Genomic DNA, 115,343 nt, shown 5'->3' on the forward strand with positions numbered 1-115,343 from the left:
AACAATTTAAATTTTATGATTATGAAAGTAGAAAAGGAAATGAAGTATGAAGCCCCAGAAGTGGAGGTTTTAGAGGTAGAAGTAGAATTGGGATTTGCAGCATCGCCTGAAAAGCCTGAAATACCTGAATGGTAACTAGAACTAATAACTAAATGTTTTATTAATCAAATAATTAAGATGAAAACAAGGTATATCTTAGCTTCTTTAAGTTTAGTGGGTTTGTTTGCTTCTTGCCAGAATGAGGAATTCGTGGCTGAACAAACAAGCAATGTGTTAAAAGGGCGCCCTACAGTGAATTTGACTTTAGAGAAAGGCGTAAATACCCGTTTGGTTGTAGGTGATAATGATGCTGTTGGATACAATAGTACTGATGAATTAGGTGCTGTTATTGTAGATGGGCAGACTCTATGGTCAATAAAAGCTGGTCATGTTGGGAATAATAAATTCTATTATGACGAAACATCAGGTAAGTTTGTAACTAAGGGAACGACTGCTATTGGTTCTTGGGTGTTCTATACACAATATAGTAGTGATATGACAACTCAAAGAGATGCTATCACCTATTCATTTAAGCAAATTCAGGAAGGCGATGCAACTTCAACAGCTTCTACGGCAACAGGCGTGGATTTCTTTGTATCACCGATAGTTCAGTTGGATGGATATGAAGGAGAGGATTTAGCTTTTTCTGTTCAAACACCATCTATCAATACTCGTGCTGTAATTGATTTGGCTTTTGATGCAAGTTTGGATGTTACAGAAGTGCAAAAGATTGTTGTGGCAGCAAAGAGTGCTGGAGGTAGTCCAACTCAATTTATCCTCAAGGGAAAGATTGATAATACGAAATTGAAGGTAGCTGATGTAAGGAGCACAACTTTAGTAGGTGCCGATAAAACTGCTAATGAGGTAATTTTAGAAGCAGCTCAGGAAATGTCTAATGTAGGTGCGTATAATGCAGCAACTCTTGAGAGTGATTTTTCTTCAATTGTAGAAGCTCAAGGCGTAGCAAATGACCAAGCAACATTCTTAGCTCTGGATTGTATTAGTCATGACGAAAATGCGACAGCAATGCCTGTAATCAATAATGAATTTAAGAGCATTATGCTGTTACCTGCAGATAAATATAAGAGCTTGACACTGTATGTGTATACAAACAAGGGAATCTATAAAAAAGAAATTAAGAATCCTACACCTGAAAACGAGCAGGCAGTAGATGCTGATTTTTGGTTGAGACGCGGTCATCGTGTAAACTTGGCTAATATTACAAAATCAGCTAGTGCTGTTACAGAGAAGTTGTCTATAAAAGAAGCTAATCTCATTGAAAACTCGGTAGCTGCTACTGAAACAGATGGTACTGTTGTTTTGAAAACTGCTGACCTGATTGCTGCGATCAATGCTATTCAAACAGATGGTGATGTAGAAATTAATGTTATTGGCGATGCTAATCATCAGACGATTATCAATAAAGCTGTGATGGATGCATTAACTGAGGTAAAAAATGCAAAACCGAATGTTCAATTAATATTTAGTACGCCAATGAATATTGAGGGTACTAGTGATGCAGCTGCTCCGCTTGATTTGCATGACATTACTTTTGAAGAAGGGGCTACTTTAACGGCGGGCTATGCTGTGGTCAATTCAGATATAAATATTCCTGCAACAAAGAATATAACAGTCACTGCAAATACTACATTGACATTTGCAGAAGCAGCTAATGAAAATCTCTCTTATGTTTATACTGGCCTTGTAAATAAGGGTACTGTTAATGTAGGAGCCAGCATCTCTATTGGTACTATTACTAATCTTGGAGTTATTTCTATTGATGAAGAAAAAGCGTTGACAACAACGGCAGATGTAATCAATAATGGTATTGTCACAAATAATGGTACTTGGAACATTAAGGGTAATACAGAAAATACAGTTACGGATGCATCCGCTGCAACGATCAATAACTTTGGTATCATTAATATAAAAGGAGCCACTGCTAATAGCAATATTATTAATAATGGTAAGCAAACAACATCAGGCGCTACTATTACTGCTGAAGGAAAAGGCATAATCAATGTAATGGAAACGTTTGCTAATAAGGGAATAATTAACAATTATAAGTCTTCAGTTATTTTAGTTAAGACTGGTGATGCCGCTTCTTCTGTACTGAACAATGAAAGTACGGCAACTATCAACAACTATGGTGATTTGTATTGTAATGAAGGTAGCAATACTATTAATAATGTCGGTAGCATATATGCAGAGCCCAATTCTACTACTTATATTACTACCAATACGGATGATGCTAGTTCTGACTATACTACAACTAATACGGCCAATATGGGAGAAATTTTCTTGAATGCACGTAATAGTGACGTAAGTGTAACTACAGTTGCTAAGAAGGGATATATTTCATTCGCTGTTCCATCTTCTGTGAGTAAAATAGACGCGCAATCTGGTGATAAATTCAACAAAGTTTATCTGAAAGGTAAATGTGAAGTAGCAAGTCCTGCTGTTAAATATGTTGTAGCAGATGCTGGAACAGATGAAGTTATTTTGACGAATAGCCAATATGCAGAGCTGACATTTAATACAGATGCTACTATTTATGCTGATCCTGTAACGAAGGTGAAAGTTGGTAAACTATCTGTTGCAAAAGATGTGAGAGTAAAACTTCCGACAGAGAATGCTATGGGAGTATATGAAGTTGATTTTACGACTACTACTCTTACAGATAAATGCAAGACAAGTGCAGAAATCGAGAATAAGGGTACTATTTTAGTTGGTGGTAATTTCTGGAGCTCATTGTCGCTACCTAGTTCTGGTACATTTGCTTCCGGTGATGGTAATACTAGTGCATTCCACTGGGGTGAAGTAAGTTGGAATTAAATTGAAACTCTTTCGATATATTATCGAATAATCAATAAGCTACCCGTCATTGACTAAATGTATCAATGACGGGTTTCTTAATTTGTATGGTAAAAGATAATATCCTCGAATATTTATGTCTGGAAAACTCTATAGACTATTGACGATATTTTTTATATACATGATTCTATAATGAATAATAGTACTATAAATACGGAAAATGTGGAACTGTTCTCTCAAGGGCAGGAGGTAGATCTACTGGGAATAATCAAGAAAATTTTCAACTTCCGAAAACTGTTACTTAAGGCCTGCTGTATCGGAGCTATTCTGGGAATAATTATGGTTTTCAGCATTCCTAAGGAATATACGGCAAATACACTTATTGCCCCGGAAGGTTATCGTAGAAGTTCCTCTTCGGGTATAAGCGCATTGGCTGATATGGCAGATATAGATATAAGTTCTTCTTCTTCTTCTTCTGCTACTGAACGGGATGCTATTTATCCGTCCTTATATCCTTCTATTGTCAGTTCAACACCGTTTCTTATTCAGCTTTTTGATATTAAAGTACATGAGCAGAAAGACAGCACTATAATGCCTCTTTCCCGATACCTGAAAGAACGTCAGAAGAGACCATGGTGGAGTGTCATTACATTGGCACCATCCAAGCTGATAGGCTGGACAATTTCTCTGTTCAAGGATATATCGGACGAAAACAGAGAAAAAACAAAGACTAAAATAGACCCTTTTTGGCTAACCCGTGAGGAGGCAGGTATGGCTGGGGTCATTTCTTCCAGAATTAATATTGAGGTGGACAAAAAGAAAAAGACCATAAAAATATTTGTGACCATGCAGGATCCGCTGGTTGCAGCTACGGTGGCTGATAACGTGCGGGCACGACTGAAGGAATACATAACAGAATATAGGACAAGTAAGGCACGTCGATTGTTGGAATATGCGGAAAAGCTTCGCAAAGAGGCACAGAGTCTATATTATGAAGCTCAGAAAAGATATACCCGATATGCAGATGGCAATCAGGGACTGGTAAAACTGACTTCGCGTGCCGAGCAGGCGAGGTTACGGAATGAAATGGATCTGGCTCAAGCTACCTACAATCAGACGGAACAACAAGTACAAATCGCTAAAGCAAAGGTAGAGAAAGAGACTCCCGTCTATGCAGTAATCCAGCCTGTACAGGTTCCACTTAGTCCCTCGAAACCCCGAAAAATAGTAATCCTTGCGGGATGTATCTTTTTGGCAGGCGCAGGAAGCATTAGCTGGATTTTGTTTGCGAAAGACTTTGTGGAAGGCTTTTTAAGAGATATACGAAGAAAAAGAAAGACATCGGAAGACGAATATAATCAAATGGTAGCTGATGATTAAAGAAATAATTCAGTTGTTACCTGAGGGGCAACGCAAGCGGGGTATATGGGTGGCTTTCTCGGTATTGTTGCGCGCTATCCTTGATTTTGCAGGAGTTGCAGCACTGATACCGATATTGCTGGTAGTGGTAAAACAAGATGGCGGACGGGGCATGATGCTGGCATTGTGTGGTGCTGTGTTGCTGTTTGTATTGTTGAAGAATGCCTTGGTGGTATTCTTGGCACGTGTACAAAGTCGTTACCAATTGGAGATATACCGGGAATTCAGCAGACGGATGTTTGCCAATTATTACCATCGCGGATTGCTTTTCCTGAAAGGGAAGAGCAGTGTACAACTGGGGCATGAAGTAAACTATGTTTGCTATATGTTCAGTTCATGTGTATTGGCTCCGGTCTTTCGCATGGCGGGAGAGGCAGTGCTGGTGCTGCTGATGGTGACGGCGCTTGTCGTCTGGGAACCGCTTGCCGGATTTTTGCTTTGTGCGTCTTTTCTGCCTCTGGTCGGTCTGTATGTGGGTCTGGTACGGAGACGCCTGCGCCGTTATGGCATGGAAGAATTGGCAGCACGTCGCAAGCAGAGCCGCACGGTGGTGGAAGCTTACCGCGGATATGCAGAATTGGAAATTGCCCGGGCCTTCCATACCTCGCTTGCTTCTTTCGACCAGGGAATGGAGTTTATTGTTCACAATCGTCTACGAATGGAAGTGTACCAGCTTTTTCCGTCTTTCCTCTCGGAAGTAGCTGTAGTGGCCGGATTGGCTTTATTGATTGGCACCGGAAGTGGTGACCTGGGATTGGTAAGTGGCGTGTTTGCGGTAGCAGCTTTCAGGCTGATACCTGCCGTGAGAGCCGTGTTGAACAGTTGGGTGACACTTCAAAATGCTTCGCATACTATAACAGTGGTGGAAGAAGGCATAGCTGTTGTGAACGATGAACTACAAGAAAGCCTGTCAAGTGAGCTTCCTTTTGATTTCAAGCATACCCTTGAATTGCGCGGGTTGGAGTTCGCATTTCCCGATGGACATACACTTTTCAGTGGTTTAGATCTGGTTGTCAGTCGTGGTGAACGTATCGGTATACGCGGAGCAAGCGGTTCGGGAAAATCGACTCTCTTTAACCTGATGCTTGGGTTCTTCCCACCTACATCCGGTGAGATACTTATAGATGGTAGGAAGCTGACCTCTGCCAATCGAAGTGAGTGGCATAAACTGGTGGGATATGTACCGCAGGAGATATTTATTATTGAAGGGACGCTTGCTAATAATATAGCACTTGGGCAATCGCAAGTTGACCTTACAAAGGTGATGCAGGTTCTGGAACAAGTGCAACTGAAGGAATGGGCAGATGAATTGCCACAAGGATTGGACACCCCGTTGGGTGAATATGGCAGCCGATTGTCCGGTGGTCAGAAACAAAGAATTGGTATTGCACGGGTACTTTACAAGGAAGCTGAAGTACTGTTCTTTGATGAAGCCACTTCTGCTCTGGATAACAAGACGGAACAGGAAATCAATCATGCTTTAGAAATGCTTTCACGACAGCATCGTGAACTGACATTAATTGTCATAGCCCACCGTGAAAGCTCGTTGTCCTTTTGTGACCGAATATTCGATCTGGACACATGTGATATAATATATAACAATAAGGAATAAAAGAAATGGAACAGGATTATTTAATAGCCGGACATTGTATCCGCGTGGAAGGGGATAGATTGGTACAAAGGATAGAAGCATTACCCGGCTTTTCGGTCTTTAAAACTAAATCCGGTAGCGAACCGCTTTGCCGGTTTATAGCAACTCACAACCAGGCGCCGGCGTTTGAACAAGTGTACTATCGTAGTGAAATAGACGGCATTGTCAGCCGTTTTGGACGTTATACCGACGGGTATGTTTTTGATATGACCTTCCCGGATGTTAAACCATTGAGTATGTGGATGACACAAGATGCCCGTATTACTTATTTTACGGGTAACTTTGCTTCTATATTACTACGCTTTGCCTGCTGGATTGCGTATGGAGTGGCTGCGGTTCCTCTCGGAACAGTGGCTATTCATACCAGTACCATTTGCTATCAAGGTAAAGCTGTGCTCTTTCTGGGAGAGAGTGGTACAGGAAAAAGTACGCACACCCGTTTGTGGCGCGAAAACATAGATGGGGCTGTTCTGCTGAATGATGATAGTCCTATTCTTCGCATCATAGACGGGAAACCATGGGTATATGGTAGCCCATGGAGTGGAAAGACACCTTGTTATAAGAGTGAGAGTTATCCGTTAGCAGCCTGTGTACGATTGTCGCAAGCTCCGTTTAATAAAATGGAACGGCTAAATGTAGCTCAGGGTTATGGAGCTTTACACCCTTCATGTCCTCCTTGTTTTGCCTATGATGATGCATTGTATGACTCTATCAGTGGGACTTTGAGTAAACTACTTTCAACCGTACCGGTTTATCATCTGTCTTGTCTTCCTGATGCGGCGGCGGCTCGTCTTTCTTGTGAAACTATTTTCGGAGCATGCGAAAAATAACGGTATCCAATGACTTTTTTACCGGAGTGGCTGAGGCTTTAAAACAAGGGCAAACTGTGAAACTTTTGATTGATGGGAAGGGTGGCATTGGCTACGTTTTTTATGTCGTTGGTTTTGCCTGCCTTTAAGATGTTGCACATCGGATAGAGTATTTAACTAAAATTATTACGGAAAAATTTCCTTAATTACGAATGTCGTTGTACTTTTGTCGCAACTTTATTACACATATAAACAAAAAATTGAAGATTATGTCAAAAGTAACCGTAGTAGGTGCAGGTAACGTAGGTGCTACATGCGCTAATGTGTTGGCCTTTAATGAAGTGGCTGACGAAGTGGTAATGCTGGATGTTAAAGAAGGCGTTTCAGAAGGTAAGGCAATGGATATGATGCAGACTGCTCAATTGTTGGGTTTTGATACCACCATTGTAGGCTGTACCAATGACTATGAGAAGACTGCCAATTCTGACGTTATCGTTATCACATCAGGTATTCCCCGTAAGCCGGGTATGACTCGTGAAGAGTTGATCGGTGTAAATGCCGGTATCGTGAAAACAGTTGCTGAAAATGCATTGAAATATTCTCCCAACGCTATTCTTGTAGTTATTTCTAATCCGATGGATACAATGACTTATCTGGCATTGAAATCTCTGGGTCTTCCTAAGAACCGTGTTATCGGTATGGGGGGTGCTTTGGATAGCTCTCGTTTCAAATACTTCCTGTCTCAGGCTTTGGGTTGCAATGCAAACGAAGTAGAAGGTATGGTAATCGGTGGTCATGGTGATACAACTATGATTCCTTTGGCTCGCTTGGCTACATACAAAGGACAGCCGGTTAGCACTCTGTTGAGCGAAGAAAAATTGAACGAAGTTGTTGCTTCTACTATGGTAGGTGGTGCAACTCTGACTAAGTTGCTGGGTACTTCTGCATGGTATGCACCGGGTGCAGCAGGAGCTTATGTAGTTGAGTCTATTATCCACAACCAGAAGAAGATGATTCCTTGCTCTGTATTGCTGGAAGGTGAATATGGTGAATCTGATCTTTGTATCGGTGTTCCCGTTATCCTGGGCAAAAACGGTATTGAAAAAATCGTTGCATTGGAACTGACTGCTGACGAAAAAGAAAAATTTGCTGCCAGCGCTAAGGCTGTTCACGGAACTAACGCTGCATTGAAAGAAGTAGGTGCTCTCTAATTGGGAAAACCTTTTTCATAAATAAATTAATAGGGGTTGATTCCATCAAGAATCAACCCCTTAATTTTGCTATATATTCAATCTCAGAAGTAGTCTGATAATGATATTTATCTTACATCCGCCCCCCACATCAATTTATTGCGAAGCGTATCAAAGAACACATGATTGAAGCGCTTGATTACCTTAATGCTGTAATCAGCCCGTGAGATTCGCAGACGGGTTGTTTCTTTGCAGGATTCACTACGACCGTCGATGGCAACCAGGAAACTGTGGCTACGGCTTTCTACGTCAAGAGTGATTTCCCAATCATCACAAATAACGATAGGTCGGACATTCAGACTATGCGGAGCCACCGGAGTGATAGCAATCGTTTTGCTATGGGGCACGATAACCGGACCACCGACACTCAGCGAATAAGCCGTGGAACCGGTAGGGGTGGATACCACTAATCCGTCAGCCTGATAAGTGGTGAGATGGGCACCGTTGATAGCAGTATGAATGCTGATCATTGAAGAACTATCGCGTTTCAATACAGCAATTTCATTGAGTGCATAAGGCGATTCCATCAATTTTTTGTCATCACAATATAATTGCAACACGCTACGTTCTTCCACCTTGTAGTGGTTATTATAAATCTCATCGAAAGTCTCTTCCATCTCTTCCGGAGAAATGTCTGCCAGGAAACCGAGGCGGCCGGTATTGATACCCAGAATGGGGATATTCTTTTTGCCTACCCGGCTGGCTGCTTTCAGGAACGTACCGTCGCCCCCGATACTGATGACCATATCTGCTGTAAAATCGTCTCCATCGAAGAGTTCGGCGGAAGCGATAGTCATGTGCAGGTCGGAAGTCAGGAAGTTATAGAACTCCCTGCAAATGCAAAGCTGGGCATTACGCCGCTCCAACAAGCGGAATAAAGTTTCCGCATGTGTTGATTTTTTTGCTTGGTAAGTATTTCCAAATATGGCAAATTTCATCGTCTGTACTTTCTTAATGAAATGCAAATATGGTGTTTTTTTCTCAGAACGCTGCCAATGTATCGCTATTATTTGTACATTTGCGGCAAACTATGATCCGAATTATGACTAGATTAAGTGTAAACATAAACAAGATTGCGACGTTGCGTAATGCGCGTGGAGGGGATGTCCCTAATGTGGTGAAAGTAGCACTGGATTGTGAAAGCTTTGGTGCGGAAGGAATTACCGTACATCCACGCCCTGATGAACGTCATATACGCCAGAGGGATGTGTATGATCTTCGCCCGTTGCTTCGTACTGAATTTAATATCGAAGGATATCCTGCCCCCGAATTTATTGATCTGGTATTGAAAGTGAAGCCGCATCAGGTGACTCTGGTTCCGGATAGTCCGACTCAGCTGACTTCTAATGCTGGTTGGGATACCAAGCAGAATCTGGAATTTCTGACTGAAGTGCTCGATACATTTAATGATGCAGGCATCCGTACTTCCGTATTTGTATCGACGGATGCGGAGATGATAGAGTATGCTGCCAAAGCTGGTGCCGACCGGGTGGAACTCTATACCGAACCCTATGCGACCGCTTATCCGCAGAATAAGGAAGCCGCCGTTGCTCCTTTTGTAGAAGCCGCTAAAGTGGCACGTAGTCTGGGGCTGGGTTTGAATGCCGGACATGACCTGAGTTTGGTGAATCTGAATTATTTATATCAAAACATTCCATGGATGGATGAAGTCTCTATCGGACACTCGCTGATAAGCGATGCTCTGTATCTGGGATTGGAACGTACCATTCAGGAATATAAAAACTGTCTTCGTTGATGAATGCAATGTTGTTATTAGCCCAAGTGGCTCCGGCGCTGACCGATTCTATTGCGGGCGCCAATCCGGTATTAACTCCGGTAGCTGGTCCTGAAGAGATGAACTTATGGAGCATGGCTGTCAAGGGTGGTTGGATTATGATCGTTCTTGGATTGCTGTCCATCCTTTGTTTCTACATCTTGTTCGAACGCAACTATGTGATCAGGAAAGCCGGCAAAGAGGACCCGATGTTCATGGATAAAATAAAGGATTATATCCTGGATGGAGAAATAAAAGCTGCCATAGCTTATTGCCGCAGCGTAAATACTCCGGCTGCCCGTATGATAGAGAAAGGTATCAGCCGTTTGGGACGTCCGGTGAATGATGTGCAGGCTGCCATTGAGAATGTGGGAAACATTGAGGTAGCGAAACTGGAGAAAGGATTGACGATTATGGCAACCATCTCCGGAGGTGCGCCGATGATTGGTTTCCTCGGTACGGTGACCGGTATGGTGCGTGCTTTCTACGAAATGGCCAATGCGGGTAACAACATCGATATTACATTGCTTTCGGGCGGTATCTACGAGGCTATGATCACTACGGTAGGTGGTTTGATCGTGGGTATTATTGCGATGTTTGCCTATAACTACCTCGTGACTCTGGTAGACGGCGTGGTGAATAAGATGGAGGCTAAAACCATGGCATTCATGGACCTCTTGAATGAACCCGCTTCCTAAGTAATTGATAATTAGTAATTAATAATTAAATAAGCGTGCTACAACGTAGAGCTAAAATATCGCCCAATTTCAGTATGGCATCCATGACGGACGTCATCTTCCTGTTGCTGATTTTCTTTATGATCACGTCTACGGTTGTTTCGCCGAACGCTATCAAGGTGTTGCTTCCGCAGGGAAAACAGCAGACGTCGGCTAAGCCCTTGACGCGGGTTGTTATCGATAAGGACCTGAATTTTTACGCGGCGTTTGGAAATGATAAGGAGCAGGCGATTTCTTTGGAAGAATTGACTCCTTTCCTGCAATCGTGCGCTGCGAAAGAACCGGAAATGTATGTGGCGCTTTATGCTGATGAAGCTGTGCCTTACAGGGAAATCGTGAAAGTGCTGAATATTGCCAATGAGAATAAGTTCAAGATGGTGTTGGCTACACGCCCGCCTGAAGGGAAATAAATGTACGATGGGTAAATTGTACATTGTAAATGGTTAAATAGTAAATGGCAATGGTGGATCCGAAGAAGAAAGGCAAATATATAGGAATGGTAGGTGCGCTGCTGGTACATGTAGCGTTCATTCTCCTGTTGATACTGGTTGGCTTCGCTTTGCCGGAGCAGCAGGATGAAGACGGTATGCCGGTAATGCTGGGTGAGGTGCCCAATGCATTTGGAAGTGCTGATCCCTCCCTGGTGAAAGTGGATGTGATGCCTGAGACTGTTGCCCCTAAAGTGCAGGAGACGGTAGAGCAGGAGATGCTTACCCAGGAGGATGAAGAAACCGTTGTTATCAAGCCCAAAGCGAAACCTAAAAAGGAAGAAGTAAAGAAGAAGCCGGAAAAACCGGAGAAAACGGAAGCCGAGAAAGCGGAAGAAGCCCGGAAGTTGGCGGAAGCTAAAGCCGAACGGGAACGCAGGGAAGCGGAAGAGGCTGCCCGTAAGAGGGTGGCAGGTGCCTTCGGAAAAGGAGCACAAATGGGAAGCAAAGGTACGACTGAGGGAGCAGGTATCCAGGGAAGTCCCACCGGAAATGCGCCGGAAGGTGCGTCGAGCGGAACGGGAGGTTACGGAACTTTTGACCTCGGCGGACGTTCTATAGGACAAGGAGGTTTGCCGCGTCCGGCATATAATGTGCAGGATGAAGGGATTGTGGTGGTTTCCATTACTGTAAATCCGGCAGGACATGTTATTGCTACCAGTATTGACAGGAAGACCAATACTATAAATTCTGCCTTGCGGAAGGCGGCTGAAGATGCTGCTAAGAAAGCGCGTTTCAATGCTGTAAGCGGTTTGAATAACCAGACAGGAACGATAACATATTACTTTAAACTAAAATAATAAGGAGAACAATTATGGGTACAGTTTATGTTTTTTTTGCAGACGGATTTGAAGAAGTGGAAGCTTTCACCTCTGTGGATGTAATGAGACGTGCAGGGCTGAACGTGGAAATGATAACGGTGACTCCCGATGAGATAGTAACAGGTGCACATGATGTACCGGTGCTTTGCGATAAGAATGTAGTGAACTGTGATTTCTATGACGCAGATTTAGTTCTTTTACCCGGTGGAATGCCCGGAGCTGCTACTTTGGAGAAGTGCCCGGAACTTCGGAAACTGGTCTTGGATTTTGCTGAAAAGAATAAACCGATTGCTGCCATTTGTGCCGCTCCTATGATATTGGGTAAGCTTGGCTTGCTGAAAGGCCGCAAGGCAACTTGCTATCCCGGCTTCGAACAATACTTGGAAGGTGCTGAATGTACAGGTGCTCCGGTGGAAAGAGACGGTAACATCATTACCGGAAAAGGACCGGGTGCTGCGATGGAATTTGCTCTGACGGTTGTAGATATGATGCTCGGAAAAGAGAAGGTACAGGAACTGAAAGAGGCAATGTGCGTTAATTGATTTATGGTTCAGTATGCTCTGATAGTTGCCGGTGGTAAGGGGTTGCGCATGGGAGGCGAACTTCCCAAACAGTTTCTGCCTATAGGTGGAAAACCTGTCTTGATGCGTACTTTGGAAGCCTTTTATGCCTACAATCCGGAGATACATATAATATTAGTGCTCCCGCATAGCCAGCAGTCTTATTGGACAGAGCTATGTGCGGAGCATTCTTTTTCTTTGCCGCATACAGTGGCGGACGGAGGTGAAACCCGCTTCCATTCGGTAAAGAATGGATTGGCTTATGTTACTACTCCGGGATTGGTTGGTGTCCATGATGGGGTACGCCCGTTTGTTTCCCGGGAAGTCATAGCCCGTTGTTATGAATTGGCTGCCGAAAAAAAAGCGGTGATTCCCGTGATAGATGTGGTAGAGACTGTACGTCATCTCAAAGGAGAAGAAAGCGTGACCGTCAGCCGGGATGAGTATAAATTGGTACAGACTCCCCAGGTGTTTGATGCCGATTTACTGAAACAGGCCTATGAACAACCTTATACTTCTTTCTTTACGGACGATGCTTCGGTAGTGGAAGCGATGGGAGTATCTGTATACCTCGCGGCAGGTAATCGGGAAAACATTAAAATTACGACTCCCTTTGATTTGAAAATAGCCGCTGCTTTGTTGGATTCATGTTTGATTTAGCTTCTCGTGACATAAAATACCTGTCGGGTGTAGGGCCGCAACGTGCCTCAGTGCTCAATAAGGAATTGAATATCTATTCCCTTCACGACTTATTGTATTATTTCCCCTATAAATATGTAGACCGTAGCCGTATCTATTATATCCATGAGATAGACGGTACGATGCCTTATATTCAGCTGAAAGGTGAAATCCTGGGCTTTGAGACGATTGGAGAAGGCAGGCAGCGCCGTCTGATTGCCCATTTCTCGGATGGTACGGGGATTGTGGATTTAGTCTGGTTTCAGGGAATTAAATTTCTCGTCGGTAAGTATAAGGTACATCAGGAATATATTGTATTTGGTAAACCCAGCGTCTTCAACGGACGGATCAACATTGCTCATCCGGATATCGATAATGCTTCGGAACTGAAGCTCTCGACAATGGGATTGCAACCTTATTATAATACAACGGAGAAAATGAAGCGGAGTTCCCTCAATTCTCATGCAATTGAGAAGATGATGAGTGCCGTAGTGCAGCAACTCCGCGAACCGCTGCCCGAAACGCTTTCTCCCGCTATATTGACAGAGCATCATTTGATGCCGCTGACGGAAGCCTTGATGAATATTCATTTTCCGGCAAATCCGGAACTGCTTCGTAAAGCGCAATATCGCTTGAAGTTTGAAGAACTTTTTTATGTACAGTTGAATATTCTCCGCTATGCCAAAGATAGGCAACGGAAATATCGTGGATATGTATTTGAAACGGTAGGAGAGATATTCAATACTTTCTATGCCAAGAATCTGCCTTTCGAACTGACAGGTGCCCAGAAGCGTGTACTGAAAGAAATACGCCGGGATGTGGGTAGCGGTAAACAAATGAACCGTCTGTTGCAGGGGGATGTAGGTAGTGGAAAAACGCTGGTGGCACTGATGAGTATGCTGATGGCGTTGGATAACGGGTATCAGGCTTGTATGATGGCGCCTACTGAAATCCTGGCTAACCAGCATTTTGAAACAATCCGCGAGTTATTGTACGGAATGGATATACGTGTGGAATTACTGACCGGTTCTGTGAAAGGAAAAAAGCGGGAAGCCATTCTCACCGGTCTGTTAACAGGAGATGTACGAATATTGATCGGTACGCATGCCGTGATAGAAGATACCGTGAATTTCTCTTCACTGGGGCTGGTCGTGATAGATGAACAGCACCGTTTCGGTGTGGCACAACGCGCACGTTTATGGACTAAGAATGCACAGCCCCCCCATGTGCTAGTCATGACAGCTACCCCTATTCCGCGTACGCTGGCCATGACATTATACGGTGATCTCGATGTCTCCGTCATTGATGAACTGCCGCCGGGACGTAAACCTATTGTGACCATTCATAAATATGATGCGCACCGTGTGAGCTTGTACCAATCCGTTCATAGACAGATTGCAGAGGGCAGACAGGTATATATTGTATATCCTTTGATTAAGGAAAGTGAGAAAATCGACTTGAAGAACCTGGAAGAAGGCTACCTTCATATTTGTGAGGAATTCCCGGATTGTAAAGTCTGCAAAGTGCATGGCAAGATGAAAGCGGCAGAGAAAGATGCACAGATGCAGCTTTTTGTTTCGGGCGAAGCACAGATAATGGTAGCGACTACTGTGATTGAGGTAGGCGTAAATGTACCGAATGCTTCCGTGATGATTATTGAGAATGCAGAGCGCTTCGGTTTGTCGCAACTCCATCAGTTGCGTGGTCGTGTAGGTCGTGGAGCAGAACAGTCTTATTGTATTTTAGTGACCGGATACAAGTTGGTCGAGGAAACCCGCAAGCGTCTGGAAATTATGGTGCGGACAAATGACGGCTTTGAAATTGCCGAAGCTGATCTGAAGCTCCGCGGTCCCGGTGATTTGGAAGGTACACAGCAAAGCGGTATTGCCTTCGATCTGAAGATTGCCGATATAGCGCGCGATGGACAACTGCTGCAATATGTGCGCAACATTGCCGAAGAAGTGGTGGATGCTGATCCTATTGGCATCCGTCCGGAGAATGAAATCCTGTGGCGCCAGCTAAAAGCACTTCGGAAAACTAACGTTAACTGGGCTTCCATTAGTTGAATAACGGTTAAACATACACTTTATTTACATTTTTATGTTGTAAAACATATTGGCTCTTATCTTTCCGATATACAGGTAGTTAGAAGCTGTTTTATTCTATGTCTTTTAGTCCCTTTCCGAAAAAATAGTTAAGAACAGCCTTTCCATTTAGAGAAGAAATACTACCTTTGGGAGAATTTTTAAAAAAAATGGCGAAACGGAATGAATTTCAATTGCATTAAAACGATTTTGATAGCTGCGACGGCAATGGTCAGCCTGAATTCTTTTTCTCAGGATTTGATTGCCCGACAAGCCCCCATCGACAGGAAACTAAAGAGCGTTGACTCGTTGGCTTTACAGAAACAGATACGTGCTGAACAATCTGCTTATCCAGGTCTAAGCCTATATCCGACTTGGAACAATGAGTATGTACAAGCTTACGGCGATGCTATCGTTCCTGAAAGCTATAAAGTGGATCTGACAGGTTTCTGCATGCCTACCACACATACGAAGATTACCGATGTATTCGGTTATCGCCCCAGAAGACGCAGAATGCACTATGGCTTGGATGTTAAAGTATTCATCGGTGATACGATTCGAGCAGCTTTCGATGGTAAAGTACGCGTAGTAAAGAATCAGGGACGCCGTGGATATGGCAAGTATATCGTTATTCGTCATGACAATGGACTGGAGACAGTTTACGGACACTTGTCCAAACAGATCGTAGAAATTAATCAATTGGTTAAAGCCGGAGAACCCATCGCTTTAGGTGGCAATACCGGACGTTCTACCGGTTCGCATCTTCACTTTGAAACCCGCTTCCTGGGAATTCCTATCGACCCCGCTTTGATGTTCGACTTTGAAAAGCAAGACGTTGTTGCTGATCATTATACTTTCACTAAGACCAAGACTTCAAAAGGAACTGCTCGCAGCATGGCTTCCGGTGAAGGTTTGTTCTATAAAGTGAAGAGTGGCGATACATTATCTAAGATTGCATCGCGTCAGGGAGTATCTATTGACAAGCTTTGTCAGTTGAATCGTATTACACGGAAAACAATCTTACGTCCGGGACAGGTATTGCGTTGTTCGTAAGATATCAATAAACCCATAAAGGAGAGGGCACTTTAATATAATTTAGAGTGCCCTCTTTTCTTTTTTCTTTAATTATTCCTACCTTTGCAACCAATTTGTAAGGAAATGAAAGATACCAAACAACAATTTGAGCATGTCATTGCCATCTGTCGTGATTTGTTCTCCAAGAAACTACATGATTACGGTCCGGCATGGCGTATTCTCCGTCCGGCTTCCGTGACTGACCAGATATTCATTAAAGCCAATCGTATCAGGAGTATTGAAACCAAAGGAGTGACGTTGGTGGACGAAGGAATACGTTCCGAGTTCATTGCGATAGTCAACTATGGCATTGTCGGATTGATACAGCTGGAACTGGGATATGCGGAATCAGCCGATATCACGAATGAAGAAGCAATGGCGTTGTATGACAAATATGCTAAAACTTCATTGGATCTGATGCTTGCCAAGAATCATGATTACGATGAGGCATGGCGTAGCATGCGTGTCAGTTCATATACTGATCTGATATTGATGAAAATCTACCGTACGAAACAGATTGAAAGCCTGTCGGGACAGACTTTGGTTTCGGAAGGAGTGGATGCTAATTATATGGACATGATTAATTATTCCGTATTCGGTTTGATTAAGATTGAATTTGGAGACTAAGCAGAAACATATAATCTGGAAGAGTTGGGTGAATGTTTCCCGCTTTTTACTGGCGGTGGTATTCATCTTTTCCGGCTTTGTGAAGGCAGTCGATCCGTTAGGCTCTTTTTATAAGATTCAGGATTATCTGACGGCTTTCGGAATGGCCGCATGGTTTCCTACATATTTGCAGTTACTGTTTGCCATCGTATTGTCTGCATTGGAGTTTTCGGTAGGTGTTTTCTTGTTTCTAGGGATAAAGCGGAGGTTTGCTACAACCATGGCGTTGTTGCTGATGATTGTGATGACACCGCTGACACTCTATCTGGCATTAGTGAATCCGGTGTCTGATTGCGGCTGTTTCGGTGATGCATGGGTATTGACAAACTGGGAAACGTTTGGCAAGAATGTAGTATTGTTTATTGCAGCCGTATCTGTCTTCAAAGGTGGAAAACAAATCATCCGCTTTATTACGGCGAAAATGGCATGGATGGTTTCCATGTATACATTCTTTTTCGTGTTTGTGCTTTCATTCTATTGCCTGGACAATCTGCCTATTCTGGATTTCCGTCCTTACAAGATCGGAAAGAATATCAAAGAAGGCATGGAGATACCCGAAGGAGCAAAACCAAGTGTGTTTGAGAGCAAGTTTATTCTGGAGAAAGACGGAAAAAAGCAGGAGTTTACACTGGATAACTACCCGGACAGCACATGGACGTTTGTTGAAACACGTACAGTGTTGAAGGAAAAAGGATACGAGCCTCCGATTCATGACTTCTCTATAGTGAGTCTGGAAACCGGAGAGGATCTGACCGATAGCATTTTATCAGATAAGGGATATACATTCTTGTTGGTAGCTCATCGTATTGAAAGAGCTGACGATAGCAATATAGACCTTATTAACGAGATCTATGATTATAGTGTGGAACATGGTTATGGATTTTATGCCCTGACTTCTTCACCGGAGGAACAAATAGAATTGTGGCGTGACAAGACCGGAGCGGAATATCCTTTCTGCCAGATGGACGACATCACCTTGAAGACCATTATCCGGTCCAATCCCGGACTGATGCTGATAAAGGATGGCGTTATCCTGAATAAGTGGAGTGATGACAGTTTGCCGGATGAATACGTGTTGACGGATAGCTTGGATAAGCTGGAACTCGGTCAGCAGAAAAAAGAAAGTGATTTGCGCACGATTGGTTACGTTCTTTTGTGGTTTATCATTCCGTTGCTGATGGTTATTGGTGTGGACATTCTGGTTGTGAAGCGCAGGGAAAGAAGGAGAGCGAAAAATAAAGTGATTGGCGATGGAGTGATGAGTGATAAGCAAGAGCTTCCACAGTCATAAATCACAAATTATAAATCAAAAATACATTAACCCTTTTAATAAATAAAAAACAAAATGAGAAAAAACATTGTTGCAGGAAACTGGAAAATGAACAAAACCCTTCAGGAGGGTATTGCTCTTGCAAAAGAACTGAATGAAGTATTGGCTAACGAAAAGCCTAACTGTGATGTAATCATCTGTACTCCTTTTATTCATTTGGCATCGGTTACTCCGTTGGTAGATCCCGCTAAGATTGGTGTAGGTGCTGAGAACTGTGCTGATAAAGAATCAGGTGCTTACACTGGTGAAGTTTCAGCTGCTATGGTTGCTTCTACAGGTGCTAAATATGTAATCCTGGGTCACTCGGAACGTCGTGCTTACTATGGCGAAACGGTTGCCATCCTGGAAGAAAAAGTAAAATTGGCTTTGGCTAACGGCCTGACTCCGATCTTCTGTATCGGTGAAGTGTTGGAAGAGCGCGAGGCTAACAAGCAGAATGAAGTAGTTGCCGCTCAGTTGGCTTCTGTATTCTCTCTGTCTGCTGAGGATTTCTCTAAGATCGTGTTGGCTTACGAACCGGTTTGGGCTATCGGTACAGGTAAAACTGCTACTCCTGCTCAGGCTCAGGAAATCCACGCTTTTATCCGTTCATTAGTTGCTGACAAATACGGTAAGGAAGTTGCTGACAACTGTTCTATCCTTTACGGTGGTAGCGCTAAACCGTCTAACGCTAAGGAATTGTTCGCTAATCCTGACGTTGATGGCGGCTTGATCGGTGGTGCAGCTCTGAAGGTAGCAGACTTCAAAGGTATCATTGATGCTTTTAATTAATAGATAATGGAAGATTGATAATTGATAACCGGTGAAATGCCGGTTGTCGGTTATCAATTTCTATATTCATATTATCAACCGTCTATTATTTTATTATTCATTATGAAGAAGCTTGGTTTACTTTTAATTGCATGCTTTGCTTTCGCCGCTTTTGCTTCGGCGCAGAATAACATTGTGAAGAGTTTGGAACGCAATGTGCCGGGACAGGGTAAAGTAACCATCCATCAGGATGCCCGCATCGGGGCTTTGATAGGTCAGGAATATATTCCCAACGGAACGGAGAACAGAGTGCTTAAAAGTCAGGGTTTCCGTGTACAGGTGTATGCCGGAAACAATACCAGTAGAGCCAAGAATGAAGCTCACGCTGTGGGCTCACGAATTAAAGAATATTTCCCGGAACTTTCTGTTTATACCTCTTTCAACTCTCCCCGCTGGCTGTGCCGTGTAGGAGACTTCCGCAGTATTGAAGAAGCGGATGCCATGATGCGCCAGTTGCGTGCTACAGGCGTATTCAAAGAAGTTTCTATTGTGAAAGAGCAGATAAACATCCCTTTATAAAAACTTACTCATGTTAGGAAAAGAAGAAATTGTATCTCCTGCACTGGATGAACTGAAAGAACACTATCAGCGTATTATAACTTTATTGGGCGAAGATGCTGAACGCGAAGGACTACTGAAAACCCCCGAACGCGTAGCAAAGGCTATGCTGAGTTTGACAAAAGGCTATTTCATGGACCCGCACGAAGTGCTCCGTTCTGCCAAGTTCAAGGAAGAATACAGTCAGATGGTGATTGTGAAAGACATTGATTTCTTCTCACTTTGCGAACATCACATGCTTCCGTTTTACGGAAAAGCACACGTGGCTTATATCCCCAACGGTTACATTACAGGGCTGAGCAAGATTGCCCGTGTAGTGGATATCTTCTCCCACCGCCTTCAGGTGCAGGAACGCATGACGCTCCAGATTAAAGAATGCATCCAGGAAACACTGAACCCTCTGGGTGTAATGGTGGTTGTGGAAGCCAAGCACATGTGTATGCAGATGCGTGGGGTTGAAAAGCAAAATTCCATAACAACCACTTCCGATTTTACAGGTGCTTTCAATCAGGCAAAGACACGTGAGGAGTTTATGAACCTCATTCGCCAGAATTCATTCACATAACAATCCCGTACGTTATTTCATTAAAGGAAACTGCAGTTCCCATGAAGGGGGACTGTCGTTCCCATTAAAGGAAACGCGTGTTCCCTTTAGGAGAAACCGTCGTTCTCATTAGGGGAAACTGTCGTTTCTGCATGAGGAAACTATCGTTCTCATAAAGAGTAAGGTGATTTAACCGAGTACAACTCTGTCTCCCAACCGTTTGGCCATAATACTTTTGATCTCACGCAGTTCTGAGTAGCGTTTCATGATAGAGGTGCATTGTTCTTCATCATTGGCTACGGCAGGGTCTTGCAAGGCATACATCATGTGTTTCATTTCTTCACTGATGATGGCGAACTTGAAATTAATCATGAGCGTAGGCACCAATTCGAATAGGCGTTCCTCGTCGGTTACTAACCTTTGGGCTTTGGAGTGATACTTGCTCAGTTGGTAGCGGTCGGCAATCAACTCTGTACTTAGCTTGCTGATAGTAGAATCAGGATGCGCCAGGAAATACCGTTCTGCAGTAAAACCTTCATTATGTATATGTTCTGCCGCTTCCGTCAGCATCTGCCTGTGCAGCGGGTTGTGGAAGGCCAGTTCATCTTCCTTCAAATCATTGACTACGTATTCCGTTACCGTAATGGGAGTTTCTTTCCCTTCCTCATCGGGAACGTTGCATAATACTTTCTCTCCGTAGCGTACTACCATTTGCAGGATAAGGCGCTCGTATTTGTAAAATTCCTGTCCTTCTTTTCCTTCCTGTGGGATATAAGATACGTATTCGGCAGCTTCCGGTGGAAGCGGTGCACCACCGTCAGGCATTTCTCCATCCATGGGATAAGGAGGCATGTCTTCAGGGTAGGGTGGTTGTATTCCGTCGGGAAGCGGTGCTTGTGCAGCGTCGCGGGCTGCATTATTCTTTCTTGTTTCCCGGTTTCTTTGTTCCGCTTGTTTCTCAGCCTGCGTTTCGCGTCGTTTGGCAACTTCCGAAACCAATAGCTTGTCTTCTATACGAAGCAGCTGGCTACATTCTTTAATATATACATCGCGGACAATTGCTTCAGGAATAATAGATATACTTTGTACAAGATTACCGATTAATTCAGCACGCTTGATAGGATCTTTTCCTGCATCTTCCAGTAGAAGGTTGGTTTTGAAACGTATAAAGTCACTTTCATTATCTTGTATGAATTTCTGGAATTCCGTAGCGTTGTGCTTACGTGCGAAGGAGTCCGGATCTTCCCCATCGGGAAGTAGGCAAACTTTGATATTCATTCCTTCTTCCAGCAGCATGTCAATACCACGTAGAGAAGCCTTGATACCTGCCACATCACCGTCATAGAGTACCGTAATGTTATTGGTGAAGCGGTGAATGAGCTTAATTTGTCCCGGAGTCAGTGCCGTACCCGAAGAGGCTACCACATTCTCCACACCTGACTGGTGCATGGAAATAACGTCCGTGTATCCTTCCACCAGGAAGCAACGATCTTGTTTTACAATAGCCTGTTTGGCAAAATAAATGCCATACAGTTCATTACTCTTATGATAGATTTCCGATTCGGGAGAGTTGACATATTTAACCTTTACTCCCTTTGTCGCACTGCTAAGTACGCGCCCACCGAAAGCGACCACCTTACCTGAAAGTGTGTGCACCGGAAAAATAACGCGTCCCCAAAAGCGGTCACGCAAGCGGTGATCGTCCGTTTCGTAACAAAGCCCTGTCTTGACGAGATATTCTTTCTTGAATCCCTTCTTGATGGCTTCCTGAGCCATGGCATCGTGACTTTCTGTGCAATAGCCTAACTGGAACTTTTCGATGATATCATCCCGGAAACCACGGTTGCGGAAGTATGCCATACCGATGCTACGTCCGTCCACGTGGTTTTTAAGTATATTTTGGAAGTAATCACGTGCAAAGTTATTCACGATGAACAAACTTTCACGTTCGCTCTGCATCAGCTTCTCTTCGCTGGACAGTTCGCGCTCCTTAATTTCGATACCGTATTTCTTTGCCAGATATTTCAGTGCTTCGGGGTAGCTCATCTGCTCGTGCTCCATAATGAAGTGCACCGCATTGCCACCCTTACCGCAGGAAAAGCACTTGCACAACCCTTTGGAAGGCGACACGTAGAAAGACGGCGTCTTGTCATCATGGAACGGACACAAGCCTACATAATTTACACCTCGCTTGCGCAACGTAACGAAGTCCGATACAATGTCTACAATCTGTGCGGCATCCAGAATTCTGTCTATGGTAGGTTGGTCTATCATTGGATAATTGTTTTTGCGAATGCAAAGATAAAAAAAATCCCCCGTTGAGGACGAGGGAACCTAATGTTTTCACAACGGAATGGTCCTTATTGTGATTTGCTTCATTTTAGTCTGACAAAGATCTGTAAATAAATGGGGAAAAACAATAAGGTGTATATTGATAAAAATCATCATAGCATTGTTCCTAATGTCTTAAGGATACTAAATCAAGAAAGACGAACTTCACGGTCCATCTTTCTACGATAAATAAAAACATTTATTTGTCGAAAGTTGGAACTTTATATTCCGGCATAATCTATTGATCTCTATAATTAGAGTTATATCTTTTCTCCGTTTCGGGGTAGCAACGACTGCTCGTCTAATAACTTACCGTTACGTATTTCTGTCGGAGTTCCACCAAAATGTTTACGACAGAATGTTATAAAATGAGAAGTGGTAGTAAATCTGAACTCAAGCATAATCTGCTTAAACGGAATTTCCTTCTTCATCAACCTGCTTTTAAGCTGTTGAGCCATTTGCTTCTGCATCCATTTATAAGGTGTTTCTCCAAAATTCTCTTTAAATAGTTCGCGGAACGTTTTAATGCCATATCCCAAACGCGCTGCAAGTTCCTCTGCGGTTTTTGCATACATATAGTTACTCATTACCGATTCGGAAAAATTAGGATCCTGACCAATAAAAGGGTAGTAAACCTGTATACGTTCTTCGTCAGTATAGAAATGTTTAAAGATAAGATATATTTCCTGTGACTTCACAAGATAAATGTGATTGCAGGAAAGACCATGCTTCCGGTAATGAATAAGTTCCTCTACGCACTGTCTAAGTTCTGGTTTAAGACTCACCTTGTCCCATGAATAGTTGCCTTCAGCCTTTTTCTTTATGAGTAAACGTATCCGGTCTTCCATACATTCAAACTTCGTGCCATTATATTTTAATAGAGCTATATGGGATGGTTTAATCACTGTCCCCAAAAAACTCATATTCCGAGGAAGGAAAAACATCTCGCCCCCTTCGAATATCTTATTTTGGAACTTGCCGAATGTCATCTTTATCTCTCCAGACAATACAAACAACATATAGTTATCATTTGTATTATGTACAAACTGGTAGTTAGGTTCCGAAAGGTATAAGTCCTCAAAACCCACAGGAAAAACCGGAGTAAAGTAGATGCAATCTTTCTGCTTATGTGTACACAATTCCAAGATGCTTTTTTTAGATGTCATATCCTTTATGTTAATATTGCGGCAAAGATCAAATCAGTCGTAAAGATAAACAAATGGCGTGAAAGAAAATCTCATGCAACAATTTATTTCCGTGCCAGACACTCAACCGAACGAGGAAACATATACATTTCTCCGTTTATGAAAGTACCGGATGTACAAATATAAATCGGGCGCCATTAGTATAAGACGTGTCCACATAGACCTGTCCTCTTACCAAATTGGCTATCCGTCGGCAAATATTCAACCCCAAACCCGTACCTTGTTTGAAATTGTCCAGTTTTTCAAAACGTTCAAAGACAGTTTCAACCTTGTCTGCCGGGATGCCACAACCGGTATCGGAAACGGAAAATTCCCATTTTCCGGCTTTCCTGCAATAGGCAAGGATAATATTTCCTTTCTCAGTGTATTTGCAGGCATTGGTGAGAAAGTTCGTAAGGATTTGCCGCAATCGGGCAGCATCCGTACGTAACACCAATGAAGAAGCATTGGGCGGCTCATCCAAAAGAAGCCGGACGCCGGGCTGGGCGCGATGCTCCACACTGGCTAAGGTGGAATGGCACAGCTGGCTGATTGGAACATCCGACAGGTTCAACGTATAGGTATTGCTTTCCAGTTTGGACAAATCGAGAATATCGTTAATCAAAGTCGTGAGCAGGTCTGTGTTGGTACTGATTAACCCAAGCATTTCTTTGCGTTCACCTTCAGTCAGCCCTAAATCTTCTCCGCTATTGAGTACCTCAGTAAATCCAATGATAGCATTCAGTGGAGTACGGATCTCATGGCTCATGTTCTGCAAGAAAAGAGATTTCAGCCGATTGGCATTTTCAGCCTCACGACGAGCTTGTTCGGCTATAGCTTTCTCTTTTTTCAGTTTCTTGAAGCTTTGCCTGCGAGATATGCTATAGGCAACAGCCAACGTTGTAACCACCATCAGCGACACTCCTAGGATTATAGCCAAAAGAAGATTCTGATTCTTGCGTACTTCCATCAATTCTGCACGCTCTTTTTGGTAAAGTGCCTCCTTGTTCTTTTTCTCCAACTCGTTGCTCTGTTGTTGCAGAGTCAGTTCCTGATTATGCAACTGTAACTGGTTTCGTTCCCGCTCTACGACCAGCAATGTTTGTTGAGTCTTCGTGTGATCTAATTCCAAGCGTGAATTCCGCAATTCCAGCCGGTCTTTTTCCGCATTTAACCGCTCATTGTCAAAACGGGAAGTTAAATCTGCCAATAGTCTGTTGTTATCTGCTGTTCGCGTGGAGTCCTTCAGCCTTATATACTCCTGAGACCACTTATACGCTTGCTCAAAGTTGTTCATGTCTTTGTAAATCAATTCTTTTTCTTTGAGCTTTGCCACGTCATCACTGATGGAGTCGCATAACGCGATGGCTGTCTCATAGTTCTTTATAAAACGATGATATTCGGCCACAAGTATAAAATAACGTTCACGACTGGCACCGTATAATGGATACATCCTGCGTAAGTTGTCCGCTTTCTGTATATATTGGAGGGCTAAGTCCACATTGTAGGTATACAACGACTCTTCTCCCAAAGCAATATAGTTTATTATTTTCGCCGTCTTATTCGGTGTAGCCTGCAATGCTTTCCTATAGTAAAAGATAGCCGAATCGGACATCGCAAATCTGCTATATGCCATGCCTATATTCTGATAGATACCTCCCAGATCCTTGCCGCCATTGTTCGAGAGACTATACTCCAGAGCCTTTTTATTCAACTCCAGGCTTTTTGCGAAATCTCTTTGCATAGCATATATATTGGCTGCATGCTTGTAAAACATGGTCATCCCATAGGTGTTGTTCATCCGGATTGCTTCCTTTTGGAATATCTGCACTTCATCCAACGCCTTGCCATACCATCTCCGTCGCTCGTAATAAGTAATCAGTTTGAGCCAAGTACTGAAAATATATTGCTGATAGGGAGTTCTCTCAATAAATTTGCGGGCATCCAATATCGCTTTCTGAAGGGCAGGTATATTTTCTACAAAATAGTAGTGGTCACATTTGATATGCAAGGCTAAACATTGAGCCTTGATATCCTTTTTCTGCCCGGCACGCCGGAACAAAGTGTCGGACATCGCCAATACCCGTTCTTCTTTTAACATTCTATTACAATGCATGTAATAGGCATATAGTTCATCGTCAATCTTGAAAGGATTGTTCTGTCCCTTTAAGGGTAATCCCAATGCCCACCCCATTATAAATAGTAAACAATATGTCGTTTTATATTTCATTTTACGCATACTCTTTAAGGATGATTTCGGCTTCGCAAGGTATCCATGCCCAAAATTTAGAGCCTTCTCCCTCCTGAGAGGTAAATCCAATTTTACCTCCACATGCATCTACTATCGCCTTACAGATGGACAGTCCCAACCCCGTGCCTTGTACAAATGGATTCAATTTCTCGAACCGCTGGAAAACAAGGTACTGCTTCTCTGCTGGGATGCCGTTGCCCGTATCCTCGGTATAAATCCGGATTCCTCCATCCACATAAACATAACCGACTTTGATGTATCCTTTGTGGGTATGTTTGATTGAGTTAGTGGTGAAATTGGTACATATTTGTGCCAATCGGCTACGATCCAAACAGACTTTACATTCAGCGTATGGACTCTCTGTAATGAACTGTACCTCTGGATTTGTAGAGCGCTGCTGCAATGATGCAGACAGACTGACAAAATAAGCAGCCCAGTCGAAAACCTCTCTGTGCAGTGTCACTTCTCCCGATTCGATCCTTGACAAATCGAGTATATCGTTAATCAGATTCAGCAATAACTCATTATTCGCATTGATGATGCGTATATATTCTGCCCGTTCCTCAGCATCCACAGTTTCCTGCAATAAACCGGAAAAGCCGACAATGGCATTTAGAGGTGTGCGGATTTCGTGACTCATGTTAGCCAGAAACGCCGATTTCAGCTTGTCGGACTGTAGTGCCCGTTCTGTTTCAAGTTCCAATTTATGCTGGGTACGGATCAGATCAGTAATATCTCTCCGTAAACCGGAATATGCTGTTATCTTGCCCGAGGCATCTCGAATCGACATCCCGTTGATAATGACATGGCGGGTATCTGGATATTCGCTTCCTTCCAATGGAAGCAATTCCCATTGTACAGTGAAATTTTCCTCCAGCCCTTTCTCCAGAAGATTCCGGAATTGTCTTACTTTCTCCTGTTGGGAAGGGACTACCATATTCTGCAAAAGTGTTTCTACAGCCATCGTTTTCTGCGAGCCTTCATCACCGTTGTCCAACTTTATAGTTTGGCTGGATAAATTGTAATCCCACATCAGGATATTACTATGATAAAAAACATACCGCATCTTCCTTACATATTCATTTACCTCACTATTCAATTTCACAATTTCCGTATTATCCCGTCGAAATCCAACGTATTTGATAACCCGACCCGTAAGAGGATCTTTTTCAAAGGGAGTACCGGTAATGTTAAAATGACTTTGCTTGTTATCACCGGGTAACTTTACACTGACGTTTATGGAATAACTTTCATCACGGCCTTCCAGCATCATTGTGATATAAGGTTCCATTTGGCTGCTTTTACCCATACGCCGGCGATATTCCTCCAAGGAGAGTAAAGTTGTCTCATCATAGCCATTGGCCGGATCATTGTAAGTCTTATAATTTGCAGCCAATGCATCAAACTCCCAAAAAATAATATTTGAACCTTTGATGGCAAGCGATAACTTTAGGTTCTCTTGCTTGGCTTCTCTATTTGCTTTCTTCACTTGCTTGCGCAACAGAATAATAAAAAGATAGCCTATAAGAACTGCCAGAACCAAAATCCCCAAGGCAAAATAAAGCCATCGGGGAATACCCTTTTTCGCCGGAATGCTGAACCACTTGTTGAAAATCCGATCATATTCGCCATTGCGCTGTAACCTGTAGAAGGTATTATCAATAACCGTCAATAAGGAATCATTGTTGCCGGCAAAGCAATATTCCTCGGGGGGCAAATTTAGCTCGGACATATCCAGATTGCTGAAACCTTGCTTGTAAATAATACTCCGTGCCATTTCTTGATTACACATGGCTACATCATATTTCCCTTCGGCCAGCAATCGAAGCCCCTCATTCATGTCCGGAACCACTACTAAATGTGCATGGGGCATCTCTTCTTCCATTTTCTCCTGGGTGATGGCACCTTTCTGCACAATTACCTGCAGTCCTGCCAGTTCTTTCAATCCGCTCATCGGAGCTCTTCCTTTACGGAACACCACGTTCAGATAAACAAAGGTATGGATTGCTCCGAATTTAAACTGCTGTGCACGACGGTTGGAGTACATGATGCCTGTAATCAGATCTACCTTTTTCTTACTGTATTCTTCCACCACATCCGGCCAGTATTCCAATGAAAGTTCATAAGGAAGACCGACCTCTTTCATGATAGCACGGATCAGTTCCACATTAAAGCCGTCAGGCTCCCCGTTATCATTGATAAACTCATAAGGAGGGAATGCCCAGTCGCCTTTGATTACCAGTCGTTCGGAAGGAATAGCTTGCGCTGTCCCTGTCCCTGCAACTTCAAACAGCATTACAGACAAAAGAAACCAAAAACGTTTTTTGACTATCTTATACATAACTTATAATTTACTTGTTCTGCCTATCTCTGTAATTTTATTGCCTGGTAGGGTAAACCAAAACGTGGAACCTGCTCCGAGTTGTGAATCCGCCCCGATTTTTCCACCAAACCGTTCTATTATACTTTTGCAAATAGAGAGTCCCAATCCCGTTCCTTGCTTGAAAGAATCCAACTTTACGAAACGGTCAAAAATGGACTGTACTTTCTCGGAGGGCATTCCTTCGCCGGTATCCGTAAGATAGAAATACCAGTTTCCATTGTCCTGCTGCCGGTAGCCGAACAGGATGCTGCCCCGATGAGTGAATTTTATGGCATTGGTCATGAAGTTATTCATCACTTGCATGAACCTGTTAGGATCAATATTCAGCATTAGCTGGGGAGTGGATTCTGCAAAAACGATTTCAACTTCAGACTGCTTCATGCGCCAGCGGGTCGTCTTTTCCAACTCCGAGAACAAAGCATGCACATCCACATCCTTGTATGTGAACTCCATTGTGTCGGCTTCTATTTTAGATAAATCCAGAATGTCATTAATCAATTGGAGCAATAACTCCGTATTGCTCTGGATGATTTCCGAATATTCGGCTTGCTCAGAAGAGTCTTCCGTAGTGGCCAACAGACTGGAAAAACCAACAATTGAATTTAATGGAGTGCGAATTTCATGGCTCATATTCGCTAGGAATACATCTTTCAACCTATTTGCTTCTTCCGCTGACTTCTTGGCTTGAAGAAGCGTGTCTTCCAGTTCCTTTTGTACACTGATATCTTTATTTGCACCCACTAACACCGCTGGTTTCCCTTCAGCATCATATCTTAAAACTGTTGAATGAGCACATAGCCAGATGGGAGTTTCCAATGTCCGGTAAAAACTTTTGTATAAAGAAAACTCCTTGTGCAAAGAAGGCATATCTCCATGTGCGAATTTAGAAACACTCTCGCGGATATTCTCTCTCATTTCCGGAGAAATCAAATCAAAGAAATCCTTTGACTTGCATTGATTGCCCGCAGGCAAGATTTCAGGAATGCTATTGATGCTATCGTAAAAAATAGTGTCTTCCTTTATATCATAGGTCCATAGACTCATCTGCGCTACTTCCATGACAGTTTGTAATCGTTTATTCAGTTCGTTCAATTCCTCAATATTTTGTTGTTGTTCCGTCATATCCCATGCTGTAATTAATAACCATTTCTTCCCATTGGGATGCAAAACTGTGCGTTTATTCACATAAAGGTAGAGGGTACTTCTATCTTGTTTTTCAAATCTGCACAAGCCGATAAACTGACCTTTACCCCGAAGGATCTCCTGATCATTCAGATTCATTCTCCTTGTCATTTCATTGGACGCTAACGCCACATCCATATTTTCCATAACTTCTTCTCTTGTAAGTCCGAATATGTTTTCTGCTTCCTTGTTCCAATAGAGAAACTTTAGTTCGTCTTGTATATCCCGCACGGCAACTGCCACAGAGAGATTGCTAAACAGATTCTCTAGGAAAGTCTTATTATCTTTCAATATCTGAAGCTTGCGCTCACGAGAACGCTGTTTGAGGGCATAAGCTCGTCCCCGCATAACAATGATTACTATAACCAAGGACAATATGACCATCAGCGTGACAATCGTCCATTTATACTTTTCCCAAAAACTTGGAGGAGCTTGCACGTAAACTGCTTCTGAAGGGAACAACTTCACTGGGATATTGTAATGGGAAAGATGTGCATAGTTTAATATTGTCGAAGGAGTTCCCCCTGTCATGACAGGCATCTCATGGGGGCACTCGCCTTTTAATATGCGATAAAGCATGTCAATGCAGTTTTTTGCCAAAGATTTCACATTGATATAGTGCCCTCCTGCAAAACTTCCACTTTCCAGATTCAGATCGGCTAAGGTAAATACCGGAGATTTAGAAAAGGCGGAAATAATTGTTTGTATATTGTCATCCAGATAAGTATCAATGCTATTGCGCATGGGAACAAACCAAGAGAAATAAATCAGCCCTGTACGGGAGTCTTCTATCGAAAGGGTATCCAGAAGATCTTGTGTGTTCAACTGGGGACTGGTCAATTCCTGAAGTTTTATTTCAGGAAAATAGAAATCCAACGTGTCTTTCAATTCGATACGGGTGAACAAACTAATGTAACGTTGATCGGAAATAAAGGTTATCCGATCCATATCCGGCATTAAGCTTTTCATCAACGTCACCGTTTCTTTAATAAATACCGGCTGCGTCAGCGCAACGGCATTATAAGAACTTATCACTTCACCGGTAGGCCTTAATCTTGATTTCAACCTCGTTTCATCCTTGTCCAGCATCACACTGATATCAGGAGCCATGCGGTCACGTGCCATGCTGATAATGGTCGGCACATCTTGCCATACATCCTCAAACAAAGGCTTGCATAGCAGCCATCCCGGATCACCGATAAATAGCAAAGCCAAGGGTTTCCGCTTCTGTTCGTATTTCGTCCGCAAATAACGAAGCTTTGCATTCGCCTCTTCCAATGATTGTAAGGAAGCCACAGCCAAGGCTTCCTCATGGACTGACAGGCTCAATCCCAAATCCTCCTTCATAACCTTGACATGGCTTGATGTGAACTCGTCACGAACTGCTTCAAAAAGCAGACGTGTTTTGACTTCATTAAAATTAATGGAATTCAAGACCAATATATAATCTGTATCTTTTTTATCTTGCGCATGCAAACCTCCTACCATTCCTACCCATAACAAAAGAATATACAGTACTTTTCTCATATTTATTACCGTTGTTTGTTGGATACCATCTCTATCTAAAAAAATACATCTACATTTTCCGCCATCCTCTTAAGGCTTCATTTCTATGTCTCTTTGTCCTAAGATTTAGCGTCAGATATAGTTTTAACAAAATTAGCGTTTTGTTAATTGGGTGGTTATACCAATTCAGGTAAATAATATACCTATCTGGGGTAACTTGCCATATTTAACCCGTTGGCGGGATTGGAAACTGGTCAGGGCTTGACCAACAACGTCTCAAATAAGGCTCAAACCCGTATTTGCTCCGTTTCATTCCCGTATAAGGGTACCTCTAACCGGGTTTATAACGGAGAAGATACGGCGCAAATGCGGTTCGGGTCGGAGCCGGGTAAGGACAGAACCGCGCCTTGAGCTCTTTCTTGCTTATCCGAACGTTTTACGAAATCGGATGCCAAACGGCGTAGCTGTGAACTTTGCAAAGTATATTTAAGGAAAAAAACAGAAATCGATACGTGCCGTAAAAGGTGAGGAAACTGTTTTGAAGTTTTTGACAAAGGCTTGATTGAAAACACAGCGTGAGCCATGCCGGAGGCCAATATTTTAAAAGGTATTATTTTTTACAAGAGGAAAGAACTTGTTTTTCTCTTTGTTCGGAGGACCATTATTATGAAAGGTCAGATGCCTTAATTTTATCAAAGAAAGTAGGGAATAGGTACGTCTTTTACCTTAATATATACGTGGATAAGAGAAAATAGTCACTTTTCATAACAACTAATACTCTCTTTTGTGCTTTCTTTACATATAACTAACATGTATTGGAGACTATTTATATACTGTTATGAAAAAGTTAAACTTAATATGCTTGTTTCTGGGATTCGTCGGATTGTTTTTTGCATCCTGTTTACAAGAAAAGGATGTATACAATCCGGATAGAGATGATCAGGACGAAAACAAAGTAGGCTTGATTACAGATTTCTCTCTAAAAACGGATAAGACATCTGTAACTATCCATGCGACAACCATCGACGGGAGAGCCGCAGAAGGTGTGAAATATGGTATTTATACCAGTAATCCGTATTTGAATGAAGACGGGAGGTTGGAAAATCCGGCATTTGTAGGTTATACAAATGGAGATGGAAAACTGGAAGCCAAAGTCGTGGTAGCCAATAATGTTACTCAACTCTATATCATTCCCCTCTCTGCCGGTTATGCTGTCGGAGGCACAGAAGGGCTTCAAGGCTATGCTGTCCGGAATTCTGTCACAGCCGATTTTGCTCCGGTACCTTTTCCTATGGCTACCCGAAGCCGGGCTGCCGAGGATGAAGAATATGTGATAACAAGAAACATCAGCAATAACTTTCAGGAATTGTGCGTGCTTTATCAAAACCAAGAAGTAAGTGCCCAAGGGATTCCTATTCCTGCGGAAAATGGAGGGTCCGGTTTGGTATCCGCAACTACTCTTTCTGAGAGCTTTATCCATCAAGTCGATGGCCTATATCCTGAAAGGCAGAATGTAAGTGACGCCGATTTTTCCAAAAATTCAGATTTAAGAGTAGTAGGCAAGAATGGTGCGGAAGTGTGGGTCACTTATATCGGTGATGGTGGTTTCAATGTGAAAAACGGTACTGTATACAATTCATTGATGTATTATAACTATACGGACAGTGAACTGTCATCCATGGATCACCTGACTCCAGCCACGCTGCACATGACCATGCTAATACCCAATACCAACCAAAGACAATGTCCGGCAGGATTAAAGGTGCAACTGCTGTACTGGGATGGAAACCAGTACAGTAAGACCTTTCCGGAAGGTACCCGTATCGGCTTTGCAGTGGCTCGCGAAGGCTATAAAGGAAACGGAAACCCTGTAACAGATGGATCAGCATATGGCTTTAAGAGAGTAAGTGGCTCGAACTTGTATCCTCAATTGAACGGTGATGTAAAAGGTAACTATTATTCGACTCCCCAGTTGAATCAAGTAGGGAAATCACAAGCAGTCACACGCTGGATTGACGATTTTGAATGTTGCGTTACGGGTATTGACATTCGTCCGATTGGAGACAAGGATTCAGATTATGATTTTAACGATGTCCTGTTTGCCGTATCTTCCAGCCCGATACCTGATGCAATCCGGCCGGGGGTTGTAATTGATCCGGTTGATGTTACTGTTGCGTCCGAGTCCATATACGGGACACTTGCTTACGAGGACCTATGGCCAAGCCAAGGTGACTATGACATGAATGATTTCGTTGTCAACTATACTTATACCTTTGGTAAGAATGAGGCAAATGAGATTGTAGGAGTCCGTCTGGAATTCGAACCGATAGCTAAAGGTGCGGCAGGTTCCACCCAAATAGGCTTCGGAATTGAATTACCCTTAAATGAAAGTGATGTAAGCTCGGTGGAGGGGGCTACTTTAGAAAGAGATAACGAGAACGCTACATTTATCATATGGGAGAACGTGAGCAATATCGACAAATTCAGTGGTGCTTTTATCAACACCGAAAAGGGTAAGGGCTTCGTGTCAACCGACAAAAGGACGGTTGTCATTACCTTTAACTCTCCGGTGAACGACTTGTCTGTAATGAAATTCAATCCATTCATCTTTGTGGGTTCACGTTCTCATGAGATCCACTTGCCGGACTATAAGCCAACTGCAAAGATGGATTTTAATTTATTACACACGGGGAAAGATTGCTCGGACCGTTCCACCGGCATCTACTACCGCATGGAAGATATGTACTCATGGGCTTTGGATTTTCCACGCGCCACAAAAGATTCTCCGGCATGGAGATACCCTAAGGAACGTTCTTCTATCATTAGTGCCTATCCGGGCTATGCCGACTGGATAGCCGATAAAAACAACACTTCATGGTACGAAGAAGAAAATAGCAATACGGAAGAAATATATTGATCCGCTTACGATTCCGGAGGGGGTGTACTCTGCTACCAATTACAATGTAAATAGTATGAACTACGCCCCAATTGTGAATCTCTGAATGTCATCCCTTCCTTTATTAACGAATTGAAGAGAGAAGCCCCACTGTCTTTTCCGTAAGCCTCCTCTCTTCAATCCCTTAATCTCACCTATCTATTTTATCTTTTCCCTAATCTTCGTCAGATACTGCTTCATCCCTTCCGCATCCTTCGTACTGATAATTTCCAGTAAATTCTTCAGCTCCAGACGAATATTTTCCACTTGCGAGGGAGTGCGCGGATTAAAGAGAATTTCCTGAAGCAAGTAATCATCCTCACTCAGCAAACCCTTGGCAATAGCCATGTGTTTCTTGAATGTAGTGCCCGGAGCCTCCTGATGCTTCATCACCGCTGCAAAAACAAACGTAGAGACAAAAGGAATAGACAGAGAATAAGCTACCGTCTCATCATGCTCGTCGAAAGTATATTCGAAGATATTCAGGCGGAGCGTCTGGTAAAGGTCCTTGAAGAAAATTTTGCCCAGGTGGTCACCTTCACTGATGATGATAGCATTTTCGCTGCTCAGATTGCTGAGGCTGGCAAACGTAGGGCCAAACATCGGATGCGACGATACATAACGGAAACCACTTTCCTCATAGAATTTCTTCAATCCCGTCTTCACCGAGGCGATATCACTGATGATACAATCCTTGGGCAGCACAGGCAGCACCTTGCGGAATGCGTCCAGCGTATATCTCACCGTGGCGGCATTGATTACCAACTCCGGTTCGAAGTCCTTTATCTCTTCCAACGTGGTGAAACGATACGTGTTGTAGACAAAACGTAACTGGTGCGGATTCACGTCGAACACTGCCGTTTCATGTTGGAAACTTAAAATATCTGTAAAGAAAGAGCCCATCTTGCCGGCTCCGAGTATTAAAATACGCATAAATTTAGTGTTTAGGTATTAATGATTAGTGATAAGTGAAAGATAGCGTAGCCATTAATCACTTATCACCAGTCGCTAATCACTTGTTTATAATTTCCATTTGTTGCCTCACACTCTCCTCGTGTATCAGCTCGAATACCTTCTTGATAAATTCCGAATCCACGCCCAGAAGCACACCTTGTGAGCCGCGTTTGTCCAGAATTTCATTGTAACGTCCCGTTTGCAGAATCGTCATATCGTGCTCTTTCTTGAACGTACCGATTTCACGTGCCACACGCATACGCTTGGCAAGTTCCTGCATCAGGTTGTTGTCGCACTCATCAATCTGCTTGCGCAGTTCGCTGAGGTTTTCCGTGGTCTGTGTTTCTTTACGGATGACGAGCAGGTTCAGGATGTAATCCAGTACGTCCGGAGTCACTTGCTGCGAAGCATCGCTCCATGCACAGTCGGGGTTGCAGTGGCTTTCGATAATCAGACCGTTGAAACCGAGGTCCATAGCCTGCTGGCATAGCGGTGCGATGAGTTCGCGCTTACCGCCGATGTGGCTGGGATCGCAGATGATCGGCAGGTTCGGGATGCGACGACGCAACTCGATGGGGATATGCCATTGCGGCAGATTGCGGTACAACTTCTTGTCGTAACTGCTGAAACCGCGGTGGATGGCTGCCAGACGTTTCAGACCGGCATTGTTGATACGTTCCAGGGCACCGATCCAAAGTTCCAGATCCGGGTTTACCGGGTTCTTCACAAACACAGGAATATCCACACCCTTCAGTGCATCGGCAATTTCCTGCATGGCAAACGGGTTGGCAGTGGTGCGTGCACCAATCCAAAGGATATCGATACCTGCTTTCAGACACTCGTATACATGCTTCGAAGTGGCTACTTCGGTAGAAACGTACATTCCGGTTTCTTTCTTCACCTCTTTCAGCCATGCCAGACCGTCTACGCCTACACCTTCGAAACCACCCGGTTTGGTACGCGGTTTCCAGATTCCGGCACGGAATATCTTCATTCCCTTTTCGGCCAGTTGTTTGGCGGTGCACATTACTTGTTCTTCTGTCTCGGCGCTGCAAGGACCTGCAATTACCATGGGACGTTTGTCCTCAATACCCGGCAGCAAAATCGATTCTAATTCAAGTTCCATATTCTTTTATTTTTGTTCAATTATATTTTTATTGTATAGATATTTCTCAGTGTCTTCTGAACCCTCTGCAACGCCCGTCGATAAAGCCTTTCGAGCGTGTTAATAAATACAGGCCTCGTTTTTTAAAAACGTTGCCCTTATTCTTTAAAAACGTCGGGCACGTTTTTTAAAACGGTGAGTGGCTTGTGTCACAGGAGTTCTTTTTTGTAAATATATTACTTCATCTCCCTGATGCGCTTCAATGCCTCTTCCAGTTTATGGTCTTTGCAGCAAAGCGAGATGCGGATATACCGCTTTCCGTTACTTCCGAAGATAAATCCCGGCGTGATGAACACGCGTGCGTTGTGCAACACCTTTTCGGTCAGTTCTTCCACGTCAGTGCAGGTATCGGGAATTTTTCCCCAGAGGAACATGCCCACCTGCTTTTCATCGTACGTACATCCCAGTGCATGCATGATTTCTCCTGCCAGATGGCGGCGGTTGCGGTAGTTCTTGTTGTTTCCGTCGTACCATTCCTGTTCGGCTTCCAAGGCGTTGGCGGCTGCCAGTTGCATGGCGCGGAACATACCGCTGTCGATGTTGCTCTTCACTTTCAAGATCCATTGCACAAAGTCGGCGTTGCTTGCCAGCATACCGATACGCCAGCCCGGCATATTGTGGCTCTTGCTCATGGAGTTGAACTCGATGCAGCACTCTTTGGCACCCGGCACACTGAGGATGCTGAGCGGGTGGTCGTTCAGGATGAAGCTGTACGGGTTATCGTTTACAATCACGATGTCTTTGCGGCGTGCAAAGTCCACCAGTTTTGCATAAAGTTCCGGGGTGGCGTTGGCTCCGGTCGGCATGTTCGGATAGTTGGTCCACATCAGTTTTACGCGGCTCATGTCCATCTTTTCCAGTTCGTCGAAGTCGGGCATCCAGTCGTTTTCCTCTTTAAGATTGTAGTTGATGACTTCCGCTCCCAGTATCTTGCTCAATGAGGTATAAGTGGGGTAGCCCGGATTGGGAACCAATACCTGTTCGCCCGGATTGACGAAGGCCAGTGTGACGTGCAGAATACCTTCTTTCGAACCGATGAGCGGCTGTATCTCGGTATTAGGATTCAGCTCCACGCCATACCATTTCTTATACCAGGCGGCAAAGCTGCGACGAAGTTCGGGGATGCCGACATAAGGCATATAGCCGTGTCCGTCAGGATTTTGTGCTTCGCGGCACAGGGTTTGTATGGTTGCTTCCGAGGGAGGCATGTCGGGACTGCCGATTCCGAGGCTGATTACGTCTTTTCCTTCGGCATTCATTTGTGCCACCTCTTTCAACTTCTTGGAGAAGTAGTATTCGCTCACGCTGGCCAACCGGTCGGCGGGCTTGATCTTAGATGTTTGATTTTCCGTCTGCATATTCGCCTAATATTTTAAGTTCTTTGGTTAGCGGTGTGATGGCCGCGATGGATTGTTTATATCTCAGTATGTTGTCGAAAACAACGTCTACGTAAAATTGGTATTCCCATTCCCGTCCGATGATGGGCAGCGACTGTATCTTGGTCAGGTTGATGCTGTAGAACGAAAGGATGGACAGTACTTGCGAGAGACTCCCTTCCGTGTGGGGCAGTGTGAATACCATGCTTGCCTTGTTGGTTTCCGGGTGCGGATGGCGGTGTATTTCGTCTACCTGCCAAGGGTCGGCAACTACCAGAAAACGGGTGAAGTTGTGCTTGTTTGTTTCGATGCCTTCCTGCAACACCTTCATGCCGTAACGCTCGGCAGCGGCCTTGGAGCAGATGGCGGCGTGTCCTTTCAGGTTCTCCCGCTTGATGATTTCGGCGCTGAGGGCGGTGTCTTCCGCTTCCACTACTTTCATTTTCGGGTGCTGGGCAAGGAACTCGCGGCATTGCATCAGTGCGATGGGGTGGGAGTTGACTTCCGTCAGATCGTTCCAGTCCTCATCGGGCAGGCAGACAAAGCTGTGTGATATGCGTAGTTTGTATTCGCCTATGATTTGTGTTCCGCTCTGCCGCAGCAACTCGTTGTTGTGCAACAGGCTACCTGCAATGGTATTCTCTATCGCCAACATTCCTATGGTCTTGCTGTCCTTTTTCACGGCTGCAAACACGTCCTCAAAAGTAGCGCAACAGATTAACTCTATTTCTTCTCCTTCGAAGTACTTGTGTGCGGCAATGTCGTGATACGACCCTAATGTTCCTTGAATGGCTATTCTTTTCATACTGTTTCTTTAAAATAAAAAATCCCGCTTCCATACAATGGAGCGGGATTAAGTATATTACTTTAGTTCTCTATTCAGTTCTTAAGCATCACTGTCACTTGACACATACAAACTCCCGCTCTACTTTCTGGCTAAAGTAAAAGTAAAAAAAGAAGTAATATGCATAAGTAAACAAATTCATACTTTCGTTTTCTTTTTGATTCTTAATTCGTGGCAAAAGTAATACTTTTCTCTTATATGCAAGCAAAAAATGATATTTTTTTTATTTCTTCTTCAAAATTAGCTTTTAGACGACTGCTTCCGGCTGTCTCTTTCTCTATTTATAGAGTTGTATCTTTATCCTGGCCCCATAAAAAAGCATTCTTCCTTTTGGCTATTCCCTGCAATTCATCTATCTTTGCATTAGCCGAAGAGAAATGCGGCGTGTTGAAGCTATTTTTGACAAGGAGAAAACTGGTAATTTTATTTAAGTCAAGAAACAGACCTTCAATAAAGATGTTTCACGCAGACCATATAGGGTCGGGCGTGCAAGCGTATTTATTGGTTCTGTGGGTATACCAGTACCTCTCCTTGGATAAATATGAACTATACGTCCGACTTCTTTTTGTATAAGGGGGATGAGGGCGATTTTAAATATTTAAAATCCGAAGAAGACATGAATACCCCGAAGGATGAAATGATAACAGAGGCCATCCACTGCATGGTAGAACAGAGGAAACACGAGATATGGGAAGTGCTCTACCCATTAAGTATAAAATATGGTTTTACGCTCGACTCCGACTATGCCAGCATCAAGCTGGAACCTCCCTGTAAAGACTTTCCGGAAGAAAAATGCGGATGTAAATTACCGCTTGATTCCGTGTACAGTGCCTTTGTGAAAGGTGATTTTCTTTATGTGATGTGCCGCGGGAAAGTGTATTTTATCCTCGATCTGGAAAGTGGTTTGTGGAGACTGTATTTGCCAATGCACCGACCTCCAAGGCTGAAAGTACTGTGGTGGAGGATTCAAGAGACAACAAGGGATTTGGTGTGGTTGGTGAGACATTGGAAGGACTGAAATAATTCACGACAAGATTATTTCTACCGGAAAAGAAAGGAATAAAAGAGTGATAAGGTGATAGGGCGATAAAGTAGCTGCGCTATATATCACAGAACGTTATCCCGCTATCACTTTATCACCCTACCACATTATCACACTTTGCTCATTACTCGTCCAAAAAGAATTAATTCATCTGATATGTAATGGATGAGATGCGAATCAGAAATTTCTCCTGTATATCGGCAACTCTTTCCCCAACTCTGTATGAACCACCTCGAAATTGACAAAGCCATTCACGGACTCCGGTTCTAACAGTGTTGCCGCAAGGTTCGCATTCTTCTGTGAAAGACGAATGATGAAACAACCTGCCGGGAAGCTCTTCTTTTCCTTTACCATCCGTGTAGATACTGTGACCGGATAAATCTTTTCCCATTCCTTGGTAGCTTTCTTGTATCGGGTAACCATATACTTCTCTACGGTGGCTGTGAAGGGTTTTCCTATCTCTTCTACCTCTATTCCTAAAACCCGCAATTTCTCTGCTTGCATCCGGCAGGTATCCGGCAGAATATATGCTTTGGGACGTTTGCGTACTAACTCAGCTTTCAGTTGAAGCGCATTGAAAGTAGGCAGAGGTTCCGTAAAACGTTCGTTCTTGGCAAGGTCAATAAAAGTAACAGGAAGCTCTGTCCGTACAGATTGAAAAGTGACGGATATATCACTCTTTCCGCTGCAAGTCTCTTTCGCTGCCTTTCGTATCTCACTTCTTACTTCTTTTGAATGAAGAGCTGCTGTTTCCAAAAGACTGCGGGATACCAGAAAACCGCATTCCGCACGACGGGCAAAACACGCTCTTCCCAATCCTATTCCACGGATTTCTATGAACAGAGATACCGCATTGGTAAGCCCTTGAAACGTGGAACTGGATTGTGGACTCTTAGCATCTTTCATTGCATACAAACTATCATTCCTGACACTGGGTGTAAAGTAAAAGCCTGAATGATAACCGTTAGCCTCCAATGCTTTCTCTGCTTCTTCACGGAATAAGCCGTTGGAAAGTGTACGTATTCCGGCAGGGATGTTCAAATGCCCGCTGGGTAGGAAAAGGACATCGGCGGCCGTAGCTGCTTTAGTACCCCGCAGCAATTCAAACTCCTTGCGGAAAGGATTGAATTCGTGGATGTCCAGCGCTATTTCGGGCTTCCATTTCTTGTACGCTTTTTTAAGAAGAAGAGTCACCGGATCGGCAAGTTTACTTTGATCCCGGTTCAAATCATACCCACTGCCTGATTTACGGCTTTGCATGGCATAACCATCCGTATTGGCCACAGGTACAAGTGCAAGAGACACCTTTTTCAGTAGTTCAGTACCTTCGGACGTATTCAGCAAATAATCGGCAAGCATACAGGCTGCTTCCGGCCCGGCAGGTTCGTTGCCGTGCAGTCCTGCCTGTATCCAGACTCTTATTTTCTTTTTATCGTTGGGAGTTCCGAAATAGAGCACGGGGATATCCCTGCTCTGTGGAGTCTTTCCTATATCGGACAGCGTAACCTTATCGGGATGCCTGTCGGCTAAATCCTTCAAATACCTGTTTATCTCGAACAAGGAAGCCAGACCTTCTTCAAGCGGCTTGCCGAGGGTGGGAGTGGAATATTGCTGCTCCGGTTCGGGATAGAAACGGTGGGCTACCTCTTCCGGTTGCACCGTGGGCTGGATATTCCAGAGAGAAGGGTTGCTGAATACGGTTTCTTGCGCAATACGTTGCAGATAGAGTGCTTCCTCTTCGGGCAGTCCGGCATAATAAGTACCTGTATAGGATTTCTGAAAAAATACGCTACAGAATACATTGGCGACAAGATAAGAACCCTGTCGGGAAGGGTGGCTGTGATCGTTGTTGTAAAGCGTGATGCTTGGATTTTCCGTGCGGACACGCTTCCAGGCGATGCCGACGGGGGCACACCAGGCATTCAGTTGTGCGGTCATCTCCAAATAACTTTCAGCCAGTCGTTGCTGCATTTCGGCATACGTGTCGATGTCGTGTCCCCAGGTCATGTAGAAGACGGTTTTTCCTTTCGGATTGTAGAGGCGGCGCAGGCTGTCGAGGGAGTGGGCAGGCTTGTACACATTCTCCCGCACCCATTCTTTTTCACGGGCAGGCGCTTTACTTTGGTCTTGCAGGATGACGAAATCCCAGTTTCCTTCACGGATGGCATTCAGGGTTTCAGGGTTGGCAGCATGTTTCTTCAATGTCCAGCCGCCGTGTTCCACTAATTTTACAGAAAGCTTGTGACCGGTGGAGGCGGCAAGGGCCTGCACTTGTCGGACTAAACGGTTGTATTGCGTGTAGCTGTTACCTATGAACAGCGCACGGAGAGAGTCTCCCAACATGACAGGAACGGCACGTTTGCCCATTCCGGTGGAGTGGTGTCCGATGCCTTGTTCTTCTCTTTTCTGCCAGTTGCAGGGCCAGTTGTGTTCGGCTGCTATCCGGTGGAGGTATTGGTAGAACTGATTGCCGCGCTCGTAACGGTTGCATCCCTGTGCTTCGGCTTCGGGAGTCTTCCTTAAATATGATTCGCGGATGGTATCTCCCGTAGCTAGTTGGAGGACAATCGGTTTGGCAAGATACTTCCTGATTATCTCGGGAGTAACATACGGAATGTTACGTACTCCGTAGGGAAAATCTTGCGAAGCATCGGGGAAAGTATACCATCCTGGACTGCCGATAACGGCTTTCTCCACATACGGGCTGTCATGGAAAAGCATGAAACGCTGCACAAACTGACCTCCGGCTGAGTGACCGTAAATCATATATCCTTTCCGTTCACTACCCGAAGATTGGCGGACGTACTCGAAGATTTTATCAACCAGTGCCGGCGTTTGCTTTTCAGCCGGACGTATCGTATGATCCTTGTCGTCCATGACACCGACTTCCTGATAATCGGGCAAAGGAAACCTTTCCAGATCGAAGTGGGGAATGAAGACCATGAATTTATGCTTCTCTGCCTCCTGCTTCCAAGCTTTGAGCAGATAGGTGTAACCGCGGTCGGCACCTTCGAAGACAAAAAAAATGGGCATACGGTGCACATCGCCCGAAGCCGGAATGTAGTAGTGCACATCTACCGGACGGTCGGCAAAGGGGGGATAGTCTTTGTAGGTGAACTTGCCTTCACCTACGGGAAGCACGGAGGCGGCACGGAGCCCGGTGCCCAGAAAGACAATAGCAAGAAGTAGAATTAATCTTTTCATTCTTCATACCTCCCTTTTTTAATGACTTCCTTGTCTTTTAGGACGAGTTTGCCGCGTGCTATGACGTGCGTCAGTTGAAGTTCGGAATCGAGGAAACAAAGGTCGGCATCGAAACCGGCGGCTATTCTGCCTTTGGTGCGCAGTTTGAGGTTGCGTGCCGGATTGCTGGTGATAAGGGTCAGCGCCTGTTCCAGAGGCAGAAGGCCTTCTTTTACGAGCAATGTCATCTCCTGCAGGTTGAGGTGCAGGGGGGCGGGGCGATAGGTCGTTTCTCCTGTCTCGGGATTGGTGCGGCGCACTCCGCCACGACCGTCACTGGAGAAGGTGATGCGGTCGAGGGGCACGTGGGCTTCGAGGGCTTTTATTACGCAACGGTGGGGAGCATCGAATTTGGTTCCTCCGGTGGAGAAATCTATCATACCACCCATGCAGGCAAATTCTACGGCTTGCCGGAATAAGGCTTCCGTGCGTATCAGGTGGGTGGGCGAGAGGTAGGAAATCAGCGTGGGGTACTTGCGGGCGATGTCCAGCAACGGGGTGATACCATCGGGTAAGGCTCCCAGATGAATATGCAGAATACCTCCTTTGCCGGAAGTGAAACCGCCGAGGCGTACCTGATTGATGAGGCGCAGTATCTCCAGTTCGGTGGGGAAAGCGCTGCGGTCGTCACTCATGGCAAGTTTGCAACCGATCACTTTGTCGATGAAGATGAGATCGTCGGCCACACAGGACATCAGTGTTTTGGGAGGCAATCCGTAGAAACTGGTAAGCATGTAGGCACTGAGGCCGTCGTCTTCCAGGGCTTTGGTTTTGGCGTACAGGGTGGTCGGTTCTTTTACGAAACCGTCCGTACCGAGCAGCCCTACCACGGTGGTGGTTCCGCAAGCCACCAGTTCGCTCATAGAGATGTCGGGGACTAAGGAAGCATAGCCGGTTTGTCCGCCGCCACCGGTGATGTGGACGTGCTGGTCGATAAAGCCGGGGGTGACGGTACACCCGCCGGCGTCTATGGTATTCAACGGAATACCGGTCAGTTCTATCTTCCGGTCTATGAGGGCTATTTTGTCATCTGCCAGTAGAACGTCGTTCATGCCGAGATGCTCCGGAGAGTATAAGTTTGCATTTTTAATGAGTGTGAACATGATTCGGAGTTGTTTTATAGTGTTATGAAATGATAAGCTATCAGGAACAGAATGCTGCCTATAAGGGGCAGGGTGTTTCTCTTTGCCAGTTCAATGGGCGATACACCCGCCACACCGGCAATGGCGACAATGATTCCCGCTATGGGAGATGCGGCACGCCCCATGCTGGCGGATAACTGCAAGGGAAGCACGAGGGAATAGGCAGGCATACCCAACTGTCCGGCAATTCCGGGCAGCAACGGGCCGAACGAGAAGAAAGCCGCGTTTCCGCTTCCCATTAGCATGGCCGCACAGAAGATTATCAGGGCGAAGACTGCGGCGATGGCAATGCCGGAAAGTCCTATATGCGTGGAGTAATCTACCAGTGAGTCGATGAAGCCGAGGCTAATCAGTCCTTTGGAGAATATCTCGGAGGCAACAATCAGTGTCACGACACTTCCGAAGACATTTCCCATCCCTTTCCAGAAGCTGGAGAAGGCATCAAAGGTTTTCCGTATATTGCGTGTGTGGCAACCTACGAATACGAGTGAGACAAAGAGAGAAAATAGCATGGCGGTTGTCGTATTGAGTGTTATGGGAGGCTGGAACAGGCCCACGTAAGGCGAAAATACAATGAGAAGCGCAAGTGGAAGTATGGGGAGCAAGGCGAATATCAATGGAATATCCGGTTTGGCAGAGGTTTGCGGAACTTCTGCAGTTTCACTATTTTCCGCACTCTGCCTGGCGGCTTCTTTTTTATCGAAATACCTATTGTTGAAGTAAAACAGGGTCATGACTACCAAGGTGGTAGGGATAACCAACGGGAGTTGGTGGGTAATGAAATAAGCTACGTTGGTCTGCTCGATAAGTTCGGCGGCAAGGGCTGTGTTTGCCGAGCCGGGGCCCTGGTCGAACAGCGTTGCGGCGGCAATGACGGATAATGCGGTGAGGCGGCTTACTCCCAATCCGATGAGGACGGGGTAAACGGAGGCGACAAGCAAGAGTCCTAATCCGGCTGCCGAGGGGGTAGTGATAAAGAGCAACTGGCCAATGGGAATGGTGACGGTAGCTGCCAGATAGGGATAACGGCGAAAGAAACCCAACGGTTTCATGGAGATGTGCACCAGGGCATTGGTGGCTTTTATGTGATTCATAAAGGCTACATAGCCGCCGATGGTCATAATCATCAGTCCTGCGCGGGACAGGTTGCCGATGAATGTTTCTTCCACCACTTTCACCAAATCGAAAACAACGCTGCCGGTGGATTTATCCGGAATGATGGGTTGGACATTGAGAATGAGGGCGAATGTCAACATTACAAGTCCGGCCAGCATCAAAACTCCTTGCGGGTTCAGTTTCCGGTAGAGGTAAATAGCGGTGACGGTGGTCACCAATATACAGAGGAGGAAGGCTACGACTGACATAATCTGGTTGGTTCTGGGTTATAAGTTGTTTGTTTTTGAAGTATCTCAATTCCCCTCCTCCGACGGAGGAGGGGTGCCCTTTAGGGCGGGGTGGTAGGTAAGGTCATAAAATACCTATGAATCATATCAATAAGGAATTCTTTTCTCACCTACCACCTCCCCCTTCGGGTACTCCTCCTCCCAAGAGGAGGAGAATTGGGATAGTGCTATTTAATCATTGTTCACTGTCTTATAAGTACCCCGGATTATTCTCTAACTGGCGACCTGTATTGGAATCAATGAACTCTTGCGGAATCGGGAACAACACAGGCGTATCATACGAATTCATGCCTCGTGCATCGCGTCCTGCAATCTCATTCAACTGCCGCATACGACGTTTGAAGTAATTGTTCACATCACGTTCATCTCCACCTTTCTCCTGACTTACGCGAATCAGGGTGTGGCGGCGCTCTTCTTCGGAAAGAAGTTCACGGCTACGTTCGTCCAGAATGAAATCTACGCCTCCTGCGGTGAGTTCAGCTTCTGTGATGCTGACTGCATTGGAACGATTGCGTACCTTGTTAATCCATTTGATGGCTTCACCTGCCTGGTTGTTTTTCAGCAAGGCTTCCGCATAAAGCAAGTACGTGTCGGCGAGGCGGAGATAAACAATATCCTGATAACATCCATCCTTGTCGCCATTTGCCAGTAACGGTGCCACGTAATCCCATTTGCGGGTAGTGGGCCAGTTATACTTCTTGATGGTTGTCTTATTATCATCCAGCATAGCGGCGGTTACAGTGGTGTCTACCACCATCTTGCCGTTGTTAAGGAATTCCGTAATCTTACCGTCGGCACCCTTCTCGTTAATAGTCCATACCACTGCATAATCGGATACACGGTCGTCCTGAGTTCCCTGATCTTTATAGTTGTAGAGACGGAAAGCACCCCTTGAAGGCACGCAACGTCCGGCACCTTTACCACCGTTGTTTATCCAGAACACCTGAGGCCAGGTGGCTGCACCGCTTGTATAGTCGGGATCGTACTTGTTGCTCTTGTTGATGACACCGTCGTTGGAGTAATAGTTCTTATATGTACTCTTCATGTAAACCTCGGCTGTACCGAAAGCACTGTTTTCCGGTTCCGTGTTGACAAAAGCGTATAAAACCTCTGTGTTTCCGTCCGCATACATCGGTGTGCGGAATACGTCGATGAACGGACAGCCCGGATTGGCGGAGTTCTTGCCGAAACGGTTGGTTATCAAACTGTATTCGGAACCTTCTGCCAGTGGCTTCAAAACTTCGACTGCCTTGGAGGGCTGGTCCATTGCCAGGTACAGTTCACCCAGATAATGGCGTGCCATGGCTCCTGAAATCTTACTGTTGTTTTCTTCACGCAACGGTAAATTGTTCATGGCGAAAGCAAAGTCCTGCTCCATGACTTCACGGATAGATTCTACGGAGTTGCGCTCCCAGTCGTTACGGTAGTTCATACCTGTAATTTCTTCGGTGGACAAAGGTACGGCACCGAATGAATACGTCAGATGACGGTAAGCCCATGCACGAAAGAAGCGGGCCTGTGCGATGATCTTATTCTTGTGGGCGGCAGCTTCGGTTTCGGTTCCTTTCCAGTCGATGCCACTGCCTTCGGCACGTGAAATCACCATGTTTGCCGTATTGATGATGCGGTAACACCATTGGAAGATGTTCTGGAATATCTGCAAGTCCGTCTGGTTGATTTGCGACGGATAGTACATGTATTTAAAGTCGCTGTGTGAGTTATTACTCCATGAATTGTCCACACCGCAACCCCATGCAGAGTGCAGAACGAGCGGCAGACCGCCACCGAGTGCATCGGCACGCCGGTATTCGTTACGCATCATTCCGTAGAGGCTGGTTACCATGGATTGGAACCCGCTGTAATCTACTAACAGATTTTCAGGGTAGAGTGAAGCACGCGGATCTTCTTCCAGGAAGCTGGATTCATTGCATCCGGTCATGCAGAGCACGAGTAGTGCTATCAGTGTATATTTTAGCTTTTTCATACTATTTCTCTTTGTTTTAGCGGTTTATAAATCAAGTTTCAGACCGAATGTGAATGAACGTACCTGCGGAGTGGACTGTTGGTCGCTGATAAATTCCGGGTCGAGGCCGGTCCAGCTTGTCCAGGTTGCCAGATTCTTGATGTTCATATATACTTCGAGGCGGTTCAGGGAAATCTTCTTTAACCAACGTTGAGGAACACGGTAGGCCAGTGTGACATCCTGCACACGGAGGAAGTCGGTCTTTTCGTAGAAACCTGCGCTCATCGGGTTTACAGAAGTATCCAGTGAGTTTTTCGGGTACTTGTTGGTAGGATTTTCCGGTGTCCAGAAGTCTACCATGAGGCGGTTCTGGCGATAGGAGTTGTGAGATACGTCGTAAAGCCAGTTGTTGGCTGTCTGTCCCAGTTGGGCATTGAGGAATACGCTCAGACTGACATTCTTGTAGCGGAAAGTATTCGTCATACCCATTGTTACTTTAGGAATTGCCGAGCCGATGATTTCCTTGTCTGCCGGGGTGATGTCGTTCACACCGTCCTTATCATGATACTTCATATATCCGGGGATGGAGTAGCGATAGTTCGGGTCTTGCTGTCCGTTTGGATTAGACGGGTCGGTGATCTGCCAGATACCAATGAAGCGGTAGTCATAATTCACGCTGATGGGCTGGCCGATGAACCATCTGGAACCGATGTCATCCACAGGGTTGCCGTTGGCATCGTAGAGACCTACATTCACGATCTTTGTCTTGTAGTGCGACAGGTTGAAGGTAGTGGACCAGTCGAAGTCTTTCTTGGCAATGTTGTTGGAAGTAATCTGCAACTCTAAACCGCGGTTCTTGGTCTCACCGATATTCTCGGTAATGTTTCCCGTACCGTTGATGGTGGGGATGGAGCGGTTCAGCAACAGATCACTTGTCTTCGACCAGTACATGTCGAATGTTCCCTGGATACGTCCGTTCCACAACTGGAAATCGATACCTGTATTGATGGATTGTGTGGTTTCCCATCCCAGTGAGGGGGAAGCCAGCTTGGAAGGGTAGAAACCGTAACTGGGAGTATGGTCGTCTTTCAGATAATTGAAGGTAGAAAGATCGGGCAATGTAGTGTAGGCGCCTACCGCTTCGTTACCGTTTTTACCCCACGACAGGCGGTATTTCAGGTTGCTCACCACTTTTGCCAACGGGCTTGCCTGGAAGAAATGCTCGTTGGAAATGTTCCAGCCGATAGCCATGGAAGGAAATACACCGAACTTGGATTGGCTGCCGAATGCGGAGTAACCGTCACGGCGTGCAGTCAGTGTCAACAGGTAACGGCTATCGTATGAGTAGTTCAGACGTGCCATCTGAGAGATATGGTTTTGCTTGGTGTAGCTGGAACTGCCGGACATGGTGGCGGCTTTGGATATCTGGTAATAGTACATCACGTCGTTCGGAAAGTCTTTGCCTTCCATTCCGTTGCCTTCCTTTTCGTAGCTCTGTGCAGAATACAGACCGGTGAAGAAGATGCGGTGCTTGCCGAATTCGCGGGTGTAAGTGACGATGTTTTCCAGAATCCACTCTTGTGAATGCCAGTCGTCGGTGTTCAGAATACCGTTGGAGCGTGCGCCGTAGTAAGTGTCCATTCCCTGGTACTGTTTCCAGCTGCTGTTCTGGTACGTATAGCCGGTATTGAGCTTATAGCTGAGTCCGGGGACGAACGGCAACTTTATTTCTACCACGTTGTTGGTGATGACTTTAGAGCGTATGTCGTTGCTCTTGTTGTTGAGGCTGCTTAAGGGGTTTACAGAGAAAGCTTCGCTGGAATCTTCCCAAGCGGCGGAACGGATGTTGCCTTCTTCGTCATAAGCTTCTGCCAGGGGATTCATACGGAATGCTCTGGAGAAAGAAGCACTGCTGCCACTTCGGTCGTAGCGTCCCAACTGAGTGCTGGTAGAGAACTTAAACCAGGAAGTGAACTCCTGATCGAGGTTGAAACGGATGTTGTAGCGTTTGAATTGGTTGCCTACGGCAGTACCTTTCACATCGGTATAGTTCAGTGAGACAAAATAGTTGGTCTTGTTGACGCCACCACGGAAAGAGATATTGTGCTGCTGCTTGAAACCGGTGCGGGTTGCCAGGTCCAGCCAGTCGGTATCCATGCCGGCTTCGTGCATACGCAATTCGGTGGCGGTCATAGATCCCATCCACGGTTCGGGATTGCTTTCAGTGGGCGGGGTGGTATTGGCATCTTTCAATGCTTCTGTCTTATACTTCCAGAATTCAGCTCCATTCATGAGGTTGGGGAAGTTGATGGGATTGTCAATGGTGATGTAGGTGTCGTAAGATACGGTCAGTTTGCCTTTTTCACCTCTTTTGGAACTGATGAGGATGACACCGTTCGAACCGCGGGCACCATAGATGGCAGCCGAAGAAGCATCTTTCAATACTTCAATGGATTCGATATCGTTCGGATTGATTTCGGACCAGGGACCGTCAAAGGGAATACCGTCCAGAATAACCAGTGGCTTGTTGTCTGCCGTAATGGAGTTCTCGCCGCGGATGCGGGTCTTGGTGGAAGAGCCTTCCGCATTGGTTCCGGTCACTGAGATATTCAGGCCCGGTACAGCACCTTGCAAAGATTGGATGATGTTGGTTTGCGGGCGATTTTCCAGTGTTTTGGTATTTACGGAAGCAACTGCACCTGTCATATCCGACTTGCGCTGCACACCATAACCTACCACTACTACCTCATCCAGCATCTTAGTGTCTTCCTTCAGGATAATGCTGACGGGTTTCGTGCCGTTGACTTTCACATCCTGGTTCAGATAGCCGATAAAAGAGATTTCAAGAGTGGCGCCATTCTGTACATTCGCCAATGAAAAGTCTCCTTCTACATTGGTGACACTTCCTGTACCAGTGCCTTTCACAATGACATTAGCTCCGATGATGGGTTCTCCCTTTTCATCTTTCACGTTTCCGGTGACTGTGACTTGCTGTTGTGCAAATGCATTTACCGAGATGAACAGTAACAAAGCGCAGCAGGCAAGAATGAGTCTGCATGAGCGTTTTTCTTTTCTTTTGTTCTTCATGATTCGTTTAATAGTTAACATAAGTTTTTAGTTTGGATCTCTGTGGCAAAGGTATGCGCAATAAGGGTTACTTACTTTGCGAGGTAAACAGGCGAAGTAAACTGTTAAAACTGATAAGTGTTTGATTATTAGTGCTGTTTTCTGGAAATGAGAGATTCAGAAGTAAACTCTTTGAATGGAATCGGTAGTAGAGAGCAGGGCTTACGCTTTGTATTTTCCGAGCTTTTTCACTGCATTTATAAAATCTTCTTTCGGGATAATGGATTTATTCCGGGTGCGAAGCCGGTTGTTATAAACCGTTTGTGCAGAACAATGGAGGAAGTCTGCTATCTTCACGCTGTCTGTGATGCCGAGTCTTATCAAGGCATGTATGCGTAGTTCGGTATTAAGTAGTTCGCCTTCTTTCAGTTCGATGCGCTCTTCAGGTAATAGTAAGGCGTTGAAGTCGCCTACGAAATCAGGATAGAGATGCAGGAAGATGGTATCGAAATTCTGGTAGAACTCTTTCAGTTCGTTGGAGGCTGTTGCGGAAGAGTCCGTCATTGCTTTTACATCTTCTATCTGGCCTACTTTCAGTTTCCGGTTGATGCTCTTGCGAAACTCTTCCAGCTTACTGATGTAAGTGGAGCAGATGTTGAATACATAGCCGATATATTCTTCTTTTACGTAATTAGATTCCCGCAACTGGTCGTTGACTTCCTGTAATTGCGTATTCAAGTCTTTCAGCTGCATGTTTACTTCTTCCAGGCGTTGATGTGCTGTAGAGAGGGCATCCATATTGACGGACAGCTTCTGGTTTGTACTGTCTAACTTCAAGTTGGCTTCTTTTAGCCGGCGCATTTGTTTGCGGATGAATAGGAAGGCGCCGATCAGTACGAGGAATAAGAAACTGACGGCAATCAGGGAGGCTTGAAGGCGCTTTTGCTGTGTGCGGCTCTGTTCCTGGTACGCTTTGTAGATTTGGTTTTGCAAATGAGACATTTTGACTATTCGTACCCGGTTGTGGAAAAGCATGGCTTTTTGGGAACAATAGAGGATGTAATTATAGGCGCGGTCTATTTCTCCATGCTTAAATAGGTATTCCGCTATTTCCTGCAAAGAACCGATATCTCCGTTGACAGACCGGATGTCTGCCATAGCCGAAAGAATGAGGTTCTCCAGATATTTGCTCTCGTTATTTTCACTCCGGTAAATGGCGGAGAGATTATAGGTAGCTATGGAATATTTGCGGCTGTCGTTAGACAATGTCTGCTTGTTTTCCTCAAATGCCTGTTTGACGGGTTCTATTTCCGGGGTTCCCAGGTAGAGCCATGCCCGGCAGTTCCAGTAGCGCAATTCGTCGGGAGTGGCTGTGAGGTATACCGAGTCTCGGAAAGCCTTTTGGAGATTATTGTAATGTTCCGACAGTTGGGAATTCTCACTGGAGTAATCCCGCAGGCGGGAATAGAGTGTACATAACCTGCCAAAATACTCGGAACGGAGATTTTGGGGTAATTCTTCCGGTTGAATGTCACTGACGGCTTTCAAGGCTTCGGTCAGTAGTCCGGAGGAGGTGAGGACAAATGATTGTTCGAGCAAAGAGACCACTTCCCAGGTACGGTTGTCGGTCTGTTGTGCCAGTTGTATGTTCTTGTTGATGTAATGCAGGGCGGAATCCGCATCATAAACCCGATACTCCAAATAGATCATTCTATTCATTGCATAGAGTTCCTTCACATCTTTGACCCGGCTATACTGCATTTTTAATTGTTGGATGCGCTCCTCTTTTACTCTGACAAATAGATCCTGCTGTTCGAGCAGGCTATCTAAAGAGTGAAGCAATTTCCTGTTTTCTTCTAAAGCATGTTTAGAAGTGTCCGCACAGGCGTAGGCAGGAAAAAGAAGGCATACAATGAGTATAAAGAGGCCGCTTTTCATGGCGCTACAATCCTAAAACGTCCGTTTGTCTTGGCTGATTGTCATATTGTCCGCTGATTCCCTGTATTTCTTTGGGGTTCAACTCCAATCCTTTCTTCATATCTTCTGCAGAGCCTACCGTGTCACCATTCAGCAATTTGGCGCGACCGCGTTCATGATAGGCTTGTGCGAAATTAGGGTTCAGTTCGATGGCTTCGTCAAAGAGTGCGATAGCTTCGGGGTACTTCTTCTGGACGATATAAAGTTGTCCCAGACAAAGGAAAGCCTGTTCATTGAATGGGTTCAATTCTGTTACATAGTGATAATCGGTTTCGGCTTCTTCCTGTTGTCCCGCTGCTTCTTTCACTTTACCGCGGAGCAGTAATGCGGCTTCTTCATCGGGATCTTGGGAGAGTATAGCGTCGATATCTTCGGTAGCTTCATTGTATTGCTGCATCTTGATTAAGGCTTCGGCGCGCAGCAGGCGGGCTTCGGTGAAGTCGTCTTTCAGTACGATGGCTTTGGTGAGATGGGCGATGCTCATGATACCGTCGTCCATACCTTGCTTGGCCCTGCCCAGAAGATAGTGTGCCATGGCATTTCCTTCTTCTATTTCAATAGCCTTTTGTGCGGCGTCTGCCATTGCCTGATAGTCTTCTTGCAGGTAGCATACGTTGGCAAGGGTGAGGAAAGTGGAGGTGTGGTCCGGTTCCTGTTTTGCCATGCGTTCCAGCAGTTCATGTGCTTCGCTGAGGGCATTGGTTTGGATGTAAACCTGGCTCAGGTAGCTCATGGTCTCAAAGTCTTCCTGAAGGGTAAGGGCTTCCGTGAAGCATTTGATTGCATAATCGGGACGCCCCATGCGTTGCGCACGCATGCCGTCATACTTGAATATCTCGAAGTTCTTTTGATCGTTTTTCTGTTTCTCAGTTTCCGGTTTCTCTTGTTTGCCGGAGAAGAAAGATTTAAAGAATCCCATAATCTGTATTTCTTAGGTGTTTTGTTTTTATTCTTTTTGCAAACTTACATAAAAATCTTGTTTCCATACCAAGAACTCCGCCTAAAAAGAAAAAACATCCGTGTTATTATTGATGGTATCATTTAAAATTTGTTCTTTTGCGATACATTTACCAATTATATTAATTAATCATCATTTCTAAATTAAAAACACAAGAATGAAAAAGATTTTCATGAAGTGGGCCTTCTTTATGTTATGTATGGCCGTGACAATGCCTGCAATGGCTCAGTTTAATGTAAAAGCACTGAAAGGTGCGGCTAAAGCTGTTAAAGCTGTTACTCTGACTGACGCTCAGATGGCAGAATATGTAAAAGAGTATATCGACTGGATGGATACACATAATCAGGTATGTGCCGACGATAATGAGTATACAATTCGTCTGAAAAAGCTGACTGAAGGCTTGACGGATGTAGAGGGAATTCCTTTGAACTTCAAAGTTTATTATGTGATAGATGTCAATGCATTTGCTTGTGCTGACGGTAGTGTGCGCATTTTCTCGTCTTTGATGGATATCATGACGGATGATGAATTGCTGGGTGTAATCGGACATGAAGTAGGTCACGTGGCACACAAGGACTCTAAGAATGGGTTCCGTACGGCATTGCTGACTTCAGCTTTGAAGGATGGTATTTCTTCACAAGGTGGTACGGCTGCTAAGTTGTCTGATTCTCAGTTGGGTGATCTGGGTGAGGCTCTGGTAAACTCTACATATTCACAGAAGCAGGAGAGAAGTGCTGATGACTATGGATATGAATTCCTGAAAAGTCATGGTAAGAATCCCTGGGCAATGGCTTTATCTTTCCAAAAGCTGAAGAAATTGCAGGAAGAAGCCGGTGCACAGAAAAGCAATAAACTGAATCAACTGTTCTCTACTCATCCTGATTTGGATGCCCGTATCCAGCGTATGGAAGAACGTGCAACCAGCGAGGGTATTGAGAAACCGGCAGTAACGGAATAATTCTTATTGATATAATAAGGAGAAGGGTGTGCATTCACTGTACGCCCTTTCTTATGCCTTCAGGCTTATGATGCCGTTCTCCGCCTTCAGATCTTCATCTTCCAGCAATTCGCGGATGCATTGAGAGATGATTTCTTTATCTGCTTCTATTTGTGAGGCAATATCGGCAGGTGTCAGAGGTTGCTTGCGAAGCAATTCTCTTATTTCTTCTTTTATTTGTTGGGAGGAAAGCCTGGGAGTCTCGGCACGGTGGCTGAGGCAGACATCGCATATCCCACAGTTATGTTCATTCTTCTCTCCGAAATAATGCAGAAGCATGCGGCTGCGGCAAACGGTTTCAGTCGTTACATAATCTACCATTGCCTGAATGCGGGCTTCATAACGTTCCTTGCGTTCTTCATATACACTACGGGAGATTTGCAGATGTTGCCTGTCTACGCGTTCGCGCGTGTATATAATATAAGGTGTCTTTTTATGTGGAATATAGTCGATGACGCGCATCTTGGATAGACGTATCAGCAAGTCGTACACCCGTTGTCGCGTTAATCCGCTACGTACGGCAAGTGAATTCTCGTTGATAAAGGTGTAATCCGTGAATACTCCGGTGTAAGAGCGCAGAACGATTTGGATAAGTTTGTCCATATCCTCTCCCAGTTCGCGTAATTTATACAGCTCATCACGGCGGACGGTAAAGTAAAGCCGGGAGGCATTGTCCTGTTCGTCGGTATATTCCAGATATCCTGCTTGTGTCAGAATCTTCAATGCACTGTCGGCAGGTACAGGGAAGTATTTGAACTTCCGGCAAAAGTCTTCCAGATTGAACTCTCTGACACATCCCAAACCGTCTCCCATTGCCATCTGGTAATAATATTGCAGATGTTCGTACACCTGTTTGATGTAGTCTTTCTCCGGAAAGGTGTCCGGAATACGTTTATGAAGGGTCACTTTGTCGGATTTGGCATAGAGGATTACAGCATACGCTTTGTTTCCGTCGCGTCCTGCACGTCCTGCTTCCTGGAAATAAGCTTCGGGAGAGTCTGGCAAATCGAGGTGGATTACGATACGTACATCGGGTTTGTCGATACCCATGCCGAAAGCATTGGTGGCAACCATTACACGGCTTTCTCCTGTCTGCCAGCGATGCTGACGTATATCCTTGGTGGCATCATCCAGACCAGCATGGTAGAAGTCGGCGGTAATCTCTTCGTTAATTAAAAGTTCGGTGATTTCTTTGGTTCGCCGACGATTGCGTACGTAAATAATGGCACTACCCGGCATACGGCGCAGGATGTGGAGAAGTTCTCCGGTCTTATTTTCTGTTTTGCGGACTATGTAGGCAAGGTTCTTCCGTTCAAAACTCATGCGGAAAACATTTTCTTGCCGGAAGCACAGCCGCGCCTGGATGTCCTTCACAACTTCCGGAGTAGCGGTTGCAGTCAGTGCCAGCACAGGGACACCGGGTAGGAGATCACGTATTTCGGCTATCTTCAGATAGGCAGGACGGAAATCATATCCCCATTGTGAAATGCAATGGCTTTCGTCAACGGTTATCATGCTGACGTTCATTTTCCGTAGCTTGGTGCGGAAGATTTCCGTATCCAGTCGTTCGGGCGATATATACAGGAATTTATAATTGCCGAAAATGCAGTTTTCCTGCGTGACGATAATCTCTTGCCGAGACATTCCGGAGTAGATGGCAAGTGCTTTGATTCCTCTTTTTTTCAGGTTCTGTACTTGGTCTTTCATCAGAGAAATCAGGGGAGTGATAACTATGCAAACCCCCTCTTTGGCAAGTGCAGGCACCTGGAATGTGATGGACTTTCCACCGCCCGTAGGCATCAGCCCCAGGGTGTCTCTGCCTTCGCCAATGCTATTGATGATGTTTTCCTGTATGCCCCGGAAGTTATCATATCCCCAGTATTCTTTGAGAATTTGAGAGTAGGGAGTTGAAGGTTTGGAGTTGAGCTGCGCAGTCATAATACGAAGAATTGGAAGTTGAGAGTTGAGTTATGCTACATAACTTAACTCTCAACTTTCAATTTATTAATTAGGTTGAATATCCTCTATCTGCAACTGTACTTCGCCCCGTTTATGGGTATTCTCTTCAATGGTGTAGCAGATATCAAACGAACGCTTGGTTTTGATGAAACGTACATGCGAACTTTGTCCGAAGGCGATGCCGTTCATTACATTATTCGATTTGTTGTCTACCAGTTCCAGCTTGATATGCTCCTGATCACGCCCCACTACTTTACTGGTACCGTAATCATAGACATTATGCGTACAGAATATCGGTTTCGGATTATCCGGACCATAAGGATTGAATTTCTTCAGGTCACTAAAGAATTTCGGAGAAATATCCCTGAAATCTATCTCTGCATCGATATTTATGACCGCACTTGTCTGTTCCGGCAGGATGTTCTGTGAAACGAATTCCTCGAAGCGTTTGGTAAAGGCGGGAACATTCTCCACTTTCATCGAAAGACCGGCTGCATAGGTATGACCACCGAAATTTTCCAGCAGGTCACGGCAATATTCAATCGCCTTATACACGTCAAAGCCTGATACGGAACGGGCGGAACCTGTTGCCATATCGTCCGTACGGGTCAGCACCACTGCGGGGCGATAATAAATTTCCGTCAGGCGGGAGGCAACGATACCGATAACACCTTTGTGCCAATCTTCGTTGTATAACACGATAGAACGGCGTTCGGCAAGTCCTTCCAGATCAGCTACAATCTGGTTGGCTTCCTCGGTCATGGTCTTATCGAGATCTTTCCGGGTTTCGTTGTATTGATTGATTTGATTGGCTTTTTCCAAAGCCATGGAGAAATCCTTCTCAGTCAGCAGGTCGACGGCTTCTTTTCCATTCTGAATACGTCCGGAGGCATTGATGCGCGGGCCTATCTTGAACACGATGTCGCTGACGGTAATATCCTTTTCCGTCAGTCCGCATACGTCGATAATCGCTTTCAAACCTACGCTGGGATTACTGTTCAACTGTTTCAATCCGTGGAAAGCAAGTATCCGGTTTTCTCCCATGATGGGAACAATGTCCGAAGCGATACTTACGGCAACCAGGTCGAGCAGTGGAATGAGGTGATGGAACTCGATGCCATTACTGATGGCAAATGCCTGCATGAATTTGAAGCCTACGCCGCAACCGGAAAGGTGCTCGTAAGGATACGTATTATCTAAACGCTTGGCGTTCAGGATAGCGGCGGCAGGAGGGAGTACATCGTCGGGCACATGGTGGTCGCAGATGATGAAGTCAATGCCTTTTTCTTTGGCATAGGTTATCTCTTCTACAGCCTTGATGCCGCAATCCAGTACGATAATCAATCCTACACCGGTTTCTGCGGCATAGTCTACACCTTTGGTAGATACCCCGTAACCTTCGTTGTAGCGGTCGGGGATGTAATAGTCAATGTTCGAATAGAACTGTTGAATAAACTTGTAGACCAGTGCCACTGCGGTAGTGCCGTCTACATCATAATCACCATAAATCAGAATACGCTCTTTCTTTCCCATTGCCTTATTAAGGCGCTCCACGGCCACATCCATGTCTTTCATCAGGAATGGGTCGTGCAAGTCGGGCAACTGCGGACGGAAAAACTTCTTGGCATCCTGTGCCTTCGTTATTCCCCGCTGCACCAATAATCCGCCAAGAATCGGGCTAATCCCTAATTCTTGGGCCAACTTTTGGCTTGTCTCTGCCTGTTCGGGTGTAATGGGTTGATAATTCCATTTGTGAGTCATTTTATATATTGTTTTTTCCTTTTTTCAGTCTCGTGGTTGGAAGAGGTTTCGTTTCTTTCGGGAAAAGCCTGTATTTTTCCAACAAGGCGTAAAAGTACGAAAAAGTATGGAAACAGAGGAAGGTTATGCGGAAAAACTTTGCGCAAAACTTTTTCATGCGAGCATGAAAGTTCTACATTCGATTTGCATTATCTTTGTTTCCCAAAAAAACTTTGAACGTGATATGTTGACATTCATCTCTTGTGCCAAAACGATGACGGCACGCACATCTGTAGGAGTCCCTGAAATAACTGTTCCGTACTTTCAGGCGGAAGCAGTACAGAATGCCTTGGATATGGGGCAATTTTCAGCTGCTGACCTGGAACGTCTGCTACGTATAAATTCCAAGATTGCCGCTGAGAATTATCTGCGCTATCAGGATTTCTTTTCGGAGGCAAATTCTGCGATGCCCGCTATCTGTGCCTATACCGGTGCGGTGTTCAAACGTATAGTACCGAACGATTTTTCCGAAGATGATTTTCGTTACGCTCAAGAACACATGCGCATCACTTCCTTTCTGTACGGACTGCTTCGTCCGCTGGACGGGATAAAGCCTTATCGTCTGGAAGGGGATGTACGCCTGCCCGAAAGGGGAGGGATGACTATGTTTGATTACTGGAAACCTTTGCTGACGGATTATTTTATAGCGGATATCAAACGTCAGGGTGGTATACTCGTTAATCTTGCCAGTGGTGAGATGAGAGATCTGTTCGACTGGAAGCGAGTAGAAGAAGAAGTCCGTGTCATTACTCCCGAATTCCAGGTATGGAAAGGCGGGCAGCTAAAGACAATTGTGATATATGCCAAGATGTGCCGCGGAGAAATGCTACGCTATATTATTAAAAATCGCATTGAAAATCCCGAAGACTTGAAAGCATTTACATGGGAGGGCTTCGCATACGATGAGGGACGTAGTACGGATGAACATTTGCAATTTACGCTGGTGTGACCAGCGAAGGTAGTTATGATTGCAAAAGCTCCATATATTCTTCGTAGCTGATATATCTTCCTCCCATCGATTTCAGATGGGGAGTTTCGAACTGGCAGTCTATCAGTACGCCGCCATGCTCTCCGAAGAATTGTGCCAAGTGGATGAGGGCTAATTTGGATGCACTGGGAACCTGTGAAAACATACTTTCACCGAAAAAGCAGCGCCCCAAGGTTACTCCATAGAGTCCGCCTACTAATTGTTCCCCCTCCCATATTTCCACGCTGGCGGCAAAGCCCTGTTCATGCAGAAGTGTGTAAGCCTCTATCATCTCCGGACCGAGCCAGGCGCCTTCCATATCCATCCTCAGTTCTCCGCACTTACGGATGACTTCATCGAAAGCCTGATTGATAGTGACATCGTACTTCCCTTTGTTTATGAGCGTCCGCATAGAGTGGGAGATATGGATTTCGTCGGGGAAAATGACGAAGCGTTCCAGCGGGCACCACCATTGTATCATTCCCTCCTGAAAAGTGTACCAGGGGAATATCCCGTTGGAGTAAGCCAAGATGAGGCGGTCGGTCGACAGGTCACCGCCCACTGCCAGCAATCCGTCCGGATCGCCGTAGCGCGGATCGGGAAATGTAATTTCGTCAGTTAGTGCAAAGACCATAATATCACTTTGTTGAGAGTTGCAGGACTAACTGATCTTTGTCTACCTGTATGCAAGTTTTACCACCGGATTTTAAGGAACCGAATAAGATTTCGCGCATCAGGAGTGGTTTCAGATGTGAAGCTATCACACGGTCCATTTCGCGGGCGCCATATTCGGGCAGGAATCCACGTTGCAATAACCAGTTGCGGGCTTCCGGACTCAGTTCCATCTCTATCTGGCGTGCGGCAAGTTTGCTGCTTAGCTCTCCAAGCTTCTTGTCGAGGATCAGTGAGGCCATTTCCCGGCTCATGTCGTGGAAAACAACGGTAGCGGACAGGCGGTTGATGAACTCCGGCTTGAAAGTCTTCTTGACTTGTTTCAACATGGCTTCCCCGGCTGTAATCTGACTGCTGAATCCGATGGATGCCTGACGGGCAAATTGTGCACCGGCATTTGAGGTCATGATAAGTACTACGTGGCGGCAGTCGGCTTTTCGTCCCTTATTATCCGTAAGAACGGCATAGTCCATCACTTGCAGCAGAATGTTGAATACATCGGGATGGGCCTTTTCTATCTCGTCAAGCAGCAGCACGCAATTGGGAGTTTTGCGGATGGCGTCGGTTAATAAACCACCGTCTTCATAGCCTACATATCCGGCGGGTGAACCGATTAATTTGGCTACGGTATGCTTCTCGGTATATTCACTCATATCGAAACGTTGCAGGGAAATACCCAGTTCGGAGGCCAGCACTTTGGCTACTTCGGTTTTACCTACTCCGGTAGGACCGACGAAGAGCAGGCTTGCCAGCGGTTTGTTTTCATCCAGCAGTCCGGCTTTGGACATTTGTACGGCTTCCACTACTTGGCGGACCGCCTCTTCCTGGCCGTAAATTTTGGCACTGATACGTGCATGCAAACTTTCCAGTGAGGTGGTATCTTCTTCTTTCATGGCGAGTGCATCTACTTTGCAGATACGGGCGAGTACATCGGTTATCAATGTCTTGTCTACAATTTGCTCTCCGGAAGGTATAGGGTGAATTTCGCGGTAAGCTCCTGCTTCATCCACCAGGTCGATAGCCTTGTCGGGCAGAAAACGGTCGCTGATATAGCGGGCGCTCGCTTTGACGGCGTAAGGGATTACATCAGGTTGATAGGTTACTCCATGAAATTCTTCATATTTTTCTTTCAGTCCTTCTACAATATGGATGGTTTCCTCAATGCTTGGTTCAAGTATATCTATTTGTTGGAAACGACGCACCAACCCTTTGCTGCGGGCAAAGTAACGGTTGTATTCCTCGTAAGTGGTAGAGCCGATGAAACGGATGTCTCCGCTTTCCAGATAAGGTTTCAGCATATTGGATGCATCCATGGAGCCGTCTCCTGTACGTCCGGCACCTATCAGATTGTGTATCTCGTCGATATAGATGATGGCACGTCCTTCATTGCGGATACCTTCCATAATGGTTTTCAGGCGTTTTTCAAAGTCACCCCGATATTGCGTACCTGCCAGTAGAGTACCTAAATCCAGTTCATAGATACGGCAGTCGAGGAGTCGTTCGGGGACCTCACGTGCTTCGATGCGGGCAGCGAGTCCGTAAGCGAGGGAGGTTTTGCCAACACCCGGTTCGCCTACATGCAACGGATTGTTTTTCTCTTTGCGACAAAGCACCTGGATGGTTCGTTCCAGTTCAGCTTCCCGTCCGATGAGTGGATTATGGTCTTGCAGACAGTCATTCAGACAAGTTACAAAGCTTCGCCAGGGCTCGTTTTTTTCCTGTGGAGAGGTTTGCAGATTGTCTTCTTCCTCCACTTCTTCATATCGGGAGATGAGTTGGCTGATAAATTCGGGTAGCTCTTCTTCAAGAGCTTCTTTCAGGATATGGCATGCCCAGGAGTCCTTGAGCTGGAGCATGCTTTGTACTAAATGGGGGACGTTCAATGCTTCAGCACTTGAATAGTCTATCATCAGATAGGCATGTTGTATCAGTTCGTTGAGCTGGGTTGAAACTTCCAGTTCATAATCCATGTCTGCGGGAACGCTTTCCAGTTCTTCCGTGAAATAATTCTCTAAAGAGAAAGCAAGTTCTTGGGTATCACAGAAACACATATTTAAAGCATTGGCAAAGGGACTCTGTTCCAGAAATGCACTCAGCAAATGCTCAGGTGTGATAAATTCATGGCGATAAGATATCGCCTTTTTTTGTGCATAGGTGAATGCGCTGTTCACATGCACTGTATTTTGTATATCCATAATCTTCTTCTAATTCTTATTCTTCTTCCGGTGCAATGGTGAGCCGGAGTGGGAAATTTTCTTCGCGTGCCATGCGGGTGGCTTTTTGTACTTTCGATTGTGCAATGTCGTATGTATAGATGCCTACCACTGCCGATTGACTCTTGTGTACCTGTAACATCAGCATTTCTGCTTCTGCTGCCGATTTAAAGAATACGGTAGTAAGTATCTTGACGACAAACTCCATCGTGGTGAAGTCATCGTTATAGATGATCACCTTGAAGTGCTGCGGTTCGCGCAGGTCTGTACGTTCCTTTTCTTTGAAAGATGATTGTTGCTGTTCCATAATGGGGGCAAATTTATGAAAAAAGAGGCGGATTAAGGCTGTATAAGTTCATCAAATGTATATCGAATATAAGCGATTGTCAAAATGACAAAATGTTAATCCTGATGTCCCACGTTCCTTTGTTTTGTATGAAGAGAGGGTGTGATGTAGATAAACGCAGGGATTTCCGATTTGAGTAACGCTTTCTGATACAGAAGGGGGTAAAATGAGAAACTTTGGAGGGCTTATTTGTCTTATTGGATTCTTCTTGAATGCATATCAGAGATATTTCTTTTCAAAACGTTTGCTGGTTTCTGTTGCTTGTTCCCTTTGAAATAGAAAAATATCACCTGCTTTTGGGAGGGACTACACCCTTTTTAGGTGATGGTATCACCTTTTTAGATGAATGGTATATTCATATGAAGCAAAAGGTGTAGCCTTAGCAAATAAAAGATTGCTTGTTTTTGCAGAAAAGATAGTCTGTTTAGGAAGAAAAGACCGTGTAATTGTATCGAATAGACCATTTGTTTGCCCCAAACAGATGATGTAAATCATAAAAATGGCAGGTATAATCTTCTAGAAGGTACTATTTATTAAAAACACTTGTCATTAATAATAAGAAAAATAAGGCTTTTGTCTTGCGAAAAGAGATATATGGTGTCGCTTTGAAACGTTCCGTATTTTCTTCATATAGAAATGTTTCTGACCGGAGAATGTGTGAAGATCAGTATCATATTTACGCAAAATGAAGAACTAAATACGCAATTGAGGACAAGAAAGGAAAACCAGCCCTTTATTTTTGCACTTACCAAAACTTTAAGATGATATACTATGGAACGAAAGTATTTACGACTTTTTTATGTGTTGGCTTTGATTGTGTTAATGCTGAATTCTTGGGCTTGTACCGGGAATGGTAATCTTCAAGGTACGCAGAGTGGTATTGACAAAAAGGAGTGGATGAAATTTCTTCCGGATACGCTTCCCGTGTGTAAGATATCTATTCCTGGTACGCATGACAGTGGTACCATTAAAGGTGGTCCCATGTTGCAGACACAGGTCGTAGGTATTCCTGAGCAACTACAACAAGGCATTCGTGCTTTCGATATCCGTCTGGAAAAGAAAGATAATAAGTTAGGAGTATTTCATAGTTATGCTTTTCAGGATACATATTGGGAGGATGATGTATTGCCTGCTTTTATAAACTTCTTGCAAGAGCACCCTTCTGAAACTTTGATTATCTCACTGAAAATGGAAGGAGGTAAATTGGAGGATTATGCCTCTCTACTGTCAGCTTCTTTGAGTAATCCTGAACACCTGGATTATTTCGTTTCAGACTTTAATCCAGAGCTGATACTAAAAGAATGTCGAGGAAAAATTCTCTTTCTACATAGAGATCATGCAATGGATTGTTATCCGGGAGCTGCCTGTGTCGGGTGGAAAGATAATAGTACGTGCCAGTTCACTCTCCGTAACAAAGATGGGAGGGAGGGGTATGTATTACTTGAAGATGAATATCAATACGAGTCGGGTAAGGATGCTAAACAGAAAATAAAGGCATGCATCCGTAATTTAGACAGAGTATCTGCTGAACCCGTTTCTGCACGCCGATGGGGAATTACTTTTGTAAGTGCTACTGGTCTACCTTTGGGAACACCTATTGTTTTTGCCAATAAGGTTAATACCCCGGTGGTCAATTATCTGAAGAATACTAATAAGCAAAACTGTGGCATTGTTTTCATTGACTTTGTAAATAAACAAGGAGGAATGGATTTGGTAGAATATCTCATAGGCAGTAATATTCGGTAGTGACTGAATGTTTACGCAAAATGAAGATTTAAATGCGCATTTGAGGACAAGAAGGAAAATGACACTCCTTACATTTGCAAATATTAAAAACTTAAAACTATATACGATGAAACTGGCAATTGATCTCGGAGGAACCAATATCCGGATAGCACAAGTAGAAGATGGTAGATGCCTGAACAAAGTGTCGGTACCCTGTCTCGCGCAAGCTGATTCTTCTACGGTACTCGGACAACTTTTTCAGCTTATTGAGAGAGTGATGAACGGACGGATAGACGGTATAGGTATCGGTGTACCCTCAGTTGTAGATCCGGGAAAAGGCATCGTCTATAACGTGGCAAACATCTCTTCTTGGAAGGAAGTTCATCTAAAGGCCATTTTGGAAGATAGGTTTAAAGTACAAGTGGCTATTAATAATGATTCCAATTGTTTTACGTTGGGCGAAAAGAAATTCGGTACGGGGCAAGCTTATGCCAATATGGTGGGGGTTACTATAGGAACCGGTATTGGTGCAGGTGTCATCGTTAATCATCATCTGTATGGTGGAGAGTATGTAGGCGCTGGTGAAATAGGTGCATTGCCTTATCTGGACTCTGACTATGAACATTATTGTAGTAGTTTCTTCTTTAAACGATATGGTACTACTGGGGAAATTGAGGCTAAAAAGGCAAAAGAAGGAGTAAAGGAGTCTTTGGAATTATGGAGACAATTTGGAATACATATGGGTAATCTTCTTAAAGTGATATTATTTACATATTCTCCTCAGGCTATAGTCTTAGGAGGAGGTATTGTATCGGCCTTTTCACTCTTTGACGGAACAATGAGAGATGAAATAAAAGGATTTCCTTATAATGTTATATCAGATAAGGTGGAGGTGATAACTTCACACTTGAAGGATGCCAGTTTGCTGGGGGCTTCAGCACTGTTTGAGGAGTAAATTCTTATTGTCAGTCTTTGAAAACGGTTTAATCAAAACTTCTTTTATAGAGAATATTGTAATTAAAATATATTATACATGTATGGTGGTGTTGCAATACTGCCTTAGACCTTTGTGGCAGAATAGAATCTTATATTATTAACTTTAATTTCTTAATGCATGGAACAAGTAAATCTTAGAATCTATCGAACGATTCTTACCTTATTGTTAGGATTGTTCTTGTCGGTGGGTGCTTCTGCACAACAGACTTTAGTGAAAGGGACAGTGAAAGATCAAACGGGTGAACCAGTGATTGGTGCTAATGTTTTGATCAAAGGAACCTCTACGGGAGTTATAACGAATTTCAATGGAGAATTTTCCTTATCGGGAACTAAGGGTGACATATTGGTCATCAGTTACATTGGTTATACTACTCAGGAAGTTCCGGTTTCGGAAAAGCCCATGATGATTATTCTGAAAGAAGATACGGAACTTCTGGAAGAAGTCGTTGTATTGGGTTATGGTGCAAATACACGTAAGCAGGATTTATCAGCTTCTGTGGGTGTAGTGAGTAATGCAGACGAATTGGCAGCCCGCCCGGTAACTTCTACTGAAGGTATGTTACAGGGACAATTGGCTGGTGTTACCATCCAGGCTGACGGTGGTGACCCGACTTCATCTCCCAGTATCGTAATTCGTGGTCAGGGATCACAAGACGGCGATAATGTTCTTTGGGTGGTTGATGGCGTACCCGGCGCACCCATTTCTTCAATGAATGATATTGAAAGTATTGTTGTATTGAAGGATGCTGCTTCCGCAGCTATTTATGGAGCACAATCCGGTGCGGGCGGTGTAGTACTGGTGACTACGAAAAAAGCTAAAGAAGGTAGACCTTCACTGTCTTACGATGGCACTTTTGGTATACGTCAGGCTACCAATCTGATAAGTCCTCTAAATGCAGAGCAGCAGATCGAGATGCGTAAACTTTCATATGCTAATGCCGATATGACTCTGCCTATCGGTTGGGATGTATCAAGGAATCCTTATATAGGAACTACGCGTACGGACTGGATGGATGCTATTTTCCGTACAGCATTCTATCAACGCCACAATGTTGCTTTGAATGTCGGTACAGAGAATTACTCAAACCGCATTTCTCTTGCTTACGATAATGACGAAGGTGTTTTAATTAATACTTTCAAAAAGAACCTCTCGCTCCGTTATAACGGTAAAATGAAATTGAACAACTGGGTGAGCATCAGTGAAGATTTTGTATGGCAGAATACATCAAGCCGTTCTAAAGATACGGACAATGATGCCTATACCGGCCCTATCCTTTCGGCTATCTATATGCCTGCAAGTGCTTCTATCTATAATCCGTTGGATGGAAGTTATGGTGGTGTTACCACAGAAGACCCTGCATATATAAAGCAGTATGGTTCCAACTTCTCAGATATTCATGGGGATGCTGTGAATCCGGTACGTTTACTTGAAGCAGAAAATCTGTATAACAAGACGAGTGATGTGTGGAGTACTACCAGTCTGGATATTGCTAATGTGATTCCCGGATTGAAGTTTACTAGCCGTTTCACTTACAATATGAAGAGCAATTATTATAAGAAGTTCAATCCTATTCGTGATGAAGTAGGCAAACCGGTTTTGTCGAACAACCTCCAGGAGACGACTTATCGTACTGATGCGTGGAAAACAGAAAACACCTTAACTTACGATAAAACATTTGGTGAACATACTATTGGTGCATTGTTCTCTACTACGGCTGATCATTTTGAAAGTCGTGGGATGGAAGTGACAGGTAAGGATTTTGCAGACGAATCCGAATTCCTGCAATATCTGGCGTATGCGGGATCCACCACAGCATCCGACTATTTGACTGGTCCCGATGCCAATGTATCCTTGATTGCCCGTTTGGCCTATTCATACAATGACCGTTATTTCCTGACTGCTTCATGGCGTCGTGACTATGCAGGCCGTTTGCCGAAAGAGAATAATTATGGTGATTTTCCGGCTGTTACGCTTGGATGGAAAATCTCTAACGAAAAGTTCTTCAAGAAGAGCGATTTCATTAGTTTGCTGAAACTGCGTGCGTCTTGGGGACGTGTAGGAAATTTAGGATCTATCGGTTATAATTATAAGTCTGCTTTGTTGAGTAAAAGCATGTGGACTGAGCAGGCACAATATGGTCCGGAATCAAATAAAATTTGGAGTACCCTTATTTATAACTCCATTGCATTGAATCCCAATCTGACTTGGGAAACTTCAGAACAGACCGATTTAGGTTTGGATGTGGAGATGTTTAAGAATCGCCTGTCTGTATCATTGGATTATTTTGATAAACGTACTTTCAATTTGATCCAGAAACAAACGATGGACTGGCCATCTACTATTGGTATCGATGCTATGTTGGTTAACCAGGGTGAGGTACGCAACCGTGGTTTCGAAGTTCAAGTAAACTGGAATGATAAAATTAACAAAGACTTTTCTTATTTCGTATCGGGTAATTTCTCTTATTTGAAGAATTGGGTCTCTGATATAGGTGTGAAGAATGCGGATGGTACTCCGGGTGTATGGACAAACGACAAGAGATTCCGTAATATACCTTACGTAATACAGACTGCTGAGGGTGAACCTTTGAATTCTTTCTATCTGATTAAGACGGATGGTATTTTCCAGAGTGATGCTGAGGCTGCCGCTTATGTAAACGAGAAAGGAGAACGCATCCAACCGAATGCTCAAGCTGGTGACCTGAAATTTGTGGATTACAATGGTGATGGTAAGATAACTGATGAAGATCGTCAATATATGGGGAATGCAACTCCTAAAACGACTTTCGCTTTCACATTGGGACTTACATGGAAAAAACTTTCTTTTAGTGCAATGTTCCAGGGTGTAGGTGGCGCACAGGCTATGTATGTAGGAAAATATATGTTGTTGAGTGATGTGGAAGGTAACTTCAATCGTTCCAGTGAAATTCTGAATGCATGGAGTCCTTCAAATACTGGTTCTGACATTCCACGTTTGTCAAAAAATGACCCGAATGGTAACTTCAGCACTGCATCCGATTGGTATCTGGAAAATTCTTCTTATTTGCGTTTGAAGAATGTAACTCTTTCTTATGACCTGAGTGATGTATTTCGTAAGTGGTCTCATCTGAATGAGCGCAACAGCCGCTTATCTGTTTATTTCAGTGGTGAAAATCTTGCTACCTTTACAGGATATTCGGGTATGGATCCCGAATGCGGTGGTTGGGATGCTTTGAAGTATCCGGTATCACGTGTACTGTCTGTTGGTGTGAAATTGACTTACTAATAACTAATAGAGAAGAAAAATATGAAAAAGAATATATTGTTTTTTGCGATGTCTGCCGCATTGCTTATGAGTTCTTGCAGTGACTTTCTGGATGTACAACCAGAAGGAGATGCTACAACAACTACATACTTCACAAATGATTTGCAGGCGATTGATGCTGTAGATGCATTGTATGAGAGATTTCATCAGGAAGCTGTATATGGACGTGAATTATTCTGGGAACAAGGTGCTGCCTGTGACGTGGTGTGGGGAAAGACTCGTGACTTCCCAACGCTTGCTACATTGAAATACACCGGAGATGAATCTCCTTTGCGTACGATATTTGATACAATGTATAAAGTGATGGCACGTTCCAACTGGGTAATCCAGCAACTGCTTAATAAAGAGAAAACCACTACTTTGACTGATATAGAGAAGAGAAGTCTTGGTGAGGCATATTTTACACGTGGGTGGGCTCATTTTTTGATAGCCTATCGGTATGGTCTTGATGTGCAAGGGGTTCCTTTTGTTCGCTATGAAGATTTTGAAAGTGGCTATGATAACTCTATTCCTCCTCAGCAGGCTTCGGTAGTGGATAATTATAAACTGATTATTTCAGATATGGATAAAGCGATGGAATATTTGCCTCGTTTTGAAGAATATGGCACCGATGATAAAGGACGTGCTCATGACGCAGCCGCTGTTGCTTTCAAAGCCAAAGTTTATGCTTACTGGGCTACTTGGGATGCCACGCAATGGAATAATGTAATCTCTATGGTTAATGAATTGGAGACTACTTATGGACGTGATTTGGCGAATACTTATGCACAATCGTTCTCTTCTGATTTCTCAGATTGGTGGAATAAGGAATATATCTGGACTATTCCCGGAAATGGTGGTTCTCAAGGTGGTGGTTCTGAGTTTCCAGGTGTTATCCTTGAAAATAAAGCTTGGGGAAAGTACAATGGTTGGGGACAGAACAAACCTTCCTATGATATTTATGAAGAAATGCTGAAAGATGGTACAGGCAATGACCGTTTGGTACGTACAGTTCTGGAGTATGGGCAGGAATTTCAGTTCTTAGGTGAGACTCGTACTTTTTGGTCGACTTCTGATATTGAATCCGGTTTTATGATTAATAAATATATGGATCCTTTCAAACATGAAGATGCAGCCGACAAAGGTTATATCAATACGAATGGTGACTGGCCGACGGCACGTGTTAACTTTCCGGTTATTCGATTTGCAGAAATGTTACTTTTTCGTGCGGAGGCTTACCTGATGACTAATCAGGCCGATAAAGCTACCTTGGATTTGAACCGCATTCGTACACGTGCTAATTTAGCACCACTGTCGGGTACGGCAACTATGACTGATTTGTATCATGAACGTCGTTGTGAATTGGCATTCGAGTTTACAGACCATTTGTTTGACCTGAAGCGTTGGCATCATTCCGGTAATGCGGAAATAAAGGCTTTGGCTGCTGCTGAACTGAATGCCCGTCCGCGTGTACGTCATTATGCAGACCGTCAGAATCCTGCGTCTACATGTGTTATCGCTGAATATGAGGATTACAAGGATAAGACTACTTATCAAGATTATATGATGGTGTTTCCTTATCCGGCGAATCAAATAACCAAGTCTAATGGTAAATTGAAACAGAATCCTCATTATGATTGATATTTTTCTAAAGTAAGAAATAAATAGACTCATCGCCATTGGTCTGATCTGCAGGGATTGGTACTTTACCGTATCGGTCCTTGCAGAGTTTCTTCTTCTCCTTGGGGCAAAGATTATTAACAGAATCATATTTTAAATGTAGCCTGATGAAACTAAGAAATCTAATATTCGCAGTGATTGCATTCCTTGTTTGCTGGTCTTGTACACCCGGTGAAAAATCCCCTGTTGACTATGTAAATCCCTTTATAGGTACCGGCTTCCATGGCCACACTTATCCAGGCGCAACCGTTCCTTTCGGTGCAGTACAACTGAGTCCTGATACTCGTTCCGGTAACTGGGATGCTTGTGCCGGATACCATTATGATGATAACACCCTGAAAGGCTTCTCACATACACATCTGAGCGGGACCGGATGCATTGATTTGGGTGATATTCTATTCCGTCCCACAACTCAAAAAATAGATCCGGTTGCAGATCCTGTTTACCAGCCTGCCGCTTTCTCCCATGAAGACGAGAAAGCATCTACAGGGTATTATTCGGTAATCCTAAAAGAAGAAGGGATAAAAGTTGAGTTGACTGCGACCACGCATGTGGGGATGCACCGCTATACATTCCCTTCCGGCAAAGAGGCGTCTGTTATCATAGATTTGGCCCACCTGCTCGATAATGAGTATATCTATGAAGCAGTTTTGGAGCAGACGTCTGCCAATGAAATTGCAGGTATGCGGAAGACGAGAGGATGGACAGATAATCAGTATGTTTACTTTGTGGCTCAATTCTCGAAGCCTTTCCAATCTGTTGACTTTATACAGGATAAAAAGATGGTTCCTGCCAGTGCAAAAATCTCCGGTACTGACTTGCAGGGTGTACTGACTTTCGATACTACTGATGGAGAACCAGTAGTAGTCAAGGTGGGATTATCACTGGTAAGTGAGAAGAATGCGCGTATGAATATGGAAACCGAAGTAAACGATTTCAATTTTGATACAGTGCATGCTGCTGCCCGTGCAGCCTGGGAACAAGTATTATCCGTCATCACGGTTGAAGGGGGAGATACGGACGACTTGGTAGATTTTTATACAGCTATGTACCATTCTATGGTGGTTCCTAATGTTGTAAGTGATGTTAATGGTGAGTATCGTCGACATGACATGCAAATAGGGCAGTTGTTAAAAGATAAAAAGCAGTATTCCACTTTTTCTCTTTGGGATACTTTCCGTGCATGGAATCCTTTGATGACATTGATTGACACTACGCTGGTAAACGATATGGTAAATTCTTTCCTGAATATTTATGATGCTTCGGGTGAACTTCCCATCTGGCCGCTTTCTGCCGGAGAGACAGGCACGATGATCGGATACCATTCGGTTTCTGTCATAGCTGATGCTTATCTGAAAGGAATTAGAGGATTTGATGCGGAGAAAGCATTGAGTGCCATGATAGTTTCGTCAGAAAAGAATAAAAAGGGAGCGGACTATTATATTCAATACGGTTTTATCCCTTCAAACATCAAAAAAGAATCTATATCCTGCCTGCTGGAGTTTGCTTATGATGACTGGTGTATTGCACGTATGGCTCAGGCAATGGGAAAAGCTGATGTTTATCAAACATATATCGAACGCTCTCAGAACTATATAAATGTGTTTGATGGTTCTACGCGATTTTTCCGTGGTAAGCGGATGGATGGCAACTGGGAAACACCTTTCAATCCTTTTGAAGTGGGACGTGCATACACCGAAGCCACTGCTTGGCAGTATCGCTTTTTTGTGCCGCATGATGTGAACGGGATGGCTCAATTATTTGGCGGAAGGGATTTGTTTATTGCTGCGCTCGATTCGATATTCACCGTGGAATCGGATGTGAAAGGCGACCTTGTAGATATAACCGGTTTGATAGGACAGTATGTACACGGTAACGAACCAAGCCACCATATCGCTTATTTGTACGATTATGTAGGGCAACCTTGGAAAACACAGGAAATGACACGTCGTTTGCTTCACGAAATGTATAAACCGACTCCGGAGGGTATCATTGGTAACGAAGATTGTGGACAGATGTCTGCATGGTATATATTATCAAGTCTGGGAATATACTCCGTATGCCCCGGAAGTAATGAATTTGCGTTGACCAGTCCTTTGTTTGAAAAGGCAGTAGTGAAGTTGGCCAATGGGAAAACATTGACCATTCTTGCCAATAATCCGAAAAAGAATGTATATATTAGTAAGGTTGAACTGAACGGGAAGCAGATAGAGACTAACTTTATTACTTATTTCCAGTTAATGGAAGGTGGTGAATTGCGTTTTACCTTATCTGATAAACCGGATCTAACAAGAGGTATTGCTGAGGAATCTTTTCCTTACTCTTATACTAAGGAAAATGTGGTTTCCATTCCTTATGTTGATAAAGACTTGAACTTGTTTATGGATATGGTAAACGTCCCCCTGGCTACGGCAACAAGTGATGCAGAAATCAGGTATACGCTGGATGGAAGTGAACCTACAGAACAATCAAAACTTTATAAAGAGCCTTTCGAACTGTATCAAACCACACAAATAAAGGCCAAAGGCTTTAAGGAAGGTTTTCGTCCGAGCAGCACTTTGTCCATTCAGGCAACTAAGGCTGAATTGAAGGCAGCACTTCCGGTATATCCTACCCGGAATGGTACGTCTTATAAATATTTTGAAGGTGTTTACCGGAAAGTGGCAGATGTGGAAAAAACTCCATTGATTGCGTCGGGTATCATACAGGAACCATCTATAAAAGGAGCTAAACAAGAGGATCATTTCGGTTATATATTTTCCGGACTGATAGAAGTTCCTGAGGATGGAGTTTATACCTTTCAGACACGCTCGGACGATGGTAGTGTACTGTATATAAGTGATGAACTGGTGGTGAACAATGATGGTTCCCATGCTGCTATTCCCGCTACGGGTTTTATAGCCTTGAAGAAAGGATTTCATCCTTATATTCTCTATTATTTTGAAGATTATGAAGGAGAACATTTGAGTTGGGCATGGAAGATTCCATCTGCGGAAAAATTGTCACCTATTCCCGCTTCTGTTTTATTTGTGAAATAATTTTTAATACATAAATATCATGAAAAGAATATTATTGTTGTTTTTGCCATTCCTTGCTGCATCATGTGGGCAAGTGAAACAACAGGCACCTGCATCGGAGCCTATTAATGTAATGTCTTTTAATATCCGCTATGATAATCCTGAGGATAGTCTGGATAACTGGAAATTCAGGAAAGACCGTGCTGCGAATGCCATTCGTTTTTACAATGTGGATATATTGGGTACACAAGAAGTATTGCACAATCAGCTGGAAGACCTCAAACAGCGTTTACCCGAATATGACGTGATTGGTGTAGGTCGTGAAGATGGTAAAGAAAAGGGTGAATATAGTGCTCTTTGGTATAAGAAAGATCGCTTTACATTGATTGATTCCGGTTACTTCTGGCTTAGTGAAACACCTGAAGTGGCTGGCTCCAAAGGATGGGACGGAGCTTGTGAACGCATAGCTTCGTGGGCTAAATTGAAAGATAAAGTCACCGGTAAAGAAGTTTTTGCATTGAATACTCATCTGGATCATGTAGGTGTAGTGGCACGTCGTGAAGGGATAACCCTAATGTTGGACAAGGTGAATCAGTTGAGTGACGGGCTGCCGGTAATTGTAACAGGAGATTTCAACTCAGAACCGGAATCGGATGTAATCAAACATGTTACTGATCCTACTAATCCGGAACATTTGACGGATGCACGCGAAGCGTCTCCCATTGTTTATGGACCTTCGTGGAGCTTTCATGATTTTGGGAAGATTCCTTATGAGTATCGTCCGTTGATTGATTATGTATTTGTGCGCAATGGATTTAAAGTGGTAAGATATGGTGTACTGGCGGAAACTGAAAATGAGTCTTTCCTATCAGACCATGCACCTGTTTTTGTAACGGTGGAATGAGAATATCTTATCAATGAAAATAAGTAAGTAACAAAAAAATAGTAACCATGAAGAAAATATTGAGAAGCTGCATATTTGCAGTAATGGCGATTGCATTATTGCCTGCCGGAACATTGGCACAAGAGCGTCGGGACAAAGAGCAGACGTATGTATTGGAACACCCATATGAAGTAACAAAAATAACACCTCCCCAAGGGAAAAAGATAAAGAATGTTATCCTGATGATTGGTGACGGTATGAGCCTGATGCATGTCTATTCAGCCTGGACAGCCAACCGTGGTAAACTCTTTTTGGATAATTGTCAGGCAGTAGGTTTGTCGAAGACATACTGTGCTAATAAATTGATTACCGATTCAGGAGCAGGAGGTACGGCACTGGCTACTGGACAGAAGACAATCTATCATGCCGTAGGCGTGGATCCGGAGGGGCGTCCGTTAAAGTCGTTAGTAGATTTGGCAGCTGCCAAGGGTAAATCAACAGGTTTGGCAGTGACCTGCCGCCTTTGGGATGCAACCCCTGCAGACTTCTGTTGTCACAATATAGACCGGGATGCTGAAGCTGCTATTGTGGCGGATTATGTGAATTGTAATGCAGACTATGTATTCGGTGGTGGTGCCAAACTCTTTGAAAACCGTGAGGATGGACGTGACTTGTTTGCAGAGTTACGTGCAAAAGGTTTCCAAACTCCTCGTAGTTGGGAAGATCTGGTTACCATCAAAAGCGGTAAGGTATTTGCAGTTCCCTATTCGGTAGATACTCCGCTTCCTGCTGAGCGTGGTGATCTTCTGGCGCGTGCTTCATTGAAAGGCATCGAACTACTGAATCAGAATAAGAATGGTTTCTTTATGATGATAGAAGGTTCACAGTTGGATGATTACGGACACTTCAACGATCTTGACCTGTTGATGCAGGAAACTCATGACTTTGACCGTACTATCGGTGAAATTTATAAATGGGCAGTTCAGGATGGAGAAACGCTGGTAATCGTTACTGCTGACCATGAAACTGGTGGACTTACGCTGGTAGACGGTGATTTGAAAGAAGGTAAAATCGTATGTAAGTTCTCTACGGGAGGACATAGTGGTGTGATGGTGCCGGTATATGCTTTCGGTCCCGGTGCACAGGAATTTACCGGAATCTTTGAGAATACGGCTATCTTTGATAAGATAAAGAAATTGCTTAATCTGTAAACTAAACCTTTTTCCTATGTTGAAATACATTTTATTTGCATGCTTGCTTTCATTTCCGGCATTTACCTCGCTGAAAGCCCAAAGCTGTGGCAACGATGAGAAGTATCATCTGCCTTATAAAAACACGTATGTAAAAGAACCGTTGGTCACCGAGAATGAATATCGTGTGGCTAAACCCCAAACGATTGTACCGAAGAGCTTCAAAGAAGCACGGCAGATTCTTCCCAATCCGATATGGGACGGACATGAAAAAGAACTTGAAATGTATTGGAGAGCATGGGAAATTGCTGTTGGAAACATTCGTGCTCCTCAAGAGGGTTCCGGATTTGTGTCAAGCTATTTGGATACAGCCTATAACGGTAATATTTTTATGTGGGACTCTTCGTTCATTCTAATGTTTGCCCGCTATGGTACACGTTTTTTCCCTTTCCAGCGTACATTGGATAATTTTTATGCCAAGCAGCACCCTGACGGCTTCATCTGTCGGGAGATAAAGGCGGACGGGGCTGACTGCTTCGAACGCTATGATCCGGTCAGTACTGGGCCGAATCTGATGCCGTGGTGCGAAATGGTATATTATCATCAGTTCGGGGATACAGAACGTTTACAGAAGATATTTCCGGTACTTTGCGCCTATTACAAGTGGTTGAAGTTGAACCATACATGGCAGAATGGAACATACTGGTCGAGCGGATGGGGAACAGGTATGGACAATATGCCCCGTGTACCGGCAGGTTATAATCCAATTTACAGCCATGGGCATATGGTTTGGCTGGATACTAACTTACAACAGTTGTTCACAGCCAATCTGTTGCTTGAAATGGGATTCTATCTGGAACGTTGGCAGGAAATAGAGGATCTGGAAAGTGAAGCCGAAATGCTGAAAAAGTATATCCATGACAATCTTTGGGATGAAAAGACAGGCTTTCTGTATGACCAGTATGCCGATGGATCGCTTTGCACAACGAAAGGGATAGGCGCTTACTGGGCTTTGTACACCGATGCCTTGGATACTAACCAACTTGACCGTTTGGTGAAGGAATTGGATAATCCGGAGACGTTTAAGCGGAAATACCGTGTACCCTCTTTATCTGCCGATCACCCCAAGTATAAGGAAAACGGACGTTATTGGCAAGGTGGAATATGGCCGGGAACCAATTATATGGTGATGCAGGGACTTGTGAAGAAGGGCTACCGCAAACAGGCACGGGAAATATGTCTGAATCATTATGCTCAGGTATTGGAAGTATATAAGAAAACCGGAACTTTTTGGGAATATTATGCTCCTGAAAGTGCAGAACCTGGTTTTATGGCGAGAAAAGAGTTTGTAGGCTGGGCGGGTCTTCCGCCTATTGCCGAACTGATAGAGCTTATCATTGGTATCCGTGGAGATTATGCTGAACAGCAGATTGTCTGGGATATGAACCTGACAGAGACTAACGGAATAGAGCGCTATCCTTTTGGACCGGAAGGGGTGATTAGTCTGAAAGCCGAGGCACGTCGTTCCGCGAATGATGAACCGCGTATCACTATCGATACAAATGTAGGTTTTGAATTGCTTGTACTCTATGGTGAAAAAGAAAAGAAAATTAGTGTGATACCCGGTAAACATACCTATTAACGACAAACAATTCTATCATGAAGAACAAAATGTCACGACGTCAGTTTCTGAAGACTGGAGGACTTGCTTTGGCTGCAATGACCATTCGGCCGTCTTCAGCGCTTGCCTCATCCGAAGTGTTGAGCCAGCAGTATATATCATTGCGTCCTTCTGTGGATAAGAGGTGTTTTGTTTCCAGAGCAGTGGATAAAGCGATTGGAGAAGGGCAAAAGAAAATAAAGGATGAGAAACTTCGCTGGATGTTTGGAAACTGCTTCCCGAATACACTGGACACCACTGTCAGACACAAGATAAAAGGAGGTCAGCCAGATACTTTTGTCATTACGGGAGATATTGACGCCATGTGGTTGCGTGATTCTTCTGCGCAGGTATGGCCTTATCTGCCGTTGATGAAAGAAGATAAGGAACTGCAACTTATGGTGGCGGGGCTTATTAACAGACAGGCGGAATGTATCCGGATAGATCCTTATGCCAACGCTTTCAATGACGGCCCATTAGGCAGCTATTGGGAAACCGATCATACGCAGCATATGGCAAAGGAGTTGCATGAGCGCAAATGGGAGGTAGATTCTTTGTGTTATCCTATTCGTCTGGCGTACCATTATTGGTTACAGACGGGGGATGTTTCCGTATTCGGTAAAGACTGGCACGAAGCCATGAAGTTAGTAGTCCGGACTTTTAAAGAGCAACAACGGAAGGAAAGTTTAGGATCTTATAGTTTTACGCGCGATTGTGACCGTCCGACTGATTCGCAGATAAATAATGGATGGGGAGCGCCAGTCAAACCAGTTGGACTGATCGTTTCTTCTTTTCGTCCTTCGGACGATGCTACTCAATATGGATTCTTGATTCCTTCCAATATGTTTGCAGTAGTATCGTTGAGGCAATTGGCGGAGATAGAACATAAGGTATACAAGAATGAGGTTTTTGCCGGAGAATGCATGGCACTGGCAAACGAAGTGGATGCTGCTATCCGTAAATACGGAATATTTAACCATCCTGTCTGTGGACGAATTTATGCCTTTGAAGTGGATGGTTTCGGTAATGCGCTTTGTATGGATGATGCCAATGTGCCCAGTTTGCTGGCTGCTCCTTATCTTGGTTACTGTTCTTTCAAGGATGCTATTTATCAGAATACACGCAAAATGATATGGAGTGACAATAATCCCTACTTCTTCAAGGGGGAAGCAGGAGAAGGAGTAGGTGGACCTCATGTCGGGTTGAACTACATCTGGCCGATGAGTATCATTATGAAAGCTTTTACAACTGACAGCCCCGAAGAAATACGTACTTGTCTGAAACTATTGCGTGATACGGATGGAGAAACGGGTTTCATGCATGAGTCCTTCAATTCGGCAAATGCAGCGGACTTTACCCGTTCCTGGTTTGCATGGGCAAATACCTTGTTCGGCGAACTTATCCTTAAAACAATTCGGGAATACCCAAACTTATTATCTCAAACGTTATGAAGATAGTTTATTGGACATTTATTTTATCGTTCATTCTCCTGTCTTGTGGAGAGGGACACAAAGCAGATATGAAAGATTATGGCATTATACCTATGCCTAACGAAATCGTTTCAGAACAGGGAAATTACGTCTTGCAGGGTGAAAAAACGGTAGCTGTATCTTCCGACGAATCTTCCATGAAAGTTTTTCAGTATCTGGAGAATGTGTTAAAGAATACCTCAGTTCAGTTAAAGCGGATTGCTCCAACCGAACAGGCTGATATCAGTTTGCTTATAGATACGACTTTACCTGATGAGGCTTATACGCTGGAAGTTTCTTCCCATGGTATAAAAATCTGTTCAAATGCAACCGCTGCAGGGTTGTTTTACGGTGTGCAGTCTTTGTTACAGCTTATGCCGGTTGAAATTTATGATACTCATCGGAAGTATGAAAACGACATAGAAATTCCTGCGGTCCGTATTACGGATGCTCCCCGTTTTCCTTATCGCGGAGCTATGATGGATGTAGGTCGTAATTTTCTACCCAAGGAAGAAGTACTAAAGTTTCTTGACTTGATGGCTTTTTATAAACTGAATAAGTTTCATTTCCACTTGACAGATGACCAAGGCTGGAGGATAGAAATAAAAAAATATCCAAAACTTACAGAGATAGGTTCTTATCGTAAACAAACACAGGTGGGGCATTGTGACTATTACTATCCACGTCGTTTCGATGGAAAAGAGAAACAAGGGTATTATACGCAGGACGAGATTAGAGAGATTGTGAAATATGCATCCGATCGTTTTATCACGATTATTCCAGAAATAGAGATGCCTGGGCATGCATCTGCTGCATTGGCTTGTTATCCGGAACTCTCTTGCGGATTAGGAAAGACGTATGTAGTGCGCGATTACTTTGACGTTTTTGACGAAGTCTATTGCCCTAAGGAGAATACGTTTGATTTTCTGGAAGACGTGTTGGTAGAAGTCATGGACCTTTTTCCGAGTCATTATATTCATATTGGTGGAGATGAATGTCCGAAGAAAGCATGGAAGATATGTGATCACTGTCAAACTCTGATGAAGCGGGAAGGACTGAAAGATGAAGAAGCGTTACAAAGTTGGTTTATACATCGGATAGAACAATTTGTGAACAGCAAGGGACGTGACATTATCGGCTGGGATGAGATATTGGAAGGAGGACTTGCCCCCAATGCTACGGTGATGTCATGGCGTGGAGAGGAAGGAGGCATTGAGGCTGCCCGTCAGAAACACAAAGTTATTATGACTCCCGGTGATAAATGTTATATTGATCACTATCAGGAAAGTCCGGAATTCGCTCCGCTGGCTATCGGTGGTTTTATTCCACTGGATAGTGTTTATAACTATAACCCGCTTCCTGCCGAACTAACGCCTGAAGAACAAGCTTATATCATAGGGACACAAGTTAATATTTGGGGAGAATATATTCAGACCCCTGAATATTTTGAGTATATGGCTTTTCCACGTTTGCAGGCAATGTCTGAAGTGCAATGGACACAGTTGAAGAATAAGGATTTCAATTCTTTTGTCCGGAGGTTGGATAAGGAGTTCAAGCGCTTAGATTTTTGCGGAGTCAATGCTTGCCGCAATTTCTATGAGGTTAATCTGACAGGGGCATGGAATGATGTTCATCATACTTATGAAGTAACCTTGAAAACGTTCTGTCCCGGCGTTGAAGTCTATTATGCTGTTAATGATTCTGTGGTGTCTTCTTCCTCCGATCTTTATAAGGCTCCCTTGGCCTTATCTGAAGATGCTACTATTTATGCAGCAGTTTACAGAGATGGAAAGCCGTTAGGCAAGATTACCCGCAAGAGTTTTGCAGTAAATAAGGCTACTGGAAATTCGTATCAGTGTGTACCGCCTCCGGTTGTGGAGAAGGTAAATGAAGGTATTGGGCTGACGGATGGTATTCGTGGCTATACACGTGATTTACGGCGTTGGGCCATTTTTCGTGAAGACTCGGTGCGAATTACGGTAGATTTAGGGAAACCGGTTTCCGTAAGTAAGATTGCTTTTGCTTCTTTGTGGCGCCCCTTTGATACTCTTTGGCCAGCGAGTGAATTATGCGTTTCTGTTTCTGCAGATGGTGAGACTTTTACCTCTGTAGGCAATCAGGAATATACGTATGACTTTACACAGACTGAAGCGACCCGTTTTCCTGTTTCATACTCATTTCCAGAGGTGACAGCAAGATATATTCGTTTAGAATTGTTGAATGGTGGTTTATGTCCGGAAGGTTACTATCATGCAGGTCAACAAAGTCGGTTGGCAATTGATGAAATAGAGTTTTATTGACCTTAAAACATGTATATTATGAAGAAGAAACTTATTCTTTTATTTTTATGGATGTGTATATTTCCTGTTCTGTTGTCTGCTCAAAGTCGATTTGCTTTCAAAGACGGGAAATTTGTAATAGCCCAGTTTACGGATTTGCACTGGACGCCCGAGTCTCCGAAATGTGCTGAAACAGCTGCAACGATTCGTGCTATCCTGGAAGCCGAACATCCCGATCTTGCAGTACTGAGTGGAGATGTGGTAACTGCTGACCCCGCTATTGATGGCTGGAAAGCAGTAGCCGAAATTTTTAATGAAGCTAAGATTCCTTTTGTTGCAACCACGGGAAACCATGATGCAGAGTACTTGACACGGGATGAAATTTATGATATTCTTTTAAAGTATCCTTATTATATAGGATCAAAAGGTCCAAAGGAGATAGGATGTGGTAATTGCGTCATTCCTGTTTATGCATCCAAAGAGAAAAATAAAGTAGCGGCATCCCTCTATTGTATGGATTCCAATGACTACCAACCGAATAAACTTTATGGTGCTTATGACTGGATTCACTTCAATCAGATTGAATGGTATCGTAAGCAAAGTCTCTCTTTCACAGTTGGAAATGGTGGTATTCCTGTGCCTTCATTGGCTTTTTTTCATATTCCGTTGATTGAGTATAACGAACTTGCAGGCGATGGAAAAACTTATGGAAATGATAAAGAGGGGGGAGTTGCTTCATCAAATATCAATTCTGGTATGTTTGCTTCGATTCTTGAAATGAAAGATGTCATGGGGGTATTTACTGGTCATGATCACGATAATGATTATATTGGAATAGATAAGGGGATTGCCTTAGGGTATGGGCGTGTTACCGGTGCGGATGCCTATGGAGTATTGACCAGAGGTGCCCGTATCATTGAACTATATGAGGGTGAGTATAAGTTCGATACGTGGATAACTACTCCTTTCGGACGAGAAATAGCTTATTATTATCCTTCGGGAATGAATTCGGAAGAAGAACAGACCATGACTTATTTGCCTGCAAAAAAAGTATCTGCTAATAAACATGGTGTGGCTTACACTTACTACGAAGGTAAGTGTAAGCAGGTTGCTGAAATTGCATCCTGCACTAAGGTGACGGAGGGAACTATGAAGAATTTTTCTATTGAAGAGGCTGCTGTTGAGGACCACTTTGCTTATGACTTCCGTACATTAGTAAATATCGCTGAAAAAGGTATTTACCGTTTTTATACTTTCTCTGATGATGGTTCTGTGCTTTATATAGACGGTGAACAGATTGTGGATAATGACGGCGGACACAGTGGTCGCCGCGCTGAGGGAAAAGTAGCTCTTGAGAAAGGTCTCCATGAGATACGCGTACTATATTTTGAAAATTATATGGGTCAGGAACTTGAAGTTGGATATTCCGGGAGGAATATCCTGGAAAACACTTTGCCTGACGATATATTGTTTGTTCCTGAATAATAGGTATTATATATATTATTTTTTGTGGTTGCAATCAGTCATCTTCTGATGCTCCTTTCTGTATTCGTTGGGTGAGACCTTTTTCAGAGCTTTGAATTGGCGGGACAGGTTTTTTAAATTGTTTATTCCAACCTGTTCCGCTACTTCGGCAATAGGGGCATTAGTAGCTAACAATAACTGGGCAAAACGCTCCATCCTGAGGTTGAAGATATATTTATGGATAGATTGTTGGGTGACCTGCTTAAAACGAATTTCCAACAAACGGCGTGACAAAGGAACTTGTTTAACAATATCTGATACAGTGATGTCTGAAGCCAGATTTTGATGAATATATTTTAGAGCGGTATGTATGTGCGCATCTGCAGTGGAATAGAAATCTGTAGAAAGTCGGTTTACCACATTGACTGGTTGGAGAACTACGTCGTAGTAGGGGGCCTCTTTATCGTTCAGCAAATGTTCTATGAGTTCAGCGGCTTCAAAACCTCCTCTTACGATGTTGTGATTAATACTGGATAGAGGAGGATCGGAGAGATTACATATAATCTCATCATTATCAACTCCTAATATGGCTATCTTATCAGGCACTTTGATGTTGTTAACTTTGCAGATTTCGGTAATGCGATTACCTTGATTGTCATCACAAGCCATGAGTGCTGTGGGCTGAGGCAATGACTTCAGCCAGGTAAGTAAAGGAGGAGCTTCATAAAACCATAAGTCGTCCAAGGATTGCTCCTGATATGAAGAGAAATTGTTGCCAAAACCTTGTGCAGCTATGCATTCGTAAAAGCCATCGCAGCGTTCTTGTGACCAGACTGTATTGCGATAGCCGTAAAAAGCAAAATTTTGGAAGCCTTTACTCAGAAAGAATTCTGCTGCCATTCTGCCGGTTTTGCGATAATCGCCAGTAATATTGGGAATATTGCTGAATCTTGATTTATAGTCTTGCGCTACTGCAATAATACCGTTTTCGCGAAAAAGATCTACATTGTCTTTGTCGTCGAATTGACCAATAATGGCATCTGCTTGCCAAGCTTTTGCCCATTTCAAAACTCCTTCTATACCATAGGTATGTTTATAGGAAGGTGGCATCCGACATACAACCCATGGTTCATGGCTTTTTGAATAGGCGAGAACTCCTTTAAGCAAATTATATGCAAAGGATTCAGTAAAATCAGTCAGTAATATTAGGCGAATCATGCAAAATGGTAATAATGAGAGTAATTTATTTTGTATTTTGAAAAATATGACTTAGTACAGGTAAATCATTGTTTATGTAAATTCATTGTTCATGTATGAGGTGTCTGTTTTTATGCGGTTGAATTCAACCAATGGGGCTACACTCCATAAATTAAGTTTTTTAGTCATATTTTCTTTTTATTAATAAATTTCCGTCTGGCAAATATAATCTAATAATTCCTATTCCCCTAATGGAAATACTATAATAATAATAAAACTGTATATTTTTTTAGATTAGTTGGGTGAATCTGTTGCTATATGGTAGGGTGATAAGTTTAATGTGAGCATAATTATTTGTATGTAGGAAAGAAATAGGATCAGACATTGCCTCATCCTATTTCGGTCGCTACTTTAGCTCATTTTATAGTATGTATTGATAATTAATGTGATATGTCTGGTATGCTTTTTACACTTTATGAGGCACTGATGAGTGAGTGCTCTTTTTTCTTAAATCTCTTCCTTCGTATTTGCAGATTGCCCGAATCCATTCTTCCTCCAGAGGTTTAGATTCATGCTTCTCAAGATTGAAAGCTACCATAATGGAGGTGCATATGCACTTGATCTCCTGTGTTTCCGTATCAATCACCCGCTGTGCGAGGTGAAAACTTTTAGTGCCGATTTCAGTAACGGCTGTTTGTACAGCGATATGATCTGAGCCATAAATCTGTGCAAGGAAGTTCGCTTCTATGTGTACGACGACAATGCCGTCTTTCTCCCAATCGACGTCCGGGCATACGGAAGCAAAGTACTCGGTTTTTCCCAAATCATAGAAAGAGAAATAAACCGTATTGTTCACGTGGCCGAACTTATCGACATCGTTAAACCGTAGTTGTATGGGCAGGGTGTGGTTAAATTGAATTTCTTCCATTGTTTTCTCTTAAACTTTTCTATTAATCCGTGCAAAAATAGTACTTTTGCGTGTTAATCACTGTATTTATACACCAAGAAATGATAGAAGATATTAAAAAAGCCTGTCAAGTGATGAACGAAGGCGGAGTCATTCTGTACCCCACCGACACCATTTGGGGAATAGGTTGTGACGCCACCAACGAAGAAGCTGTGCGGCGTGTATATGAGATTAAGCGGCGCTCGGACAGTAAAGCGATGCTTGTGTTGGTTGATTCTCCTGTAAAGGTGGACTTCTATGTGCAGGATGTGCCGGAAGTAGCTTGGGATTTGATTGAAGTGGCAGACAAACCGCTGACAATCATTTATTCCGGTGCACGAAACCTGGCATCCAACCTGATTGCCGAAGATGGCAGTGTAGGTATCCGGGTGACGAATGAAGAATTCTCAAAACGTCTCTGTCAACAGTTTCGTAAGGCGATTGTTTCTACGTCGGCTAATATCAGCGGGCAACCTTCACCGGTAAATTATAGTGAGATCACAGAAGAACTTAAGTCCATGGTCGACTATGTGGTAGGCTATCGACAGGAAGAAATGGGACATCCGAAACCATCCAGCATTATAAAACTGGATAAAGGTGGCGTTATAAAAATTATTCGGGAATAAGATAACGGGCTAAAAGCTATTGTTGGTCTTATCTCTATAAGTTCACTTATGCTCTGAACTTGTCGAAGAATTTTCTCTCTTATTAAATAGATATGAGAGTAAATTCTTTATTTCGTTTAGAATGGTAAATATAGGTATATGGAAAAAGAGAAGAGAAGTTTGTTTCATCGTTTCCTTTTATGGCGTGAAAAGAATATAAAGGAAAAACAGTTTATCCTGATACTCAGTTTTCTGGTAGGTATCTTTACGGCTGTTACAGCTTTGATACTGAAGATGCTGATACATTGGATACAAAATTTCCTGACGAATAATTTCAATACAACGGAGGCCAACTACCTTTATTTGGTTTATCCGGTAGTGGGAATTTTTCTGGCAGGCTTGTTTGTACGCTATGTTGTGAAGGATGACATCAGTCATGGAGTTACAAAAATCCTTTATGCCATTTCCCGTCGGCAAGGGCGGATTAAGCGACACAATACATGGTCGTCTGTGATTGCCAGTTCCATAACCATTGGTTTTGGTGGTTCGGTAGGAGCGGAGGCACCTATTGTACTGACAGGCTCTGCTATTGGTTCCAATCTGGGAAGTGTTTTCAAAATGGAGCATCGTACTTTGATGCTTTTGGTGGGTTGTGGCGCTGCCGGTGCTATTGCAGGTATTTTCAAGGCACCTATTGCGGGATTGGTGTTTACGCTGGAAGTGCTTATGATAGACCTGACTATGACCTCTCTGCTCCCGTTGCTGATTTCTGCGGTGACAGCTGCAACGGTTTCTTATATCACTACCGGAACGGAAGCAATGTTTAAGTTCCATCTAGATCAGGCATTCGAGATGGAGCGCATTCCTTACGTTATTATGCTGGGTATTTTCTGCGGATTGGTTTCACTTTACTTTACCCGTGCCATGAATTCTGTAGAAGGCGTTTTCGGCAAACTGAAAGGCCCTTACCAGAAACTGGCTTTAGGTGGTATTATGCTGAGTATCCTGATATTTCTTTTTCCGCCGCTCTATGGTGAAGGTTACGACACCATTGAATTATTGCTGAACGGTACTTCCAATGCTGATTGGGATACAGTCATGAACAACTCATTTTTTTATGGACATGGTAACTTGTTACTGCTTTATCTGATGCTGATTATCTTGTTTAAGGTGTTTGCATCCAGTGCCACAAACGGTGGTGGAGGTTGTGGTGGTATTTTTGCACCCTCTTTGTATCTGGGTTGTATTGCAGGCTTCGTCTTCGCCTTTTTCAGCAATAAGTTTGATTTCTCATACTATTTACCCGAAAAGAATTTTGCCTTGATGGGTATGGCAGGGGTGATGAGTGGTGTCATGCATGCCCCGCTGACCGGAGTCTTCTTGATAGCCGAGCTGACGGGAGGATATGACCTTTTTCTGCCGCTGATGATTGTAGCTGCCAGTTCATATCTGACGATTATAGTTTTCGAACCTCATAGTATTTATTCCATGCGTTTGGCCAAGAAGGGAGAATTGTTAACCCATCATAAGGATAAAGCGGTACTTACCTTGATGAAAGTAGAGAATGTCGTGGAGAAAGATTTTGTTGTGGTTCATCCTGAAATGGATTTGGGTGAGTTGGTGAAGGCTATTTCGGCTTCACGGCGTAATATATTCCCTGTAACGGATAAGAGTGGGATACTGATTGGAATTGTCACTTTAGATGATATCCGGAATATCATGTTCAGGCAGGAACTATATCATCGTTTCACGGTAGGAAAACTGATGACGGCTATCCCCGCACGTCTGTATGATACGGATAGCATGGAGCAGGTGATGCGTACATTTGATGATACGAAAGCATGGAACCTTCCTGTAGTAGATGAAGAAGGACATTATTTGGGATTTGTCTCCAAGTCTAAGATATTCAACTCATACCGTCAGGTATTGGTACATTTCTCTGAAGATTAAAAAGTTTTTATATGATGAAGAAAGAAGATTTACGGATTGTTTACATGGGTACTCCGGATTTTGCAGTGGAGTCCTTGCGTTGTTTGGTAGAAGGCGGATATAATGTAGTAGGAGTCATCACCATGCCTGATAAACCGGCGGGTAGGGGGCATAAACTTCAGTTTTCTCCTGTGAAGCAATATGCACTGGAACAGAATCTTCCTTTATTGCAGCCGGAAAAACTGAAAGATGAGGCTTTTGTCGAAGCTCTGCGTGAGTGGAAAGCTGATTTGCAGATAGTGGTTGCTTTCCGCATGCTGCCCGAGGTGGTATGGAATATGCCACGTTTGGGAACTTTCAATCTTCATGCTTCTCTTTTGCCTCAATACCGGGGGGCTGCTCCCATTAATTGGGCAGTTATCAATGGTGATACAGAAACGGGGATTACGACTTTTTTCCTGCGTCATGAGATTGATACAGGCGAAGTGATTCAGCAAGTGCGTATTCCTATCGCAGATACAGATGATGTAGGTATTGTACACGATAAACTGATGGTGCTTGGTGGAAAACTGGTGACTGAAACGGTAGATGCAATCCTGAATGATGCAGTGAAACCTATTCCACAGGAAGAAATGGCGGTTGTAGGCGAGTTGCGTCCGGCACCGAAGATATTTAAAGATACATGCCGTATCAATTGGAATCAACCTGTCAAACGTATTTATGATTTTATCCGTGGTTTGTCTCCTTATCCGGCTGCCTGGTCAGAACTGGTTCAACCCGATGGAGAGGCAGTAGTTATGAAGATATTTGAAACGAGAAAGATATTTAAGTACCATGAATTAGTTCCCGGTACTTTGCTGACTGATGGTAAAACTTATATCCATGTGGCTGCGGAAGATGGTTTTATCGATATACATGCCTTGCAGCTTCCCGGCAAGAAACGTCTGAAGACAGATGAACTTCTGCGTGGCTTCCGGTTGACCGAAGAGTTCAGAATGAAATAGTTATGGGCTACAAGCTACAGGTTGCAAGTAACAAGCTACGAGCTACAAGTGCTATGCGGAGTGATAGCGCAACAACTTGTAGCTCATAGCTTGTAGCTTGTCACTTAATAATTGCTTATATTTTTGTTCCTTTCCCAAAATTTTTCTTTCTTTGCGTATTATTAACTACTAAACATTGAATGCCTATCGGAACACATTACGCTGAAATCTAAAAATACACGTAATGAAAAAGCAAACAAATGTTGCTGACGAAACGTTGGTAGCCCTTTATGCACAAGGTAATAACGAGGCATTCGATATCCTGTTGAACCGTTATAAGGATCGTCTTTATGCGTATATCTATTACACGGTACGTAATGAAGAACTGGCGGAAGACATATTCCAGGAAACTTTCACAAAAGCTATTGTTACCATTCAGCAAGGGCGTTACAATGAAAATGGCAAATTTCCTGCTTGGCTGACTCGCATTGCCCATAATCTTATTATCGACTGTTTTCGTCAGGAAAAACAGGAAAATCTGGTGTCCTGTGATGAAGAAGAACGGAATTTACTGAACAATATCCGTTTGTCCGAAGGGACCGTTGAATCTGAAATTGTAAATTATCAGATCCTTTCAGATGTGCGTCGTCTGATAAAGCACTTGCCGGACGAACAACGTGAAGTTGTACATATGCGTTTTTATCAAGACCTCAGTTTCAAGGAGATAGCAGAGATGACGGGAGTCAGTATAAATACTTCTTTAGGGCGGATGCGTTATGCTATTTTAAATCTGAGACGGATGGCAGAGAAGCATGGGATCGTGCTAACAATAGACTAAAAGATACATACTTTAATAAATTTTTCCTTTTTCGGGTGCAGTATTTATGGTATGTGCCCGTTTAACCTAATGTACGTACAACCTTAATTATGTGAATTATTAATTTTATTATTTACTAGACTAAACTTATTAAAGTAATGAAAAAAGTACATTGTTTAAAGCGTTTCGTGTTTCTTGTAATGACCCTTGGTTTGATAACTACTTTCACATCTTGCGATGATGACAATGACCCTAAACCTAACGATCCCGTATTGACAGATGTAGTAGGTGATTATATCGGTAAACTACAAGTAGTGGCTCCGGTACCGACTGCGGAAGAAGGTGAAGAAGCTCCCGAAGGTACGGATGTAACCGCAGAGGTAACCAATGAGAATGTATCATTTGAAAAGTTCCCGGTAGAAGATCTGATAACAGCAATTGCGGGCGAAGAAGCTGCTCCCGGAATCATCAAGGCTGTGGGTGACGTGAATTATAAAGTAAAGTACACTCCTGCCTTCAATGATGATAAGACAGCTATTAGCATGACATTTGCTCCCGAACCGTTGATTATCGAATTTAACCTTCCGACTGTAGAACCTACTGAAGGTGAGGGTGAAGGTGAAGGAGAAACTCCGGACATGAAGGTAGAAGTAACAATTGCAGCACCCGAAGCAGGTAGCTTTATTTATGCCGGCAGCAAATTGGCTTTCAAACTCCAGGTAACTGGTGTGAAAGTGAATGGTGAGCCTATTGAACTTCCTGCAACAACTTTCTCATTCGACTTAGCCAAAGCAAAATAAATATCCTCATTACAATGAATCTTATAGCCCAGGTACAGTGCTTCAGTACTGCCCTGGGCTGATTTATATATTTTCTTTACGTTTTTTACAGCTTATTGTATACTATTTCTCTCTTTCTCCCGTTCTATAACACATAGAGTTACTCCTGCATTTTTTATAGCAGTTTGTAATTTTGATTATAACTAATTCAATAAGCCTATGGATAAAAAAACTACTCCTTCTTTTTCTTCTTCATCCGTAAAACCGCGTACATCCGATGATACAATATCCGGTGAACGTCCGCACCCTTCCGAGAAAACTTTGGATTTTCTTCGTAGTCTGGCCCGCAATTACCGGACTGTAACTCAGCTTCCGCAAGGCTTGCAGGGGATAATATTAGGATGAATGAAATCTTTTGTCTACATTTGTACGTTATATTTATATATAATCTGTAAAACGTAGTGTATTATGAAACCAATCATAGCTCCTTCAATCCTGTCCGCAGATTTCGCTTATCTGGCAAGGGACTTGGAAATGCTGAACCGTAGTGAAGCCGACTGGGTACATATCGATATTATGGACGGTGTGTTCGTTCCCAATATATCTTTCGGTTTTCCCGTATTGAAGTACGTAGCAAAGATTTCAAAGAAACCTTTGGATGTACATCTGATGATAGTACAACCCGAGAAATTCATTCATGAAGTGAAAGCGTTGGGGGCACACACCATGAACGTGCATTTCGAAGCATGTCCGCACCTGCACCGGGTAGTGCAACAAATACGTGAAGCCGGTATGCAACCAGCTGTGACGTTGAATCCTGCTACTCCTGTAGCTATGCTGAAAGATATTATTCAGGATGTATATATGGTGCTGCTGATGAGTGTAAATCCCGGCTTTGGCGGACAACAATTCATAGAACATACCATTGAAAAAGTACGTGAATTGCGTGCTCTGATAGATAGTACCGGTTCAAAAGCGCTGATCGAGGTGGATGGCGGCGTGAATCTGGAGACAGGTGCCCGTCTGGTGGCTGCCGGTGCTGATGCACTGGTTGCAGGCAATGCGGTATTTGCCGCTCCTGATCCCGAAGGTATGATACATTCGTTAAAAGAACTCTAACTTTACATTCAGTTGATAAACAACACCCTGCAACGGCATCCTTTCTTACGACTTTTGATGCCGTTGACAGGTGGTATTATATGCGGAGATGCATACTTCTTCCATCAGCGTGCAGAGCTTTCCTTAAATATTCCCGAAGAGACATCTTATTTGTTTTCCACGTTTTCTCCTGTATGGATTTGTTTGGCAGGTTTCCTTTTACTCTTTCTCGCTTATTTTCTTTCCGGTAAATATCGAATTCATTGGTTGTATGGTCTTTCTGTATTTCTTTGTTGCTTTGGTTTGGGTGCCGGCATATCAGGGGAACGTTTACATCGAATGCATTTTCCTTTTTCAGGTGATGCAGCAGTCTACCAGGCAGCTATCAGTGAACAACCGGAAATGAAGGAAAAAAGTCTTTTATGTCGGGTTCAGTTAGAAGGGAGAGTGGAAAAAGGAGCTGTGCAAAGAAGTGAGCATGGGCATTCTTTCTTGTTCTATTTCCCGAAAGATTCTACTACTGCTTCATTGAGTCGGGGAGATAGATTGTGGGTCCATACCCGACTTACTCCCCCGGTTAATAATGGCAATCCTGATGAGTTCGATTATATACGTTATCTTGTCCGCAAAGATGGTACTGGTACGGCTTATATCCCTGCCGGACATTGGCGGATAGTGGGGCATGATTCTTCTCGTACCCTCTGGCAGATAGCTTCGGATTATCAGGAAAAAGTGATGGAACTCTATCATCATTTAGGTTTTCGGGGAGATAATCTGGCTGTACTTTCCGCTCTCACAGTTGGCGACAAAGAAAACCTGAGTGAAGACATCCGGGAGACTTATTCTATAACAGGTGCCAGCCATGTGCTGGCTCTTTCGGGACTCCATATCGGTTTTTTGTATGCTTTACTCTTTTTTCTTCTGTCTCTTATATGGAAGCGGTGGAGTTACTTTAAGCCTTTCGGGCTTTTTCTGATTATTCTTTTTTTATGGGGATTTGCCTTTCTAACAGGATTGTCTTCTTCTGTGGTACGTTCTGTTATCATGTTTTCTTTGTTAGCGATATCCAGTCTGCATCCGGAGAAACCGTTAACACTGAATACTCTGGCTGCTACTGCTTTTCTGATGCTGCTTTATAATCCGCTTTGGCTGTTTGATGTCGGTTTTCAATTATCTTTTGTTGCAGTAGCTTCTATCTTACTCATTCAACCCAAACTTTATAATTTACTTTCCGTACGACATCGCATTTCTCGTTACATTTGGGGCCTGCTGACAGTTTCTATTGCTGCGCAAATTGGTACGGCTCCTTTGGTTATTCTTTATTTCTTCCGTTTCTCAACTCATTTTCTGCTAACGAACTTGTGGGTAATTCCTATGGTAACGTTGATTTTATATTCTGCTGTTTTTATGCTTATTCTGACTCCTTTCCCTTTTCTACAGCAAGGATTTGCAGCTGTTGTCAATATATTGCTAAGTAGTCAGAATAATGTTTTACGTCGTATAGAACAATTTCCCATGTCTTCCATTGATGGACTCTGGACGGAATATTGGGAAATAATGCTGTTTTATATTTTTCTTTTGTCTCTGTTTAGGAGTTTTTCTGTTCGTACTTCCCGTAGTATCTATTTTTCTTTGTGTTGTTTGCTTCTTCTTACTACTTATCATACAGTTTTGGTTAGTTCGTCTGTACCTCAGTGCAGTATTGCCTTTTATAACGTGCGTAACTGTCCTGCTGTTCATTGCATTGCCGCTAACGGGAAGTCCTGGTTGGCCTGTGCCGATAGCTTACCGGATGTGTCCCGTTTGTATCGTGCGCTTTCTCCGAATTGGAATCATCAGCGTCTCTCCGCTCCCGAAGTATTAACCGGTGATTACGCTACTTCCGGTTTTGCTTTCCATAACCATATTGTTTCTTATGGCGGCAAGCGGATTTGTTTGCTGCATGATGCTCGCTGGCGGAATAAAATTTCGAGCCATCCTTTATCTATTGATTATCTATATATTTCTAAAGGTTATAAAGGACGCATCAAGGAATTAACTACCTTGTTCCGTATCCGGGCTGTTATTCTGGATACTTCCCTTTCTGATTATCGTAGTGATATCCTCAAAGAGGATTGCTTCCGTTTGGCTATTCCTTGTATCTCTTTGAAAGAGAGGGGAGCACTTTGTATTCGTTTGTAGAGAGTCTGAGTCATTTTTTCGTATTCCAATAGAATAAAGACGATTGAGCGATGAATAATCTCTTTCTGATGCCTCAACTATTGAGATTGATACGCGCACGCTATTGGCTACATTACTACCGTCGGCACTACGAAAACTGAGATACGCTACCAGTTCATCGTCTTGCCAGTTAACCGGAAGTGCCAGTTGGGAGCTTTCGTTCCGACGATGACCGACTTCGGTGTCATAGACAGCCTCTTCTTTATCTTTATTGTACACCAGTACCATGGCTATGTCTGTGCCCTCTGCATTCCCCATACCACTGTTATCTTTCCAATTGAAAATCATTTTGTTGTCAGATACAGTAGCTTTACTCTCAAATACAGGCATCAGGCTTCCTGTGGATATCAGTACCCGGTTAAAGTCAATAATGATTTCATTCCCATCGCCTACTACTGCTCTCTTCAGCATATAAGACATGGCAGCATTAAATGCTGATTTCTTTTCCGCAAACTCTTTGAAACCGATACGTATAAATGGTTTGATTAGTTTTAGAAAGCTGAATGCTGTTGCAAATTTACTCCGCTGTTCCTGTTGTTTCTTTGTACGTGGATTGCTGACTTTGGCAGCATGTGCACGTATATAATATTTTGACTTCCAGTGGCATCCTACTATTGGCCCCACTTTGCCGGAAAAGCCTCCCAGAATGCCTTGATTGATGATTCCCATGCTATCGTGTCTTTTAATTCTTTATTTTCATTATGTCGTAAAGGTATGGAAAAACTTTTTCTTTCACCTAACGATTTTAGTGTTTATCTTCATATTTGTGATTTTTGCGTCCGTTTGCAGTCATTTGCTTAGATGTGCTGAATTTGTCGGAAAGATTATTCTTCCGATAGGTTGCATAGCTCTCTTCTTATCTGAAATACACTTGCTCCGTACCAACTCCGTGTTTTCTCCGTGTAGAGGTACCTCTGAGTGGAGTTGGTACGGAGCAAGTATGTCTCGGGTATTGTTCAAGTGGGGAGCAGACTTTCTTTTAGGAATCAATGAATCGTTAACTTGCTACAAAATTTCATTCACATTTCTCATCTGAAAATATAAGTTGTAAGAAAATGAATGATATTTTTACGGGCATTATTACGACAAAAGAATTTAGGAATACTAAGAATACTACATTTATTGGCAGCCGTTGGTTTTATGCCATCTGTTTTATCGGGCTGTTTATTATTGAAATGCTAATAGCTCTTTTTGTTCGCGATGCATTTATACGTCCCTATATGGGTGATCTTGTTGCATTGAAGCGTTGCAGTACCTTCAACTTATTACTGTATTGGGATTACAAGATTGTGCATTGGCAAAAGTAGTATTGGGTACGTCATTCTCATGGGGGGACATTGTTTGTTATGCAGTGGGGTGTGTGCCTCTGTTCTTTATAACGAAGTAGTGGTCATTCCTTTTGAATCCCTCTTTTAATTGGACTTTTTAGTTCTTTAACGATAAAATTTAGTTTTGAAACTAAAAATATTAGTTTATTTGCGGAGATGTTATAAATGTTGAATTTGAAAACACATTAAGAATTATGAAAAAAGGATGGTTATACGCCGCAGGTCTGGTTTGCCTGATGGCTGCTTGTACCGGTACTCCGCAATCCTCTGCAGATGGATTATGCTCGATTGATGTGGCAGGTGCTATGGAGAAGCCTGCTGAGTTGAAACTTTCGGAATTGGGAAGTGATGTGCGCTATGTTTTGTTGGAAACTACTGATTCATGCCTAATAGGTGGAAGTCCTAATATTCTGTTGCTGGATAAGCAAATTGCAGTTGTTTCAGGGAAAAACTGTTTCTTGTTTGATAAGGAAACTGGCAAGTTCTTAACTAAGGTTGGACATGTGGGAGAAGATCCGGAAGCATATTCGGGACCGGCACCTACGTATAATGATGTGGATGGGCTGCTTTACTTTATGCGTCGTCCTGCTACTTTGCAAAAGTATGATATGCAGGGAAAATATCGCGGTAAACTGACTATTCCTACCCCTCCGGCCTCACCGGGAGATTTCTGTTTTACAGATTCATTGGTGATCGGACATTATAATAATTTGGCTATGGGATACAATGCCCGTTCACTGCTATTTTTCAACGAGGCGGGTGAACAGGTGGATACGGTTCCCAGTCTATTCCCGGTATTGCCGGAAAAGGGCGTGCAGGATATTGCCAGCATCAGTGTGATCAAGCAAGGTAATGCAGCTATTGTTTTGAGTAACTTTAAAGGTGGGGAAAATTCGGCAAGTATTACAGGTATTCCTTTCTTATGGAAGAGTGATGGAAAAGTACGGTTTAAAGAGAGTTTTAATGATACGATCTATACAGTAGAAAGGAATGGTCTGGTTCCTTATATTGTATTTGCTACCGGTAAATGGCATTGGGGAGCGGAGGCGCGTACCGATTCTAAAGACAACGAAAATCGCTTGTTGGTAGGCTGTATTTTTGAAACAAAAGATAATGTCTTCTTCCAGTGTATTCAGGGATTATATTCAGATCCCAAGACATTCAATGGTATTTATGACCGGAAAGCAAAGACCACCCGTATGTATGCCGAAGCAGATGGTATAACGGATGACCTGAACGGATTTATGGCTTTTCGTCCTAAAGCATGTAGTATGAAGGGAGAATATGGAATGATTATAGATTCCGGTACTGTATTGGAGTGGCTGGAAGAAAATTCCGAAGCAGCGGAAAGCGACAAGCTTTCGGTACTGAAAGAATTGACGGATGATTCCAATCCGATAGTGGCTATTACGGTACCCAAATGAAAAATAGTATATATTTTTGTCCACCCCAAAAGGGGTGGGTAAAAATGTATTTCTTTGATAATTAGAAAAATAATGGTTTAAGAACTATCTGTTTTTGTCCATAGACCTATGATGGTTCGTAACAGGAAAACGACTAATTTTGCATACATTAAGTGTAAACGGAAAAACTAATATCGAATGATAAAGACACAGAACTATCGGCTTTTGCTCTGCCTGGCACTATTTGTACTGGCAGCATGCTCCGGTGCAAAAAAAGAAGAAGTTGCCGACGAAGGAGTGGCAACCGTGCTGCCGGATGAGAAAAATGAAGTGGCCGTGATGACCTTAAAACGGCAAACGTTCAACCATGAACTGGTAAGTAACGGTAAGGTTGTGGCCGGAGGAATGGCAGATTTGCGTTTTGAAAGTTCGGGGATCGTGGCACAGATTTATGTGAAAAACGGTGACCGGGTGCATAAAGGACAAAAACTGGCGGAACTGGATAAATTCCGTTTAAAGAATAAGACCGCTCAAACCAAGGATGCTTTAGAGAAAGCGAAATTGGAATTGCAGGATGTATTGATTGGTCAGGGATATGCGGCAGATGCTACAGCCAAGGTACCCGATGATATTATGCAGTTAGCAAGAGTAAAGAGCGGTTATGATCAAACCCTTTCCCAATACGAACTGGCTAAATATGAAGAAGAGCATGCTACGTTGGTTGCTCCTTTCGATGGAGTGGTAGCTAATCTCTTTTCTAAACCATACAATGCTGCTACTACTTCCGATACCTTCTGTTCCATTATCGGCACACAGGGCATGGAAGCAGATTTTACTGTATTGGAGAGTGAACTTCCCCTTATTAAGAGTGGAGATAAAGTCGTTGTGACTCCTTACGCCGATCCTTCCGCGAAATATGAGGGCCGTATTTCGGAAATAAATCCCCTGGTGGACGACAAAGGTATGGTAAAGGTGAAAGCTATTGTCAGCGGACAGGGCAAACTGTTTAATGGCATGAATATTCGGGTGAATGTGCACCGCTCGCTTGGCGAACAGTTGGTAATTCCTAAGAGTTCCGTGGTGCTGCGTTCCGGTAAGCAAGTGGTCTTCACGTTGAAAGACAATAAAGCCAAATGGAATTACGTACAGACAGTATTGGAGAATTCAGAGAATTATACCATTGTGGAGGATGAAGTGCATGAAGGAGACGTGGTGATTGTGACAGGTAATGTAAATCTGGCTCATGAGGCACCGGTGATAATTAAAAATTAATAATTAAAGGGGGATGGTTAAATTTCTGGTACATCGGCCCATTGCCGTATTAATGGCGTTTACCGCATGTTTTATTGTCGGTCTGGTGACGTATTTCACGTTGCCGGTATCTTTGTTGCCGGATATTGCCATTCCGGAGATTACGGTACAGATCTCGGCGCAGAATACTTCAGCCCGTGAGTTGGAGAATACTGTGGTGAAACCGTTGCGGCAACAGTTGATTCAGGTGGCACGCCTGAAAGACATGGACAGTGAAGCGCGGGATGGGGCAGGACTTATCCGTCTGAGTTTTGATTTTGGCACGAATACCGACCTGGCTTTTATAGAGGTGAACGAGAAGATCGATGCTGCCATGAACTACCTGCCTAAGGATACTGAACGCCCTAAAGTAGTGAAGGCAAGTGCTACTGATATTCCGGTATTTTACCTTAACCTCACTTTAAAGAATGACAGTGCTTACGGGCAAACCGACGAACGGGCATTTCTTGATTTATGTGAGTTTGCCGAAAATGTTATTAAGCGTCGTATTGAGCAACTGACAGAGGTGGCAATGGTGGATGTCACTGGTTTGGTGGAACGGCAATTACAGATTGTACCGGATAAAAATAAACTTGCAGTTCTGGGACTTTCCATTCAGGATGTAGAAACAGCACTCGCGCAGAATAATGTAGAACCGGGTAGTATGACCGTACGCGACGGATATTATGAATACAATATCAAATTCTCTACTTTGCTGCGCACGGAAGATGATGTAAAAAATATCCTTATTAATAAAGAAGGCCGTATTATCCGCCTGGAGGAATTTTGTGAGATCGGCGTTGTTTCCGTTAAGGAAAAAGGAATCTCTATGAGCAATGGTAAGCGTGCAGTGACACTGGCCATTATCAAGCAGGCAGACGAGAATATGGATGACATGAAGGAGGCTATCGGCGGCACTATGGATTATTTTCAGAGTGTATATCCGGACATCGAGTTCAGTGTCAGTCGTAACCAGACGGAATTGCTGGATTATACCATCTCCAATTTACAACAGAACCTTTCGTTGGGCTTCCTTTTTATCTGCATTGTAGCTGTTCTCTTTCTGGGGGATGTCAAATCACCGTTCATCATCGGGTTGAGTATGGTGGTTTCCATTGTAATCTGTTTCCTCTTCTTTTATCTGTTCAAGATGTCCTTGAATATCATATCCCTTTCCGGACTGATTCTGGCGTTGGGTATGATGATTGACAGTTCCATTATTGTAACTGAGAATATTTCGCAATACCGGGAGCGGGGGTATTCGCTGAGGCGTGCATGTATTGCGGGTACCAGTGAGGTGATTACGCCTATGCTCAGTTCCTCGTTGACTACGATAGCGGTATTTGTGCCTTTGATTTTCATGAGTGGTATTGCCGGAGCAATCTTCTATGACCAGGCTTTTTCTGTAACGGTCGGATTGATGGTGTCTTATTTTACAGGTATTATGCTGTTGCCGGTGCTCTATATGTTGGTATACCGTACTGGTTTGCGTAAGTCGTGGTTCTCGCGTATCCGCATCAATAACCCTATTAAGGAGCATACACTTGACCGTTTCTACGATGCAGGAGTCGATTTTATATTTGCTCATAAGACAGCAAGTGTGATATTCTGCATTATTTCTGTGCCCTTGTGTGTATTTATGTTCTATTTCATTGGTAAGGAGCGCATGCCTGAGATAGATCAGAACGAATTGATAGCCCGTGTGGAATGGAATGAGAATATCCATGTGGACGAGAACCGCCACAGGGTAGACGCTCTGTTTGGTACATTGAGAGAAGAGACAGTGGAACAAACTGCTGCTATCGGACAACAAGACTATCTCCTGAACCGGGAACAAGCACTATCCTCTTCGGAAGCTGAATTCTATTTCAAAACAAAGAATTCATCGGAGATACCTCCTTTACAGGAAAAGGTCTATCGCTTGCTCAAGTCAGAGTATCCATTGGCTGTTGTCTCTTTCTCGCCTCCTGAAACGGTGTTTGAGAAACTGTTTGTGACGGGAGAAGCTGATATTGTGGCTGAACTCTATTCTCGCAATAAGGAAAAAGTGCCGACTGCTGATGAATTGCGTGGTCTGGAGTATGAATTTATAACTCACACGGGATATGCGCCTACAGGTATTGCTTTTGAAAATCAGTTGAATATCCGCATCAATAAGGAAAAACTATTACTGTATAATGTTTCGTATGATGAACTGTATCGCGTACTGAAGACTGCTTTCAAAGAGAACAGTGTGGCAACTCTTCACTCTTATCAGCAATATCTGCCGATCAGTATTGTAGGAGAGGAGCAGACAGTGAACACTATTTTGCAGGAAACACTGGTGCAGACACGGGCGGACAAGGACGGTGTTGAATATCTGCCTTTGCGTGAACTGGTGTCGGTGGTGACGGCGGAAGACTTGAAGGCCATAACTGCAGGACGTAACGGAGAGTATGTTCCTTTCCGCTTCTACGAGGTGCAAAAAGCAGGGCCTCTGATGCAACAAGTGAAAGAAGTGGCGGATGCTACCGGAGATTGGGATACAGCTTTTTCAGGAAGTTTCTTTTCCAATCGCAAGATGCTGGATGAACTGGTAGTCATTCTGTTTATTTCCATTCTGTTGATGTATTTTATTCTGGCGGCACAGTTCGAGAGTTTTGTGCAACCGCTTGTCGTATTGCTTGAAATACCGATAGACGTAGCATTTGCCCTGGTACTGCTATGGATATGCGGACATACGCTGAATCTGATGTCTGCTATCGGTTTAATCGTGACGTGTGGTATCATTATCAATGACTCTATCTTGAAACTTGATGCGATCAATGAATTGCGTAAGACGGGGATTCCGCTTCTGGAAGCCATCCATGAGGCAGGAAGGCGCAGGTTGCGTCCCATCATTATGACTTCTCTGACCACCATCTTTGCCATGGTGCCGTTGCTGTTCTCTTTCGATATGGGATCGGAATTGCAGAAACCGCTTTCCATTGCTATGATTGGGGCGATGTTTATCGGTACGCTGGTCAGTCTGTTCATTATTCCTTTGATATATTGGTTTATTTACCGGAACAAAAAAGCTTGATATAATGAAGAAACTTAGTTTGATAATTCTATTCGGACTTTCTCTGACGCTTCCTGCCATTGCGCAGCAGCAGATAACGCTGGACTTGCAACGAACCATTACCATGGCAAACGACAGTTCGCTGGAAGCTTTCCGTACCAAAAATATGTATCTGTCCGGCTATTGGGCGTACCGCACTTATAAGGCAAATCGTTTGCCGAGCTTGACGCTGAATATGACCCCTGCGCAATACAATCGTGACATCACAAAGCGTTACGACTCTGAACAGGATCTGGATATTTACCGTAGTCAACAATCTTTCTATGCGTATGGTAATCTGGCCATCAAACAGAATTTTGACCTGACGGGCGGTACGTTCTATCTGGATACGGAGTTGGGGTATATGCGTAGCTTTGGTTCTAATAGTTATACCCAGTATACCAGTGTTCCTATACGTGTAGGCTATTCACAGAGCCTGGTAGGCTATAATCCTTTCCGCTGGGAGCGGAAAATAGAACCGCTGAAATATGAAAAGGTAAAGAAAGAGTATATCTATAATGCCGAACAGGTGTCCGAACAAGCCACTACCTACTTCTTTGAACTGGCTATGGCGCAGGCCGAATATGATTTGGCAAAAGAAAATGTAGCTTCTTCCGATACGCTTTATCGCATCGGTATGCAACGCCTGAAGATAGCCTCTATCAGTCGTGCAGACCTTCTGACACTGAAACTGGACGTTGTGAACGCCCGCAATACTTTGCAAAATGCAGAGAGTTCATTGAAGCGTGCCATGTTCTCATTGGCTTCTTTCCTTAATTTGGAAAAGAATACAGAAATACGGCTTGTCCTTCCCAGCCGTCCCGGAGAACTGACTATTCCGGTAGATGCCGCTTTGGATGCTGCGCGTACAAATAATCCTAACTTCCTGGGTTTGCGTCAGGATGTATTGGAGGCTGAACAGAGTGTAGACAAAACCAGGAAAGAGTCCCGCTTCAATGCCAGTATCAATGCCAGTGTCGGTTTCAATCAGGTGGCAGAGAAGTTTGGTGAAGCCTACAATCGCCCTATGCAACAGGAAATGGTTTCTGTCAGCGTTTCTATTCCTTTAGTGGACTGGGGGGTGCGTAAAGGCAAATACAATATGGCTCGTAATAACCTGAATGTGATAAAGACCTCTTCCCGCCAGAGCGAGATCAGCATTGAAGAAGAAGTCATCATGACCGTGAGTGATTTTAATGTCCAGCAAGATCTGGTGACGAGTGCCGAGGAAGCCCTCGACCTTTCTATCCTGGCATATAATGAAACCCGCCAGCGTTTCATCATCGGGAAAGCTGACATCAGCAGCCTCACCCTGTCATTGAACCGCCAGCAAGAAGCCCAGCGCAACTATATCTCAGCCCTGAAAAACTATTGGCTGAACTACTACAAGATCCGCAAACTGACCTTGCACGATTTTGCCAGCGGCTTCTCCCTCTCCGACAAATTCGATTATAGTCACTAATCACTAATCGTTAATCACTATGAATCGCCTCTCCCCTTTCACCCTCATCGTCACCTTTGTCTGTCTGGCACTGGTGGGTTTGGCTCTGGTTCCGATGCTTCCGGTCAAGCTGAATCCATCGCGCACATTGCCGGGCTTCACGGTGCGCTTCAGCATGCCGGGCACTTCGTCGCGGGTGGTGGAGATGGAGGCGACGAGCAAGCTGGAATCCATGTTGGCCCGTATCAAAGGGGTAAAGGCCATGTATTCTACTTCCGGCAACGGTTATGGTTATATAACAGTGGATCTGGATAAACACGCTGATGTAGATGCAGTACGTTTTGAAGCTTCCACAATCATTCGACAGACGTGGTCGCAATTACCTTCCGGAGTGAGCTATCCGTACATCGATATGAAAGTACCCGATGAGAATGCATCACGTCCGTTTCTTTCGTTTACACTGAATGCGCCATCCACGCCTATACTGATACAGCAATATGCAGAAGAGCATATCAAGCCTCGGTTGGCTCAACTTCAAGGCATTTATAAGATTGATTTAAGTGGCGCTACTCCGATGGAGTGGCGATTGGAGTATGACAGTGAACAACTACGAACCTTGGGTGTCAGTATCTCGGATATCCGGCAGGCCATCCAGTTGCACTATAACAAGGAATTTCTGGGTACACACAACATGGATACGCCCGAAGGTAAACAATGGATACGTCTGGTGTTGGTGCCGGATGGAGTCAGTGGGCAGTTCGATCCTTCGGATATCACAGTGACGGCTTCTGACGGAAAAATCATCCACTTGGATGAACTCGTAAAGGTAGCTCACGTGGAAGAAGAACCTCAAAGTTATTATCGTATCAATGGTCTGAATTCCATTTATATGTCGATCACAGCGGTGGAAACTGCCAATCAGTTGCAACTGAGCAATGAAGTGATGGCGGAAATGGAAGACATACGCCTGACATTGCCTCCCGGCTATGAGGTGCATACCAGTTATGATGCTACGGAATATATTCGTGAGGAACTTAATAAAATTTATTTCCGTACCGGATTGACGGTGCTTATTTTGCTGGTGTTTGTCTGGATTATCACATTGAATCTGAAATATCTGCTTCTCATAGTCACCAGTTTGGCAATAAACATTGCCGTTGCAGTTATTTTCTACTATATGTTCGGTCTGGAGATGCAATTGTATTCATTGGCAGGGATTACTGTGTCCTTAAATCTCGTGATAGACAGCACTATCGTTATGACTGACCATATCTTGCACCGGCGGAATCTGAAAGCTTTTATGTCCGTGCTTGCAGCTACTTTGACCACGATGGGAGCTTTGGTCATCATTTTCTTCTTGGACGAGAAGATCCGGCTGAATTTGCAGGATTTTGCTGCTGTAGTGATTATTAACTTGGCTGTTTCTCTCTTTGTAGCTCTTTTCTTTGTACCGGCTATGATTGAAAAAATTGGTCTGGTGAAGAAATCTTCAAATAAGACTTCGCGGCACAAAAACAGGCGAATGTTATTTCGTCCTTATCAGTGGTTGCAGAATGCGAAGCAATGGATGCACCGACATATACGTATTCGCAGGCTGACTGTTTATTTTACCCATTTCTATCAGGTGCTTATTCGTTTTCTTCTCCGTTGGCGGGTGGCGGTGTGCATTGTGCTGCTGCTGGGGTTCGGATTGCCGGTCTTCCTTCTTCCTGAGAAGTTGGAAGGAGAAGGTAAATGGGAGGAAAGGTATAATAAGACATTGGGCTCTTCTACCTATAAGGAAAAAGTGAAACCTATAGTGGATAAGGCTTTAGGCGGAAGTCTCCGGCTGTTCGTTCAGAAAGTGTACGAAGGTAGTTATTTTAGTCGTAATGAGGAAGTTGTGCTTTATGCCAATGCCAACTTGCCAAATGGAAGTACGCTGGAGCAAATGAATACATTGGTGAAGCGTGTAGAGACTTATCTTAGTGGTTTTAAGGAGATCAAGCAGTTCCATACTTCTGTGTATAATGCACGTAGAGGGAATATTCAGATTTATTTTAAGAAAGAATATCAGCATAGCGGTTTTCCGTATACACTGAAAGCAAATCTGATAGGTAAAGTTTCTGAACTGGGGGGCGGTAGCTGGGATGTATATGGCCTGCAAGACCAGGGATTCAGTAATGACGTTCGTGAAAGCGCAGGTTCTTATCGTATCAAGATGTACGGTTACAATTATGATGAACTCTACGCATGGGCCGATAAGTTGAAAGAAGTATTGCTTTCGCACCGGCGCATTAAAGAGGTATTTATCAAATCGGAATTCTCTTGGTGGAAGGATGATTACCAAGAATTCTATTTCAACCTGAATAAGGAGCGCATGGCGCAGGAAGGAATTGATGCACAACACCTGTTTGCAGCTATTCAGCCGATATTCGGTAAGAACATGCAGGTGGGTTCGGTCATGACGGAAAGTGGCACGGAAAGTGTGAAACTTTCTTCACGTCAGTCACGTGATTATGATGTGTGGGCTATGCAGTTCTTCCCGTATGGTGCGGATGATGGAAAGCACTATAAGCTTTCCGAATTGGCTACGGTGGAAAAGGGACAGATGCCGCAGCAGATAGCTAAAGAAAACCAACAATATCGCCTTTGTCTGCAATATGAATATATCGGTTCGTACGAACAAGGTAATAAGATACAGAAGCGGGACTTGGAAGAGTTTAATAAGCTGCTTCCAATGGGATATACAGCCGAGTCGGATAGCCAATCGTGGGCGTGGAACAAGAAAGATAATAAGCAATATCTGTTGCTGTTGGTTGTGATTGCTATTATTTTCTTTACGACGAGTGTGCTGTTCAATTCGTTAAAACAACCTTTGGCTATCATTTTCGTCATTCCGGTATCTTATATCGGTGTATTCCTCACATTCTACTGGTTCCGCCTGAATTTCGACCAGGGAGGTTTTGCATCCTTTGTATTGCTTTGTGGTATTACTGTGAATGCCAGTATTTATATTCTGAATGAGTATAACAGTATTCGTCGCCGCTTTCCGCGTCTTTCCATGCTTCGTGCTTATACAAAGGCATGGAATGCTAAAATTGTGCCTATTTTCCTTACTGTAGTTTCCACGATTCTGGGCTTCATTCCTTTTATGGTCGGGACGGACAAAGAGGCTTTCTGGTTTCCATTGGCGTCGGGTACTATCGGTGGGTTAATCATGTCTATTATCGGTATTTTCTTCTTTTTACCGGTATTTTGTCTACCGAGAAAGAAGATACTCAAATCAAAACTGCATAAGGTTTAAAGGGAATTCATCTACAGAAATACTAAGGCATACTGGCAGAAATGTAAGTTTGAAATGGATGATGTTTATGAAAATCAGTATATTTGTAGCATCATACATGAATAATAACCTATGCATATTATATTGAAACTGCTATTGCTACGGGAACGGCTGTTTTGTTTGTTATTTCTTTTCGGGATGACTGTACTTGCAGCATCTTGTCAGCACCCTGAAAGGGAAGTTTCTGTTCGTCGCACTACGGCTTTAAGAGCTGCCGACACAATACAAAGCCCGTCGTTGAAGGGTTTCATCTATTGCTATTATGGTCGTCAATATCTAAATAGGGGGCACTCTGAGGATGCGTTGCACTACTTTTCGCAAGCAGCCGGGTTATTCAAACAGAAGTCTTTGACAGGGTCTTATGCCAATGCTTTACGAAATATGGGGCGTGCCCATCTTTTATCTTCCCGTCCGGATAGTGCTTTATATTGTTACTTGCAGGCGCAAGAGGCTGTAGCTGACTTCGATCCCATCCTATTTATGGATATTTCTACCGAATTATCTGTTATATGTCAAAATGTGGAAGATTGGGAAGAGGCTAAACGGCAAATGCTTCAATATCGTAGGAGATCGGCAACAGACGAACTTCCGATGCGACGGTCTTCTATTATAGGGATGTTCCTGATGAAGGAGGATTTTATGAATGGGAGGAAGCGGAGCCTGAGTGCATTACAAAGTGAAGAGTTTGAGATAAAAGATTATCGCCGGTTCGCTTCAGAATATCAGGAACTTTATATGGATTGGTGTCAGATGAATGAAGATCAGCAGGAATTGGATCGTGATATAAAGGAGAAATACAATAATGAAGTCTTGAAGAATGAAAACCAGAGGATTAGAAATGAGTTGCTGAGCCGTAAGGTATGGTTGTTGTCTATCGGTTTCGGAGCAATGTTTTTGGTTGTAATTGGTTTTGTGTCTTTCCATTTATATAAACGGAATGTTCAGAAGCGTATCGAAAGTTTACTTGCTCGCCTGAAAGAGAATGAAAAACAATTGAATGAAGGAAGGGTGGAATCGGAAGAGGAACGAGAGCAATTATTACAGGAGAATAAAGAGTTGTCCCAACAGATAGAAAGGTTATCCGTCCGGCAAAAGGATAAGGATGAACTGAACTCTTGTTTGCAGAAACTGAATATATCCTATACAAAACAACTGAAAGAATATCAGGAAATTCATTCGTTATTGCCTGTTGAACGTACACTTGCCTTAAGCCAGTTATGTCAGTTGCGTTGCCAGCCGATATATGGGTTGGTGAAATCGGATGAGGAATGGGTGGAGATATTTGCTATAATTGATACCCTTTATGGTGATATATCGGCAAAACTGGATGATTATAAACTTGGCATGCAGGAACGGAGGATATGTTATCTTATTCGTGCCGGGTTCACTAATGCTATGATTGCTACTGTTACTAATGTGACTGTCGATGCTATTGCGAAGTCGAAGCAACGTATGAAGAGTAAGTTTTTGTTGTCCGGCGGTGATGCTTTTGATGACTTTATACGGAAATTGTAGAGAATAAGGGGAATGTTTTGTCCGGTTGAGGCTCTTCTTTTTGCTTTAGTTTTGGGGTTAATATATTGATTTTTAATATTATAATCTATTTGTTTTTTGTCCGGTATCTTTTCTTGTTTAAGTGTAGCATCCTGCCTACCTTTGTTATATTCCAAGTGGAGATGTTAGCTGCATTTCAACTTTGATGCTGATACCGTAAGGCTTTGATCATAATGGAGTAGCTGGCTGTTATGATGGATAGAGCGGAGTCTTTTCTCTATTTGTTTTACTTAAAATTGAATGCTTATGAAAAAGATTTTAAATGTCTCGGAAATGAAGCAGGTGCGCGGAGGGGCACAACCTTCCAGCATGTGCGGTGAAGGTGAACAACTGTATTTTTGTAGAACCTCTTTTGAAGAAGGGGCTATTAGTACAGGTTCAGTTTGTGCTAAAAGTGCTGCGGCTGCTAATGTTGCAATAATAAAGAAATATATGGATGAAGCGCAAATTGCTGCTACTCCTCAATGTTTTTGATACTTTAAATTAGTACTGATGCAATAAATTGAACTATCATTCTACTGTATTTTGAGAGACTTTTGTTTTTCTTATTTTAATTTGAAAAACGACGTTTTACTATAAAAATATTTATATCATGTGGTACAATGATAATAATAAAATTTATTGTATCAATAGTATTTTTTAATAATGAATATGGGTTCTATGCTTTAAGGAAAAGTGGAAATGGAACCCATATTTTTAATATGATATACAATGAAACTACTTTTCTTGTTAATAGTAACTCTTTTGTTTCTTGGTTGCAATCATCAGCAAAGTACGGAACTTCTGGAAATAAAGCCGATTGATGAATTGCTAACTGAGATACCTGTATCAGAGTTTGCAGATAGTGTTTTTTTGATACAACTTGATAATAGGTTTCTATTGTCAAGCTATGGGAATCCCTGTTTTACTGATAGTTTTTTTTTGGTTAGCGTAACAGAAGGTATTTTGAAGTATTCATATACCGGAGAGTTTCTTATGAAAATAGGAGGAATAGGACAGGCCCCAATGGAGTATAATAGAAATAAATTAATGGCAGTTGATACTTGTAATAAGCGGATTCGTGTTTATAGTATACCGGAAAAAGTGATGATTAATTATTCTTATGATGGGGTGTTTCAGAATCGTGTTTATTATGATTTACCAGATGATACTTATGGCTATCCAATGATGATGCGCATTCTTGGTAACAAGTGCTATTTCTTTTATCCATCAATGTCAGGTTTGTCTGATCCCTATTATTGGGTGATAACAGATACTTGTGGGCAAAGTTTAGAAATTAAACAAAAGCATGGGGAGCCTGTGTTAAAGAATGGGTATGCATGTGGAACTTATTGTGGTTCTTCTTCTAATAATTCTTTGTTATATTATAATCTGTTTAATGATACTATTTTTCGATTTACGGAACAGAGTGTTACACCTGCTTTTTTGTGGGAACGGGGGAAACATCGTGTGTCTGCATTGAATGAAGACATAAGTGAAGATATGATGGTTTTTACGATGTTTGCTGAGACAAAAAGATTCTTGTTTTTTAAGTGGATTGATGCTGGCTTTAAATCTTTCTCTTCTTTTGGTTTCTACGATAAAAAAATGCAAATATTTATGGGGACAAAGAAACTACTGGATGATTTAAATACTCAAATAAATATTCCTTTAAAATGGGTATTTTCATACTCTCAAAGAGCTAATAGAGATTATATGATAGGAAAGATTGAACCATATGAATTACCGGAAGAAATATTGCAAAGAGAGAATATCGATTCTGAGGGTAATTTAGTCATGATAATGATTCGATTGAAAGATGAATAAAAATCTATAAATCATTGAATGTATGAAAACACTTTTATCAACCTACTTGCGTGAGTTACATATTCCTTTTACCAGAAGCTATGCCGACAAACTTTTTGCAGAGCATCCGCATCGTTATAACTTATATGGTTTGTCAGATATGCTATCTGTGTATAAGATAGAAAATGCCGGAATACAGGTGGAGGAAAAAGACTTAAGAGAATTAGCTTCTCCTTTTGTGGCGCATGTCAGTAATGATTTTGTAGTAGTAAGACAAATGTCTGGTCGGGGAGTCGATTATGTTTAGTGTGAGAAAGAAATATCTATCATATGATGTTGTGTTGTAGTGTTTTAACACGATATCATGTTGTTTACATCCGATAAGGTATGATAAAGATTATTTGTATTATATGCCTCTTTTTGTGTTCATGCCACAGCTATTCAGATACCGGTCTGGTTGTTTGGAATTATGATGATTTCATAAAGAGAGAGATGAAAATGTCTGATATAGCCGATGAGATGACAATCATTCAGCCCGGCTCTATCGATTATAAGGGAGCCCGAATTGTACATGCTTCATCTTTTTTCTTGGCTGGAACGGAGCAAGGAGTATTGAGGTATGATAAAGAAGGGCATTTAATGAACAGGATAGGGGCTATAGGGCAAGGGCCGGGTGAATACAGAAGATTTTATAATATGGCGATAAATGAAACAGACAGGATTATTTATGTTTACTGTATGGACACCTCTACGCTATTATCTTTTTCTTATGAAGGTAATTTCCTTAATAAACATTCTCTTCAGCTTCCTAAAAAAATGGCATGGAAATTCTATTGTTTGAAGGATAAACTCTATTTTTATTATAGTATAGATGTCGACGATGAATCACTACCTTATATGTATGCAATAACAGATACAATAGGGGATTTATTATATTCTAAATTGGATGAAAGTTTACATTTTGCTTCGGGTAATTATCCTAGTTTTCCATCTGATCATATAGGACTGTTTGGTGACACCATGCTAGTCTGGAATCAATATAGCGATACTATCTATCGAGTTTCAGAAAAGGGAGAAGAAGCTTTTGCGGTATGGGGTGAGTGGGATAAACGATTGACTCCTGCCAAGGTAGAAAAGGAAGAATGTAATCAATCTATGATAATATCTACCATTTTTGAAACAGTTAATTATTATTTATGTATATGGCGTCCCTATGATATAAGGAAGAATAAATGGAATTATTGTTTTTATGATAAAGCATCCGGGAAGTTGTTTAACTCGGAAGGAATCACCGATGACTTATGGGGGCTTCCTTCTGTTTTTCCTTATAATTATTATGTGATGGATGGTCGTGAATATTTGGAATGTGGCTATCCTACTTATAAATTGTTGGATGCTTGGCTAACTTCTGATGATCCTAAGATACGAAAGCAAGCTGAGAGTATAGATGAAGAAGGTAATAACGTATTGATAAGGATTCGGCTGAAGAAAAAATAATATTGGTTTCTAATGTGGCTGCCGATGCTGTTGAGAAGTTGAAGTAACATATGAAGAGTAAATTTTGTTGGCTAACAGTGATGCTTTTGATGATTTTATATGGAAATTGTGGAGAATAAGGAGAATGTATTGTCCGGTTGATGCTCTTCTTTTTGCTTTAGTTTTTGGGCTAATATGTTGGTTATTAGTATTATAGTCTATTCGTTTTTTGTCCAGTATCTTTTCTTGTTTAGGTGTAGTATCCTGCCTAATTTTGCTACATTCCAAGTCGGGATGTTAGCTACATTTCAACTTTGATGCTGATACCGTATAGCATTAATTGTAACGGAGTAGCTGGCTGTTATGATGGATAGGGCGGAGACTTTTCTTTATTGTTTTACTTAAAATTGAATGCTTATGAAAAAGATTTTGAATGTCTCGGAAATGAAGCAGGTGCGTGGCGGAGGCGTAGTTTCTAGTTTATGTGCTCCAGATGAATATTTGTATTCATGTACGACCTCTTTTGGAAATGGTGCTTCTTCAAATGGTAAAGTTTGTGCAAAAAATAATTTTGTTGCTTCGGAGAAGATATTGAATAACTATAGAAGAATGGCACCTGAAATGGTGGAATTAGGAATACTTGCAGATTGCCGATAATTTCAAGGATGTGGTAAAAGTAAATATTTTCTTTTGCCACATTTTCTATATTATATTTTGATTTGAAATGCGCTATCCTATACTGATAATATTATTTCTATTATATGCTTGTTCAGAACGACATTCTGAATCATGGATTTATGCGATAGAACCTACTGGTACAGTAATTTCTTCAGAAGAGGCTTATAGGCACATTGTGGATACGATATTTTATGTTCAGATAGATGATTCTGTTTTGATTCCTTCTCTTGGAGGTGACTATCACTGCATTACAGATAATTATTTATTCTTTAATACTAAACAGGGATTGTTGAAATATGACTGGAATGGAAAATTTCTGCAAAAGATAGGGGAAATAGGAGAAGGCCCTAAAGAATATTGTCAATATCCGAATATCGCTGTTGATAATGATAACTGTTGCCTTTTTGTATATAGTCGTCCCAAAACTATCCTTGTTTATTCTTTTGATGGAATCTTATTGAATCGTTATCATATTGATATGCCGGAGGATGGGAATTATCCTAAACACCTATATTATTATGATGGATGTTTGTATTTCTTTTATACGAATGGGTTGGGTGGAGATAGAGATAATTATAAACCTTTATTTTGGGTGATTGCTACAACTAATGGGACGATTCTTTCTATTCGTCGGGCTTCACAAGAAAAAGTGAGACAGACATCTTATAAGCTTTACAATAATTTGTCTGCTAATCAAACGTATAGTGATTCATTTATATTTTGGGATTTATTTAATGATACTATATTTTATGTGAATTCAGAGAAAGTGAATACGGCCTATCTGTGGAAAAAAGATAATTATCGTGTTCGAGAGTCAGACTATGATTCTTTGGGCAATAAGAGGTTGTTTTCTCTCAACCTGTTTGATACAAAGAGGTTCTTGTGGATTTTTTGGACAAGTATGGATGTTTCTGATTTATCTAAAAAAAGTATGACTTTATATGATAGAAAGACAAAACAAATCTATCGTTTTGATAATTTATATATTTCAGAGAAAAATTCTAATGTTAGATTGCCCATTAATTTGTCGACTTATATGCAATATAAGGGCCGTGAATATATACTATTTGAAATGAAGTCTAAAGATTTATATAATATTCCGGGTGCATTACGTTGGGGGATAGATGAAAATGACGAGGAAGGTAATCCGGTATTAGTCTTGATTCGATTGAAAGATGAATGAAAATCTATAAATCATTGAATACATGAAAACACTATTATCAACCTATTTGCATGAGTTACATATTCCTTTTACCAGAAGCTATGCCGATAAACTTTTTGCAGAACATCCGCATCGTTATAACTTATATGGTTTGTCAGATATGCTATCTGTATATAAGATAGAAAATGCAGGAATACAGGTGGAGGATAAAGACTTAAGAGAATTAGCTTCTCCTTTTGTGGCGCATGTCAGTAATGATTTTGTGGTAGTAAAGCAAATGTCTGATCAGGGAGTCGATTATGTTTGGCGCGAGAAAGAAATATCTGTATCCGTAGATGAATTTAAAAAGCTATGGTCAGGTATCGCACTTGTTGCTGAACCGGGAGAATCTTCAAGAGAACCAGAATATGAGAAGCACCGGAAAACTGCATTTTTTAATTCTGTTCAGAAAATAGGCGTAATTATGATTTTAGTTATTTTATTGGGCTTGGGGAGTTGGGAGCATCATTTACTCTCTTCTATAACAGGTGGTTTCTTATTGTTTATTAATCTGGCAGGTGTTGGTGTAAGCTTTCTGTTGTTATTGAAACAAGGCAAAATACAGAGTGAGTATACAGATAAAATTTGTTCACTGTTTAAACAAGGTGACTGTAACAGTGTGTTAGAATCTGATGCTGCAAAATTATGGGGGATGTTTAGTTGGAGTGAAATAGGGCTCGGCTATTTTATTTCGAGTCTTACTTTGGTGGTATTTTACCCTCAATGGATGCCCTATTTAGTGCTTGTCAACTTATTATCTTTGCCTTATACAGGTTGGAGTGTCTGGTATCAGTATAAGGTTGCTAAACAATGGTGTCCGTTATGCTTGTCTGTGTTACTGCTTTTGTGGATGACGGCTATTGTGAATGTGTTCGGGCAATGGAGACTACCAACTTTTGAGATGCAAGATATGCTATCTGTGGCAATACTTTATTTACTTCCTTTCTTGTCTTTACATCTGTTGTCAGAACATTGGTTTCGTTCGGAACAGTTGGAGAATGTGAAGTATGAATTGAATAATCTGAAAGCGTCAGATAGTGTTTTTCTTTCTCAATTGGAGTTACAACCTCATTATAAAGTAAATCCAGCTATTTCTCAAATAGTTTGGGGATGTCCACAAGCTAAATTGCGTATTACAATATTGACTAATCCTCATTGTAATCCATGTGCGCAGATGCATAAGCGCATTGGTGCGTTGTTGAAGGAAATGGGAGATAAGGTTTGTGTTCAGTATATCTTTTCTTCCTTTAATAAGGAACTTGAAAAGAGTGCCCGATTTCTTCTTGCCGTTTATCAACAAGAGAATCATGAGAGAGCAGAAGCAATTTATAATGATTGGTTCGCTGGAAAGAAATATCTGGGAGAGACTTATATGCTAACGTTTGATTATGACTTAGAGTCTGTGGAAGTTAATCGTGAGCTGAGTAAACATAAAGAATGGCAATTTGAAAACAGATTGACAGCAACTCCTACTGTTTTAATAAATGGTTATCAATTGCCGGATAGTTATAAAGTTGAAGATATGAGACATTTTGGAGATTTAAATATCAATTGATATATAAATGTTACTGTGGAATATCGTAGGGCAGTAACAGTAATGGAATAGCTAACCATTATTATAATTCATACGGTAATACTTAAAATTTTATGCTTATGAAACGAGTTTTAGATGTTGCAGAAATGAAGCAGATTCATGGCGGTGCAGCAGTTTCAAATCTTTGTGCTTCAGGTGAAAAACTTTACACTTGCACTACTATCTATGTGGGTAGCGATGTAACAAGTAAAGGTGTGGTATGCGCCTATAGTGCAAGTGGTGCAGAATTGTTAATTACGATTCAAAGAGAATCGGAAGGAACTGAAGCTTTGGCTTCTTGTCACTAATTAATATAATATCAGTGGTAGGATAAATCTTACCACTGATAAATCACTGACATTATGAAAGTATGCATATACAGTTTGTTTTTAAGTCTTCTCCTTTTATCTTGTTTTAAGAGTGAGAAAAGCCCGTATTTGATTCTTGATCCGAAAGAACATATTTCTGAGTTCATCAGTATTTCTGAATTTGTAGATACAGTTATGTATATTCCTTTAGATACGTCCATGTTGATTAAGGGAATAGGAAGACATTTTTTGATTGATGATGACTGTATGTTTTTTGATACTAGTGAAGGAATTTTAAAGTATAGTAGACAAGGAACTTTTCTACAGAAAATAGGTCGCATCGGAGGTGCTCCCCAAGAGTATACCAATTATAGAGCTATAGCAATGGATAAAGAGAATGAAAGAATATATGTCTACAGTTTACCAAGAAAGCTTATAGTTTATAATTTTGATGGAGAGTTTCTGAATTCCTTTTCAGTAGAACTTCCCGATGATGGTCTATATCCTATACAAATGTACTATAGAAATGGATTGATATATTTCTTTTATCGAAATTGTTTGGGAGGTGAGACGCGTAAGTCTCTATTTTGGATAATTACGGATACTAAGGGACAGATGAAGACATATCGGCGTAGTAATGAGACTCAACTTGGAGCTGATTATGCAGCTTCGTATGGATTATTTGGTGTTAATGTAAAAGATGAAGATTCATTTGTATATTGGGATCTCTTTAATGATACTATTTTTCATGTTAATGGGATGGAAACAGAGATAGCTTATCTATGGGACAAAGGAAAGTTCCGTTTGTTGGATACTGACAATTTTGAAGTTCCTGATGATGACCGGAGAATATGTACGGCTCTCGTCGATGCTGATCGTTTTTTATTACTTCGTTGGAATACAATGAGGCATGTCGGTGCACAAGTCTTTTTATCTTATTATGATAAAAAGGAAAAGAAAGCTTATAAATTGGATGATTCACATGTAGTGCCGAAAAGTAAGTTGTCGCTTTTGAATCACTTTTTTGCTTATGAGCGAATAGATGGGCGCGAATATCTTTTGATGGGAGCAAAGGTAAATGAGTTACCGGATGATATGAAAGATTCTTTGGGGAATTTATCGTATGAGGATGAGGATAATCCTATTTTGGTATTAATAAGGCTGAATAAATGAAACACTCGTTCCCATATTATCATCAGGCGGATGCAATGGATTGTGGTCCTACCTGTTTGCGGATGATTGCTAAATACTATGGTAAAAGCTATTCATTACAGACATTGCGTGCACGCTCATTTATATCCCGTGAAGGAGTATCATTATTGGGAATTAGTGATGCGGGAGAGGCTATTGGTTTTCGGACGTCAGGAGTTTATGTATCATTTGAACAATTTATTACGGATGTACCGTTACCTTGCATCTTACATTGGGATCAAAACCATTTTGTAGTTTGCTATGGCATTAAAAAAAGAAAAGGGGAATATTGGTTTCAGATTGCTGATCCCGGAAAGCAGATGGTGACTTATAATGAACAGGAATTTAAGAAGTGCTGGCTGTCGACAAGGACAGAGGGGGAAGATGTCGGTACTGCATTGATATTGGAACCCGGACCGGACTTTTATCATCGTGAGGATGAACCGGAAATTAGAGAAAGAGGATTGCTTTTCTTTCTGAGATATCTCACCCCTTATAAAAAACAATTGATACAGTTGATATTGGGGATGCTGACAGTCAGCTTGTTGCAACTGATTCTCCCTTTTCTGACGCAATCATTGGTGGACGTAGGTATCCGTGATAGCAATTTGAATTTTATCATTCTGGTACTGATAGCACAAATCATAATTTCTGTTTCGCAACTTTCGGTAGAGTTTATTCGCAGTTGGATACTATTACATGTTAACACACGTATTACTATCTCTTTAATATCTGATTTCCTGGCTAAGTTAATGAAATTGCCATTGCACTTCTTTGACTCAAAAATGGTAGGTGACATTATGCAACGTATCGGTGATCATGAACGTATTAAAACGTTCCTGACAGGGTCATCTATTACCACACTCTTTTCCTTTGTCAATTTCTTTATTTTTGGCTTTGTTCTTGCTTATTATAATTTGACAGTGTTAGGTATCTTCTTATTGGGTAACACTTTGTATGTGTGTTGGATACTCGTTTTTATGAAGTATCGGCGGGAATTGGATATACGCCGTTTTGCACAAGCGGCAGGCGAACAAAGCAACCTGATACAAATTGTAACCGCTATGCAGGAAATCAAATTAAATAACTGTGAGACTCAGAAACGCTGGCAGTGGGAACGTATACAGGTGAAACTGTTCAAAATTAGCATAAAAGGTTTGGCACTGGGACAAATTCAGCAAGTGGGTTCCATATTCTTTAATCAAACTACCAATATTGTGATTTCCTTTATTGCGGCAAAAGCTGTAATAGATGGACAGATGACGTTGGGTATGATGATGTCTCTGACCTATATTATCGGTCAGTTGAGTTCTCCGGTATCTTCTTTTATTGGTTTTGCACAGCAATTTCAGGATGCCAAAATTAGTTTGGAGCGTCTGAACGAGATACATGGACGGAAAGACGAGGAACAGAATATTTCGTCAAAACTTACAGTGTTACCGGAAAAAGGGGATATACGGATAGAGAATGTTTCATTCAGTTATGACGGTGCAAACAGAGATTATGTACTGGATGATGTTTCTTTC

At 43.0% G+C, this 115,343-nt stretch carries 81 protein-coding genes and 3 pseudogenes (1 of these 84 running past the window's edge); 59 read left to right on the forward strand and 25 right to left on the reverse strand.

Translation table 11 applies throughout. The features are described 5' to 3' along the window. Positions 1 to 1,783: 1,783 nt before the first annotated feature. The 6 genes from DW036_RS26240 (at position 1,784) to mdh (ending at position 7,943) form a co-directional block, all read left to right on the forward strand. On the forward strand, positions 1,784 to 1,837 hold the full coding sequence (locus tag DW036_RS26240) for a hypothetical protein (RefSeq protein ID WP_118422048.1): 54 nt from the start codon (positions 1,784 to 1,786) through the stop codon (positions 1,835 to 1,837). Between the two features lie 1,208 nt (positions 1,838 to 3,045). Next, positions 3,046 to 4,233 (forward strand): Wzz/FepE/Etk N-terminal domain-containing protein, encoded by a 1,188-nt coding sequence (locus DW036_RS09170; protein ID WP_118463447.1) that lies wholly within the window; start codon positions 3,046 to 3,048, stop codon positions 4,231 to 4,233. Next, complete coding sequence (locus tag DW036_RS09175) at positions 4,226 to 5,884, forward strand: ABC transporter ATP-binding protein (RefSeq protein WP_118463450.1); 1,659 nt, start codon at positions 4,226 to 4,228, stop codon at positions 5,882 to 5,884. The genes DW036_RS09170 and DW036_RS09175 overlap by 8 nt, the downstream gene beginning before the upstream one ends. Before the next feature lie 5 nt (positions 5,885 to 5,889). After that, entirely contained in the window at positions 5,890 to 6,753 is an 864-nt protein-coding gene (locus DW036_RS09180; protein ID WP_118463453.1) for a hypothetical protein, read from the forward strand. Continuing rightward, complete coding sequence (locus tag DW036_RS25935) at positions 6,741 to 6,881, forward strand: hypothetical protein (RefSeq protein WP_158585953.1); 141 nt, start codon at positions 6,741 to 6,743, stop codon at positions 6,879 to 6,881. The genes DW036_RS09180 and DW036_RS25935 overlap by 13 nt, the downstream gene beginning before the upstream one ends. A 120-nt stretch (positions 6,882 to 7,001) precedes the next feature. Beyond that, positions 7,002 to 7,943, forward strand: coding sequence for a malate dehydrogenase (gene mdh, locus DW036_RS09185; RefSeq protein ID WP_022391862.1), 942 nt, complete (start codon positions 7,002 to 7,004; stop codon positions 7,941 to 7,943). A gap of 107 nt (positions 7,944 to 8,050) precedes the next feature. Here mdh and DW036_RS09190 read toward each other — a convergent pair whose 3' ends face one another. After that, positions 8,051 to 8,920, reverse strand: coding sequence for an NAD kinase (locus DW036_RS09190; RefSeq protein ID WP_007210069.1), 870 nt, complete (start codon positions 8,918 to 8,920; stop codon positions 8,051 to 8,053). A gap of 104 nt (positions 8,921 to 9,024) precedes the next feature. Here DW036_RS09190 and DW036_RS09195 point away from each other — a divergent pair, with 104 nt between their 5' ends. The 13 genes from DW036_RS09195 (at position 9,025) to folE (ending at position 20,127) form a co-directional block, all read left to right on the forward strand. Next, the gene (locus DW036_RS09195) at positions 9,025 to 9,738 is read left to right on the forward strand and encodes a pyridoxine 5'-phosphate synthase (protein ID WP_118464262.1); all 714 of its coding nucleotides are present in this window, start codon (positions 9,025 to 9,027) and stop codon (positions 9,736 to 9,738) included. Next, positions 9,738 to 10,454, forward strand: coding sequence for a MotA/TolQ/ExbB proton channel family protein (locus DW036_RS09200; RefSeq protein ID WP_022391859.1), 717 nt, complete (start codon positions 9,738 to 9,740; stop codon positions 10,452 to 10,454). The genes DW036_RS09195 and DW036_RS09200 overlap by 1 nt, the downstream gene beginning before the upstream one ends. Positions 10,455 to 10,528: 74 nt before the next feature. After that, on the forward strand, positions 10,529 to 10,903 hold the full coding sequence (locus DW036_RS09205) for a biopolymer transporter ExbD (protein ID WP_118221140.1): 375 nt from the start codon (positions 10,529 to 10,531) through the stop codon (positions 10,901 to 10,903). Positions 10,904 to 10,953: 50 nt separating this feature from the next. Beyond that, positions 10,954 to 11,781 carry a TonB family protein gene (locus tag DW036_RS09210; RefSeq protein ID WP_187374586.1) on the forward strand — a complete coding sequence of 276 codons (828 nt, stop codon included), beginning with the start codon at positions 10,954 to 10,956 and terminating at the stop codon, positions 11,779 to 11,781. A gap of 14 nt (positions 11,782 to 11,795) precedes the next feature. After that, on the forward strand, positions 11,796 to 12,344 hold the full coding sequence (locus DW036_RS09215) for a DJ-1 family glyoxalase III (RefSeq protein ID WP_044266135.1): 549 nt from the start codon (positions 11,796 to 11,798) through the stop codon (positions 12,342 to 12,344). Between the two features lie 3 nt (positions 12,345 to 12,347). After that, entirely contained in the window at positions 12,348 to 13,022 is a 675-nt protein-coding gene (locus DW036_RS09220) for a 2-C-methyl-D-erythritol 4-phosphate cytidylyltransferase (protein ID WP_118221142.1), read from the forward strand. Beyond that, entirely contained in the window at positions 13,010 to 15,106 is a 2,097-nt protein-coding gene (recG, locus tag DW036_RS09225; RefSeq protein WP_118463459.1) for an ATP-dependent DNA helicase RecG, read from the forward strand. Before DW036_RS09220 ends, recG begins: the two co-directional genes overlap by 13 nt. A gap of 201 nt (positions 15,107 to 15,307) precedes the next feature. Beyond that, positions 15,308 to 16,177: a M23 family metallopeptidase gene (locus DW036_RS09230; protein ID WP_007210077.1), complete on the forward strand. Its 870-nt coding sequence runs from the start codon at positions 15,308 to 15,310 to the stop codon at positions 16,175 to 16,177. Between the two features lie 105 nt (positions 16,178 to 16,282). After that, complete coding sequence (locus DW036_RS09235; RefSeq protein ID WP_007210078.1) at positions 16,283 to 16,825, forward strand: DUF1599 domain-containing protein; 543 nt, start codon at positions 16,283 to 16,285, stop codon at positions 16,823 to 16,825. Beyond that, on the forward strand, positions 16,815 to 18,155 hold the full coding sequence (locus DW036_RS09240) for a BT_3928 family protein (protein ID WP_118464264.1): 1,341 nt from the start codon (positions 16,815 to 16,817) through the stop codon (positions 18,153 to 18,155). Before DW036_RS09235 ends, DW036_RS09240 begins: the two co-directional genes overlap by 11 nt. Positions 18,156 to 18,209: 54 nt before the next feature. After that, a complete protein-coding gene (gene tpiA / locus DW036_RS09245) occupies positions 18,210 to 18,965 on the forward strand; it encodes a triose-phosphate isomerase (RefSeq protein WP_118221144.1) in 756 nt (251 codons plus the stop codon). Between the two features lie 102 nt (positions 18,966 to 19,067). Next, positions 19,068 to 19,523, forward strand: coding sequence for an SPOR domain-containing protein (locus tag DW036_RS09250; RefSeq protein ID WP_118221416.1), 456 nt, complete (start codon positions 19,068 to 19,070; stop codon positions 19,521 to 19,523). 10 nt (positions 19,524 to 19,533) lie between these two features. Beyond that, positions 19,534 to 20,127, forward strand: a complete 594-nt coding sequence (folE, locus tag DW036_RS09255) for a GTP cyclohydrolase I FolE (protein WP_007210082.1) — start codon at positions 19,534 to 19,536, stop codon at positions 20,125 to 20,127. A 168-nt stretch (positions 20,128 to 20,295) separates the two neighbouring features. Here the strand turns inward: folE and dnaG are convergent, their stop codons facing one another. From dnaG to DW036_RS09280, 5 genes are all read right to left on the reverse strand, one after another. Then, positions 20,296 to 22,380, reverse strand: coding sequence for a DNA primase (dnaG, locus tag DW036_RS09260; protein WP_118463462.1), 2,085 nt, complete (start codon positions 22,378 to 22,380; stop codon positions 20,296 to 20,298). Between the two features lie 317 nt (positions 22,381 to 22,697). Further along, entirely contained in the window at positions 22,698 to 23,603 is a 906-nt protein-coding gene (locus tag DW036_RS09265; RefSeq protein ID WP_118221146.1) for a helix-turn-helix domain-containing protein, read from the reverse strand. A 136-nt stretch (positions 23,604 to 23,739) separates the two neighbouring features. Next, positions 23,740 to 25,851 carry an ATP-binding protein gene (locus tag DW036_RS09270; protein ID WP_158585954.1) on the reverse strand — a complete coding sequence of 704 codons (2,112 nt, stop codon included), beginning with the start codon at positions 25,849 to 25,851 and terminating at the stop codon, positions 23,740 to 23,742. 1 nt (position 25,852) lies between these two features. After that, complete coding sequence (locus DW036_RS09275; RefSeq protein WP_118221148.1) at positions 25,853 to 28,213, reverse strand: transporter substrate-binding domain-containing protein; 2,361 nt, start codon at positions 28,211 to 28,213, stop codon at positions 25,853 to 25,855. Between the two features lie 3 nt (positions 28,214 to 28,216). After that, positions 28,217 to 30,964, reverse strand: a complete 2,748-nt coding sequence (locus DW036_RS09280; RefSeq protein ID WP_118463465.1) for an ABC transporter substrate binding protein — start codon at positions 30,962 to 30,964, stop codon at positions 28,217 to 28,219. A gap of 817 nt (positions 30,965 to 31,781) precedes the next feature. On the opposite strand from DW036_RS09280, the gene DW036_RS09285 reads away from it, so the two are divergent. Further along, on the forward strand, positions 31,782 to 33,860 hold the full coding sequence (locus DW036_RS09285) for an LruC domain-containing protein (RefSeq protein WP_118463468.1): 2,079 nt from the start codon (positions 31,782 to 31,784) through the stop codon (positions 33,858 to 33,860). A gap of 177 nt (positions 33,861 to 34,037) precedes the next feature. Here DW036_RS09285 and DW036_RS09290 read toward each other — a convergent pair whose 3' ends face one another. From DW036_RS09290 to DW036_RS09305, 4 genes are all read right to left on the reverse strand, one after another. After that, positions 34,038 to 34,811 (reverse strand): prephenate dehydrogenase/arogenate dehydrogenase family protein, encoded by a 774-nt coding sequence (locus DW036_RS09290; protein ID WP_007218812.1) that lies wholly within the window; start codon positions 34,809 to 34,811, stop codon positions 34,038 to 34,040. A 79-nt stretch (positions 34,812 to 34,890) separates the two neighbouring features. Then, positions 34,891 to 35,958, reverse strand: coding sequence for a bifunctional 3-deoxy-7-phosphoheptulonate synthase/chorismate mutase type II (locus DW036_RS09295; protein ID WP_007210090.1), 1,068 nt, complete (start codon positions 35,956 to 35,958; stop codon positions 34,891 to 34,893). 215 nt (positions 35,959 to 36,173) lie between these two features. Further along, on the reverse strand, positions 36,174 to 37,355 hold the full coding sequence (locus tag DW036_RS09300) for a pyridoxal phosphate-dependent aminotransferase (RefSeq protein ID WP_118221151.1): 1,182 nt from the start codon (positions 37,353 to 37,355) through the stop codon (positions 36,174 to 36,176). Then, positions 37,330 to 38,178 (reverse strand): prephenate dehydratase, encoded by an 849-nt coding sequence (locus tag DW036_RS09305; RefSeq protein WP_118463471.1) that lies wholly within the window; start codon positions 38,176 to 38,178, stop codon positions 37,330 to 37,332. Before DW036_RS09305 ends, DW036_RS09300 begins: the two co-directional genes overlap by 26 nt. Positions 38,179 to 38,833: 655 nt before the next feature. On the opposite strand from DW036_RS09305, the gene DW036_RS09310 reads away from it, so the two are divergent. After that, complete coding sequence (locus DW036_RS09310) at positions 38,834 to 39,235, forward strand: hypothetical protein (RefSeq protein ID WP_229096723.1); 402 nt, start codon at positions 38,834 to 38,836, stop codon at positions 39,233 to 39,235. A gap of 201 nt (positions 39,236 to 39,436) precedes the next feature. Here DW036_RS09310 and DW036_RS09315 read toward each other — a convergent pair whose 3' ends face one another. From DW036_RS09315 to DW036_RS09345, 7 genes are all read right to left on the reverse strand, one after another. Next, positions 39,437 to 42,463, reverse strand: coding sequence for a M14 family metallopeptidase (locus tag DW036_RS09315; protein WP_118463474.1), 3,027 nt, complete (start codon positions 42,461 to 42,463; stop codon positions 39,437 to 39,439). Further along, on the reverse strand, positions 42,460 to 43,605 hold the full coding sequence (iadA, locus tag DW036_RS09320) for a beta-aspartyl-peptidase (RefSeq protein ID WP_118463477.1): 1,146 nt from the start codon (positions 43,603 to 43,605) through the stop codon (positions 42,460 to 42,462). Before iadA ends, DW036_RS09315 begins: the two co-directional genes overlap by 4 nt. A gap of 14 nt (positions 43,606 to 43,619) precedes the next feature. Further along, a complete protein-coding gene (gene dcuC, locus DW036_RS09325) occupies positions 43,620 to 45,008 on the reverse strand; it encodes a C4-dicarboxylate transporter DcuC (protein ID WP_118463479.1) in 1,389 nt (462 codons plus the stop codon). Between the two features lie 229 nt (positions 45,009 to 45,237). After that, a complete protein-coding gene (locus DW036_RS09330; RefSeq protein WP_118401845.1) occupies positions 45,238 to 47,031 on the reverse strand; it encodes a RagB/SusD family nutrient uptake outer membrane protein in 1,794 nt (597 codons plus the stop codon). A 24-nt stretch (positions 47,032 to 47,055) separates the two neighbouring features. Beyond that, a complete protein-coding gene (locus DW036_RS09335; protein ID WP_233560368.1) occupies positions 47,056 to 50,097 on the reverse strand; it encodes a TonB-dependent receptor in 3,042 nt (1,013 codons plus the stop codon). Between the two features lie 201 nt (positions 50,098 to 50,298). Continuing rightward, a complete protein-coding gene (locus DW036_RS09340; RefSeq protein ID WP_118463485.1) occupies positions 50,299 to 52,014 on the reverse strand; it encodes a DUF6377 domain-containing protein in 1,716 nt (571 codons plus the stop codon). A 4-nt stretch (positions 52,015 to 52,018) separates the two neighbouring features. Further along, a complete protein-coding gene (locus DW036_RS09345) occupies positions 52,019 to 52,975 on the reverse strand; it encodes a tetratricopeptide repeat protein (RefSeq protein ID WP_187374598.1) in 957 nt (318 codons plus the stop codon). A 193-nt stretch (positions 52,976 to 53,168) separates the two neighbouring features. Here DW036_RS09345 and DW036_RS09350 point away from each other — a divergent pair, with 193 nt between their 5' ends. Continuing rightward, complete coding sequence (locus tag DW036_RS09350; protein ID WP_118463491.1) at positions 53,169 to 53,969, forward strand: M48 family metallopeptidase; 801 nt, start codon at positions 53,169 to 53,171, stop codon at positions 53,967 to 53,969. 51 nt (positions 53,970 to 54,020) lie between these two features. On the opposite strand, the gene DW036_RS09355 is transcribed toward DW036_RS09350, so the two are convergent. Both DW036_RS09355 and recJ read right to left on the reverse strand, forming a co-directional pair. After that, positions 54,021 to 55,946: an ATP-dependent DNA helicase RecQ gene (locus tag DW036_RS09355; RefSeq protein WP_118463494.1), complete on the reverse strand. Its 1,926-nt coding sequence runs from the start codon at positions 55,944 to 55,946 to the stop codon at positions 54,021 to 54,023. A gap of 66 nt (positions 55,947 to 56,012) precedes the next feature. After that, positions 56,013 to 57,728 (reverse strand): single-stranded-DNA-specific exonuclease RecJ, encoded by a 1,716-nt coding sequence (gene recJ, locus DW036_RS09360; protein WP_044266215.1) that lies wholly within the window; start codon positions 57,726 to 57,728, stop codon positions 56,013 to 56,015. A gap of 223 nt (positions 57,729 to 57,951) precedes the next feature. Between recJ and yaaA the strand changes: the two genes are divergently transcribed. Continuing rightward, positions 57,952 to 58,716 carry a peroxide stress protein YaaA gene (gene yaaA / locus DW036_RS09365; RefSeq protein ID WP_118464266.1) on the forward strand — a complete coding sequence of 255 codons (765 nt, stop codon included), beginning with the start codon at positions 57,952 to 57,954 and terminating at the stop codon, positions 58,714 to 58,716. A gap of 13 nt (positions 58,717 to 58,729) precedes the next feature. Here yaaA and aat read toward each other — a convergent pair whose 3' ends face one another. Genes aat through DW036_RS09380 form a run of 3 tightly spaced genes read right to left on the reverse strand, consistent with a single transcriptional unit; the run spans position 58,730 to position 61,926 of the window. Then, positions 58,730 to 59,368 (reverse strand): leucyl/phenylalanyl-tRNA--protein transferase, encoded by a 639-nt coding sequence (gene aat, locus DW036_RS09370; RefSeq protein ID WP_118463497.1) that lies wholly within the window; start codon positions 59,366 to 59,368, stop codon positions 58,730 to 58,732. A gap of 4 nt (positions 59,369 to 59,372) precedes the next feature. After that, on the reverse strand, positions 59,373 to 61,601 hold the full coding sequence (locus DW036_RS09375; RefSeq protein ID WP_118463500.1) for an AAA family ATPase: 2,229 nt from the start codon (positions 61,599 to 61,601) through the stop codon (positions 59,373 to 59,375). Positions 61,602 to 61,617: 16 nt separating this feature from the next. Continuing rightward, a complete protein-coding gene (locus tag DW036_RS09380) occupies positions 61,618 to 61,926 on the reverse strand; it encodes an ATP-dependent Clp protease adaptor ClpS (protein WP_118463503.1) in 309 nt (102 codons plus the stop codon). Between the two features lie 810 nt (positions 61,927 to 62,736). On the opposite strand from DW036_RS09380, the gene DW036_RS09385 reads away from it, so the two are divergent. From DW036_RS09385 to DW036_RS09435, 11 genes are all read left to right on the forward strand, one after another. After that, entirely contained in the window at positions 62,737 to 63,711 is a 975-nt protein-coding gene (locus tag DW036_RS09385; RefSeq protein WP_118463506.1) for a phosphatidylinositol-specific phospholipase C, read from the forward strand. A gap of 106 nt (positions 63,712 to 63,817) precedes the next feature. Then, on the forward strand, positions 63,818 to 64,645 hold the full coding sequence (locus DW036_RS09390) for an ROK family protein (RefSeq protein ID WP_118464268.1): 828 nt from the start codon (positions 63,818 to 63,820) through the stop codon (positions 64,643 to 64,645). 159 nt (positions 64,646 to 64,804) lie between these two features. After that, entirely contained in the window at positions 64,805 to 67,951 is a 3,147-nt protein-coding gene (locus DW036_RS09395; protein ID WP_118463509.1) for a TonB-dependent receptor, read from the forward strand. Positions 67,952 to 67,972: 21 nt separating this feature from the next. Further along, complete coding sequence (locus DW036_RS09400; protein WP_118463512.1) at positions 67,973 to 69,610, forward strand: RagB/SusD family nutrient uptake outer membrane protein; 1,638 nt, start codon at positions 67,973 to 67,975, stop codon at positions 69,608 to 69,610. A gap of 146 nt (positions 69,611 to 69,756) precedes the next feature. Next, a complete protein-coding gene (locus tag DW036_RS09405) occupies positions 69,757 to 72,687 on the forward strand; it encodes a GH92 family glycosyl hydrolase (protein ID WP_118463515.1) in 2,931 nt (976 codons plus the stop codon). 19 nt (positions 72,688 to 72,706) lie between these two features. Further along, a complete protein-coding gene (locus DW036_RS09410) occupies positions 72,707 to 73,570 on the forward strand; it encodes an endonuclease/exonuclease/phosphatase family protein (protein WP_118463518.1) in 864 nt (287 codons plus the stop codon). A 47-nt stretch (positions 73,571 to 73,617) separates the two neighbouring features. Continuing rightward, positions 73,618 to 74,760, forward strand: coding sequence for an alkaline phosphatase (locus tag DW036_RS09415; protein WP_187374588.1), 1,143 nt, complete (start codon positions 73,618 to 73,620; stop codon positions 74,758 to 74,760). 16 nt (positions 74,761 to 74,776) lie between these two features. Next, a complete protein-coding gene (locus tag DW036_RS09420) occupies positions 74,777 to 76,381 on the forward strand; it encodes a trehalase family glycosidase (protein ID WP_118463523.1) in 1,605 nt (534 codons plus the stop codon). Positions 76,382 to 76,398: 17 nt separating this feature from the next. Next, complete coding sequence (locus tag DW036_RS09425) at positions 76,399 to 77,850, forward strand: glycoside hydrolase family 125 protein (RefSeq protein WP_118463526.1); 1,452 nt, start codon at positions 76,399 to 76,401, stop codon at positions 77,848 to 77,850. Then, complete coding sequence (locus DW036_RS09430) at positions 77,847 to 80,168, forward strand: glycoside hydrolase family 20 protein (RefSeq protein WP_118463529.1); 2,322 nt, start codon at positions 77,847 to 77,849, stop codon at positions 80,166 to 80,168. Before DW036_RS09425 ends, DW036_RS09430 begins: the two co-directional genes overlap by 4 nt. An 18-nt stretch (positions 80,169 to 80,186) precedes the next feature. Then, entirely contained in the window at positions 80,187 to 81,632 is a 1,446-nt protein-coding gene (locus DW036_RS09435) for a PA14 domain-containing protein (RefSeq protein ID WP_118464270.1), read from the forward strand. A 15-nt stretch (positions 81,633 to 81,647) separates the two neighbouring features. Here the strand turns inward: DW036_RS09435 and DW036_RS09440 are convergent, their stop codons facing one another. Both DW036_RS09440 and DW036_RS09445 read right to left on the reverse strand, forming a co-directional pair. Further along, entirely contained in the window at positions 81,648 to 82,829 is a 1,182-nt protein-coding gene (locus DW036_RS09440) for a DNA-binding transcriptional regulator (protein ID WP_118463532.1), read from the reverse strand. Between the two features lie 445 nt (positions 82,830 to 83,274). Next, positions 83,275 to 83,736, reverse strand: coding sequence for a thioesterase family protein (locus DW036_RS09445; protein WP_118463535.1), 462 nt, complete (start codon positions 83,734 to 83,736; stop codon positions 83,275 to 83,277). 80 nt (positions 83,737 to 83,816) lie between these two features. On the opposite strand from DW036_RS09445, the gene DW036_RS09450 reads away from it, so the two are divergent. The 8 genes from DW036_RS09450 to DW036_RS09485 all read left to right on the forward strand — a co-directional run bounded on the left by DW036_RS09450 (position 83,817) and on the right by DW036_RS09485 (position 92,146). Further along, a complete protein-coding gene (locus DW036_RS09450) occupies positions 83,817 to 84,380 on the forward strand; it encodes an L-threonylcarbamoyladenylate synthase (RefSeq protein WP_118464272.1) in 564 nt (187 codons plus the stop codon). 138 nt (positions 84,381 to 84,518) lie between these two features. Continuing rightward, positions 84,519 to 86,309, forward strand: a complete 1,791-nt coding sequence (locus tag DW036_RS09455; RefSeq protein ID WP_118463538.1) for a chloride channel protein — start codon at positions 84,519 to 84,521, stop codon at positions 86,307 to 86,309. An 11-nt stretch (positions 86,310 to 86,320) separates the two neighbouring features. Continuing rightward, a complete protein-coding gene (fmt, locus tag DW036_RS09460; RefSeq protein ID WP_118463541.1) occupies positions 86,321 to 87,292 on the forward strand; it encodes a methionyl-tRNA formyltransferase in 972 nt (323 codons plus the stop codon). 223 nt (positions 87,293 to 87,515) lie between these two features. Then, the gene (locus tag DW036_RS09465) at positions 87,516 to 88,109 is read left to right on the forward strand and encodes an RNA polymerase sigma factor (protein WP_118463544.1); all 594 of its coding nucleotides are present in this window, start codon (positions 87,516 to 87,518) and stop codon (positions 88,107 to 88,109) included. Positions 88,110 to 88,246: 137 nt separating this feature from the next. Further along, on the forward strand, positions 88,247 to 88,888 hold the full coding sequence (locus tag DW036_RS09470) for a DUF4840 domain-containing protein (protein WP_118463547.1): 642 nt from the start codon (positions 88,247 to 88,249) through the stop codon (positions 88,886 to 88,888). A gap of 198 nt (positions 88,889 to 89,086) precedes the next feature. Then, positions 89,087 to 89,272 (forward strand): hypothetical protein, encoded by a 186-nt coding sequence (locus DW036_RS09475; protein WP_118463550.1) that lies wholly within the window; start codon positions 89,087 to 89,089, stop codon positions 89,270 to 89,272. Between the two features lie 63 nt (positions 89,273 to 89,335). Then, a complete protein-coding gene (rpe, locus tag DW036_RS09480; RefSeq protein WP_118463553.1) occupies positions 89,336 to 89,986 on the forward strand; it encodes a ribulose-phosphate 3-epimerase in 651 nt (216 codons plus the stop codon). A gap of 57 nt (positions 89,987 to 90,043) precedes the next feature. Continuing rightward, positions 90,044 to 92,146 (forward strand): ComEC/Rec2 family competence protein, encoded by a 2,103-nt coding sequence (locus tag DW036_RS09485; protein ID WP_118463555.1) that lies wholly within the window; start codon positions 90,044 to 90,046, stop codon positions 92,144 to 92,146. 105 nt (positions 92,147 to 92,251) lie between these two features. Here DW036_RS09485 and DW036_RS09490 read toward each other — a convergent pair. After that, positions 92,252 to 92,854 (reverse strand): annotated as a pseudogene (locus tag DW036_RS09490) (DUF6266 family protein); the annotation flags it as partial. A gap of 386 nt (positions 92,855 to 93,240) precedes the next feature. Between DW036_RS09490 and DW036_RS09500 the strand changes: the two are divergent. The 17 genes and pseudogenes from DW036_RS09500 to DW036_RS09580 form a co-directional block, all read left to right on the forward strand. After that, positions 93,241 to 93,572, forward strand: a pseudogene (locus tag DW036_RS09500) (DUF2809 domain-containing protein). Between the two features lie 135 nt (positions 93,573 to 93,707). Further along, positions 93,708 to 94,937 (forward strand): DUF4934 domain-containing protein, encoded by a 1,230-nt coding sequence (locus DW036_RS09505; RefSeq protein WP_118463561.1) that lies wholly within the window; start codon positions 93,708 to 93,710, stop codon positions 94,935 to 94,937. 177 nt (positions 94,938 to 95,114) lie between these two features. Then, on the forward strand, positions 95,115 to 96,188 hold the full coding sequence (locus tag DW036_RS09510) for an efflux RND transporter periplasmic adaptor subunit (protein ID WP_118463564.1): 1,074 nt from the start codon (positions 95,115 to 95,117) through the stop codon (positions 96,186 to 96,188). A gap of 13 nt (positions 96,189 to 96,201) precedes the next feature. Further along, positions 96,202 to 99,267, forward strand: coding sequence for an efflux RND transporter permease subunit (locus tag DW036_RS09515; protein WP_118463567.1), 3,066 nt, complete (start codon positions 96,202 to 96,204; stop codon positions 99,265 to 99,267). Between the two features lie 4 nt (positions 99,268 to 99,271). Continuing rightward, positions 99,272 to 100,747 carry a TolC family protein gene (locus DW036_RS09520; protein WP_118463570.1) on the forward strand — a complete coding sequence of 492 codons (1,476 nt, stop codon included), beginning with the start codon at positions 99,272 to 99,274 and terminating at the stop codon, positions 100,745 to 100,747. 19 nt (positions 100,748 to 100,766) lie between these two features. Further along, positions 100,767 to 104,012: an efflux RND transporter permease subunit gene (locus DW036_RS09525; protein ID WP_118463573.1), complete on the forward strand. Its 3,246-nt coding sequence runs from the start codon at positions 100,767 to 100,769 to the stop codon at positions 104,010 to 104,012. A gap of 177 nt (positions 104,013 to 104,189) precedes the next feature. After that, positions 104,190 to 105,566 (forward strand): hypothetical protein, encoded by a 1,377-nt coding sequence (locus DW036_RS09530; protein ID WP_233560369.1) that lies wholly within the window; start codon positions 104,190 to 104,192, stop codon positions 105,564 to 105,566. A gap of 285 nt (positions 105,567 to 105,851) precedes the next feature. Continuing rightward, positions 105,852 to 106,079, forward strand: a complete 228-nt coding sequence (locus DW036_RS09535; RefSeq protein ID WP_118464274.1) for a hypothetical protein — start codon at positions 105,852 to 105,854, stop codon at positions 106,077 to 106,079. Positions 106,080 to 106,316: 237 nt separating this feature from the next. Beyond that, complete coding sequence (locus DW036_RS09540) at positions 106,317 to 107,411, forward strand: 6-bladed beta-propeller (protein ID WP_118463579.1); 1,095 nt, start codon at positions 106,317 to 106,319, stop codon at positions 107,409 to 107,411. A gap of 22 nt (positions 107,412 to 107,433) precedes the next feature. Continuing rightward, positions 107,434 to 107,697 (forward strand): cysteine peptidase family C39 domain-containing protein, encoded by a 264-nt coding sequence (locus DW036_RS09545; RefSeq protein ID WP_233560371.1) that lies wholly within the window; start codon positions 107,434 to 107,436, stop codon positions 107,695 to 107,697. Between the two features lie 80 nt (positions 107,698 to 107,777). Beyond that, the gene (locus tag DW036_RS09550) at positions 107,778 to 108,887 is read left to right on the forward strand and encodes a 6-bladed beta-propeller (protein WP_118463582.1); all 1,110 of its coding nucleotides are present in this window, start codon (positions 107,778 to 107,780) and stop codon (positions 108,885 to 108,887) included. A 396-nt stretch (positions 108,888 to 109,283) separates the two neighbouring features. Continuing rightward, positions 109,284 to 109,523, forward strand: coding sequence for a hypothetical protein (locus tag DW036_RS09555; RefSeq protein WP_022394178.1), 240 nt, complete (start codon positions 109,284 to 109,286; stop codon positions 109,521 to 109,523). A 67-nt stretch (positions 109,524 to 109,590) separates the two neighbouring features. Continuing rightward, the gene (locus DW036_RS09560; protein ID WP_022394177.1) at positions 109,591 to 110,727 is read left to right on the forward strand and encodes a 6-bladed beta-propeller; all 1,137 of its coding nucleotides are present in this window, start codon (positions 109,591 to 109,593) and stop codon (positions 110,725 to 110,727) included. A gap of 22 nt (positions 110,728 to 110,749) precedes the next feature. After that, entirely contained in the window at positions 110,750 to 112,300 is a 1,551-nt protein-coding gene (locus DW036_RS09565; protein WP_118463587.1) for a vitamin K epoxide reductase family protein, read from the forward strand. A gap of 98 nt (positions 112,301 to 112,398) precedes the next feature. Beyond that, a complete protein-coding gene (locus tag DW036_RS09570) occupies positions 112,399 to 112,626 on the forward strand; it encodes a hypothetical protein (protein WP_022394175.1) in 228 nt (75 codons plus the stop codon). A 54-nt stretch (positions 112,627 to 112,680) separates the two neighbouring features. Continuing rightward, positions 112,681 to 113,799 carry a 6-bladed beta-propeller gene (locus DW036_RS09575; protein WP_118463590.1) on the forward strand — a complete coding sequence of 373 codons (1,119 nt, stop codon included), beginning with the start codon at positions 112,681 to 112,683 and terminating at the stop codon, positions 113,797 to 113,799. Continuing rightward, positions 113,796 to 115,343: pseudogene (locus DW036_RS09580) on the forward strand (peptidase domain-containing ABC transporter); it runs 660 nt beyond the window's last position. Before DW036_RS09575 ends, DW036_RS09580 begins: the two are co-directional and overlap by 4 nt.

Source organism: Bacteroides sp. AF39-11AC, from assembly GCF_003474285.1.
Classification (GTDB): domain Bacteria; phylum Bacteroidota; class Bacteroidia; order Bacteroidales; family Bacteroidaceae; genus Bacteroides.

Coding starts and splice junctions, on each gene's coding strand:
- DW036_RS09295 (WP_007210090.1), bottom strand. CDS start 35,958: ATGGAACTTGAATTAGAATCGATTTTGCTGCCGGGTATTGAGGACAAA.
- DW036_RS09200 (WP_022391859.1), top strand. CDS start 9,738: ATGAATGCAATGTTGTTATTAGCCCAAGTGGCTCCGGCGCTGACCGAT.
- recG (WP_118463459.1), top strand. CDS start 13,010: ATGTTTGATTTAGCTTCTCGTGACATAAAATACCTGTCGGGTGTAGGG.
- DW036_RS09250 (WP_118221416.1), top strand. CDS start 19,068: ATGAAGAAGCTTGGTTTACTTTTAATTGCATGCTTTGCTTTCGCCGCT.
- DW036_RS09540 (WP_118463579.1), top strand. CDS start 106,317: ATGAAACTACTTTTCTTGTTAATAGTAACTCTTTTGTTTCTTGGTTGC.
- DW036_RS09355 (WP_118463494.1), bottom strand. CDS start 55,946: ATGACTGCGCAGCTCAACTCCAAACCTTCAACTCCCTACTCTCAAATT.
- DW036_RS09195 (WP_118464262.1), top strand. CDS start 9,025: ATGACTAGATTAAGTGTAAACATAAACAAGATTGCGACGTTGCGTAAT.
- DW036_RS09440 (WP_118463532.1), bottom strand. CDS start 82,829: ATGATTCGCCTAATATTACTGACTGATTTTACTGAATCCTTTGCATAT.
- DW036_RS09425 (WP_118463526.1), top strand. CDS start 76,399: ATGAAGAACAAAATGTCACGACGTCAGTTTCTGAAGACTGGAGGACTT.
- DW036_RS09575 (WP_118463590.1), top strand. CDS start 112,681: ATGAAAGTATGCATATACAGTTTGTTTTTAAGTCTTCTCCTTTTATCT.
- DW036_RS09350 (WP_118463491.1), top strand. CDS start 53,169: ATGAAAAAGATTTTCATGAAGTGGGCCTTCTTTATGTTATGTATGGCC.
- DW036_RS09380 (WP_118463503.1), bottom strand. CDS start 61,926: ATGGAACAGCAACAATCATCTTTCAAAGAAAAGGAACGTACAGACCTG.
- DW036_RS09435 (WP_118464270.1), top strand. CDS start 80,187: ATGAAGAAGAAACTTATTCTTTTATTTTTATGGATGTGTATATTTCCT.
- DW036_RS09315 (WP_118463474.1), bottom strand. CDS start 42,463: ATGAAAAGATTAATTCTACTTCTTGCTATTGTCTTTCTGGGCACCGGG.
- DW036_RS09180 (WP_118463453.1), top strand. CDS start 5,890: ATGGAACAGGATTATTTAATAGCCGGACATTGTATCCGCGTGGAAGGG.
- DW036_RS09510 (WP_118463564.1), top strand. CDS start 95,115: ATGATAAAGACACAGAACTATCGGCTTTTGCTCTGCCTGGCACTATTT.
- DW036_RS09520 (WP_118463570.1), top strand. CDS start 99,272: ATGAAGAAACTTAGTTTGATAATTCTATTCGGACTTTCTCTGACGCTT.
- DW036_RS09400 (WP_118463512.1), top strand. CDS start 67,973: ATGAAAAAGAATATATTGTTTTTTGCGATGTCTGCCGCATTGCTTATG.
- DW036_RS09175 (WP_118463450.1), top strand. CDS start 4,226: ATGATTAAAGAAATAATTCAGTTGTTACCTGAGGGGCAACGCAAGCGG.
- DW036_RS09450 (WP_118464272.1), top strand. CDS start 83,817: ATGATAGAAGATATTAAAAAAGCCTGTCAAGTGATGAACGAAGGCGGA.
- DW036_RS09190 (WP_007210069.1), bottom strand. CDS start 8,920: ATGAAATTTGCCATATTTGGAAATACTTACCAAGCAAAAAAATCAACA.
- DW036_RS09265 (WP_118221146.1), bottom strand. CDS start 23,603: ATGACATCTAAAAAAAGCATCTTGGAATTGTGTACACATAAGCAGAAA.
- DW036_RS09275 (WP_118221148.1), bottom strand. CDS start 28,213: ATGTATAAGATAGTCAAAAAACGTTTTTGGTTTCTTTTGTCTGTAATG.
- DW036_RS09230 (WP_007210077.1), top strand. CDS start 15,308: ATGAATTTCAATTGCATTAAAACGATTTTGATAGCTGCGACGGCAATG.
- DW036_RS25935 (WP_158585953.1), top strand. CDS start 6,741: ATGCGAAAAATAACGGTATCCAATGACTTTTTTACCGGAGTGGCTGAG.
- DW036_RS09310 (WP_229096723.1), top strand. CDS start 38,834: ATGAATACCCCGAAGGATGAAATGATAACAGAGGCCATCCACTGCATG.
- DW036_RS09530 (WP_233560369.1), top strand. CDS start 104,190: ATGACTGTACTTGCAGCATCTTGTCAGCACCCTGAAAGGGAAGTTTCT.
- DW036_RS09560 (WP_022394177.1), top strand. CDS start 109,591: ATGCGCTATCCTATACTGATAATATTATTTCTATTATATGCTTGTTCA.
- folE (WP_007210082.1), top strand. CDS start 19,534: ATGTTAGGAAAAGAAGAAATTGTATCTCCTGCACTGGATGAACTGAAA.
- DW036_RS09515 (WP_118463567.1), top strand. CDS start 96,202: ATGGTTAAATTTCTGGTACATCGGCCCATTGCCGTATTAATGGCGTTT.
- DW036_RS09545 (WP_233560371.1), top strand. CDS start 107,434: ATGAAAACACTTTTATCAACCTACTTGCGTGAGTTACATATTCCTTTT.
- DW036_RS09535 (WP_118464274.1), top strand. CDS start 105,852: ATGAAAAAGATTTTAAATGTCTCGGAAATGAAGCAGGTGCGCGGAGGG.
- iadA (WP_118463477.1), bottom strand. CDS start 43,605: ATGTTCACACTCATTAAAAATGCAAACTTATACTCTCCGGAGCATCTC.
- DW036_RS09270 (WP_158585954.1), bottom strand. CDS start 25,851: ATGAAATATAAAACGACATATTGTTTACTATTTATAATGGGGTGGGCA.
- DW036_RS09415 (WP_187374588.1), top strand. CDS start 73,618: ATGAAGAAAATATTGAGAAGCTGCATATTTGCAGTAATGGCGATTGCA.
- recJ (WP_044266215.1), bottom strand. CDS start 57,728: ATGACTCACAAATGGAATTATCAACCCATTACACCCGAACAGGCAGAG.
- DW036_RS09220 (WP_118221142.1), top strand. CDS start 12,348: ATGGTTCAGTATGCTCTGATAGTTGCCGGTGGTAAGGGGTTGCGCATG.
- fmt (WP_118463541.1), top strand. CDS start 86,321: ATGATGAAGAAAGAAGATTTACGGATTGTTTACATGGGTACTCCGGAT.
- DW036_RS09465 (WP_118463544.1), top strand. CDS start 87,516: ATGAAAAAGCAAACAAATGTTGCTGACGAAACGTTGGTAGCCCTTTAT.
- DW036_RS09390 (WP_118464268.1), top strand. CDS start 63,818: ATGAAACTGGCAATTGATCTCGGAGGAACCAATATCCGGATAGCACAA.
- DW036_RS09395 (WP_118463509.1), top strand. CDS start 64,805: ATGGAACAAGTAAATCTTAGAATCTATCGAACGATTCTTACCTTATTG.
- DW036_RS09330 (WP_118401845.1), bottom strand. CDS start 47,031: ATGAAAAAGCTAAAATATACACTGATAGCACTACTCGTGCTCTGCATG.
- mdh (WP_022391862.1), top strand. CDS start 7,002: ATGTCAAAAGTAACCGTAGTAGGTGCAGGTAACGTAGGTGCTACATGC.
- DW036_RS09525 (WP_118463573.1), top strand. CDS start 100,767: ATGAATCGCCTCTCCCCTTTCACCCTCATCGTCACCTTTGTCTGTCTG.
- yaaA (WP_118464266.1), top strand. CDS start 57,952: ATGTTGACATTCATCTCTTGTGCCAAAACGATGACGGCACGCACATCT.
- DW036_RS09290 (WP_007218812.1), bottom strand. CDS start 34,811: ATGCGTATTTTAATACTCGGAGCCGGCAAGATGGGCTCTTTCTTTACA.
- DW036_RS09210 (WP_187374586.1), top strand. CDS start 10,954: ATGGTGGATCCGAAGAAGAAAGGCAAATATATAGGAATGGTAGGTGCG.
- dcuC (WP_118463479.1), bottom strand. CDS start 45,008: ATGTCAGTCGTAGCCTTCCTCCTCTGTATATTGGTGACCACCGTCACC.
- tpiA (WP_118221144.1), top strand. CDS start 18,210: ATGAGAAAAAACATTGTTGCAGGAAACTGGAAAATGAACAAAACCCTT.
- DW036_RS09305 (WP_118463471.1), bottom strand. CDS start 38,178: ATGAAAAGAATAGCCATTCAAGGAACATTAGGGTCGTATCACGACATT.
- DW036_RS09475 (WP_118463550.1), top strand. CDS start 89,087: ATGGATAAAAAAACTACTCCTTCTTTTTCTTCTTCATCCGTAAAACCG.
- DW036_RS09485 (WP_118463555.1), top strand. CDS start 90,044: ATGCCGTTGACAGGTGGTATTATATGCGGAGATGCATACTTCTTCCAT.
- DW036_RS09335 (WP_233560368.1), bottom strand. CDS start 50,097: ATGAAGAACAAAAGAAAAGAAAAACGCTCATGCAGACTCATTCTTGCC.
- DW036_RS09550 (WP_118463582.1), top strand. CDS start 107,778: ATGATAAAGATTATTTGTATTATATGCCTCTTTTTGTGTTCATGCCAC.
- DW036_RS09410 (WP_118463518.1), top strand. CDS start 72,707: ATGAAAAGAATATTATTGTTGTTTTTGCCATTCCTTGCTGCATCATGT.
- DW036_RS09470 (WP_118463547.1), top strand. CDS start 88,247: ATGAAAAAAGTACATTGTTTAAAGCGTTTCGTGTTTCTTGTAATGACC.
- DW036_RS09555 (WP_022394178.1), top strand. CDS start 109,284: ATGAAAAAGATTTTGAATGTCTCGGAAATGAAGCAGGTGCGTGGCGGA.
- aat (WP_118463497.1), bottom strand. CDS start 59,368: ATGGTCTTTGCACTAACTGACGAAATTACATTTCCCGATCCGCGCTAC.
- dnaG (WP_118463462.1), bottom strand. CDS start 22,380: ATGATAGACCAACCTACCATAGACAGAATTCTGGATGCCGCACAGATT.
- DW036_RS09455 (WP_118463538.1), top strand. CDS start 84,519: ATGGAAAAAGAGAAGAGAAGTTTGTTTCATCGTTTCCTTTTATGGCGT.
- DW036_RS09565 (WP_118463587.1), top strand. CDS start 110,750: ATGAAAACACTATTATCAACCTATTTGCATGAGTTACATATTCCTTTT.
- DW036_RS09420 (WP_118463523.1), top strand. CDS start 74,777: ATGTTGAAATACATTTTATTTGCATGCTTGCTTTCATTTCCGGCATTT.
- DW036_RS09385 (WP_118463506.1), top strand. CDS start 62,737: ATGGAACGAAAGTATTTACGACTTTTTTATGTGTTGGCTTTGATTGTG.
- rpe (WP_118463553.1), top strand. CDS start 89,336: ATGAAACCAATCATAGCTCCTTCAATCCTGTCCGCAGATTTCGCTTAT.
- DW036_RS09235 (WP_007210078.1), top strand. CDS start 16,283: ATGAAAGATACCAAACAACAATTTGAGCATGTCATTGCCATCTGTCGT.
- DW036_RS09170 (WP_118463447.1), top strand. CDS start 3,046: ATGAATAATAGTACTATAAATACGGAAAATGTGGAACTGTTCTCTCAA.
- DW036_RS09570 (WP_022394175.1), top strand. CDS start 112,399: ATGAAACGAGTTTTAGATGTTGCAGAAATGAAGCAGATTCATGGCGGT.
- DW036_RS09280 (WP_118463465.1), bottom strand. CDS start 30,964: ATGAGAAAAGTACTGTATATTCTTTTGTTATGGGTAGGAATGGTAGGA.
- DW036_RS09405 (WP_118463515.1), top strand. CDS start 69,757: ATGAAACTAAGAAATCTAATATTCGCAGTGATTGCATTCCTTGTTTGC.
- DW036_RS09285 (WP_118463468.1), top strand. CDS start 31,782: ATGAAAAAGTTAAACTTAATATGCTTGTTTCTGGGATTCGTCGGATTG.
- DW036_RS09505 (WP_118463561.1), top strand. CDS start 93,708: ATGAAAAAAGGATGGTTATACGCCGCAGGTCTGGTTTGCCTGATGGCT.
- DW036_RS09300 (WP_118221151.1), bottom strand. CDS start 37,355: ATGCAGACGGAAAATCAAACATCTAAGATCAAGCCCGCCGACCGGTTG.
- DW036_RS09375 (WP_118463500.1), bottom strand. CDS start 61,601: ATGGATATACAAAATACAGTGCATGTGAACAGCGCATTCACCTATGCA.
- DW036_RS09340 (WP_118463485.1), bottom strand. CDS start 52,014: ATGAAAAGCGGCCTCTTTATACTCATTGTATGCCTTCTTTTTCCTGCC.
- DW036_RS09205 (WP_118221140.1), top strand. CDS start 10,529: ATGGCATCCATGACGGACGTCATCTTCCTGTTGCTGATTTTCTTTATG.
- DW036_RS09215 (WP_044266135.1), top strand. CDS start 11,796: ATGGGTACAGTTTATGTTTTTTTTGCAGACGGATTTGAAGAAGTGGAA.
- DW036_RS09445 (WP_118463535.1), bottom strand. CDS start 83,736: ATGGAAGAAATTCAATTTAACCACACCCTGCCCATACAACTACGGTTT.
- DW036_RS09430 (WP_118463529.1), top strand. CDS start 77,847: ATGAAGATAGTTTATTGGACATTTATTTTATCGTTCATTCTCCTGTCT.